At 72.2% G+C, this 115,343-nt stretch carries 91 protein-coding genes and 1 pseudogene (1 of these 92 only partly in view); 43 read left to right on the top strand and 49 right to left on the bottom strand.

All coding sequences use genetic code 11. The features are described 5' to 3' along the window. From ACWGJ2_RS05300 to ACWGJ2_RS05280, 5 genes are all read right to left on the bottom strand, one after another. Window positions 1-441: the start of a DNA-3-methyladenine glycosylase 2 family protein gene (locus ACWGJ2_RS05300; RefSeq protein WP_453344597.1), read on the bottom strand. It extends 1,278 nt beyond the left edge of the window; the window shows 441 of its 1,719 coding nt (coding positions 1-441); it begins with the start codon at window positions 439-441; its stop codon lies beyond the left edge, outside the window. A gap of 33 nt (window positions 442-474) precedes the next feature. Next, window positions 475-1,689 (bottom strand): MFS transporter, encoded by a 1,215-nt coding sequence (locus ACWGJ2_RS05295; protein WP_453344596.1) that lies wholly within the window; start codon window positions 1,687-1,689, stop codon window positions 475-477. Window positions 1,690-1,767: 78 nt separating this feature from the next. Then, window positions 1,768-2,298 carry a hypothetical protein gene (locus tag ACWGJ2_RS05290; RefSeq protein WP_453344681.1) on the bottom strand — a complete coding sequence of 177 codons (531 nt, stop codon included), beginning with the start codon at window positions 2,296-2,298 and terminating at the stop codon, window positions 1,768-1,770. 145 nt (window positions 2,299-2,443) lie between these two features. Next, window positions 2,444-3,628, bottom strand: coding sequence for a ribosome small subunit-dependent GTPase A (rsgA, locus tag ACWGJ2_RS05285; protein WP_453344595.1), 1,185 nt, complete (start codon window positions 3,626-3,628; stop codon window positions 2,444-2,446). A gap of 283 nt (window positions 3,629-3,911) precedes the next feature. Then, window positions 3,912-5,045 carry a YihY/virulence factor BrkB family protein gene (locus ACWGJ2_RS05280; protein ID WP_453344594.1) on the bottom strand — a complete coding sequence of 378 codons (1,134 nt, stop codon included), beginning with the start codon at window positions 5,043-5,045 and terminating at the stop codon, window positions 3,912-3,914. Window positions 5,046-5,063: 18 nt separating this feature from the next. On the opposite strand from ACWGJ2_RS05280, the gene ACWGJ2_RS05275 reads away from it, so the two are divergent. Then, window positions 5,064-6,725, top strand: a complete 1,662-nt coding sequence (locus ACWGJ2_RS05275; protein WP_453344593.1) for an acyl-CoA dehydrogenase family protein — start codon at window positions 5,064-5,066, stop codon at window positions 6,723-6,725. Window positions 6,726-6,777: 52 nt separating this feature from the next. Here the strand turns inward: ACWGJ2_RS05275 and ACWGJ2_RS05270 are convergent, their stop codons facing one another. Then, entirely contained in the window at window positions 6,778-7,728 is a 951-nt protein-coding gene (locus tag ACWGJ2_RS05270) for a carbohydrate kinase family protein (protein WP_453344592.1), read from the bottom strand. Window positions 7,729-7,916: 188 nt separating this feature from the next. Here ACWGJ2_RS05270 and ACWGJ2_RS05265 point away from each other — a divergent pair, with 188 nt between their 5' ends. Beyond that, window positions 7,917-8,945 (top strand): LacI family DNA-binding transcriptional regulator, encoded by a 1,029-nt coding sequence (locus ACWGJ2_RS05265; protein WP_453344591.1) that lies wholly within the window; start codon window positions 7,917-7,919, stop codon window positions 8,943-8,945. 578 nt (window positions 8,946-9,523) lie between these two features. After that, the gene (locus ACWGJ2_RS05260; protein ID WP_453344680.1) at window positions 9,524-10,291 is read left to right on the top strand and encodes a GNAT family N-acetyltransferase; all 768 of its coding nucleotides are present in this window, start codon (window positions 9,524-9,526) and stop codon (window positions 10,289-10,291) included. A 441-nt stretch (window positions 10,292-10,732) separates the two neighbouring features. Here the strand turns inward: ACWGJ2_RS05260 and ACWGJ2_RS05255 are convergent, their stop codons facing one another. Then, the gene (locus ACWGJ2_RS05255) at window positions 10,733-11,482 is read right to left on the bottom strand and encodes an SAM-dependent methyltransferase (protein ID WP_453344590.1); all 750 of its coding nucleotides are present in this window, start codon (window positions 11,480-11,482) and stop codon (window positions 10,733-10,735) included. Window positions 11,483-11,597: 115 nt separating this feature from the next. Here ACWGJ2_RS05255 and ACWGJ2_RS05250 point away from each other — a divergent pair, with 115 nt between their 5' ends. Beyond that, window positions 11,598-13,595, top strand: a complete 1,998-nt coding sequence (locus tag ACWGJ2_RS05250; protein WP_453344589.1) for an ABC-ATPase domain-containing protein — start codon at window positions 11,598-11,600, stop codon at window positions 13,593-13,595. Beyond that, on the top strand, window positions 13,592-14,224 hold the full coding sequence (locus ACWGJ2_RS05245; RefSeq protein ID WP_453344588.1) for a GNAT family N-acetyltransferase: 633 nt from the start codon (window positions 13,592-13,594) through the stop codon (window positions 14,222-14,224). The genes ACWGJ2_RS05250 and ACWGJ2_RS05245 overlap by 4 nt, the downstream gene beginning before the upstream one ends. 37 nt (window positions 14,225-14,261) lie before the next feature. On the opposite strand, the gene ACWGJ2_RS05240 is transcribed toward ACWGJ2_RS05245, so the two are convergent. Then, window positions 14,262-15,389, bottom strand: a complete 1,128-nt coding sequence (locus ACWGJ2_RS05240; protein ID WP_453344587.1) for an alkene reductase — start codon at window positions 15,387-15,389, stop codon at window positions 14,262-14,264. Between the two features lie 95 nt (window positions 15,390-15,484). Between ACWGJ2_RS05240 and ACWGJ2_RS05235 the strand changes: the two genes are divergently transcribed. From ACWGJ2_RS05235 to ACWGJ2_RS05180, 12 genes are all read left to right on the top strand, one after another. Further along, entirely contained in the window at window positions 15,485-15,910 is a 426-nt protein-coding gene (locus ACWGJ2_RS05235; RefSeq protein ID WP_453344586.1) for a MerR family transcriptional regulator, read from the top strand. 171 nt (window positions 15,911-16,081) lie between these two features. Then, window positions 16,082-16,165 (top strand): putative leader peptide, encoded by an 84-nt coding sequence (locus tag ACWGJ2_RS05230; RefSeq protein ID WP_309471194.1) that lies wholly within the window; start codon window positions 16,082-16,084, stop codon window positions 16,163-16,165. 197 nt (window positions 16,166-16,362) lie between these two features. Continuing rightward, on the top strand, window positions 16,363-18,060 hold the full coding sequence (locus ACWGJ2_RS05225) for a nitrite/sulfite reductase (protein WP_453344585.1): 1,698 nt from the start codon (window positions 16,363-16,365) through the stop codon (window positions 18,058-18,060). Beyond that, window positions 18,057-18,242 carry a hypothetical protein gene (locus ACWGJ2_RS05220; RefSeq protein ID WP_453344584.1) on the top strand — a complete coding sequence of 62 codons (186 nt, stop codon included), beginning with the start codon at window positions 18,057-18,059 and terminating at the stop codon, window positions 18,240-18,242. The genes ACWGJ2_RS05225 and ACWGJ2_RS05220 overlap by 4 nt, the downstream gene beginning before the upstream one ends. Beyond that, the gene (locus ACWGJ2_RS05215; protein ID WP_453344583.1) at window positions 18,239-18,946 is read left to right on the top strand and encodes a phosphoadenylyl-sulfate reductase; all 708 of its coding nucleotides are present in this window, start codon (window positions 18,239-18,241) and stop codon (window positions 18,944-18,946) included. The genes ACWGJ2_RS05220 and ACWGJ2_RS05215 overlap by 4 nt, the downstream gene beginning before the upstream one ends. A gap of 232 nt (window positions 18,947-19,178) precedes the next feature. Beyond that, window positions 19,179-19,757, top strand: coding sequence for an adenylyl-sulfate kinase (gene cysC, locus ACWGJ2_RS05210; RefSeq protein ID WP_453344582.1), 579 nt, complete (start codon window positions 19,179-19,181; stop codon window positions 19,755-19,757). Beyond that, window positions 19,754-20,704 (top strand): sulfate adenylyltransferase subunit CysD, encoded by a 951-nt coding sequence (gene cysD / locus ACWGJ2_RS05205; RefSeq protein ID WP_453344581.1) that lies wholly within the window; start codon window positions 19,754-19,756, stop codon window positions 20,702-20,704. Before cysC ends, cysD begins: the two co-directional genes overlap by 4 nt. A 2-nt stretch (window positions 20,705-20,706) precedes the next feature. Next, window positions 20,707-22,068, top strand: a complete 1,362-nt coding sequence (locus tag ACWGJ2_RS05200) for a sulfate adenylyltransferase subunit 1 (RefSeq protein WP_453344580.1) — start codon at window positions 20,707-20,709, stop codon at window positions 22,066-22,068. Window positions 22,069-22,269: 201 nt separating this feature from the next. Then, window positions 22,270-23,382: an aliphatic sulfonate ABC transporter substrate-binding protein gene (locus tag ACWGJ2_RS05195; protein WP_453344579.1), complete on the top strand. Its 1,113-nt coding sequence runs from the start codon at window positions 22,270-22,272 to the stop codon at window positions 23,380-23,382. Between the two features lie 47 nt (window positions 23,383-23,429). After that, complete coding sequence (locus tag ACWGJ2_RS05190) at window positions 23,430-24,266, top strand: ABC transporter ATP-binding protein (protein WP_453344578.1); 837 nt, start codon at window positions 23,430-23,432, stop codon at window positions 24,264-24,266. Further along, window positions 24,253-25,374, top strand: coding sequence for an ABC transporter permease (locus tag ACWGJ2_RS05185; protein WP_453344577.1), 1,122 nt, complete (start codon window positions 24,253-24,255; stop codon window positions 25,372-25,374). The genes ACWGJ2_RS05190 and ACWGJ2_RS05185 overlap by 14 nt, the downstream gene beginning before the upstream one ends. A 153-nt stretch (window positions 25,375-25,527) precedes the next feature. Next, window positions 25,528-26,313 carry a sirohydrochlorin chelatase gene (locus ACWGJ2_RS05180; RefSeq protein WP_453344576.1) on the top strand — a complete coding sequence of 262 codons (786 nt, stop codon included), beginning with the start codon at window positions 25,528-25,530 and terminating at the stop codon, window positions 26,311-26,313. On the opposite strand, the gene ACWGJ2_RS05175 is transcribed toward ACWGJ2_RS05180, so the two are convergent. From ACWGJ2_RS05175 to ACWGJ2_RS05130, 10 genes are all read right to left on the bottom strand, one after another. Next, on the bottom strand, window positions 26,289-27,440 hold the full coding sequence (locus ACWGJ2_RS05175) for an LLM class flavin-dependent oxidoreductase (RefSeq protein ID WP_453344575.1): 1,152 nt from the start codon (window positions 27,438-27,440) through the stop codon (window positions 26,289-26,291). The two genes, ACWGJ2_RS05180 and ACWGJ2_RS05175, sit on opposite strands and share 25 nt — an antisense overlap. 105 nt (window positions 27,441-27,545) lie before the next feature. Further along, window positions 27,546-28,184: a winged helix-turn-helix domain-containing protein gene (locus tag ACWGJ2_RS05170; RefSeq protein ID WP_453344574.1), complete on the bottom strand. Its 639-nt coding sequence runs from the start codon at window positions 28,182-28,184 to the stop codon at window positions 27,546-27,548. A gap of 33 nt (window positions 28,185-28,217) precedes the next feature. Next, window positions 28,218-29,201: a TauD/TfdA dioxygenase family protein gene (locus ACWGJ2_RS05165; RefSeq protein ID WP_453344573.1), complete on the bottom strand. Its 984-nt coding sequence runs from the start codon at window positions 29,199-29,201 to the stop codon at window positions 28,218-28,220. A gap of 60 nt (window positions 29,202-29,261) precedes the next feature. After that, window positions 29,262-30,167: an ABC transporter permease gene (locus ACWGJ2_RS05160; RefSeq protein WP_453344572.1), complete on the bottom strand. Its 906-nt coding sequence runs from the start codon at window positions 30,165-30,167 to the stop codon at window positions 29,262-29,264. After that, the gene (locus ACWGJ2_RS05155; protein WP_453344571.1) at window positions 30,164-31,057 is read right to left on the bottom strand and encodes an ABC transporter ATP-binding protein; all 894 of its coding nucleotides are present in this window, start codon (window positions 31,055-31,057) and stop codon (window positions 30,164-30,166) included. Before ACWGJ2_RS05155 ends, ACWGJ2_RS05160 begins: the two co-directional genes overlap by 4 nt. Continuing rightward, the gene (locus ACWGJ2_RS05150; protein WP_453344570.1) at window positions 31,054-32,127 is read right to left on the bottom strand and encodes an ABC transporter substrate-binding protein; all 1,074 of its coding nucleotides are present in this window, start codon (window positions 32,125-32,127) and stop codon (window positions 31,054-31,056) included. The genes ACWGJ2_RS05155 and ACWGJ2_RS05150 overlap by 4 nt, the downstream gene beginning before the upstream one ends. Window positions 32,128-32,486: 359 nt before the next feature. Continuing rightward, window positions 32,487-32,582: a putative leader peptide gene (locus ACWGJ2_RS05145; protein ID WP_453344569.1), complete on the bottom strand. Its 96-nt coding sequence runs from the start codon at window positions 32,580-32,582 to the stop codon at window positions 32,487-32,489. 265 nt (window positions 32,583-32,847) lie between these two features. Next, complete coding sequence (locus ACWGJ2_RS05140; RefSeq protein WP_453344568.1) at window positions 32,848-34,062, bottom strand: S8 family serine peptidase; 1,215 nt, start codon at window positions 34,060-34,062, stop codon at window positions 32,848-32,850. A 304-nt stretch (window positions 34,063-34,366) separates the two neighbouring features. Continuing rightward, window positions 34,367-34,894 carry a DUF1697 domain-containing protein gene (locus ACWGJ2_RS05135; RefSeq protein ID WP_453344567.1) on the bottom strand — a complete coding sequence of 176 codons (528 nt, stop codon included), beginning with the start codon at window positions 34,892-34,894 and terminating at the stop codon, window positions 34,367-34,369. A gap of 1,266 nt (window positions 34,895-36,160) precedes the next feature. After that, window positions 36,161-37,414, bottom strand: a complete 1,254-nt coding sequence (locus ACWGJ2_RS05130; protein WP_453344679.1) for an SAV2148 family HEPN domain-containing protein — start codon at window positions 37,412-37,414, stop codon at window positions 36,161-36,163. A 403-nt stretch (window positions 37,415-37,817) separates the two neighbouring features. Between ACWGJ2_RS05130 and glgX the strand changes: the two genes are divergently transcribed. After that, window positions 37,818-40,121, top strand: a complete 2,304-nt coding sequence (gene glgX / locus ACWGJ2_RS05125) for a glycogen debranching protein GlgX (protein ID WP_453344566.1) — start codon at window positions 37,818-37,820, stop codon at window positions 40,119-40,121. On the opposite strand, the gene ACWGJ2_RS05120 is transcribed toward glgX, so the two are convergent. After that, complete coding sequence (locus ACWGJ2_RS05120) at window positions 40,075-41,508, bottom strand: MFS transporter (RefSeq protein ID WP_453344565.1); 1,434 nt, start codon at window positions 41,506-41,508, stop codon at window positions 40,075-40,077. The two genes, glgX and ACWGJ2_RS05120, sit on opposite strands and share 47 nt — an antisense overlap. 81 nt (window positions 41,509-41,589) lie before the next feature. Between ACWGJ2_RS05120 and treY the strand changes: the two genes are divergently transcribed. Together treY and ACWGJ2_RS05110 are read left to right on the top strand one after the other, a co-directional pair. Further along, window positions 41,590-44,217: a malto-oligosyltrehalose synthase gene (treY, locus tag ACWGJ2_RS05115; RefSeq protein ID WP_453344564.1), complete on the top strand. Its 2,628-nt coding sequence runs from the start codon at window positions 41,590-41,592 to the stop codon at window positions 44,215-44,217. 236 nt (window positions 44,218-44,453) lie between these two features. Continuing rightward, a complete protein-coding gene (locus ACWGJ2_RS05110) occupies window positions 44,454-45,242 on the top strand; it encodes a lytic polysaccharide monooxygenase auxiliary activity family 9 protein (protein ID WP_453344563.1) in 789 nt (262 codons plus the stop codon). A 21-nt stretch (window positions 45,243-45,263) separates the two neighbouring features. On the opposite strand, the gene ACWGJ2_RS05105 is transcribed toward ACWGJ2_RS05110, so the two are convergent. Next, window positions 45,264-45,842: an FHA domain-containing protein gene (locus ACWGJ2_RS05105; RefSeq protein ID WP_453344562.1), complete on the bottom strand. Its 579-nt coding sequence runs from the start codon at window positions 45,840-45,842 to the stop codon at window positions 45,264-45,266. Between the two features lie 355 nt (window positions 45,843-46,197). Here ACWGJ2_RS05105 and ACWGJ2_RS05100 point away from each other — a divergent pair, with 355 nt between their 5' ends. Together ACWGJ2_RS05100 and treZ are read left to right on the top strand one after the other, a co-directional pair. After that, window positions 46,198-47,115, top strand: a complete 918-nt coding sequence (locus ACWGJ2_RS05100; protein WP_453344561.1) for a GNAT family N-acetyltransferase — start codon at window positions 46,198-46,200, stop codon at window positions 47,113-47,115. A gap of 119 nt (window positions 47,116-47,234) precedes the next feature. Continuing rightward, entirely contained in the window at window positions 47,235-49,211 is a 1,977-nt protein-coding gene (treZ, locus tag ACWGJ2_RS05095; protein ID WP_453344560.1) for a malto-oligosyltrehalose trehalohydrolase, read from the top strand. A gap of 25 nt (window positions 49,212-49,236) precedes the next feature. Here the strand turns inward: treZ and ACWGJ2_RS05090 are convergent, their stop codons facing one another. From ACWGJ2_RS05090 to ACWGJ2_RS05065, 6 genes are all read right to left on the bottom strand, one after another. Next, window positions 49,237-49,914, bottom strand: coding sequence for a LysE family translocator (locus ACWGJ2_RS05090; protein WP_453344559.1), 678 nt, complete (start codon window positions 49,912-49,914; stop codon window positions 49,237-49,239). 64 nt (window positions 49,915-49,978) lie between these two features. Continuing rightward, a complete protein-coding gene (locus tag ACWGJ2_RS05085) occupies window positions 49,979-52,111 on the bottom strand; it encodes an MFS transporter (protein ID WP_453344678.1) in 2,133 nt (710 codons plus the stop codon). 336 nt (window positions 52,112-52,447) lie between these two features. Next, window positions 52,448-53,323 carry a triose-phosphate isomerase gene (locus tag ACWGJ2_RS05080; RefSeq protein ID WP_453344558.1) on the bottom strand — a complete coding sequence of 292 codons (876 nt, stop codon included), beginning with the start codon at window positions 53,321-53,323 and terminating at the stop codon, window positions 52,448-52,450. Then, window positions 53,317-53,781: a ribose-5-phosphate isomerase gene (locus ACWGJ2_RS05075; protein ID WP_453344557.1), complete on the bottom strand. Its 465-nt coding sequence runs from the start codon at window positions 53,779-53,781 to the stop codon at window positions 53,317-53,319. Before ACWGJ2_RS05075 ends, ACWGJ2_RS05080 begins: the two co-directional genes overlap by 7 nt. Then, a complete protein-coding gene (locus ACWGJ2_RS05070; protein WP_453344556.1) occupies window positions 53,778-55,760 on the bottom strand; it encodes a dihydroxyacetone kinase family protein in 1,983 nt (660 codons plus the stop codon). The genes ACWGJ2_RS05075 and ACWGJ2_RS05070 overlap by 4 nt, the downstream gene beginning before the upstream one ends. Next, the gene (locus ACWGJ2_RS05065) at window positions 55,757-56,815 is read right to left on the bottom strand and encodes a sugar phosphate isomerase/epimerase family protein (protein WP_453344555.1); all 1,059 of its coding nucleotides are present in this window, start codon (window positions 56,813-56,815) and stop codon (window positions 55,757-55,759) included. The genes ACWGJ2_RS05070 and ACWGJ2_RS05065 overlap by 4 nt, the downstream gene beginning before the upstream one ends. A 143-nt stretch (window positions 56,816-56,958) precedes the next feature. Here ACWGJ2_RS05065 and ACWGJ2_RS05060 point away from each other — a divergent pair, with 143 nt between their 5' ends. The 5 genes from ACWGJ2_RS05060 (at window position 56,959) to ACWGJ2_RS05040 (ending at window position 62,126) form a co-directional block, all read left to right on the top strand. After that, complete coding sequence (locus tag ACWGJ2_RS05060; RefSeq protein ID WP_453344554.1) at window positions 56,959-57,663, top strand: GntR family transcriptional regulator; 705 nt, start codon at window positions 56,959-56,961, stop codon at window positions 57,661-57,663. 287 nt (window positions 57,664-57,950) lie between these two features. Further along, on the top strand, window positions 57,951-58,925 hold the full coding sequence (locus ACWGJ2_RS05055) for a tripartite tricarboxylate transporter substrate binding protein (RefSeq protein ID WP_453344553.1): 975 nt from the start codon (window positions 57,951-57,953) through the stop codon (window positions 58,923-58,925). Beyond that, window positions 58,922-59,482 carry a tripartite tricarboxylate transporter TctB family protein gene (locus tag ACWGJ2_RS05050; RefSeq protein WP_453344552.1) on the top strand — a complete coding sequence of 187 codons (561 nt, stop codon included), beginning with the start codon at window positions 58,922-58,924 and terminating at the stop codon, window positions 59,480-59,482. The genes ACWGJ2_RS05055 and ACWGJ2_RS05050 overlap by 4 nt, the downstream gene beginning before the upstream one ends. After that, window positions 59,479-61,113: a tripartite tricarboxylate transporter permease gene (locus tag ACWGJ2_RS05045; protein WP_453344551.1), complete on the top strand. Its 1,635-nt coding sequence runs from the start codon at window positions 59,479-59,481 to the stop codon at window positions 61,111-61,113. The genes ACWGJ2_RS05050 and ACWGJ2_RS05045 overlap by 4 nt, the downstream gene beginning before the upstream one ends. Next, window positions 61,110-62,126 carry a 4-hydroxythreonine-4-phosphate dehydrogenase PdxA gene (locus ACWGJ2_RS05040; RefSeq protein WP_453344550.1) on the top strand — a complete coding sequence of 339 codons (1,017 nt, stop codon included), beginning with the start codon at window positions 61,110-61,112 and terminating at the stop codon, window positions 62,124-62,126. The genes ACWGJ2_RS05045 and ACWGJ2_RS05040 overlap by 4 nt, the downstream gene beginning before the upstream one ends. Window positions 62,127-62,239: 113 nt before the next feature. On the opposite strand, the gene ACWGJ2_RS05035 is transcribed toward ACWGJ2_RS05040, so the two are convergent. Continuing rightward, the gene (locus ACWGJ2_RS05035) at window positions 62,240-64,642 is read right to left on the bottom strand and encodes a WD40/YVTN/BNR-like repeat-containing protein (protein ID WP_453344549.1); all 2,403 of its coding nucleotides are present in this window, start codon (window positions 64,640-64,642) and stop codon (window positions 62,240-62,242) included. A gap of 626 nt (window positions 64,643-65,268) precedes the next feature. Between ACWGJ2_RS05035 and ACWGJ2_RS05030 the strand changes: the two genes are divergently transcribed. Beyond that, window positions 65,269-66,717 carry a glycoside hydrolase family 6 protein gene (locus tag ACWGJ2_RS05030; RefSeq protein WP_453344548.1) on the top strand — a complete coding sequence of 483 codons (1,449 nt, stop codon included), beginning with the start codon at window positions 65,269-65,271 and terminating at the stop codon, window positions 66,715-66,717. Between the two features lie 169 nt (window positions 66,718-66,886). Here the strand turns inward: ACWGJ2_RS05030 and msrB are convergent, their stop codons facing one another. From msrB to ACWGJ2_RS05010, 4 genes are all read right to left on the bottom strand, one after another. Then, window positions 66,887-67,294, bottom strand: a complete 408-nt coding sequence (gene msrB, locus ACWGJ2_RS05025; RefSeq protein ID WP_453344547.1) for a peptide-methionine (R)-S-oxide reductase MsrB — start codon at window positions 67,292-67,294, stop codon at window positions 66,887-66,889. Window positions 67,295-67,388: 94 nt separating this feature from the next. Continuing rightward, window positions 67,389-68,804: a UDP-N-acetylmuramate--L-alanine ligase gene (murC, locus tag ACWGJ2_RS05020; protein WP_453344546.1), complete on the bottom strand. Its 1,416-nt coding sequence runs from the start codon at window positions 68,802-68,804 to the stop codon at window positions 67,389-67,391. 185 nt (window positions 68,805-68,989) lie between these two features. Continuing rightward, entirely contained in the window at window positions 68,990-69,466 is a 477-nt protein-coding gene (locus ACWGJ2_RS05015; protein WP_453344545.1) for an indole-3-glycerol phosphate synthase, read from the bottom strand. A 129-nt stretch (window positions 69,467-69,595) separates the two neighbouring features. Beyond that, window positions 69,596-70,519, bottom strand: coding sequence for a pyrimidine reductase family protein (locus tag ACWGJ2_RS05010; protein ID WP_453344544.1), 924 nt, complete (start codon window positions 70,517-70,519; stop codon window positions 69,596-69,598). Window positions 70,520-70,585: 66 nt separating this feature from the next. Here ACWGJ2_RS05010 and zapE point away from each other — a divergent pair, with 66 nt between their 5' ends. Both zapE and ACWGJ2_RS05000 read left to right on the top strand, forming a co-directional pair. Further along, window positions 70,586-71,707, top strand: a complete 1,122-nt coding sequence (zapE, locus tag ACWGJ2_RS05005; RefSeq protein WP_453344543.1) for a cell division protein ZapE — start codon at window positions 70,586-70,588, stop codon at window positions 71,705-71,707. Window positions 71,708-71,846: 139 nt separating this feature from the next. Further along, entirely contained in the window at window positions 71,847-73,277 is a 1,431-nt protein-coding gene (locus ACWGJ2_RS05000) for an alkaline phosphatase PhoX (protein WP_453344542.1), read from the top strand. A gap of 124 nt (window positions 73,278-73,401) precedes the next feature. Here ACWGJ2_RS05000 and ACWGJ2_RS04995 read toward each other — a convergent pair whose 3' ends face one another. Together ACWGJ2_RS04995 and ACWGJ2_RS04990 are read right to left on the bottom strand one after the other, a co-directional pair. Further along, entirely contained in the window at window positions 73,402-74,070 is a 669-nt protein-coding gene (locus ACWGJ2_RS04995) for an ABC transporter (protein ID WP_453344677.1), read from the bottom strand. A 5-nt stretch (window positions 74,071-74,075) separates the two neighbouring features. After that, entirely contained in the window at window positions 74,076-74,981 is a 906-nt protein-coding gene (locus ACWGJ2_RS04990; protein WP_453344541.1) for an ATP-binding cassette domain-containing protein, read from the bottom strand. A gap of 51 nt (window positions 74,982-75,032) precedes the next feature. Here ACWGJ2_RS04990 and ACWGJ2_RS04985 point away from each other — a divergent pair, with 51 nt between their 5' ends. Then, window positions 75,033-75,818, top strand: coding sequence for a peptidyl-tRNA hydrolase (locus ACWGJ2_RS04985; protein WP_453344540.1), 786 nt, complete (start codon window positions 75,033-75,035; stop codon window positions 75,816-75,818). 58 nt (window positions 75,819-75,876) lie between these two features. On the opposite strand, the gene ACWGJ2_RS04980 is transcribed toward ACWGJ2_RS04985, so the two are convergent. Both ACWGJ2_RS04980 and ACWGJ2_RS04975 read right to left on the bottom strand, forming a co-directional pair. Beyond that, window positions 75,877-76,242, bottom strand: a complete 366-nt coding sequence (locus ACWGJ2_RS04980) for a darcynin family protein (protein WP_453344539.1) — start codon at window positions 76,240-76,242, stop codon at window positions 75,877-75,879. Window positions 76,243-76,315: 73 nt separating this feature from the next. Further along, window positions 76,316-77,236, bottom strand: coding sequence for an NmrA family NAD(P)-binding protein (locus ACWGJ2_RS04975; RefSeq protein ID WP_453344538.1), 921 nt, complete (start codon window positions 77,234-77,236; stop codon window positions 76,316-76,318). 113 nt (window positions 77,237-77,349) lie between these two features. On the opposite strand from ACWGJ2_RS04975, the gene ACWGJ2_RS04970 reads away from it, so the two are divergent. From ACWGJ2_RS04970 to ACWGJ2_RS04945, 6 genes and pseudogenes are all read left to right on the top strand, one after another. Further along, on the top strand, window positions 77,350-78,297 hold the full coding sequence (locus ACWGJ2_RS04970) for a LysR family transcriptional regulator (RefSeq protein WP_453344537.1): 948 nt from the start codon (window positions 77,350-77,352) through the stop codon (window positions 78,295-78,297). Window positions 78,298-78,510: 213 nt separating this feature from the next. After that, window positions 78,511-79,873 (top strand): annotated as a pseudogene (locus ACWGJ2_RS04965) (DUF692 domain-containing protein). Between the two features lie 4 nt (window positions 79,874-79,877). Continuing rightward, a complete protein-coding gene (locus ACWGJ2_RS04960; RefSeq protein WP_453344536.1) occupies window positions 79,878-80,831 on the top strand; it encodes a TIGR04222 domain-containing membrane protein in 954 nt (317 codons plus the stop codon). Between the two features lie 170 nt (window positions 80,832-81,001). Beyond that, entirely contained in the window at window positions 81,002-83,980 is a 2,979-nt protein-coding gene (locus ACWGJ2_RS04955) for a glycoside hydrolase family 48 protein (protein ID WP_453344535.1), read from the top strand. A 200-nt stretch (window positions 83,981-84,180) separates the two neighbouring features. Beyond that, on the top strand, window positions 84,181-85,011 hold the full coding sequence (locus tag ACWGJ2_RS04950; protein ID WP_453344534.1) for a TIGR04222 domain-containing membrane protein: 831 nt from the start codon (window positions 84,181-84,183) through the stop codon (window positions 85,009-85,011). Between the two features lie 116 nt (window positions 85,012-85,127). Beyond that, complete coding sequence (locus tag ACWGJ2_RS04945; RefSeq protein ID WP_453344533.1) at window positions 85,128-86,846, top strand: alpha/beta hydrolase; 1,719 nt, start codon at window positions 85,128-85,130, stop codon at window positions 86,844-86,846. 93 nt (window positions 86,847-86,939) lie between these two features. Here the strand turns inward: ACWGJ2_RS04945 and hemQ are convergent, their stop codons facing one another. Both hemQ and hemG read right to left on the bottom strand, forming a co-directional pair. Beyond that, window positions 86,940-87,656 carry a hydrogen peroxide-dependent heme synthase gene (gene hemQ / locus ACWGJ2_RS04940; RefSeq protein WP_453344532.1) on the bottom strand — a complete coding sequence of 239 codons (717 nt, stop codon included), beginning with the start codon at window positions 87,654-87,656 and terminating at the stop codon, window positions 86,940-86,942. A gap of 4 nt (window positions 87,657-87,660) precedes the next feature. Next, the gene (gene hemG, locus ACWGJ2_RS04935; RefSeq protein ID WP_453344531.1) at window positions 87,661-89,058 is read right to left on the bottom strand and encodes a protoporphyrinogen oxidase; all 1,398 of its coding nucleotides are present in this window, start codon (window positions 89,056-89,058) and stop codon (window positions 87,661-87,663) included. Between the two features lie 188 nt (window positions 89,059-89,246). Here hemG and ACWGJ2_RS04930 point away from each other — a divergent pair, with 188 nt between their 5' ends. Next, the gene (locus ACWGJ2_RS04930; protein ID WP_453344530.1) at window positions 89,247-90,668 is read left to right on the top strand and encodes an FAD-dependent oxidoreductase; all 1,422 of its coding nucleotides are present in this window, start codon (window positions 89,247-89,249) and stop codon (window positions 90,666-90,668) included. Between the two features lie 67 nt (window positions 90,669-90,735). Here the strand turns inward: ACWGJ2_RS04930 and hemE are convergent, their stop codons facing one another. Next, a complete protein-coding gene (gene hemE, locus ACWGJ2_RS04925; protein WP_453344529.1) occupies window positions 90,736-91,809 on the bottom strand; it encodes a uroporphyrinogen decarboxylase in 1,074 nt (357 codons plus the stop codon). A 183-nt stretch (window positions 91,810-91,992) separates the two neighbouring features. Here hemE and ACWGJ2_RS04920 point away from each other — a divergent pair, with 183 nt between their 5' ends. The 5 genes from ACWGJ2_RS04920 (at window position 91,993) to ACWGJ2_RS04900 (ending at window position 98,536) form a co-directional block, all read left to right on the top strand. Next, a complete protein-coding gene (locus ACWGJ2_RS04920; protein WP_453344528.1) occupies window positions 91,993-92,709 on the top strand; it encodes a DUF3000 domain-containing protein in 717 nt (238 codons plus the stop codon). A gap of 207 nt (window positions 92,710-92,916) precedes the next feature. Beyond that, window positions 92,917-93,594, top strand: coding sequence for a LuxR C-terminal-related transcriptional regulator (locus ACWGJ2_RS04915; protein WP_453344527.1), 678 nt, complete (start codon window positions 92,917-92,919; stop codon window positions 93,592-93,594). 122 nt (window positions 93,595-93,716) lie between these two features. Next, entirely contained in the window at window positions 93,717-94,988 is a 1,272-nt protein-coding gene (locus ACWGJ2_RS04910; protein WP_453344526.1) for an HRDC domain-containing protein, read from the top strand. A gap of 201 nt (window positions 94,989-95,189) precedes the next feature. Then, on the top strand, window positions 95,190-96,410 hold the full coding sequence (locus ACWGJ2_RS04905; protein WP_453344525.1) for a thiolase family protein: 1,221 nt from the start codon (window positions 95,190-95,192) through the stop codon (window positions 96,408-96,410). Continuing rightward, entirely contained in the window at window positions 96,407-98,536 is a 2,130-nt protein-coding gene (locus ACWGJ2_RS04900; RefSeq protein ID WP_453344524.1) for a 3-hydroxyacyl-CoA dehydrogenase NAD-binding domain-containing protein, read from the top strand. Before ACWGJ2_RS04905 ends, ACWGJ2_RS04900 begins: the two co-directional genes overlap by 4 nt. A gap of 160 nt (window positions 98,537-98,696) precedes the next feature. Here the strand turns inward: ACWGJ2_RS04900 and ACWGJ2_RS04895 are convergent, their stop codons facing one another. The 11 genes from ACWGJ2_RS04895 to ngcE form a co-directional block, all read right to left on the bottom strand. Further along, window positions 98,697-99,374, bottom strand: coding sequence for an AIM24 family protein (locus ACWGJ2_RS04895; protein ID WP_453344523.1), 678 nt, complete (start codon window positions 99,372-99,374; stop codon window positions 98,697-98,699). 971 nt (window positions 99,375-100,345) lie between these two features. Continuing rightward, a complete protein-coding gene (locus ACWGJ2_RS04890) occupies window positions 100,346-102,013 on the bottom strand; it encodes an ArnT family glycosyltransferase (RefSeq protein WP_453344522.1) in 1,668 nt (555 codons plus the stop codon). 114 nt (window positions 102,014-102,127) lie between these two features. Next, window positions 102,128-103,693 carry an amino acid permease gene (locus ACWGJ2_RS04885; RefSeq protein ID WP_453344521.1) on the bottom strand — a complete coding sequence of 522 codons (1,566 nt, stop codon included), beginning with the start codon at window positions 103,691-103,693 and terminating at the stop codon, window positions 102,128-102,130. 226 nt (window positions 103,694-103,919) lie between these two features. Beyond that, the gene (dxs, locus tag ACWGJ2_RS04880; RefSeq protein WP_453344676.1) at window positions 103,920-105,845 is read right to left on the bottom strand and encodes a 1-deoxy-D-xylulose-5-phosphate synthase; all 1,926 of its coding nucleotides are present in this window, start codon (window positions 105,843-105,845) and stop codon (window positions 103,920-103,922) included. 403 nt (window positions 105,846-106,248) lie between these two features. Then, window positions 106,249-107,553: a sugar ABC transporter permease gene (locus tag ACWGJ2_RS04875; RefSeq protein ID WP_453344520.1), complete on the bottom strand. Its 1,305-nt coding sequence runs from the start codon at window positions 107,551-107,553 to the stop codon at window positions 106,249-106,251. Continuing rightward, window positions 107,550-108,341: an ATP-binding cassette domain-containing protein gene (locus tag ACWGJ2_RS04870; RefSeq protein WP_453344519.1), complete on the bottom strand. Its 792-nt coding sequence runs from the start codon at window positions 108,339-108,341 to the stop codon at window positions 107,550-107,552. Before ACWGJ2_RS04870 ends, ACWGJ2_RS04875 begins: the two co-directional genes overlap by 4 nt. Before the next feature lie 229 nt (window positions 108,342-108,570). After that, a complete protein-coding gene (locus ACWGJ2_RS04865; RefSeq protein ID WP_453344518.1) occupies window positions 108,571-109,665 on the bottom strand; it encodes an ABC transporter substrate-binding protein in 1,095 nt (364 codons plus the stop codon). Between the two features lie 200 nt (window positions 109,666-109,865). Continuing rightward, window positions 109,866-111,194, bottom strand: a complete 1,329-nt coding sequence (locus ACWGJ2_RS04860) for an ROK family transcriptional regulator (protein WP_453344517.1) — start codon at window positions 111,192-111,194, stop codon at window positions 109,866-109,868. Window positions 111,195-111,484: 290 nt separating this feature from the next. Next, complete coding sequence (locus tag ACWGJ2_RS04855) at window positions 111,485-112,435, bottom strand: carbohydrate ABC transporter permease (protein ID WP_453344675.1); 951 nt, start codon at window positions 112,433-112,435, stop codon at window positions 111,485-111,487. 31 nt (window positions 112,436-112,466) lie between these two features. Next, window positions 112,467-113,543 (bottom strand): carbohydrate ABC transporter permease, encoded by a 1,077-nt coding sequence (locus ACWGJ2_RS04850; protein WP_453344516.1) that lies wholly within the window; start codon window positions 113,541-113,543, stop codon window positions 112,467-112,469. Window positions 113,544-113,636: 93 nt separating this feature from the next. After that, window positions 113,637-115,052, bottom strand: a complete 1,416-nt coding sequence (gene ngcE / locus ACWGJ2_RS04845; RefSeq protein ID WP_453344515.1) for an N-acetylglucosamine/diacetylchitobiose ABC transporter substrate-binding protein — start codon at window positions 115,050-115,052, stop codon at window positions 113,637-113,639. Between the last annotated feature and the right edge of the window lie 291 nt (window positions 115,053-115,343).

The following is a 115,343-nucleotide window of genomic DNA, read 5'->3' as shown; positions in this document are numbered from 1 at the left end:
CGGAGTCGTCTGGAGCAGCACGCGCGCCGTGTGGGCGCGCTGGGCCCTGGCGAGCGCGACGGGCCCCGCGCCGAGTTCCGCCGTGAGCTGGCGCTGCACCTGGCGCGCGCTGTAGCCGAGGCGGCGGGCGAGGCCCGCGACGCCCTCTCGGTCCACGACGCCGTCGCCGATCATCCGCATCGCGCGCCCGACGAGGTCGGCCCGTACGTTCCATTCCGGTGACCCCGGCGCCGTGTCGGGGCGGCACCTGCGGCAGGCGCGGAAGCCCGCGCCCTGCGCCGCCGCGGCCGAGGGGTAGAAGGTGACGTTCACCCGCTTCGGGGTCACGGCGGGGCAGCTCGGGCGGCAGTAGATGCCGGTGCTGGAGACGGCGGTGAAGAACACCCCGTCGAACCGCGCGTCCCGGCTGCGTACCGCCTCGTACCTGCTGTCGTCTGTCATCACACCGTCCAGTGTGCGCCGCCCCGAACCCCCTCACTGGCGGGAATCGGACATGGTGGTCGCACCCTGTCCGCGCACCCCGCCCCGGGCACCCGGGAAGCCGAGCACGGTGCCCAGCGCCAGATACGGCACCGCCGCCAGCGCGAACAGCGTGGCGGGGCTCAGGCCCCACCAGCCCGCACCCGCCGCGTACCCGGCGAACAGCAGCACCGACGTCACCTCGGCGCCGAGGCCCGCCAGCGAGCCGACCGTCGCACGCGCGCCGCTCGTGACCCGGTCCTGGAGCCTCGCCTCGGACGTGACCAGTGCCCACTGGAAGAGACCGCAGGCGAGCGCCACCAGCGGGGCGGCGACCACCGGGCCCCCGCCCGCCGCACCGCCCAGCGCCCCGGCAGCGAGCGCCACCGCCGCGACGGCCGGCACGGGCCCGAACCAGCGGCCACCGCGCCCCGCGTACCAGCCGCCCACGGCGACACCCGCGTCGGCGAGCAGCACGAACAGGGGGACGGCCGGTTCGGCGGCGCCCAGTGAGGCCAGGAGCAGCGGGATGTACTCGTCGATGGCGAGCACCCCGCTCACGACGGCGACCAGCACCACGGCCCGGCGCACGGCGCGCTCCGTACGGACCTGCGCGAGTCCCTCGCGCAACGTCGCCAGCGGACCCGGCTCCGCCGCTTCCGCTTCCCCGTCCCCGCCGGATCCGACGGCCGCCCGTGGCGCGCGCGTCTCGGGGAGCGCGCGTCCGGCCAGCGCGCCGAGCACACAGACCGCGACGCTCGCCGCGCCGAGTGCCCCGTAGCCGCCGACCGCGAAGACGGGCGCCGCCAGCGCCGTGGCGGCCATCATGCCCGTCGTGCCGAGGGCGCGGGCGCGGCCCATGAGCCGCGCGTACGTGTCCGTCGCGCCCGCCTGCTCCAGCTCCTCGTAGACGAGCGCTTCGAGCGTCCCCGAGCGCAGCGCGGACCCCGCGCCCCACAGCACGAACCCCGCCGCGAAGGACGCGTAGCAGGGCAGCAGCGTCCACAGGGCGAAGCCGGCGCCCGTCAGCAGCGGGGCGAGCGTGAGGAGACGGCGGCGGGAGACGAGGTCGGCCCAGACGCCGGAGGGCACCTCAAGGGCGAAGGAGGTGACCGACCAGAGGACGAACAGCGAGGAGATCTCGGCCGGAGAAAGACCGCTGCGCGCGAACAGCAGCGCGTACACCGGGTAGATGAGGACGAAGTCCTCCAGCCCGGCATACGCGTACAAGCCACGTCTCAGGCGTGGGCCGGAGGCACCCTGGGCAGGGGCGGCGAAGAATCAACATCGTCGGAACATGCGGCGATCCTACGTCGAAGGGGCCGAGCGCGGCAGCCTCTGGAGCAGTCCCCAGGTGAACTCCGCGACCACGCTGTGCGGCGTGCCCGCCGCGTCCGGCGCCGTGAACGCGAGCGCCCAGCGCGTGGGCGCCGAGCCCTCCAGCGGGCGCGCGGGCGCGAAGGCGCGGGCCGCCTCGTCGACGGTGCAGGACCAGGGCGCCAGGTCCTCCAGCGTCCGCAGCTCGGGCGCCGCCGCGCCGGGCGCGCGGACGAGCCACTCGTTCCACACGGCGCCGCCCGGCCCCGTCAGCACCTCGAAGCGCAGCTCGGGCCAGAGCGGCACATGCCAGGTCAGCGCCTCGCAGTCGAGGTCGCCGATGCGGCGGCGCGCGGTGTCGGCGGGCGGGCCCAGCACGGAGCGGTAGCGGGCGGCGGCGCCGCGCCCGCGCGGGGAGCGGGTCATGGCCTGCCAGCGGCGGTTGGCCTCCCGCATCTCGGCCCGCCCCGCGTCCAGCGCGCGCAGCGCGTCCTCCACGAGGCCGGGCTGGAAGTCGGCCATGCGGCGCAGGAGTACGAGCTGGAACTGTCGGGGCCCGAAGGGGCCCGGGTCCGGTGGCACGGAGCCGACGGTAGCAACCGCCGTCCCCGTGCCGGAGCGGGTACCGGAACCCGTGGACCGGGCCCGGACGCGCCGGACGCGCGGGTCAGCCGCCGTAGCGGGGCGGGCGCTTGCGTTCCATCATGTGGCGGCCGAGCGCCTGCCGCTGCTTGAACGTCCGCTTCCGCTCGGCCCGCAGCCGCGCGTCCGTACGGGCCGCGAGGCGGGCGTTCTCGCGCAGCAGCTTGCGGTAGCTGTCGAGGCGGCGTTCGGGCAGTGTGCCGTCCTCGACGGCGGCGAGGACGGCGCAGTCCGGTTCGGCCTCGTGCTCGCAGTCGTGGAAGCGGCAGCGCTCGGCGAGGGCCGCGATCTCGGCGAACGCCAGGCCGACGCCCTCCTCCGCTTCCCAGAGGCCGACGCCGCGCAGCCCCGGCGTGTCGATGAGCACCCCGGACACCCCGGAGGCCCCGGAGACCCCGGAGACCCCGCCCTGACCGTCGGTCGCGGGGAGCGGCAGCAGATCGCGGGTCGTGGTCGTGTGGCGCCCCTTGCCGTCGCTGTCCCGGATGGCCTGGACCTCCTGGACCTCCGCACCGAGCAGCGCGTTGGCGAGGGTGGACTTGCCCGCTCCCGACTGGCCGATGAGCACCGAGGTGCCGCCCGCGACCGAGGCGGCCAGAACGTCCAGGCCCTCCCCCGTCGCGGCGCTGACGGGCAGCACCTGGACGCCGGGCGCCGACAGTTCGGTGTCGGCGACGAGCTGGCGCACGGTGTCGGGGTCCGGCACCAGGTCCGTCTTGGTGAGGACGACGAGCGGCTGGGCGCCGCTCGTCCAGGCCAGCGAGACGAAGCGTTCGACGCGGCCGAGGTCCAGCTCCAGGTTGAGCGGGACGGCGACGAGGACGTGGTCGACGTTGGCGGCCAGCACCTGGCCTTCGGAGCGTTTGGAGGAGGCGGAGCGCAGGAACGCGGTACGGCGCGGCAGCACGGCCCGCACCTCGGGCACGCCGCGCGGTCCGGCCAGGCTCAGCGCGGCCCAGTCGCCGGTGCACAGCACGCGCGTCGGGTCGTCCGTCGCGACGGGCGCGGTGTCGGCGCGTACGGGTCCTTCGGCGGTGACCGCCTCGCACCGCCCCCGGTCGACGCGTACGACGCGCGCGGGAACGAGCCCTTGGGCCGCGTACGGCGCGAAGGCGTCGGCGGTGCGCGCGTCCCAGCCGTAACCGGCGAGGGGATGCGGCGGGGAAGAGGAGAAAGAGGAGGAATCGCCGGATGTCGGGCGAGAGTTCACTGGAGTGACCCTTTGGTGAGGGTGGTCCGGCGGCCTCGTCCCGGCGCGGATGTCGGCGCCGTGTGCGGGACGGGTTCGTCAGCCGGAGACCACGGGGGCGGGAAGGATGAGCTTCTGGATGCGGGCAGCGCCCGGCACGGCGACAGTCATCGGTCCTCACCTCCCGTACTCCGCAGTTCCTGCGTCCGCCTCTCCTCGCGGACGCGCCCACCTTAGACGGGCGCGCCCGCGCCCTCCACCCCTTTTCCCGCGTGCTCCCCCAGCACCCCGCGCCCGGCGGCCCTCAGCGCCGGTTGCGCGAGCGCAGCCGGGCCCGTACGTCGGCGTGCGGGAGGAACTTCGTCCAGCGCTCGGGGAACTCGGCGGGCGGGTCGGCCCCGTCCTCCGCCTCGCCGCCCTCGCCCTCGGCCGAGCGCATGGCGCGGCGCGCGGCGGCGGCAGCGACGACCTCGGCCGCCGCCTCCTCGCGCGCCCGCTCGTTGACGCGCCGGGCCGCCGCCGTCGCGACCGAGGGCCACACGTGGTCGATGGCGGCGTTCACCGCCGCGCCCACCAGCACCGCGAAGGCGGAGACGCCGATCCACAGCAGCACGGCGACGGGCGCGGCCAACGAGCCGTAGATCGTGGGGCCCTCGACCGTGCTGGTGAGGTAGATCCGCAGCAGGAAGCTGCCCAGCAGCCACATCACCAGGGCTACCAGCGCGCCCGGAATGTCCTCGCGCCAGGGCGAACGCACCGGCACCGACACGTGGTAGAGCGTCGTCAGGAAGGCGATCGAGAGCAGCAGCACGACCGGCCAGTAGAAGACCGTGACCAGCCACTGTGCCTGCGGCACGAGCCGCAGCACCGCGTCGGGGCCCGCCACCATCAGCGGCAGCGCGACGGCGCCGATGACGAGGGCGACGAGGTAGAGCAGGAACGCGAGCAGCCGCGTCGCGACGATGCCGCGCTGTCCGTCGAGCCCGTACATGACCGTGATCGTGTCGATGAAGACGTTCACGGCGCGGGAGCCCGACCACAGGGCCAGCGCGAAGCCGAGCGAGATCACGTCGGGCCTGCCGCCCTCGATCACGTCGTCTATGAGGGGGCGCGCGATCTCGTCGACCCCCCGGTCGGAGAGCACGGTGGCCGACGCGTCCAGGAAGTTGGTGCGGATCGAGTCGATCGTGTCGGTGCCGATCCACGCGTCGAGATAGCCGAGCAGCCCGATCAGGCCGAGCAGCAGCGGCGGGATCGAGATGAGGGTGAAGAAGGCCGCCTCGGCGGCCAGGCCCAGCACCCGGTACTCCATGCAGGAGTTGACGGTGTCCTTGAGCAGCAGCCACGCCATCTTGCGTTTCGGTACGTTCTGGTAGATGACGCGGGCTCTGCGGAGAGCCCCGCGACGGCGCTCGGGGGTTTCGTCTGCTGCTTGCACCTCCTTAACGTATCTGGCATGCCAGCCTCGACACACACTGTGACCAACCAGGCCCCGCCCCTGGTCGACTACGACGTCTTCTCCTCCGACCGTGCCCTGGCCGAGGGCGTGGCCCGGCATGTCGCCCCGGAGCGCGCCGAGGAGGCGCGGGCCGAGCTGAGCGCGCTGGGGGTGACGGCGGGGTCGGCGCGGGCGCGGGAGTGGGGCACGCAGGCGAACGAGGTGCCCCCCGTACTGCGTACGCACGACCGCTACGGCAACCGCGTCGACGAGGTGGACTTCCACCCCGCCTGGCACCAGCTCCTCACGGAGGCGGTCGGCGCCGGGCTGACGGACCCGTGGTCGCGCCCCGACGGGCAACTGCGCAGGACGGCGGGCTTCTACGTGTGGTCGCAGGTGGAGGCGGGACACGGCTGCCCCGTCTCCATGACGCACGCCGCCGTGCCCGCGCTGCGCAAGGAGCCCGCGCTGGCCGCCGAGTGGGAGCCGCTGCTGTCCTCGCACACCTACGAGCCGGGGCTCGACAAGGCCCCGGCGGACAAGGCGGGCGCCCTCGCCGGGATGGGGATGACGGAGAAGCAGGGCGGCAGCGACGTGCGCGCGAACACGACGGTGGCCGTGCCGCTGGCCGCCGAGGGCGAGTACGCGCTGACGGGGCACAAGTGGTTCTGCTCCGCGCCCATGTCGGACGCCTTCCTGGTGCTGGCGCAGGCGCCCGAGGGGCTCACCTGCTTCCTGCTGCCCCGGGTCCTGCCCGACGGCAGCCGCAACGCGTTCCGCGTCCAGCGGCTCAAGGACAAGCTCGGCAACCGCTCCAACGCCTCCAGCGAGGTGGAGTTCGACGGCGCCACCTGGGTGCGGCGCGTGGGCGAGGAGGGGCGCGGGGTGGCCACCATCATCGAGATGGTCGCGGCGACCCGGCTCGACTGCGTGACCGGTTCGGCCGCGCTGATGCGGCAGGCCGTCGCGCAGGCGAGCCACCATGCGGCGCACCGGAGCGCGTTCGGCGGCGAGCTGATCGACAAGCCGCTGATGCGGAACGTGCTGGCCGACCTCGCGCTGGAGTCGGAGGCCGCGACGGCGCTGGCGCTGCGCCTGGCCGCCGCGTACGACGGCGCCACGGCGGGCGGCGAGGGCAGCGAGCACGAGCGGCAGTTGCTGCGGCTGGCCGTGCCCGTCGCGAAATACTGGGTGACCAAGCGCTGCACGCCGCACGTCGCCGAGGCGCTGGAGTGCCTGGGCGGCAACGGCTATGTGGAGGAGTCGGGCATGCCGCGACTGCTGCGCGAGTCGCCGCTCAACTCGATCTGGGAGGGCTCGGGGAACGTCCAGGCGCTCGACGTGCTGCGCGCGCTCCAGCGCGAGCCGCAGGCGCTGAACGCGTTCCTCAGCGAGATCGGGCAGGCCCGCGGCGCCGACCACCGGCTCGACGGCGCCATCAAGTCCGTCCTCGCCGAACTGGCCGACCTCGACGGCATCGAGGCGCGGGCGCGGCGCCTGGTGGAGCGGCTGGCGCTGGTGCTCCAGGGCTCGCTGCTGGTGCGGTACGCGCCGTCAGCCGTCGCCGACGCGTTCTGCGCCTCGCGGCTGGGCGGCGACTGGGGCTCGGCCTTCGGCACGCTGCCCCACACCCTCGACCTGGCGTCGATCGTGGAGCGGGCCCGTCCTGGGGCGGACTGAGCCCTGGCGTCACGAGGCGGGCGAGCTTTGACGGGGAGGGCGGGCGGGCCCCTCAGCGCGTGAGGTCCCCCGCCCACGGCGGGTTCGCGCCGCGCACCGCGCAGACGGCGGCCGCCACCCGCGTCCCGAAGTCCAGGGCACGCCCGACGCCCGCCTCCCCGAGTCCATCCAGACGGCCGCCCAGCTCCCCGTCCTCGGACAGCGAGTGGAGGAGACCCGCCATGAACGAGTCGCCCGCGCCGACCGTGTCCACGACCTTCGTGGGCGGCGTCGGCACCCTGAAGCGCGTGCCGTCGAGCGAGGCGAACACGCCCTCGCCGCCGAGGGTGACGACGACGAGCCGGGCCCCGTACCCGTGGAAGGTGTCGGCGGCCCGCTCGACACCCGCACCGGGCAGCAGGTGTTCGAGGTCGTCGTCCGAGAGCCGGAGGATGTCGGCGGCGGCGCACCAGCGCGGGAGGCGGGCCGCGACGGCCGCCGGATCGACCAGCAGCGGCCGGACGTTCGGATCGACGGAGACGGTGGCCCGCTCCCGCACCTCGTCGAGCAGATCCTCGATCGCGGCGCCGCCCGGCGCCCGTACGAGCGCGAGGGAACCGGTGTGCAGACAGCGCATCGGCTGCCGGGCCGCCGCCGCCAGCTCGTCCGGGGTCCAGCCCCAGTCGGCGGTGCCCTCGGCGTGGAAGGAGTAGTCGGCGCGGCCGTCCTCGTCCAAATCGGCGACGGCGAGAGTGCTCGGCTCGGACGCGGCGACGGCCCCGGCCAGATCGACGCCCGACGCGGTCAGATGGGTGCGGAAGAGCCTGCCGAAGACGTCGGAGGACAGCCTTCCGAGGAAGCGGGTGGGCGTGCCGAGCCGCGCGAGCGCCACCGCCGTGTTCGCGGGGCCGCCGCCCGGCAGCACCTCAAGGCCGATCGCGGGCGTCCCCGGATCGTCCGGCGCGGGGGTGACGAACGCGTCGGCGACGCACTCTCCCAGTACGGCGATGGACTCGGCGGTCATGTGCGGGGCCTTTCGCGTTGCGCGGTCTCACGGCGGCTGGCACGACCCCGCCATCCGGCGCGCTCGCCACGGGGTCCGCGGCGGAGTCCACCACTCCGTACCCTCGATGTCAACGTTGACATCGATCTTCGCCGCAGGCCGCGACGGGGGTACGGTCTGGGCGGACAGCGCGCAGAGGAGTACGGAAGATGACGGGTTCGCGGCGGCCCACGCTGACGGATGTGGCACGCCGCGTCGGCATCAGCGCGAAGACCGTCTCCCGCGTGCTCAACGGTGACGGGCCCGTCTCCGACGCCACCCGCGAGAAGGTGCTCGCCGCCGTCTCCGAACTGGGCTTCCGGCCCAACCTGATGGCACGCAACATGCGCGTGGGCGGGCGCGACTCGACCGTCGGACTGATCGTCCCCGAGATCGCGAACCCCTTCTTCAGCACCGTCGCGGGCGGCATCGAGGAAGCGGTGCGCGACCGGGGGCTGACGCTGCTCCTCGGCTCCTCCGACGAGGACGCGGCCAAGGAACGGACCCTCGTCAACTCCTTCCTCGCGCGCCGCGTCTCCGTGCTCCTGATCGCGCCCGCGCACGGCGCGGACCACCGCTTCCTGCGCCGCGAACGCGAGGGCGGGCTGCCCCTCGTCTTCCTCGACCGGCCCGCGGCCGGGCTCGCCGCCGACTCCGTCGTCAGCGCCAACATGGCGGGGGCGCGCGAGGGCACGGCGCATCTGCTGGCGCACGGGCACCGGCGCATCGGCTTCCTCGGGGACCTGCCCGGGTCCCTCTACACCCGCAGGGAGCGGTTCCGCGGCTACCGCGCCGCGCTCGCCGAGGCGGACGTCCCCTACGACAGGGCGCTCGTCGCCGAGGCGCACGACGCGGAGGCCGCGGGCGCGGCCACGCATCGGCTCCTCGCGCTGGACGACCCGCCCACGGCGCTGTTCACCGCCAACAACCTCGCCTCGCTCGGCGCGCTCCCCGCGCTGGCGGCGGCGGGCCGCCGCGACGTGGCCATCGTCGGCTTCGACGACCTCCCGCTCGCCTCCGTGCTGGAGCCCGGCCTGACCGTCGTCGCCCAGGACCCCGTGGCGATGGGCAGAACGGCGGCCGAACTGGCCCTCTCCCGCCTCGACGGCCACCGCGGCGCGGCCCGCACGACAACGGTTCCCGTCCGGCTGGTGCGGAGGGGGTCGGCCGAGCGGGGCCCTACGCGGGGGGCGGAATGAAACGAAGGGCTGGCCCTTCACTGGGCTGCACCCCTTCACGGGGTTCGAGGTGAAGGCCTCACGGGGTGCGGGTCCCCTTCGCGGGGGGCGGAAGGAAACGGGGGGTAGGCCCTTCACGGGGGTGTTGCGCGGGACGGTTGGCCGGTGTGGTGCGCGCTGTAGGGTCCCGCGCTGATTTTTGTGCCGCGGCACGGGGTGGGGGCGCTGCGTGGGGGTGCGGTTTCGTTTCCGGGTGCGGCTGTGTGGCTTCGGCGCGGCGTGTGGACCAGTACGACGCGGCTGGCGCCGCGTGGTTCTTGGTGCCTGCCGGTGGCCGTGTGGGGTTGCTGTGTGGTGGGGGTCGGCGCCGCGCCGGGGTGTCTCCTCGGCGTGAAGGTCTCGTGTTCGGCTTTCCGCCCGGTGACTTGCTCGTCCTGCGGGGACACCCCACCACGTCCCCTCCCGGCCGGTGGCCAACCTCCGGCCCGCTCCTACTGTTGTGGGCAAGCGCCCCGAGGGGCACGCGCCCTGGAAGGGGTGTCCTGGGGACGTCGCGTCGGGCGTGATGGACTCGGGGGATGACCGCGCCACTCTCCCTCATGGAACGCAACCTCGCCGAGCACGCCTGCTACCTGCACCGTGGCACGCCCGGTATGACCGTCACGGAGGACGAGGATCTGGTCGTCGCCGACAGTGGGCTGCACGACGACACGTTCAACATCGTGGCGCGGGCGCGTTTCGGTGAGGAGGCGGCCGAGGACCGTATCGCGGAAACCGTCGCAAAGCTGAAGGACACGGGCCGCCCCTTCTCGTGGTGGGTGGGGCCCTCTTCGTCGCCCGGTGATCTCTCCGCGCGGCTGACGGATGCGGGCCTGGCCCCCTCCGAGCGCGAGACGGCGATGTGGATGACGCTCGACGAGCCGGTGGCCCCGGAGGAGGAAGGGGCCCTGCGGGTCACGGCCGTCGCGTCCCCCGAGGAACTGGCCGACTACGCGACCGTGCTCGCCGCGAACTGGCAGCCGCCCGCCGAGACCGTCCTGCGCTTCTACGCGGAGACCGCGCCGCGCGTCCTCGCCGCCGACTGTCCCTCCCAACTGCTGGTGGGCCGCGTCGACGGACGCCCGGTCGGCACGGCCGAGGTCTTCCACCACGCGGACGTCGCGGGCCTCTACAACATCAGCGTCCTCGCGCCCTTCCGACGGCGTGGGTTCGGCGGCGCCATGACGCGGGCCGCGTTGCGTGCGGCCCGCGACGGTGGGGAGAACACCGTGGTCCTCCAGGCATCGACCGAGGGCGAACCCGTCTACCAGCGCCTCGGCTTCCACCCCGCGGGCCACTTCACGGAACACGCCCACGAGGCGACGTAACAGCCTGGCCCTGCCAGGCGTGCGCTCTCCCGGGCGCCCCTTGGGGTTTCGTGGCGCGTCTACCCACAACAGTTGGAGCGGGCCGGAGGTCGGCCACCGGGTGGGAGGTGGTGTGCCGGGGTGTCCCCGCAGGTCGAGAAAGTCACCGGCGGAAAGCCGAACACGATGGCTTCACGCCGAGGAGACACCCCGGCGCGGCACCGACCCCCACCACACAGCAACCCCACACGGCCACCGGCACAAGCCAAGAACCACGCGGCCCTGGCCTCGTCGCACCGCAACCACACGCCGCGCCGAAGCCACCGGCCCGCACCCGAACACGGCGCCAAGCCACACGACGCGCCCCCGTGACGCGGCACAAAAATCAGCGCGGGACCCTACGGCGCCCACCTGAGAGGCCGACCGTCCCGCGCAACACCCCCGTGAAACGGAGGAACCCCCTCAAGCGCCCCGCAACAGAAGCGTGACGAAGCCGAACGTGCCGCGGTAGGTGTGGAGCCAACCGTCGCGGTGGGCGTGGGCGGCGTTGAGGGCGGCGGCGCTGTCGGGGTCGGTGGGGTTGGCCAGGGCCCAGCGCGAGAGGCTGCCGGTCCACGACCACTCGTACGCGTCCCACTCCGCGAGGCTGCTGACGTGCCCGTACACGGGGACCCACCCGTCGGCCGTGACGCGGTCGACGGTGGTGGCCAGGTCGTCGTAGTCGTCCGCCTCGGCGCCGAGTTCCGCCAGCGTGGCGGGGGTCGGAGGGCGCTCCCAGAAGCCTTCCCCGACGAGCACGGAGCCGCCCGCCGCGAGGTGACCGCGCGCGGCTTCGAGGGTGGGGAGGAGGCCGCCGAACGCGTGCGTGCTCCCGACGCACAGCACGAGGTCGTACCGGTGCGGGGACGTGAACTCGCGCGCGTCGCCCTGGTGGAGTGTGGCCCGGTCGCCCACACCGGCCGCGTCGAGGGAGCGCCGCGCCTCGGTGAGCGCGATGGCGGACACGTCCACGCCCTCACCGCGCGCCCCCGGCCGCCCCGCCAGCGCCCGCGCCAGCCATTCCCCCTCCCCGCACCCGAGGTCGAGCAGCCGCTCCCCTCCCCCGTCATCGGGCAGCGCCCGCTGGAGAAGGGTCCGTACGGAGGTGTCGTCGAGCGGGGACGCGACGGGGTGGTCGCGGTGGGCGAGGGAGCTGAGGCGTTGGCGTTCCATGGCGGACATGGTCCACGGCGAGCACGCGAAAGGCTCACGATTTACGGTGGGGCCGACAGAGGACACCCCGACCCGATCCGACGACCTGACAGACGAACCGAGAGGGAAACGCGCTGTGCAACGTTCCGGAGGCGGCGCCCGTGACGGCGGGCGAGGCGGCAATCGAGGCGGCGGCCGGGGTGGTGACCGCGGGTACCGCGGAAACCGCGGCGGCCCGCGCGAGCGGCGCCCCCACGACGGCCACGGCGCCCCGGGCGCCCGTCACGGACACCGGGCCCACGACGCCTACGACGACCACGGCGATGCCGCGCCCCGTTCGCCCCGTCGCAGCCCGCGCCAGGGGCTCGACGGCGAACTCCGCGCCCTGGACGGTGGCCCGTACGGCCGCTACAAGGGCCTCGTCGGCCCCTGGGAGCTGCCGCTCCCGTCGGGCGGCGGCTGCGTCGTCGAGCTGGTGCGGGCGCAGGCCGATCCCTTCGCTCCTCCGGCGCGGGTCGCCGTGCGCGTGGACGGCGCCACCGCGGGCTTTCCGCGCGAGCTGTGGGCGACCCCGGTCCGGCGCAGGGCGCTGGCCGGCTTCCTGGTGCGGCGTGCCGCAGCCGGCGCCTCGGGCGAGCGCGCGCTGAGCGTGGACGGCGGCGGCCAGGAGGTGCTGGACCGCAGCTCGTGCCGCGTCGACCCGGAGGACGGCTCCGTCACCCTGCGCCTCGGCGCGGCGCTCCCGGGCCAGGGCCGCCGCATCGACGGGCGCGCGGCGCAGCGGCTGCTGTGCCGCCTGCTGCCCGAGATCGCCGAACGGTCGCTGCTGTACGGGTCGCTGGACGCGGACGAGGTCCGCAGGTTCGTGGACACGGTGGAGGATTCCGACATGCTGCGCGCCGCGCTTCCGGCGCGCGGGCTGGTCGCGTTCGTCGCGGACGGCGCGGTGCTGCCGCGTCGCAGCGGCGTGGACGACCGGCCGGCGACCGGTTCGGGCGTGGTGCCCTTCGCATCGCCGGAGGAGCTGCGGGTGTCGGTGGAGCTGCCGCACGCGGGCCGGGTCACCGGCATGGGCATCCCGGAGGGCGTGACGCTGGTCGTCGGCGGCGGTTTCCACGGGAAGTCGACCCTGCTGCGGGCGCTGGAGACGGGCATCTGGGATCACGTGCCGGGCGACGGGCGCGAGCTGGTGGTGTCGCGGGACGACACCGTGAAGCTGCGTGCCGAGGACGGGCGCGGCGTGGAGCGGGTGGACGTGCACGCGTTTGTGGATCATCTGCCGACGGGCGCCGACACCTCCGACTTCTCCACCGACAACGCCTCGGGTTCCACCTCGCAGGCCGCTTCCCTGTGCGAGGCCGTGGAGGCGGGTGCGCGGGTGCTGCTGATCGACGAGGACACCGCGGCCACCAATCTGATGATCCGGGACGCGCGGATGCAGGCCCTGGTCGCGAAGGAGCACGAGCCGCTGACGCCGCTGGTGGACTCCGTGCGCTCCCTGCACCGTGATCACGGGGTGTCCACGGTGCTGGTGATGGGCGGTTCGGGGGACTATCTGGAGGTGGCGGATCTGGTGCTGATGATGGACGCGTACCAGCCGTCGGACGCGACCGCGCGGGCCCGCGAGGTGGCCGCCGTGCCCACGGGGCGCCGGGCCGAGGCCGAGCACTTCCCGCCCGTGGTGCACCGCCGTCCGGTGCCGGAGTCGCTGGACTCGCAGGCGCGCGGCCGTACGCGGGTGCGGGCGCGCGGCGAGGACGCGCTGAGCTTCGGCGAGAGCGAGGTGGACCTGCGCGCCGTTGAGCAGATCGCCGATCCTCGGCAGGTGGTCGGCATCGGGCTGGCCATGGAGCTGCTGGTGCGGCGCGGGCACGTCGACGGGAACCGTACGCTCGCGCAGGCGCTGGACCTCCTCGACGCCGATCTCGGGGACGCGGAAGGCGGCGGGGGCGTGGAGCTGCTGCTCTCGGTGCGCGACGAGGACTTCGCGGTGCCGCGCCGCTTCGAGACCGCCGCTGCGCTCAACCGGCTGCGCGGGCTGCGGGTGCGCCGGGACGGTGCGGACGCGGCCGATGCGGCGGACGCGGCCGATGCGGCGGACGCGGCCGATGCGGCGGACGGGGCGGGCTCATGAGCGGCGGCCCTGACCGTGACCGTACGAACCAGGTGCTCCCGGTGACCACCTGGTCCCTGGAGCAGACGGCGCCCTCCGACCTCGTACCGGCCCGCGTTCCGGACGCCTCGTCCGGCATCCGGATCGAACGGGCCGAGGTGCCCACGCCCGAGTTCAGCCGCTTCCTCTACACGGCCGTCGGCGGCGACGTCGCCTGGACGGACCGGCTGCCGTGGACGTTCGGGCGGTGGCGGGAGTTCCTGGAGCGGCCCGGCGTGGAGACGTGGGTGGCGTACGAGCGGGGCACGCCGGCGGGGTTCATCGAGCTGGACGGCGCGAGCAGCCCCGGCACGGTGGAGATCAGCTACTTCGGGCTGGCCCCCGCCTTCCGTGGCCGTCGCATCGGCGGCCATCTCCTCGCCACCGGTACGGAGCGCGCCTGGGACCTGGCACTGCGGTGGCCCGGGCATCCGGTGACGACGCGGGTGTGGGTCAAGACGTGCAGCAAGGACGGCCCGTACGCGCTGGGCAACTACGAGCGGCGCGGCTTCCGTGTCTTCGAGAAGAAGACCGAGGACGAGCCCGAGCCGACGGTGCCGGGCCCGTGGCCCGGCGCGGAACGTCCGCTGGGGGAGCGTCCCGGCACGTAGGGCCCCTTCTCCGAACACCGGCCCGGCCCCGCCCTCGTCACACGTCGGCGAGCGACGGGTAGTCGGTGTAGCCGGTCTCTCCGCCCACGTACATCAGGTACGCCTCGCGCACGGGGTTGAGGGGCGCGCCGGTGCGGAGCCGCTCGACCAGGTCGGGGTTGGCCAGGAAGGGGCGGCCGAGCGCGATGAGGTCGGCGCCGGCGGCCAGCAGGCGCCCGGCCTCGCGCAGGCCGCCGTCGGCGGGGACGGCGTCGCGGGGCAGCACGGGGTTGGCGATGAGCGTGCCGGGCCAGGCGGCGCGCAGCTCGTGGAAGAGGGGCTGGTCCGGGTCGGCGTAGCCGAGGTGCAGATAGGCCAGGCCGCTGTCCGCGAGGGCGTCGACGAGCGCGGGGTAGATGCTGCCGGTGTCGCCCTCGTCCATGCCGTTGACGGTGTTGCCCGGCGAGACGCGCAGCCCTGTCCGCTCGGGCCCGATCGCCTCGGCGACGGCCCTGACCACCTCCACGACGAAGCGGATGCGCCCCGTCACGGGGCCGCCGTAGGCGTCGGTGCGGCGGTTGGTGTTCCGGCCGAGGAACTGGTGGAGGAGGTAGCCGTTGGCGCTGTGCACCTCGACCCCGGCGAAGCCCGCTTCCAGTGCCCTGCGGGCCGCGGCGGCGAAGTCGGCCACGGTGGAGCGGATCTCCTCGGTGGTCATCTCGCGGGGGACGACGGCGTCCTTGCGTCCGCCGGGCGTGTGGAGCGTCTCCGGGAGCGGCACGGGCGAGGGCGCGACGGGGGTGAGCCCGCTGGTGTCGGGGTGGCCGACCCGGCCGCCGTGCTGGATCTGGAGGAACATCCGGCCACCGGCTTCGGCGACGGCGTCCGTGACGCGACGCCAGCCGGTCACGTGCGCGTCGTCGTGGATCGCGGTGATGTGCGGGTAGGTCTGTCCGACGGCGTTCGGGGTGGCCGCCTCCGCGATGATCAGTCCGGCGGAGGCGCGCTGTGCGTAGTAGGTGGCCATCATGGGCCGCGGCACACCGTCCGCCGTGGCGCGGTTGCGGGTCATCGGGGCCATCACCAGGCGGTTGGGCAGGGTGAGGGTGCCGAGGCCAGCGGGTTCGAAGAGGCGCGAGGTGTCCGGGGCGGCCGGGGTGTCCAGGGTGCGGGGTGTGTGCGTCATGCCGGGTACCGTAGAACCTGACATTGGTGTCAGATTCAAGCCCGGCCCTCGCCGCTCAGCCCGGCCCCGGGGCGCCCCCACGCGAGGAGTCCACCATGCGGATCGGTGAGCTGGCGCGGCGTACCGCCGTGAGCGAGCGTTCGCTGCGCTACTACGAGAAGCAGGGACTGCTGTCCGCTGACCGCACCCCCGGCGGCCACCGCGACTACGGCGAGGGCGCCGTGGACCGGGTCGTCCTCGTGCAGGAGCTGTTCGCCGCCGGGCTGTGCAGCGAGAAGATCGCGCAATTGCTGCCGTGCATGCGCGACACGGACGGCGGCCCCTCCGAGACCGCCACCCCGCGCCTGGTCTCCGATCTGACGGTGGAGCGCGAGCGCATCGACCGGATGATCGGCGATCTGCTCCGCTCCCGCGACGTGCTGGACGAGGTCATCGAGGCGGCGGCCTCCGGACAGCTCCGCGCCGCCGCACCCACCCCCGCGCCCACCTCCTCCGGCGCCCCGGAGAAGGGGCGCCGCTGAGGACCCCGGCGCCGCGTCCGGGGCCGCACCCCGGGGAAGCGGGAGGCACCGGAAGTATTCCCGCGCGGCCCCTGTGTGACGGACTCCACACGCGTCCGCGATGCGAGACGATCTCGTCCACATAGCGGATAACAGTGGACTCCCCTCTCACGCGCGTGCAACGCTTCCGTCATGTCTCGCGCTGGAATCGCCTTGGTGAGTCGACGTCACGTCGACCTCGGCCGCATGTCCAGCGCCATCTGTCCGGCGGGCTGACAGTCTCAGCGCCGCCGATCTCCGAGCCGCCCCCGATGTCGCGGGCGCGCGGTCTCCCTGCCTGACGTACCCCACCGCGTCGCGGTCCTTCCGCGTGCGCGGCTGCGCCGTGCGCGCGTACGTCCTCGTCCTGGCAGCTCAGGAACCTCATCCGCGCCCAAAAGTCCGTCCGCGTCTGCCCCGAAGGACCTACAGCCATGGCCGACACCCCCGAGCGACCCGCACCCGCAACGAGCCGCAAGAAGGCCGGACGCCACCGCGGCGAGGGCCAGTGGGCCGCAGGACACTTCACGCCACTGAACGGCAACGAGCAGAACAAGAAGGACGATGACGGTCTCAATGTGCGGACACGCATTGAGACGATTTACGCCCATCGCGGTTTTGACTCCATCGACGGCTCCGACCTGCGCGGACGGATGCGCTGGTGGGGCCTCTACACACAGCGCAAGCCCGGGATCAGCGGCGGCAAGACGGCGGTGCTGGAGCCGGAGGAGCTGGACGACGAGTTCTTCATGCTCCGCGTCCGCATCGACGGCGGCAGGCTGACCACCCAGCAGCTGCGCACGATCGGCGACATCTCGCAGGAGTTCGCGCGCGGCACCGCCGACATCACCGACCGGCAGAACGTCCAGTTCCACTGGATCCGCGTCGAGGACATGCCGGAGATCTGGCGCCGTCTCGAAGGCGTCGGCCTCTCCACCACGGAGGCGTGCGGCGACACCCCGCGCGTCATCCTGGGCTCGCCCGTCGCCGGTATCGCCGAGGACGAGATCATCGACGGCACCCCTGCCATCGAGGAGATCAACCGCCGGGTCGTGGGCAACCCCAAGTACTCGAACCTCCCCAGGAAGTTCAAGACCGCCGTATCGGGCTCGCCGCTGCTGGACGTCGCGCACGAGATCAACGACGTGTCCTTCGTCGGCGTCGTCCACCCGCAGTACGGGCCCGGCTTCGACGTGTGGGTCGGCGGCGGCCTCTCCACGAACCCCAGGTTCGGCGTGCGGCTCGGCGCCTGGGTGCCCGTCGAGGAGGTCGCCGACGTGCACGAGGGCGTCGTGGCCATCTTCCGCGACTACGGCTACCGGCGGCTGCGCACCCGCGCGCGGCTGAAGTTCCTGCTCGCCGACTGGGGCCCAGAGAAGTTCCGCCAGGTCCTGGAGGACGAGTACCTGCTGCGCAAGCTCGCCGACGGCCCCGCGCCCGAGGTCCCCGCGGCCAAGTGGCGCGATCACGTCGGCATCCACAAGCAGAAGGACGGCCGCTACTACGTGGGCTTCGCGCCCCGCGTCGGCCGCGTCGACGGCGGCACCCTGAGCAAGATCGCCGACCTCGCCGAGGCGCACGGCTCGGGCCGCGTCCGTACGACGGCCGAGCAGAAGATGCTCGTCCTGGACGTGCCCGAGGAGCAGCTCGAATCGCTCACCGAGGGCCTGGAGGCGCTCGACCTGACCACCAGGCCGTCCGTCTTCCGGCGCGGCACGATGGCCTGCACCGGCATCGAGTTCTGCAAGCTCGCCATCGTCGAGACCAAGGCCCGAGGCTCCTGGCTCATCGACGAACTGGAGCGCAGGATGGCGGACTTCGACGAGCCCGTCACCATCAACATCAACGGCTGCCCCAACTCCTGCGCCCGCATCCAGGTCGCGGACATCGGTCTCAAGGGCCAGCTCGTCACCAACAAGGAGGGCGAGCAGGTCGAGGGCTACCAGGTGCACCTGGGCGGCTCGCTCGGCCTGGAGCCCGGCTTCGGCCGCAAGGTACGCGGTCTGAAGGTCACGGCCGACGAACTCCCCGACTACGTCGAGCGCGTGCTCACCAACTTCCGTGAGCAGCGCGAGGACGGCGAGCGGTTCGCCCAGTGGGCGGCCCGCGCCGAAGAGGGTGCCCTGAAATGAGCGAACGAGCAGCCCCGTTCTACTGCCCCTACTGCGGAGACGAGGACCTGCGCCCTTCCGAGGAGGGGCCCGGCGCCTGGGAATGCGCGGCCTGCAACCGCGCCTTCAAGCTCTCCTTCCTCGGGCTGCTGGCCAAGGGCCTGCGGCGCGAGGACGCCACCGAAGGGGGATCCACCCGATGACCACCGCCCAGCGGTACACCACCGCGCAACTGCGCGGGCTCGCCGAGGAGGCGGGCAGGGAGCTGGAAAATGCTCCCGCACTTGACATACTTCGATGGGCCGCAGAGACCTTCGGCCCCCGTTTCTGCGTCACTTCATCCATGGAGGACGCTGTGGTCGCTCATCTCGCATCGCGCGCGATTCCGGGCGTTCATGTCGTGTTTCTCGACACCGGCTACCACTTTCCCGAAACGATCGGGACCCGGGACGCGGTGGAAGCGGTGATGGACGTCGAGGTGATCACACTCACCCCGAGGCAGACAGTGGCCCAGCAGGACGCGCAGTACGGGCCGAAACTGCACGACAGGGACCCCGACCTGTGCTGCGCGCTGCGCAAGGTGGAGCCGCTGGAGCGGGGTCTGAAGGCGTACGACGCGTGGGCCACAGGGCTGCGCAGGGACGAATCCCCCACACGAGCAAACACACCCGTCGTGGGCTGGGACGACAAGCGCGAGAAGGTCAAGGTGTCGCCGATCGCCCGCTGGACGCAGGCGGACGTGGACGCGTACATCACGGAGCACGGTGTTCTCACGAACCCGCTGCTCAGCGACGGTTACACCTCTGTCGGATGCGCCCCATGCACCCGACGCGTACTAGAGGGAGAGGACGCTCGTGCGGGACGCTGGGCGGGACGCGGTAAGAACGAGTGCGGTATTCACCTCTGAAAGGCACACTGTCGAACAGCCCTACGGCGTATAGCCGAATGGGCGCGCGGAGGCCGGGACAGTGGCCGGAGGTCGGCGGCGGGGGTCGGTGGCCGGAGGACTGCGGGGGACGGCGGTCGGTGGTCGGCGGTGGCCGGAGGACTGCGGCGGTGACCGGGAACGCGGACGCGCCCGTGAGCGCTACACCTCTCGCGCGAGACGACGTTCCGCCGTACATGGCGAAGAAGAGCTGATGAGCGAACACATACCCAGGGAGCCGGAGATGACGGAGACGACAGGTCAGGGAGCCACGGTGTGGCTGACGGGCCTGCCGAGCGCGGGCAAGACGACGATCGCCAACGCGCTGGCACAGGACCTGGCCGCCGCCGGGCACCAGGTGGAGGTGCTGGACGGCGACGAGATCCGCACGTTCCTCTCCGCCGGTCTCGGCTTCTCCCGTACCGACCGTGACACCAACGTTCAGCGCATCGGCTTCGTGGCCGAACTGCTCGCCTCCCACGGAACGAAGGTCCTGGTTCCGGTCATCGCGCCGTACGCGGACAGCCGTGAGGCGGTGCGCAAGCGGCACCAGGCGGAGGGCACCCCGTATCTGGAGGTGCACGTCGCCACCCCCGTCGAGATCTGCTCCGAGCGGGACGTGAAGGGCCTCTACGCCCAGCAGGCCGCGGGCCGGATCTCAGGACTGACCGGAATCGACGACCCCTACGAAGCGCCGGACTCCCCCGATCTGCGGATCGAGGCACACCGGCAGAGCGTCGAGGAATCCGCTGCGGCGCTGCGCGCGCTGCTCACCGAAAGGGGACTGGCGTGACGACGGCAACGACCGCGCGGGAGAGCGGCGGCCCCGGAGAGGGCGACAACCCGTACGCGCTGTCCCACCTGGACGCGCTGGAGTCGGAGGGTGTGCACATCTTCCGGGAGGTCGCCGGGGAGTTCGAGCGCCCGGTGATCCTCTTCTCGGGCGGCAAGGACTCCATCGTGATGCTGCACCTGGCGCTCAAGGCCTTCGCGCCCGCGCCGGTGCCCTTCGCGCTGCTGCACGTGGACACGGGGCACAACTTCCCCGAGGTCCTGGAGTACCGCGACCGCACCGTGGCCCAGCACGGACTGCGGCTCCACGTCGCCTCCGTGCAGGACTTCATCGACAGCGGCCAGTTGCGGGAGCGTCCTGACGGGACACGGAACCCGTTGCAGACGGTGCCCCTGCTCGACGCCATCGACACCAACAGGTTCGACGCGGTGTTCGGCGGCGGACGCCGGGACGAGGAGAAGGCGCGGGCCAAGGAGCGGGTGTTCTCGCTGCGGGACGAGTTCGGCGGCTGGGACCCGCGCAGGCAGCGCCCCGAGCTGTGGCAGCTCTACAACGGGCGGCACTCGCCTGGCGAGCATGTGCGGGTCTTCCCGCTGAGCAACTGGACCGAGCTGGACGTGTGGCAGTACATCGCCCGGGAGAAGATCGAACTCCCGGCGATCTACTACGCGCACCGGCGTGAGGTCTTCTCGCGCAGCGGCATGTGGCTGGCCCCCGGCGAGTGGGGCGGCCCCTCCGAGCGCGAGCCGCTGGAGGTGCGCCAGGTGCGGTACCGCACCGTGGGCGACATGTCCTGCACCGGCGCCGTGGACTCCGACGCCGACACCATCGAGAAGGTCATCGCCGAGATCGCGGCCTCCCGCCTCACCGAGCGGGGCGCCACCCGCGCCGACGACAAGCTCTCCGAAGCCGCCATGGAAGACCGCAAGCGCGAAGGGTACTTCTAGACATGAGTACATCTGTCACCACAGGCACCGAGGACGACGTGCTGGCGTCCACCTCGCTGCTGCGTTTCGCGACCGCGGGTTCCGTCGACGACGGGAAGTCGACGCTGGTCGGGCGGCTGCTGCACGACTCCAAGTCGGTGCTCGCCGACCAGTTGGAGGCCGTCGAGCACGCCTCCCGCAGCCGCGGCCAGGAGGCGCCCGACCTGGCCCTGCTCACCGACGGCCTGCGCGCCGAGCGGGAACAGGGCATCACCATCGACGTGGCCTACCGCTACTTCGCCACCCCCCGCCGCCGCTTCATCCTCGCCGACACCCCCGGCCATGTGCAGTACACCCGCAACATGGTCACCGGGGCCTCCACGGCCGAACTCGCCGTCGTCCTGGTCGACGCCCGCAACGGCGTGGTCGAGCAGACCCGCCGGCACGCCGCCGTGGCCGCGCTGCTGCGCGTCCCGCACGTGGTGCTGGCCGTCAACAAGATGGACCTCGTCGGCTACGAGGAGGCCGTCTTCGCCCGTATCGCCACCGAGTTCACCACCTACGCCGCCTCCCTGGGCGTCCCCGAGATCACCGCGATCCCGATCTCGGCGCTGGTGGGCGACAACGTGGTGACGGCCTCGGCGAACATGGACTGGTACGGCGGGCCCACCGTCCTGGAGCACCTGGAGACCGTCGCGGTCACCCACGACCCCAGCGACGACCCGGCCCGCTTCCCCGTCCAGTACGTCATCCGCCCCCAGACCGCCGACCACCCCGACTACCGGGGCTACGCGGGCCAGATCGCCTCAGGTGTGCTGCGCGTCGGCCAGGAGGTGACGGTCCTGCCCTCCGGGCGCACCAGCGCCATCGAGGGCATCGACAACCTGGGCCAGTCCGTGGACGTCGCCTGGGCGCCCCAGTCCGTGACCGTGCGCCTGGCCGACGACCTGGACATCTCGCGCGGCGACATGATCGTCCCCCGCGACGCCACCGTCACCGCCACCCAGGACATCACCGCGACGGCCTGCCACCTGAGCGACACACCCCTCAAGCCCGGCGCGCGCGTGCTGCTCAAGCACACCACCCGCACCGTCAAGGCCATCGTCAAGGAGATCCCCTCGCGGCTCACCCTGGACGACCTCTCCCAGCACCCAGAGCCCGGGGAGCTGGTCGCCAACGACATCGGCCGACTCGTCCTGCGCACCGCCGAGCCCCTGCCCCTCGACCCCTACGCCGACTCCCGCCGCACCGGCTCCTTCCTCCTCATCGACCCCGCCGACGGCACCACCCTGACCGCCGGCATGGCGGGCGACGCCTTCGCCGAGGTGGCGAAGGAGGCCGCGCCACGGCAGGCGGAGCAGGACGACGAGGGCTGGGACTTCTGACGATGTACGCGTCGATGTTCGCGTCCACCGAGGTCTTCTCGACCTTCGACCAGACGGGCGGCCGGATCGGCAGTGGCGTCCGTGGCAGCGGCCAGGGCGGGGTCGGGCGATGCCGCGGCTGATGTACGTCACGCACGTCGCATCAGTCCGTACCCGCGCCCGCGCCCCGTTCAGCCGCCGCCCCACCGAGAGGACCGTCCCGTGTCTCCCACCGCCCGCAGAACCCTCCGCTCGCTCTCCGTTCTCGCCACGCTCCCGCTGCTCCTGACGGCCTGCGGCTACGGTTCGAAGGCCGTCGAGGACAAGGGCGGCCCCGCGGCGGCGGGCGGCAAGAAGATCGACGGGCTGGACGAGGTGAAGGTCGGCTACTTCGCCAACGTCACCCACGCCACGCCCCTGGTCGGCCTGCGCGACGGCGGGGAGATCCCCGAGGAGCTGGGCGGCACCAAGGTCGGCACCCAGGTCTTCAACGCGGGCCCCTCCGCCATCGAGGCCCTGAACGCCAAGGCCGTGGACATGACCTGGGTCGGCCCCTCCCCCGCCATCAACGGCTACACGAAGGCGAACGGCAAGAACCTGCGCATCGTCTCGGGCGCCACCTCGGGCGGCGCCTCCCTCGTCGTGAACCCGGACAAGATCAAGTCGCTGGACGACCTCAAGGGCAAGCGCATCGCCACCCCGCAGCTCGGCAACACCCAGGACGTGGCCCTCCTCAACTACCTCAGGGGCAAAGGCCTGAAGGTGGACGCCGAGACGGGCAAGGGCGACGTCTCCGTACTGCGCCAGGACAACAAGGAGATCCCCACCACCTTCCAGCAGGGCGGCATCGACGGCGCATGGGTGCCCGAGCCCACCGCGTCGAACCTCGTCGCCAAGGACGGGAAGGTCCTGCTGAACGAGAAGAAGCTCTGGGACAAGGGCGAGTTCGTCACCACCAACCTCGTCGTCCGCCAGGACTTCCTCAAGGAGCACCCCGACGTCGTCGAGGCCGTCGTGCGCGGCTCGGTGAAGACCAACGCCTGGATCGACGAGCACCCCGACGCGGCGAAGAAGCACATCAACTCGGCCCTGGAGCGCGACGCGGGCAAGCCGTTGCCGCAGAAGGTGCTCGACTCCGCCTTCAAGGACATCGAGGTCACCGACGACCCGCTCGCCTCCACGCTCAAGGAGCAGGCCGAGCACGGTGTCGAGGCGGGACTGCTCAAGAAGTTCGACCTCAAGGGCATCTACGACCTCTCCATCCTCAACAGGGTGCTGAAGGGCCAGGGACAGCCCGCGGTCGAGGACGCCGGACTCAGCAGCGGCGGCAACTGACCCGTGCCGCCCGCCCCGTACCCGCACACCTTCCGGAGGTGACAGCGATGCCCCCCACCACCACCCTGACCACGAAGCCCGGGACCACGACCGGGACCACGGCCGCTCCGAAGCGGCAGCACGCCAAGCGCGACGGCGGCTACGCCGCCCGTATCGAGCACGTCTCCAAGTCCTTCGGCCGCCCCGGCGCACAGCAGCAGGTACTGGACGACATCACCCTCGATGTCGCACCCGGCGAGTTCGTCACGCTGCTCGGCGCCTCGGGCTGCGGCAAGTCCACCCTGCTCAACCTGATCGCCGGTCTCGACAGCCCGTCGGAGGGCGCCATCGAGGTGCCGGGCGGGCGGCCCGCGCTGATGTTCCAGGAGCACGCGCTGTTCCCCTGGCTCACCGCGGGCAAGAACATCGAGCTGGCCCTGAAGATGCGCGGGCTGCCCAAGTCCGAGCGGCGGGGCGAGGCGGAACGGCTGCTGGAGCTGGTCCGGCTGACCGGCGCGTACCGCAAGCGGGTGCACGAGCTGTCCGGCGGCATGCGGCAGCGCGTGGCGCTGGCGCGGGCGCTCGCGCAGGACAGCCAGCTCCTGCTGATGGACGAGCCGTTCGCGGCGCTCGACGCCATCACGCGCGACGTGCTGCACGAGGAGCTGACCCGGATCTGGTCCGAGACCAGCGTCTCGGTGCTCTTCGTGACGCACAACGTGCGCGAGGCCGTCCGGCTGGCCGAGCGCGTCGTGCTGCTCTCCTCCCGCCCCGGGCGCATCGCCCGTGAGTGGGAGGTGGACATCCCGCAGCCGCGCCGCATCGAGGACGCGGACGTGGCCAGCCTGTCCGTGGAGATCACCGAACAACTGCGGGGGGAGATCCGCCGACATGGCCAGCACTGAGACCACCGACACGGGATCCCCGACGCCAGAGGGCGCGCGGGGCGACGGCACGGCGGGCGCGGGCGCGGGCCCGCCGGGCAAGGTGGCGGCAAGGGACGCGCCCGAGCCGCCCGGCACGAACGGCGCGGGCGGCACGGGCAGCTCGACCGGCCCGAACGGCACGGCGAAAACGAAGGAAGCGAAGGACACGAAGGACGCGGTGAGCACGAAGACCGCCAGGACCACGAAGGCGCCCACCGCGGGCAAGCAGGACGCGGCGGCCGAGCTGGCCGGTCTGGAGGCCGGGCTCGACGCGCTCGACACCCGCACCACGACCAGGCCGCCCATCGGCCGCGTCCTGGTGAAGAAGGTGCTGCCCCCGGTCGTCGCGGTCTTCCTCGTCCTCGCCCTGTGGCAGACGGCGTTCGCGCTGCACGTCAAGCCGGAGTACCAGCTCCCCAGCCCGCTGATGGTCTGGAACGCGCTGGCCGAGGAGTGGTACAAGGGCACGATCCTCGGCATCATCTGGCAGAGCGTGTCGCGAGGTGCGCTGGGCTTCGTCATCGCGCTCCTCGTCGGTACGCCACTGGGGCTGCTGGTGGCGCGGGTCAAGCCCGTACGGGCCGCGATCGGGCCCATACTCTCGGGGTTGCAGTCGCTGCCCTCGGTGGCCTGGGTGCCGGCCGCGATCATCTGGTTCGGGCTCACCGACGCCACGATCTACGCCGTGGTGCTGCTCGGCGCCGTGCCCTCGATCGCGAACGGGCTCGTCGCGGGCGTCGACCAGATCCAGCCCATGCATCTGCGCGCGGGCAAGGTCATCGGCGCGACGGGGCTGCGGGGCGTGCGGCACGTGCTGCTGCCCGCCGCGCTGCCGGGCTACATCGCGGGGCTGAAGCAGGGCTGGGCGTTCTCCTGGCGCTCCCTGATGGCGGCCGAGCTGATCGCCACCTCGCCCGAACTGGGCGCGGGGCTCGGCCAGTTGCTGGAGACGGGGCGCTCGTACCAGGACATGCCGCTGGTGCTGGGCGCGATCCTGCTGATCCTCCTGGTGGGCATCGGCATCGAACTGCTCATCTTCGCCCCCGTGGAGCGCCGGGTGCTGCGGGCACGCGGCCTGATGCGGTAGGGCGGCCCGGACGAGGTTGCCGCGGTGGCCCCGGGTTCGTGTTCCGGGGCCACCTGCCACCGCGACGCCGGAGCGGCGAACCGTTCGCCGTTCCCGTAAGAGAACACGCCGGAACAGAGACACGTCGGAAGAGAAGCGAGAGAAGCGACAGCCATGCTGAACCATCCACGACCCGCACTCGTGGTCGTGGCGCACGGGAGCCGAGACCCCCGGCACGCCGCGACCGTCGCGGCGCTGTGCGCGCGCGTGCGCGCGATGCGGCCCGGCCTGCGCGTCGAGGTCGGCTACCTCGACTTCAACGCGCCCAGCGTCCCGCAGGTGCTGGAGCGGCTGCACGCCGAGGGCCTGCGCGACATCGTCGCGCTGCCCCTCCTCCTGACGCGGGCCTTCCACGCCAAGTCCGACATCCCCGCCGTGCTGCACGAGGTGACGGCGCGGCTGCCGCGCCTGTCCGTACGGCAGGCGCCCGTGCTCGGGCCGCACCAACTGCTGGCGACGGCGCTGGAGCGGCGGCTGCGGGAGGCCGGGCTGCGGCCCGGCGACGAAGCGTCCACCGGGGTCGTCCTGGCCTCGGCGGGTTCCACCGACCCGGAGGCGATCGCAGTGATCGCAGATGTCGCGCGGGAGTGGCGGCGTACCACTGGCTGGTGCGCCGTGCGGCCTGCGTTCGCCTCCGCATCCCTTCCCCGTACGGCCGACGCCGTGCGCGCCCTGCGCGCGGACGGCGTCGAGCGGATCGCCGTCGCGCCGTACGTCGTCGCGCCGGGCTTCCTGCCCGACCGCATCGCCGCCGGGGCCCGCGAGGCGGGCGCCGACGTGCTCGCGCCCGTCCTCGGCGCCGCGCCGGAGATGGCGGCGCTCCTCGCGCTGCGCTACGAGGAGGCCGCCGCCGGCTCCCGTCGGCCCGGCTCCCGTCAGCCCGCCGCGCTCAGCGCGTAGCCGCCGCCGTCCCTCGCCGCGGCCCGCTCGCCCGCGGGGACGAACAGTCCCTCGCGGCGCAGCAGCGGGAGCACCCCCTCGCCGAACCAGTACGCCTCCTCCAGGTGCGGGTAGCCGGAGAGTACGAACTCCTCGATGCCCACGTCCCGGTACTCCTTGATCAGCCCGGCCACCTCGGCGTGGCTGCCGACCAGGGCCGTTCCGGCGCCGCCGCGCACCAGGCCGATGCCCGCCCAGAGGCCGGGGTGGATCTCCAGCCCGTCGCGGCCACCGCCGTGCAGGGCGAGCATCCGCTTCTGGCCCTCGGACTCGCTGCTGCCCAGGCCCTTCTGGACGGCGGCGACGGTCTGCGGGTCGAAGCCGTCGAGCAGCCGCCGTGCCTCCGCCCAGGCGGCCTCCGACGTGTCGCGGGTGATGGTGTGCAGCCGGATGCCGAAGCGCGGGCTGCGGCCCTGCCCGGCGGCGAGCGCCCGCACCCGGGCGATCTTCTCGGCGACCTGCGCGGGCGGCTCGCCCCAGGTGAGGTAGACGTCGGCGTGGCGCGCGGCGACGTCGAGCGCGGCGGGCGAGGAGCCGCCGAAGTACACGTCGGGCACCGGCTCGGGCAGCCGGGTCAGCGCGGCGCCCTCGACGGACAGGTGCGCGCCCACGTGGTCGACGGTCTCGCCCCGCCACAGCGCCCGCACGATCCCCAGGAACTCTCCGGTACGGGCGTAGCGCGCGTCCTTGTCGAGGAAGTCGCCGTAGGCGCGCTGCTCCTTGCTCTCGCCTCCGGTGACGACGTTCAGCAGCAGCCGGCCGCCGCTCTGGCGCTGGTAGGTGGAGGCCATCTGCGCGGCGAAGGCCGGGGAGAGGAAGCCTGGGCGGAAGGCGACGAGGAACTTCAGCCGCTCGGTGTGCTGGCTGATCATGGCCGTGGTGAGCCAGGCGTCCTCGCACCAGGCGCCGGTCGGGGTGAGAGCACCGGTGAAGCCCAGGTGTTCGGCGGCGCGGGCGATCTGGGTGAGGTAGGGGACGCTGGGCGGCCGGTCGGCGGCGGAGGCGGTGGCGGGCGCGCCGTGGCCACCGCCGACGACGTGGCGGCTGTCGCCGCTGGTGGGCAGGAACCAGTGGAAGGTCAGGCTCATGGAACGGGTTTCCCTCGGATTTCCTCAGGTCGGAACGGGGGGCGGGCGGGGGGGGGCGGCACGGAGGGGGTTACCTGCCGCCCCGGGGAGGGGGTGCGCGGATGGTCAGCCGGTGACGGGCACGTACTTGTAGCCGACGCGGCGGACCGTGACGATCTGCTCGCGGTGGCCCGCGCCGAGCTTGCGGCGCAGGCGGGCGATGTGGACGTCGACGGTGCGGCCGTCGCCGATGTGGCTGTAGCCCCACAGGGTGCCCACCAGGTGGTCGCGCGAGTGCACGCGGTGCGGGTGCGCGACGAGGTGGGCCAGCAGCTCGAACTCCAGGTAGGTGAGGTCGAGTGCGCGCCCGTCGACCTCGGCGATGTGCCGTTCCGGGTCGATGTGGATGCCCTTGCGGGCGGGGGTCGCGGGGGTGGCTGGGGCGGTGCCGCTGTCTCCCTGGGCGCGCGGCGTGCCCGGATCGCCGGGATGCGGCGGCGTGGGCGGCTCGCCTGTGTAGGTCAGCGGCCTGACCTCCGCCTTCGCCCCCGACGGCGCGAGGAAGTCCGCGGGATCGGTGCCCTCGGGCACGAGCACCAGATAGCCGACGAGCGGCGTACCCCGTTCGTTGCGCGCGCCCCGGTCCTCACCCCCGTCGTCGTACGTGAGTTGCCCGGGGAGCTGTCCTGGCAGCAGCCCGTCGGGCAGGGCTTCGCGTACGACGCGCAGGTGACGGGAGTCGGCGGCGAGGGCGGCGGTGGTCATGGTGGTCTCCTCAGCAGGCGGGCGGTGCCCGGGTCAGGCCGCCGCGGAGGCGGCGGGATCGGCGGTGTCAGCGGTATCGGCGCTATCGGCGGGGGTGTAGTGCGCGGCGTCGTCGCCCTCGACGGCGTAGCTGCGCCTGCCGTCCGTCCCCACCGGGAGGTCCCCTGCGACGGTGACGCGGTGCAGGCGGCGCGGCAGGTCGCCGTAGTCGTCGGGCGCGTAGTGCTGTGTGATGCGGTTGTCGAAGAGGACGAGGTCGCCCGGCTGCCAGGCGACACGCACGATGTTCTCGGGGCGGGTGACGTAGCCCTGGAGTATGCGCAGCAGATCGCGGGAGTCGGCGGGCCCGATGCCGACGAGGGACTGCGCGAACCCGCCGATGAACAGGCCGCGTTCGCCGCTCTCCGGGTGCACGCGCACGACCGGGTGCGCGGTCTTCCACCTGCGGGAGGTGAACACCTTGCGGTGCTCGGCGACCGCCTCGTTCTTGGGCGCCGCGTAGTCGTAGTCGTTGGTGTGGACGGCCCACAGCTTGTCGGCCAGCTCGCGCAGCGGCTCGGGAAGGTCCTGGTAGGCGGCGGCCGAGTTGGCGATGAGGGTGTTGCCGCCGTAGGGCGGTACGACGAGGCTGCGCAGGGTGCTGGCCTTGGGCGGCGTCCGTACGAAGGTGACGTCGGTGTGCCAGTGGTTGGCGCGGATGCCCTCGCCGCCGTCCACGGGGAGGATGTTCGGCCGGCCCTCGACCGAGGGGACGGTGGGATGCGCCGTCGTCAGCTCACCGAAGAGGGAGGCGAAGCGCACCTGGGCCGCGTCGTCGAGGTGCTGGTCGCGGAAGACGAGCGCTTTGTGCTCCAGGAGGGCCGCGTTCAGCTCCCGCACGAGTGCGGAATCGGGCTCGGTGGTCCCGGTGGACCTGGTGGTCGCGGTGATCTCGGCTGAGAGGTCGACGCCGTGGATCTCCGCGCCGATACGGCCGCCGATGCGGCGGATGTCGAATCCGGGGGTGCTGCTGCTCATGGCGGGGTGCTGCCTTTCTGTCGGGGTCCGCGTTGTACGGGGGTGGTGGATACGGAGCCGTCAGGCCGTGCGCCAGGAAGTGAAGCGGCGCTCCAGGGCGACGAGGAGCTGGTTGAAGGCGACGCCGATCGCGGAGATCGTGACGATCCCGGCGTACATCTGCGGGATGGCGAAGTTGAACTGCGAGTTGTTGATCAGGAAGCCGAGCCCGGCTTTCGCGCCGACCATCTCGGCGGCGACGAGGACGAGGATGGCCACCGCGCCCGCCAGCCGGATGCCGGTGAAGATGACGGGCACGGACGCGGGGAGGATCACCTTCTGGAAGAGCCGCAGCGGGGAGAGGTCCATGGAGGCGGCCAGCCGCAGCAGCGTCGGATCGACGGTCCGCACGGCGCTGATGGTGTTGAGCAGGATGGGCCACGTGCACGCGTAGAGCACGATCGAGATCTTCGACGTCTCTCCGATGCCGAGCAGCAGCACGAAGACCGGGAGCAGCGCGAGCGCGGCCGTGTTGCGGAAGACCTCCAGCAGGGGTCCGAGGAAGTCGGCGAGGGGCCGGTACCAGCCGATCAGCAGCCCGAGCGGCACGGCGATGACGACGGCCAGCGCGAACCCGGCGAGCGACCTTCCGAGGCTGGCCTGCGCGTCGTCGAGCAACTGCCCGTCGGCGAGCAGCTCCCACCAGGCGAGCGCCACCTCGGAGCACGGCGGCAGGAAGGTGCGGTCCACCAGCGCGAGCCGGGGCGCCGCCTCCCACACTGCCAGCAGGACGAGGATCGCGGCGACGCGGGTGAGGGCGCGCGGCACGGCGCCGAGGAGGCCGGTCAGGGCGGCGCGGACGGGGGCGCCCCGAGCGGGTGCGGGGACGTCCGAGGTGTCCACGAGGGTGTCCGGGTCCGGGCTCCGGTCCGGGTCCGGGTCCGGGTTCCGGCGGGTGTACGCGGGGGTCAGTGTCTTCTCGCTCATGCCGCCGACGGCTCCCTCTCCTGACGCTGCGCGGTGCTGATCTCGTCGTGCAGCAGCTCCCAGAGGCGGTGGCGCTGCTCGGCGAACGCGGCGCTGGAGCGCACGTCCTCGCCCTCCGTACGGGAGCCGAGGTCGATGGGCACGACCTCCTTGACGCGTCCTGGCCGCGAGGTCAGCACCGCGACGCGCTGGCCCAGGTGCACGGCCTCGTCGATGCTGTGGGTGATGAAGACGACGGTCTTGCCCGTGCGTTCCCAGACGCGCAGCAGCTCGTCCTGGAGCGATTCGCGGGTCTGCGCGTCGAGCGCGCCGAAGGGTTCGTCCATCAGCAGCACGCCCGGGTCGTAGGCGAGGCTGCGGGCGATGGCGACGCGCTGCCGCATGCCGCCGGACAGCTCGTGCGGATGCCGGTCCTCGAAGCCCGTGAGCCCGACGAGGGCCAGCACCTCGCGGGCCCGCTCGGCCCGCTCCCCGCGCGGTACGCCGGTGGCCTCAAGCCCGAACTCGACGTTGCCCTGTGCGGTGCGCCAGGGCAGCAGCGCGTACTGCTGGAAGACGATGCCCCTGTCGAGTCCGGGGCCCGTGACGGGCTCGCCGTCGAGGAGGATGCGGCCCGAGGTGGGGGTGGTGAGGCCGCCGAGCAGATCGAGGAGGGTGGACTTGCCGCAGCCGCTGGGGCCGACGAGGACGGTGAACTCGCCGTCGGCGATGTCGAGGCTGATGTCCTGGAGCGCGGTGACGGTGGCGGGCGCGGCGCGCCTGGCGCGGCCCTTGGCCCGTACGGGGAAGGTCTTGCCGACGCCCTCCAGCCTGAGCTTCGGTACGACTTCCGGCGGCGTCCGCGCCGGTACGGGACGTGTCTGCGTCAGTGTCGGTGTCTGCGGCGTCATCGGGCACTGCTCCCTGCGCGGTAGCGGTTGTAGTCGTTGGTGTAGATGTCGCTGATCCCGACCCGCCCCGGCTTGATGTCGCCGCGCTCCTCCAGCCAGTCGGCCCAGGTGGACAGCTCGTCGCGGGCGATGCGGCCACCGGTGCCCGCGACCCCGTAGGACTTCCAGTAGCGCAGCGGTTCGGTGTCCTCGCTGCGGTCGCGGCGGCGCACGATGCGGACCATCCGGTCCACGACCTCGTCGCGCGGTGTGCGGCGCGCCCACTCCAGGGCGCGGGCCACGCCGGTGACGAAGGTGCGCGAGGTCTCGGGGTTGCGGGCGAGGAAGCGATCGGCCATCACGTACGTGCCCGCGCTGAAGGAGCCGAGCAGTTGGTGGTCGTCGAAGAGGGCGCGTATGCCGCCGTGTTCGACGGCCTTGTCGCGGATGATGTCGCCGAGCACGGCCACCTCGATCTGGCCCTTGCGCAGCGCCTGCTCGGTGTTGACGGGCGGCAGCGCGATCCGCTCGACCCTGTCCGCCTCGTCGCGGGTGAGGCCCTCGCGCCGCAGATAGGTGTCGAGCATGGCCTCGGAGTGCGCGCCCAGGGTGTTCATGGCGACCCGCTTCCCGATGAGGTCGCGGGCCGAGCGCACCGGGCTGCCGTTGAGGACGTAGAAGCCGTTCCAGCGGTACTTGTCGACGCCGTAGTAGCTGATCACGGCCTTGACGGGTGCCTTGGCCGCGGCCATCTTCACGACCGCGCCGTTGAAGGCGCCGCCGAAGTCGACGTCACCCGTCGCGGCCGACTGGATGTCCTGGGGCCCGCTGGTGGTGTTGCCGACCCAGGAGAGCTTGACGTCCTCCAGGTAACCGAGATCGTCGGCGAGTTCGGCCGGGATGACGGTCCCGGCCCAGCCCTGGTAGCGCAGGGTCTTCGTGGGCTTCGGGCCACCGCCGAGCGCGGTGCCGCAGCCCGCGGTGGCCGCTCCGAGGGCCGCCGCTCCCGCGAGGGAGAGGAACGTCCTGCGGGGTGTGCCGGATTTTCGGGGGGTGCTGAGGGTGCTGGGTGTACTGGGTGTGCTGGGCACGGGAGGGCTCCGTGGGTACGTACGTGGCGGCGCGGGCCCGCGTCCCTACGGGGCGGCTACGGGAGCCGCCGACGCGGTGACACGGCGAGGCGGTGACGCGCATCGCGCACGCATACGTGAACAGGCGGAATGGTGAGGGGCGCCATGACGGAATACCGCGCCCCGGAGAGCGGCGGAATTCCGGAAAGGGGCAGGCCAAAACCCAGCGACCGCTTTCGTCATTCCCGGGGGAATACGACCGCGAGAACCATGAGGTGAATGCGGCTCAGATCCGCCCGGACCGCTCCGCTAGCGGACAACGTCCGTAGGTCGGAGGGAAAAGCGGGAGGGAGAGCGGAGAATAGTCAGCCGGGCGTGGCTCAGGCACCAGCGGCACAGATGGCGCTGGCGTGACGTCGCAGATCGACGTGCAGGCGCGTAACGAGATTCGCAGACTGACTCACGTGAAGGAGCATGCCAGCAACTCCCATGGCGAGTCAATGCATTCGTATCCCGTCTCGGACAATGGACGGGACAGCGTATTTCCACGGAGTTAAGAAAGTGACCCGGCACACACGAGGGGGATGCACAGCATGCGCGGGATGAACACACGCGGACGGCCGCCCTCCGCGCCCCGTGGGGGTAAGGCGCGGCGGACGGCCGGTGGGGGTGCCCGCCGCGTGGCCCCGCCCGCGCGTGCGGGCAGGGGTACGACAGCGGGGGCGGGAAGGACCGCCGAAGCTACTCGGTGATCTGGAGCAGCTTGTTCGGCGTGCCCGTGCTCGGGTTCGCGATGGCGTCCGTGAGGGCGCCCTTGGTCAGGCCCTTGGCGACCTGCGCGGGCGTCGCCTCCTTGTGCCCGCCGAGGTAGACAGCGGCGGCTCCGGCGACGTGCGGGGAGGCCATGGAGGTGCCGGACAGGGTCTCGGTCGCGTCGTCGCCCTTGTTGGAGGCGGAGACGATGTCCACGCCGGGCGCGTACAGGTCCACGAGCTTGCCGTGGTTGGAGAAGGCGGCCTGCTTGTCCTTCTTGTCGCTGGCGGCGACGGTGAGCGCCGCGGGGAGCCGGGCCGGGGAGCTGGTGCCCGCGTCGACACCCTCGTTGCCCGCGGCCACGGCGTAGGTCACGCCGGACTTGATCGACTTCTCGACGGCGGCGTCGAGCGCCTCGTCCTTCGGGCCGCCGAGGCTCATATTGGCGACCGAGGGGCCCTTGTGGTGCTTGGTGACCCAGTCGATGCCCGCCACGACCTGCTCGGTGGTGCCCGAACCCTGGTCGTCCAGCACGCGCACGGCCACGATCTTGGCCTTCTTGGCGACGCCGTGCGCCTTGCCCGCGACGGTGCCCGCGACGTGGGTGCCGTGGCCCTGTCCGTCGTCCGCCTCGTCGTCGCCGTCGACCGCGTCGAAGCCGTACTCGGCGCGTCCGCCGAAGTCCTCGTGGCTGATGCGGACACCGGTGTCGATGACGTACGCGGTGACGCCCTCGCCCGCGCTGTCCGGGTACGTGTACTTCTTGTCGCCCGCGGTCTTCTCCTGGTCTATTCGGTCCAGGCCCCAGGAAGGCGGGTTCTTCTGCGTGGTGTCGATGGTGAAACGGTGGTTCTGCACCACCTTCGCGACCTTGTCGTCGGCGGCGAGACGTCTGGCCTCCTCACCGGAGAGGCCGCTGGCGGAGAAGCCGTTGAGGGCCGAGGTGTAGGTGCGCTTCACCTTGCCGCCGTACTCCTCGGCCAGGCCCCGGCCGTCGTCGGCGGCCTTGATCCCGCCGCCGCTCTTGAGCATCACGATGTAGCTGCCGTGCACGGCGCCCTTCACTCCGGTGCCGTACACGGTGCCCTCGGCGGGGGCCGCGCCGGCCGGGAGCGTCAGCAGGGTGGCTCCGGCGGTGACGGCCGCTGCGGCGCCTGCCGCCAGGGTGATACGGCGCCGCTTTCCACGCAGGGAAACTGCCATGACGAGGGGTCCTCCTCGCGGGACTGTGGGGGTTTTTGATTCGTCGCGACCCCCGGACTTCGCGAAGATGATCCGCTCCGGGGGTGGTTCGAAACCCTGTCGGAATGACGCCCCCAGCTCAAGCGCTCAGAGCCGGTGTGACATATGCAACGCCCCTGCGAAAATACAAAGCAATACAAACCGGGGCGACTCGGCGAGGAGAGCGCCATCGGACCGCAACGCCCACGCCACACAGCGCAGTTGAATTCGAAACCGTACCTTCCGCATCCCGGCGCGGATTCACCGGGGGCGAGGGGCCCGTGCCTCAGCGGGTCAGCTCGATCAGCTTCCGCAGCGTGCGCCAGTTGCGGCCCGTCGACGTCGCTCCGGGGCGTTCCGCGTTCAGCTTGGCGGCGAGTTTGCTGCGGCCCATGCCGTCGGGGAAATAGGCGTAGAGCACGTCGCCGATGTGCCGGAACTCGTCGGGGGCGTAGGCGGCGGCGTCGAGATCGGCGAAGTGCGCAGGGCCCGGGTCGCCGTCCAGGAAGAGGACGAGCAGCTTCGACGGGTCCAGCGCGTCGGCGGGGAAAGGGCAGGCCGCGGCTGTGGCGCGCAGCGCCTCGCCCGTACGGATCAGGGCTCGTACCTCGAAGCCGAAGCGCTCGGCGAGGGCGCGCTCCAGTAGCGGGCCCGGGTCTCGGTCACCGGTGGTGAAGACCGCGTTCCCGCTCTGGAGGTAGGTGCGCACGTCCGTCCACCCCAGAGCGCCGAGCAGCGCTCGCAACTCGGCCATCGGGACCTTCTTGTGCCCGCCCACGTTGATGCCGCGCAGCAGCGCCGCGTACGTCGTCATGTCCGGGATCATAGGTCGCGGGTGCGGAAGGAAATGGGGGTTGCCCCGTTCGTCGTGGGCGTTGCGCGGGACGGACGGGTCCCCTTCGCGGGGTGCGGAAGGAAACGGGGGGTTGCCGGTTCGCCGGGGGTGTTGCGCGGGACGGTTCACCGGTGTGGTGGGTGCCGTAGGGTCCCGCGCTGATTTTTGTGCCGCAGCACGGGGTGCGGGGCGCTGCGCTGGGCGGTGCGCCGTTTCCGGGTGCGGCTGCGTGGCTACGGCGCGGCGTGTGGTGCGGTGCGATGCGGCTGGCGCCGCGTGGTTCTTGGTTTGTGCCGGTGGCCGTGTGGGGTGCGTGGGTGCGGGGTGTCCGGTGCCGCGGTGGGGTGTCTCCTCGGCGTGAAGCTTTCGTTTTCGGCTTTCGGCCGGTGACTTTCTCGACCTGCGGGGACACCCCACCGCGTCCCCGTCCCGCCGGTGACCCACTACCACTCCGGGTCCGCCAGGGCCGACTCCATCACGTGCGGCGCCACGCCCCCAGCGCGGGACCTACGGTCCCCACTTCACGGGCCAACCGTCCCGCGCAACTCCCTCTGTCGGGGGTGCGTAGCCGGGTGCCCCTTTAGGGTTTCGTCCGCGTGCTGCGGGCCGGTGACACGGGTTGTGCCCACCCTCCCCCAGCTACCGCTGGGAGGTGCCCCCTCGCCCAGCGGGACGCCTGCCCACAACAGTGGGGGCTGGGCCCGTACCGCCAAGTGCGGGCACACAGCATGGGAACAAGCGGAGGGGGCACCGGCGGATAGTCGGCCACCGGGCGGGAGGGGACGTGGTGGGGTGTCCCCGCAAGTGGTGGCGACGAGTGCCGGAGGAAACCCGTAAACGAGACCCGCACTTGTCGCCGCCCGAGGAGACACCCCACCACGGCACCGACCCCCACCACACACCAACCCCACACGACCACCGGCCGAAACCAAGAACCACGCGGCGCCAGCCACACCGCACCGCCACCACACGCCGCGCCGAAGCCACCCACCCGCACCCGGCCCCGTACCGCAGGGCGACGGCACCCAAATGTTGTGGGCAAACGTCCCGCAAGGCGGGACGGGTGGGCACAACCCGTGCCACCGGCCCCCAACACGCGCACGCAACCCCAAGAGGGCACCAGCCAAGGCGCACCCCTACAAGAGACGGGCACCCCGTGAAGCCTTCACCCCGCACCCCGTGAAGGGGCACACCAGCGTGAAGGGGCAACCCTTCGTTTCCTTCCGCAGCCCCGCGAAGGGGCCGTCACGAGACTGGGCGCGAGTCTCCCCAGGCGAGTTCGAACTCCTCGCGGTAGACGTCGAAGAGGCCCCCGTCCGCCTCGTCCTGCGGCTTGCCCCGGTCCTGGTCGCGCTGGATCAGGTCGCGGCTCCCCCCGCGCAGGACGAAGACCGGCGCCTCCATGCCGCGCACTCTGCGCAGGTAGGACTGGACGACGGCCAGACCGTCCTTCGTGTCGCCGTCGACCATGTACGCGGTGAAGCGGGGCGTCTCGTCGAAGACGTGGATCTCGAAGGCGGCGGGGTCACGGAGCCGGGCCCGTACGCGCCGCATGTGGAGGATGTTCGACTCGACGGAGCGGCTCAGCTCGCCCTTCTTGAGCCCAAGCTCCCGCTCCCGCCTGCGCACCGCGCTGCTCGCCGGGTTCAGGAACAGCAGCCGCACCCGGCACCCCGACTCCACGAGCCGCACCAGGCGTCGGCCGGAGTAGTTCTGGACGAGCAGGTTCAGGCCGATGCCCACGGCGTCCAGGCGCCGCGCACCGCCGAAGAGGTCCTCGGCGGGCAGTTGCCGCTGCAACCGCACCCGGTCGGAGTGCACTCCGACCACGTCGGCGAAGCGGTCCCCGACCAGTTTCTCGACCGCGTCCACGGGCAGCCGCCTGCCCGGCGCGGCCCCGTCGCCCGGCGCACCGAGCAGTTCCAGCAGACGCGCGCACATGCGTTCCGCCTGCGCGAGCACCGTCTCGGACAGCGCACGGTTGCGCGCGACGGCGCTGCGCGCGACCTCCAGCTCGTCCAGCGCCAGCTCGACGTCCCTGCGGTCGTCGAAGTACGGCTCGAAGCACGGCCAGTGCTGGACCATCAGCTCGCGCAGTTGGGGCAGGGTGAGGAAGGAGAGGATGTTGTCGTCGGCCGGGTCGAGCAGGTATCCCTTGCGGCGGCTCACCTCACGTACCGCGACCGCCCGCTGCACCCACTCCTGCCCCGCGGGTCCCGCCGCGGCGATGACCCACTCGTCGCCGTGCACGGGCTCGTATATCGGACGCAGGACGGCGGCCACGACGGACCGCAGCCGCTGTTCGACGAGATTCAGCCAGATATAGGCCCGGCCGGCCCGCTGGGCCCGGGTGCGCACCTCGGCCCAGACGTCCGCGTCCCAGTCGAGATCGGCGCCGATCTCCATGGGGCGCGCCAAGGACACCGCCCCGGCCGGCACCTCGGTGGCATCGCCGTCGCCGCCGTCACCTGGGGGGAGCTCAAGCCCTCCCGAGCCCACCTGCGCACCGCCTTCCGGACCCCGCTGTTCGATCAAGGAAGACTACTGCGGCCGGGTGGGCGCCGCACCCGGAACCCCGGTCAACCGGCCACGCGGATGCGGCATGTGACCGTACCGTGGCCTTGACCGGGGACATACCGCCTCCGGAATATTCCGGTCGGGGTGTGGACAGGGGTGCGGGCAGGGCTGCGGGCGGAAGCCGCGGCCCGGGTCCGGACGCACTCGCCGCCCCGCCCGAGCCGCCACGCGCGGGGGCGTGCGCGGGGTCGGGACGCCGTGACGAGTGCGAGTCTGAGTCCGAACGGGCGAAGATGGCGCAAGGGTTCGTTCCTGGGCACCCGCCTGCGCAAGGATGCTCCGGTGCAGCAGCCAGGGGGCGACCGCGACAGGAAGAGACGACCGCATGCAGGTCTGGCCGGGACAGACGTATCCGCTCGGAGCCACGTACGACGGCGCCGGCACCAACTTCGCGGTCTTCTCCGAGGCCGGTGAGCGCGTCGAACTGTGCCTGCTGCACGAGGACGGTTCCGAGACGGCGGTGGAGCTGCGCGAGTCGGACGCCTTCGTGCGGCACGCCTATCTGCCCGGCGTGATGCCGGGGCAGCGCTACGGCTTCCGCGTCCACGGCCCGTACGCGCCCGAGCGCGGCCTGCGCTGCAACAGCGCCAAGCTCCTCCTGGACCCCTACGCCAAGGCCATCAGCGGCCGTGTCGACTGGGACGAGGCGGTCTACGGCTACCACTTCGGTGCCCCCGAGAAGCGCAACGACCTGGACTCCGCGCCGCACACCATGACCTCGGTGGTCGTCAACCCGTACTTCGACTGGGGCGACGACAGGCCGCCGCGCACCGAATACCACCACACCGTCATCTACGAGGCCCACGTCAAGGGCCTGACGATGCTGCACCCCGACCTTCCGCGGGAGCTGCGCGGCACCTACGCGGCGCTGGCGCACCCGGCGGTCATCGGCCATCTGACGGACCTCGGCGTGACGGCGCTGGAGCTGATGCCGGTGCACCAGTCGGTCACGGACAACCGGCTGGCCGACGCCGGACTGGCGAACTACTGGGGTTACAACACCATCGGTTTCTTCGCCCCGCACAACTCCTTCGCCTCCTGGGGCGACAGGGGCCAGCAGGTGCTGGAGTTCAAGCAGGCCGTGCGCGCGCTGCACGAGGCCGGTATCGAGGTCATCCTCGATGTCGTCTACAACCACACGGCAGAAGGCAACCACCTCGGTCCCACGCTCTCCTTCCGGGGTCTCGACAATGCCTCGTACTACCGTCTGGCGGACGATCCGCGCTACTACATGGATACGACCGGCACGGGTAATTCACTGCTGATGCGCAGCCCTCACGTCCTCCAGCTCATCATGGACTCGCTGCGCTACTGGGTGACCGAGATGCACGTCGACGGGTTCCGCTTCGATCTCGCGGCGACGCTGGCCCGGCAGTTCCACGAGGTGGACCGGCTCTCGTCGTTCTTCGACCTCGTCCAGCAGGACCCCGTGGTCAGCCAGGTGAAGCTGATCGCGGAGCCGTGGGACGTGGGCGAGGGCGGCTATCAGGTCGGCAACTTCCCGCCCCTGTGGACGGAGTGGAACGGCCGCTACCGCGACACCGTGCGCGACCTGTGGCGGGGCGAGCCGCGCACCCTTGCCGAGTTCGCCTCCCGGCTCACGGGCTCCTCGGACCTCTACCAGGACGACGGACGGCGCCCGCTCGCCTCCATCAACTTCGTCACCTGCCACGACGGCTTCACGCTGCGCGATCTGGTCTCGTACGACGAGAAGCACAACGAGGCGAACGGCGAGGGCAACAGGGACGGCGAGAGCCACAACCGCTCGTGGAACTGCGGCGTCGAGGGCGAGACCGACGATCCCGGGGTGCTGCGGCTGCGGCGGCGCCAGACGCGGAACTTCCTCGCCACGCTGATGCTGTCGCAGGGCGTGCCCATGCTGAGTCACGGCGACGAGTTCGGGCGCACGCAGGGCGGCAACAACAACGCGTACTGCCAGGACAACGAGCTGGCGTGGGTCCACTGGCCGGGAGCGGGAACGGACACCGGTACCGGCACCGGTGCTGGTACGGGTGTGGGCGCGAGGCCCGGCGGCACGTGGGCAGAGGCGGCCGAGCGGGACGGGGCGGCTGAGCGGGACGGGGGCGCCGTGGCCATGGAGGGGCCCGGGGCCATGGACGTGGAAGCTGAGGCGGGTGCGGAGGCTGAGGGGGAGGCGGAGGCGGAAGGGCACGGGTACGACCTGTGCGACTTCGTCCGCGAGATGGTGTGGCTGCGCCGCGACCACCCCGTCTTCCGCCGGCGCCGCTTCTTCCACGGCCGCCCCGTGGAGGGCACGCACGACGAGCTGTCCGACATCGCCTGGTTCACGCCCGAGGGCGAGGAGATGACCCAGCGCGACTGGCAGGCGGCGCCCGCGCAGTCCCTGACCGTCTTCCTCAACGGCAGCGCGATCTCGGAGCCCGGCGCCCGCGGGGAGCGGATCACGGACGACTCGTTCCTGCTGATGTTCAACGCGCACCACGCCCCGATGGACTTCCTCGTCCCCTCCGATCACGGGCGGCAGTGGCAGGTCATCGTGGACACGGCCCGGGAGGAGTCGCCGGGCGACAGCGGCCCGAAGGTCGAGGCGGGCGAGCGGATCACTCTGACCGACCGGAGCCTGGTGGTGTTGCAGCGCCCCGTGTAGCGGGCGGTGCGGAAGTGACCGCGTCCGCAGGTGCGGGCGGTGCGGACGGTGCCGCCGGTGGCTCTGTGGTGCGGTACGCCTCGTCGCTCGTACGGGGCCGTACGAGCAGCGCCAGCAGGAGGGCCGGCGCGGCCGACCCGACCGTCACGGCGAAGGCCGCCCCAGGCCCACGCGCCTCGGCCAGCGGGCCAGCGACCGCGAGTGCCAGTGCCTGGCCGCCCACGACCGCGCTGGTCATGAAGGCCATCGACTCGGCCAGCCGGTGCGCCGGAACGGCGCGTCCCGTGAGTCCGGAGAGCGTGATCAGATGCGGCGCGTAGGCGCAGCCGAGCACGACGACGACCGCGTACAGCGCGAACAGCGAGCCCACGGTGAGCAGCGGCAGGGACAGCACGAGCGCGGCGCCCGTGGCCAGCCGCCAGCGTGTGGGGAGCCCGACGGACGGGGGTACGGAGGCCATCGCCAGCCCGACGACGGCGCTCATCGCGCCCATGGCCCCGTAGACGAGCCCGGACTGCTCCGGGACGCCCAAGTCCCCGGTGAGCGCGGTGATTCCGGCCTGGCAGGCGCCGAACATCCCGCCCTGGAGCGCGGCGGACGCGCCCAGCGCGTACACGGTCCGGCGCGGTGTCCGCCGGTCCCGCGTCCGCCCGCGCGGTGCCCGTCCCCACAGCGACGGCGACAGCGACAGCGACGGTGTGGGCGTCGGCGCGGACGTGGGCGCCGTCGCCCGTGCCGTCGGATGGAGCGCGAAGGCGGACCCGCAGACCGCGAGCAGCGCCGACGCGAGGACGAGCGCCACCGCGGGGTGGGCCACGGCCGCCGCCACCCCGACCAGCGCGGGGCCGAGGACGAACGACACCTCGTCCAGGGTGCCTTCGAGGGAGAAGACGGCGGCGAGTGTCCGTTCCTCGCCGCCGGCCCCGCGGGCCAGGGCGACGAGCCGGGTGCGGGCCAGCGGCCCGACCTGCGGCACGCTCAGCCCCGCCACGACGCCGAGCGCGGCGAGCGGAGCGGTCGGCGCGTGTCCGAGCGCCGCGGCGACGAGCGCGGCGACGGCCACCGCGTTCAGGCAGGAGGCGGCAAGCACCACGCGCCGCTGCCCGTGCCGGTCGGCGAGTCTGCCGACGAAGGGTCCGCCCACCGTCTGGCCCGCAGCGAGCGCCCCGCCGACGAGCCCCGCCGCGCCCAGGCTGCCGCTCGTCTCCGCGACCAGCAGCAGCGTGCCGAGCTGGCACATGGCCGTCGGCAGCCGTCCGAGGAAGGAGACCACGGGCAGGAGCGGTCCGCCGAGCCCGATCACGGCCCGGTACGTGCGGTACGTGCGATGCGTGTGGTGCGTGCGGTGCGTCCGGCGCTTCTGGTGGGGCGTCAGCTCTGCGGCCATCACCCGAACGTAGGTCTTGACGATCGCCCACCTGCACGGACAGGACGCACGAAAGCACGGCGCCGGGGTACGTAGCTTCCTATGACGCCGCCCGCTCCGTACGGCCCGCCCGCCCCCGACGCACCGGTCTCCACCTACCGGCTCCAGCTCCAGCCGGAGTTCCCCTTCGCCGCCGCCGAGGAGGCCGTCCCGCACCTGGCCGCCCTCGGCATCACCCATCTCCACCTCTCCCCCGTGCTGACCTCGGTGCCCGGCTCCACACACGGCTACGACGTCACCGACCACACCCGCGTACGGGCCGAGCTGGGCGGCGAGGACGGGCTGCGCGCGCTGTCGGCGACGGCCCGCGCGCACGGGCTCGGGCTCGTCCTGGACGTGGTGCCGAACCACATGGCGGTGCCCGCCGACACGCGGCTCAACCTGCCGCTGTGGGAGGTGCTGCGGGAGGGGCGGGAGTCGCCGTACGCGCGCTGGTTCGACGTGGACTGGGACGCGGGGGACGGCAGGGTGCTGCTGCCCGTGCTCGGCGGCCCGCTGAGCGAGGAGGCGTCACACCTGCGGGTGGTACCAGGGGCGGGCACGGGCATCGGCGCGGGTGCGGAGGCGGAGGCGGAGGCGGCGGCGGAGGCGGAGGCGGAGGCGGGTGCGCGGGCCGTGCTGCGCTACTGGGACCGCGTGTTCCCCCTCCGGGAGGGTACGGAGGGGCTGCCGCTGCCCGAGCTGCTGGACGCGCAGCACTACAGACTCGCCTGGTGGCGGCTGGCCCGTACCGAGCTGAACTACCGGCGCTTCTTCACCATCTCCGACCTCATCGGGGTCCGCGTCGAGGACCCCGAGGTCTTCGAGGCGACGCACGCCAAGGTGCTGCAACTCCTGCGCGAGGGCGTCGCCGAGGGCCTGCGCGTCGACCACCCGGACGGGCTGGCAGAGCCGGGCGGCTATCTGCTGCGCCTGCACGAGGCGACGGGCGGGCGCTGGACCGTCGTGGAGAAGATCCTCGGCGCAGAGGAGACGCTCCCCGCCGACTGGCCCGTCGCGGGCACCACCGGCTACGACGCGCTGCGCCACATCGACGGCGTCTTCACCGACCCGCGCGGTCACGGCGAACTCCTCGCCGTCTACCGCGACTTCACCCGCGCCGCTCCGCACTCGGGCGGCGACTGGGACGCGACGGTGCGGAGGGCCGCCCTCCAGGTCGTCACCCGTGAGCTGGCCGCCGAGACCGACCGCCTCACGCGCACCGCGCTGCGCGTCTGCGCCGCCGCGCCGGGGCTGGCGCTGCGCGACCACTCCGCCGTGGCGCTGCGCGCGGCCCTGCACCAGACGCTGGTGCGCCTGCCCGTTTACCGCCCCTACGTCACTCCGGGCGCCACCGCGGGCGCTGCTCCGGGCGCCGCCACGGCTGCCACTCCGGGGGCCGCTCAGGGCGCGCCCGTCCGCGAGACGGACGCCGCGATGCTGGAGGCAGCTGCCGAGGGCGCGCGGGGCGCCTGTCGCACGCCGGAGGAGGAGCGGGCGGTGGACCTGATCCGCGATCTGGCGCTCGGCAGGCTCGGCGAAGGACCCGGCCAGCGCGACTTCGCCGCCCGCTTCGCGCAGGTGTCCTCGGCGCTGCGCGCCAAGTCCGTCGAGGACGCCGCCTTCTACCGCTACATCCCGCTCCTCTCGGCCTGCGAGGTCGGCGGCTCGCCCGGCGCCCCCGCCGTGGCGCCCGACGCGTTCCACGCGTACTGCGCCCGCCTCCAGCGCGACTGGCCCACCACGGCCACGGCGCTGTCCACGCACGACACGAAGCGCAGCGCCGACGTACGCGCCGCGCTCGCCACGCTGACCGAGTGCCCCGGACGGTGGGCACGGTTCCTGGAGGACACGCGGATCACCGGCGCGACGGACCGCGCCCCCGACCGCCACACGGCATGGGCCGCCTGGCAGACCGCCGTCGGCCTCGGCGGCGTCCCGGGCTCCCCAGAGGGGACGGGGCGGCTCGCGCGGGCGCTGCTGAAGCACGTGCGCGAGGCCGGGCTGCGCACCACCTGGACCGAGCCGGACGCGGGCTACGAGGAGGCCGTCACGCGCTTCGTCGACGGGATCGGGGGAGGGGAGCCGGGCGCCGGCGGTTCCGCGCGGTCGGCCGTCGCCGAACTGACGGCGGCGCTGGGCCCGTACGTACGGGCCAACGTGCTCGGCGCGGCGCTGCTGCATCTGACGATGCCGGGCGTGCCCGACCTCTACCAGGGCACGGAGCGGCGCTACGCGGCGCTGGTCGACCCCGACAACCGGGACCCCGCACACGTCGAACCCCTGACCCACGCCGACGGGGGCACGGAGGCGGACGCGGCGGCGGACGCGGCGGGCGTGGACGTCGGCAGGGAGAAGCTGCGGCTCACCGTGGCGGCCCTGCGGCTGCGCCGCGCGCACCCGGAGTGGTTCCTCGACACCGGTTCCTACGAGCCGCTCCACGCCGAGGGACCCGCCGCCGAACACTGCCTCGCCTTCGCGCGCGGGGGCTCCGTCGTCGCCGCCGTGACCCGGCTGGCGCTGCGGCTGGAGGAGGGCGGCGGCTGGCGCGGCACGGAGCTGCCGCTGCCCGAGGGCACGTGGCGCGACCTGCTGTCGGGCCGCACGGCACGCGGACGCCGCCCGGTGGGCGCCCTCTTCGCGGGGGCGCCGGTCGCGCTGCTGGTCAGGGAGGACGCGGGCGAGGCGTAACACCCGCGAATCTGGAACGACTTGACGACGTAAGCGCGTCAGTCGCCCGGAGAACGGAATGGGACGGAACGGAGCGTTTACAGCTCCGCGCGCCCGCGCTACGGTCACGGCGAAGTGGGAGCGCTCCCAAACGCCGTGTACGCGCTGCCCCCGCACTGTGGCGGCGCGTACACGGCCCCGGCCCCGCTCCCGCCCGACCGCCCGTAAGGCTCCCCCACCGCGGAAGGACCCGCGCGATGACGGCACTTACGCACAGACGCAGAAAGCCCCGCACCCCCGTCCCCACCCCCACCCCCACGTCCGCACGCCCGAGGAAGACCGCGCGGACCCGCGTGCTCCTCGCCCTGCTCGCTGCCCTGCCGGGGCTCGCGTTCTTCTCCCTCACCACCGGCACGGCCGAGGCCCACGGCGCCCCCATGCAGCCCGGCAGCCGTACCTATCTGTGCTGGAAGAGCAGCCTCAGCAGCACCGGAGAGATCAAACCCGTCAACCCGGCCTGCCAGGCAGCGCTCGACAAGAGCGGGACGACGCCCTTCTACAACTGGTTCGCCGTCCTCCGCTCCGACGGCGCGGGCCGCACCGAGGGGTTCATCCCCGACGGACAGCTGTGCAGCGGCGGCACGGGAGGCCCGTACGACTTCACGGGCTTCAACCTGCCGCGCGACGACTGGCCGTTCACGCACGTGACGGCGGGCGCGCAGATGCAGTTCCGCTACAACGCCTGGGCGGCGCACCCCGGTGAGTTCCGCTCCTACATCACCAAGGACGGCTACGACCCGAACCAGCCGCTGACCTGGGACGACCTGGAGGACCAGCCGTTCGACGCGGTGACGGACCCGCCCCTGGTAGGCGGTGTCGGCTCGGAGAACAGCGCCTACGTGTGGAACGCGAACCTGCCCCAGAACAAGTCGGGACGGCACGTCGTCTACACCGTGTGGGAGCGCTCCGACAGCCAGGAGACCTTCTACAGCTGCTCCGACGTGAGCTTCGACGGCGGCCACGGAGAGGTCGAGATCCCGACCTGATCCCGTGCGGCGAGCCGCCTGTCAGGTGTGCTCCGGTGGCTCCAGCTCCGGAGGCTTGGGCACCGTCAACCGGAACCCGACCTGCCCGAACCTCACCTGGTCACCGGGGCGCACCGAGACGGAACCCGCGATCCTGCTGCCGTTGACCCACGTCCCGTTGCTCGAGCCGAGATCGCGCAGCGACCACCCCTCCGGCTTGCTGCGCAGTTGGGCGTGGACGCGGGAGACCGTGAAGTGGTTGAGCCGCAGCATGGAGCCGGGGGCGCGGCCGATGGTGAACGGATAGGGCCCCGGCTGGGGCAGCAGCAGCTCCGGCAGCCGCTCGGTCTGCCATGCCTTGCGCAGCGTGCCGGGGAAGGCCGACAGCCTGCCGACGGCCTGGACGAACCAGCGGCTGCGCGGACGCCGCGTCGGAAGGTCGAAGAGGGCGGCGTGCAGCTCCCCGTGCCACTGTGCGTGGAGGATGACGTCCATCCGCTGCTCGAACGTGTTCTGGGAGATCCGGCCTTGCACCGCGCCCTCGCGCAGCACCTCAAGAGCGCGCTCCCGCTCCACGTCAGACAGGCGCGGAGGGTACGCGCTGAACTCAAGAGATGTCATATGAATCATTCTCCGGACGCCTCAAGTCCATGTCCAGGCAGCTCCTTTTTCGGTATCCGAACGAAGACATCGGGCGTGGCGGGGCGGGGGCGCGGGGCGTCGTCGGAGCGTGTGGCCGCGGTAATCCGTGGACGCCGACGGGATCACCCGTTAGTGTGCGCCTACGCTCGATGACGTGCCCGATGGCGCGAACGAAGGGAGGCGAGAGCTGATGTGCAGCACGTTCACCACCTCGCGCTCCCGCCTTCTCGGCCCCGCCCTGGCGTCACGTCACGGCTGACCGGCTGAACTGCTGACCGGCTGACCGGGAGCGCGGACACCTGATTCCGCATCCTTCCGGAAGGAACCCTTCACCGTGACCGCTGATCTGGTCGTCCGCGCGCTCGACGAGTCCGAGGCGCGCACCCTCTTCACCTCGCTCACCACCCCTGACGGACACCTCGTCGGCGCTCCGCTGCTCGGCCGCGCGTACGCGACCCTCGCGGAGGGCGGCGCCTACCGGCCCGAGTGGACCTGGGTCGCGCTGCGCGACGGACGCGTCGTCGCGCGCGCCGCGCTCTGGGCGGCGCCGCAGGACGAGAAGCCGGTCGTGCTCGACTGGTTCGACTTCGCGCCCGGCGAGCACGACGCCGCCGTGCGGCTGCTGCGGGAGATGCCGCGCGTCGAATTCGAGCTGGTCCTGCCGCCGGGCTGGCGCGAGGACCCGGCGGTACGGGCCGCCACCGAGTCCCGTACGCGCGCCGCCGAGGCGGCCGGGTACCGCCCGCTCGTCGAGCGCTACCGCTACCTCTGGACTCCCCGCGACGGGCTGCCCGAGCTGCCGGGCCGGGTCGTCTGCCGTCCCGAACCCGACGACGAGGTGTTCCTCGACGTACTGCGCCGGGTCCAGCACGGCTCTCTCGACGCGCACGCGCGCGCGGCGGTGGAGCAGGGCGGCCCGGAGCAGGCCGCGCGTGAGGACATGGAGCATCTGCGCTGGATGCCGTCGCCCCGCGAGTGGTGGCGCCTCGCGTACACGCGCGAGGGTGAGCTGATCGGACTGCACGTGCCCGCGCGCGTCCCCAGCGGCCCGGCGGTCGGCCTCATCGGCGTCGTGCCGGAGCGGCGCGGGAACGGCTACGCCTACGAGCTGCTGGCCGAGTGCACCCGCCAACTGGCGGCCGAGGGCGCGACGTCGATCGCCGCGTCCACGGACCTCGGCAACGTGCCCATGGCCGCCGCCTTCGCGAAGGCGGGTTATCCGGTCGTCCAGCACCGCTACTGCATGGCGTAGCGGACGGGCGGGGGGGCGGACGGGCGGGCGAGCGGTACGGGGCCGTACGGCGGCCATATGGCGGCGCGCACCGGTCCGGGCCGTAGCGCCGTCGGACGGGCTGCCGCAGCATGGTGCCCATGCTGTTCGAGGTGTGGGCACCAGTGGCCGGCCGGGTCGCGCTCCTGCTGGAGGCCGCGCAGGGGCCGGAACGGGTGGAGGGGGCGCGAGGGACGGGCGGAGCCGGGGCTTCCGGGGCGGGGCGCTGGGGGGCCACCGGGTACGGGCCGGATGGGTCGTACGCGTCGCACGCCATGGTCCGCGATCCGGAGCGCCCCGGCTGGTGGACGGCGTCCGTCCCGGCCGCGCCGGGCACACGGTACGGGTTCGCGCTGGACGGCGGCCCCGCGCTGCCCGACCCGCGCTCGCGCCGCCAGCCGGAAGGGCCCGACGGGCCCAGCGCCGTCGTCGACCACGACGCGTACGGCTGGCGGCACCCGTGGCGGGGGCGGCGGCTGCCTGGATCGGTGCTCTACGAGCTGCACGTCGGCACCTTCACCCGCGAGGGCACGTTCGACGCGGCCGTCGAGCGGCTGCCGCACCTCGCGGCACTCGGCGTCACCCATATCGAGCTGCTGCCGGTCTGCCCGTTCCCCGGCAGGCACGGCTGGGGCTACGAGGGCGTGTCGCTGTGGGCGGTGCACGAGCCGTACGGCGGGCCCGACGGGCTGAAACGCCTGGTGGACGCGGCGCACGGGCACGGACTCGGCGTCGTCCTCGACGTCGTGCACAACCACCTCGGCCCCTCCGGCAACCACCTCCCGGCCTTCGGGCCCTACTTCACCGAGGCGCACCAGACCCCCTGGGGCGCGGCCATCAACCTCGACGGGCCCGGCTCGGACGAGGTCCGCGCGTATCTGACGGGCAGCGCGCTGGCCTTCCTCCGCGACTACCGGCTCGACGGGCTGCGCCTCGATGCCGTGCACGCGCTGGCCGACACCCGCGCCGAGCACTTCCTCGCCGCGCTCTCGCGGGCCGTCGACGCCCTCGCCGCGCACACGGGGCGACCGCTCTTCCTGATCGCGGAGTCCGACCTCAACGACCCGCGCACGACGGCCCCGCGCACGGCGCACGGCCACGGTGTGCACGCCCAGTGGAACGACGACTTCCACCACGCGCTCCACACCGCGCTGACCGGCGAGTCCCAGGGCTACTACGCGGACTTCGCACGCGACCCGTTCGCCGCCCTGCACAAGACACTGACCGGCGCGTTCTTCCACGACGGCACGTACTCCTCGTTCCGAGGGCGCTCCCACGGCCGCTCCCTGGACGCGGCGAAGGGCGCCGTGCCCGCGCACCGTTTCCTCGCGTACGCGCAGACGCACGACCAGATCGGCAACCGCGCCCTGGGCGACCGGCTCTCGGGCCCGGGTTCGGGCTCCGGTTCGGGCTCGGGCTCGGGTTCGGGTTCGGGTTCGGGCTCGGGCTCGGGCTCCGGTTCGGGACGGCTCTCGCCCGGCCGGCTGGCCTGCGCGGCGGCGCTCGTGCTGCTCGGGCCCGGGACGCCCATGCTGTTCATGGGCGAGGAGTGGGGCGCGGGGACACCGTGGCAGTTCTTCACCGACCACACCGACCCCGAGCTGGCGGAGGCCGTACGCCGGGGGCGGCGGCAGGAGTTCGCCGCGCACGGCTGGGCCGAGGAGGACATCCCGGACCCGCAGGACCCGGCGACCCGCGAGCGCTCCTGCCTGGACTGGAGCGAGCCGGGGCGACCGCCGCACGCGGCGCTGCTGGAGTGGCACCGCACGCTGATCGCTCTGCGCCACGCCCACCCCGTGCTCGCGCACACCCCACTGGGCGAGGCCATGGTCGAGTACGACGCGGACGCGGGCTGGCTCTGGCTGCGCAACGGTCCCCTCCACGTGGCGGTCAACCTCAGCCCCGACGGCCCACCCGCGCTGCTTCCGCTCCCGCTGCGGCGCACGGTCACGCTCGCGGCGTGGGGGCCCGAGGGAGGCGGGGGTTCCGAGGGGGGCGGGGGTTCCGAGGGGGGCGGGGTCCGCTTCGAGGACGGGGTGCTGCGGCTGCCGCCCGAGTCGGCGGTGGTGCTGCGGTGACCCGGGTCTCCGGGCGGAGGCCGGGTCACCCCTCCAGCGCGAGCCTGACGCCGAGGAGGAGCAGCACCCCGCCCGACACCTGCTCCATGCGGCGCTGCACCCCCGCACGGGACAGCACGCCCTTGAGCCGCCCGACGCCCCACACGTACATGGCGTAGTAGCCGACCTCGAACACGGCCCACAGCGCCGCGAGCCCCACCATGGCCGGAAGCTGCGGCGCGCCCTCGGGCACGAACTGCGGCAGGAAGGACATCGCGAAGATCGCGGCCTTGGGGTTCGCGAGGTTCATCAGCAGGCCCGCGCCGTACGCGAACCGCCCGCCGGTCCGCCCCTCCTCCGCCTTCGCCTGACCTTCCACGGCCAGGCCCTCCGTCGGACCGTCCGCGACGTCATCCGCCGTGCCGCCGGCCCCGCTACGGGCCCGGCGGGCCGCCCACAGGGCCTGGGCGCCGAAGAGGACGAGCACGGCGGCGCCCACGTAGCGCATCACGTCGTACGCCACCTGCGAGGCGGCCAGCAGTGCCGTCAGCCCGAAGGCCGCGACGAGCCCCCACACGAAGACGCCCGTCTCGTTGCCGAGGACCGTCAGCAGACCGGCGCGGCGGCTGCGGAGGGAGCTGCGGATGATCAGGGCTGTGCTCGGCCCCGGAGACAGGGCGATCAGCAGGCAGGCCCCCAGGAAGGGGAGGAGCGTCTCGTACATCCCGTCATCCTCGGACGCCCCGGACCTCGGACGCCAACGGGTTTCGCCGCGTACGGGGCACGGGTCACGCGCCGGATATCTGATCGCTCCCGTGCTCGCGCTCGTGCGCATGCCCGTGCCCGTGCGCATGCTCGTGCTCATGCCGCAGGTGCACGTCGTGGTGATCGAGGTCCGTGCCATGGAGGGTCAGCGGGCAGGTGACGGGGGCGTAGCCGCCCGCGACCACCGTGTACGCGCCCTCCGCGAGGTCCGTGAACGCGTACGCGCCGTCGGGGCCCGTGATCCGGGTGCTCACGACGCTTCCCGAGCCGTCGAGCAGCGAGATCCGCGCTTCCGCCAACGGCCGCCCGCCCCGGGCCCGCACGACGCCGCGTATCGCGGCCGAGGGCCGCAGCCGCATATCGCAGCGGTTCGGGGAGGCGTGACCGTCCTCGCGCGGGTGGCGGCCCTGGCGGCCGTGGCCCGGCAGGGTCAGGGTCGTGGCCTTGGGCCGGTGTCCCGGCGCTGAGCCGACGAGCAGATAGCTCCCGTGGCCCGGTGCCCGAAACGCGTACGAGCCGTCCGCCGCCGCCGTCGCGCGCGCGAGCTGGCGCCCGCCGTGATCGAGCAGCGTCACCACCGCGCCCGCGACGGGCGCGTCGCCCCCGCCCAGGACCAGCCCGTGCACGGAGCCCTCGGCCACCGCCCGCGTGAAGTCGGGCAAGGGACCCGTCACGGCGACCCTGGCCACGGGCACCGCCGTCGGAACCGGAACCGGAACCGGAGCCGGAGCCGGAGCCGGAGCCGAGGAAGCGGCCGGGGCGGAACCGGGCGTCGACGCCGATGCCGCGTCCGAGGTGGCCACCGACGCCGCGCGAACCGCTCCCTTCGCGTGGTGTCCCTTCGCCCGCTCGCGGCCGGGCAGGAAGGCCGCGATCAGCAGCCCGAGCAGCGCCGCGCCCGCCGCGATGAGGAACGCGGTGCGGAACCCCTCCAGATCCGGCACCTCGGTGTTCCCCAGCGGGATCGTCATCCGCGCCAGCACCACACCGATGACGGCGCTGGAGGTGGAAGTGCCGATGGAACGCATCAGCGTGTTCAGCCCGTTCGCGGCCCCCGACTCGGAGGGGTCGACGGCGCCGATTATCAGCGCGGGCATGGCCGAGTAGGCCACCCCGATGCCGATGCCGATCAGCACCGCCGTGATGACGACCTGCCACACGGCGTCCATCAGCGCGGTGCCCGCCAGATACGCCAGGGCCAGCACCACCAGCCCCGTCATCAGCGACACCTTCGGGCCGCGTGCCGCCGAGATGCGCGCGGAGAGGGAGGAGACCAGCATCATCGCGACCCCCATGGGCGCCACGCACAACCCGGCGACGACCATGGACTGGCCCAGCCCGTACCCGGTGGAGACGGGCAACTGCAACAGTTGCGGAAGCACCAGCGTGGCCGCGTAGAAGGCCAGGCCGACGGTGATCGAGGCGAGGTTGGTGAGCAGGACCTGACGGCGTGCCGTCGTACGCAGGTCCACCAGCGGGCCCTCGATGCGGAGTTCGAACAGGCCCCACAGGAGGAAGATCACGACGGCCGCGCCGAGCAGGCCCAGCGTCATGCCGCTCCCCCAGCCCCAGTCGCCACCCTTGGATATGGGGAGCAGCAGGGCGACGAGTCCGGCCGAGAGGCCGATGGCCCCGAGCACGTCGAAGCGCCCCGGCGTACGCACCCTGGACTCCGGCACCACCGCCGCCACCAGCACCATGGCTATGACCCCGAGCCCGGCCGCCCCGAAGAACAGGGCGTGCCAGTCGGTGTGCTGTGCCACGTACGCGGCCAGCGGCATCCCGAGCGCCCCGCCCACCCCGAGCGACGAGCTCATGAACGCCATCGCGGAGCCCAGCCGCTCGGGCGGCAGTTCGTCCCGCATGATGCTGATGCCCAGCGGGATGGCGCCCATCGCGAAGCCCTGGAGCACGCGCCCGGCGACCATCGGGACCAGCGACGACGTGAATCCGCAGACGAGCGAGCCGAGCACCATCAGCCCGAGGCTGAACAGGATGAGGCGCCGCTTGCCGTAGAGATCACCGAGCCGCCCCATGATGGGGGTGGCGACGGCGCCGGACAGCAGCGTCGCGGTGATCACCCAGGCGGCGTTGGACGTGGCGGTGCCGAGCAGGCGGGGGAGTTCCGCGACGACCGGCACCAGCAGCGTCTGCATGACGGCGACCGAGATGCCCCCGAACGCGAGCACCGGCACGATGCCCCGGGCCTCCCGGGGACCGTCCTGGGGCACCGTGTCCCCGGCCGCCCCGCCGACGCCGGTTCCGCCGACACCGACCCCGCCGACGCCGCTCGGGCCCGGACTGCCCGGGGGTCCCGGTCTGTCCGTGGCCCCTGGGCTCCCGTGGCTCCCCTCGGTGACGGTGCGCCGGTCGGTGGTCTGAGCCTGGGACATGCGAAGGGCCTCCGGAGGGGCTAGGGGGGTCAACTTCGTGCAGCGTACAAACGAACTGCCTGGGCCCACCCGGTATTCCGCCGCCCTGACGCATGACGTTCACTGCCCGGAAACCACCCCCTCGGGGGCGGTCGTCCCGGACGGCTGTCCGGCCTCGGCGACGAGGTCGATCAGAGCCAGGAAGTCCTCGGCCCGCCACGCCCCGCGCCCCACGAACAGGCCCCGCACCTCGGGGACCCGCAGCAGCTCAGCGGCGTTGTACCGGTTGACGGAGCCGCCGTAGAGCAGGCCCGCGCAACGCCCGGCTCCATAGCGCTCGGCGAGCGCGGAGAAGACGGGGGCGATATCGGCGGGGTCGGGCTCTCTGCCGCCCTCGCCGATGGCCCATATTGGTTCGTACGCGATCAGGACAGACCTCAGCTCATCTTCCGTCAGCCCGTCCAGTGCGGCATCCGCCTGCGCGCGTACGTGCGCCACCGATCCGCCCCGGTCGCGCACCCCGGCGCTCTCTCCCACGCACAGCAGCGGACGCAGCCCGTGCCGGAGCGTGGCGGCGACCTTCAGCCGTACCGTCGCGTCGGTCTCCGCGAAGTGTTCGCGTCGCTCCGAGTGCCCCAGCTCCACGAGCCCGACCCCGGCGTCGGCGACCTGGGGGACGGACAGCTCGCCGGTCCAGGCACCGTAGTCCTCCCAGTGCGCGTTCTGCGCGCCGACGAGAACGGGGCTGTCCTCACCGAGTGCGGATACGACCGCCGTGATGGCGGTGGCCGGGGGTATCACGAACGGCCGCACCCCGGGGACGCGTTCGGCCAGCTCAGGGCCGAGAGCCTCGCGCAGCCGGGCCGCGTACGCGACTGCTTCGGCACGTGTCTTGGTCATCTTGAAGCTGGTGCCGATCCAGCGCGTCTCCGCGCCCCCGGCCGGTGCGGACGCCGCCGCGCATCCGTGGCCCGGCCCCCGTCCCGGGCTCAGCATGGGCCGGGGAGGTCGTAGGAACGGATCGCGTCCACCTTCGCCGCCGAGGCCGACGTCGGGTCGAAGGTGTAGGTGAGCCATTCGCGGACCAGTCTGCGGGCCAGCTCCAGACCGATGACGCGCTGTCCGAGGCAGAGAACCTGGGCATCGTTGGAGAGGACGGCCCGCTCGACCGAGAAGGAGTCGTGCGCGGTGACGGCGCGGATCCCCGGCACCTTGTTCGCGGAGATGGCGACGCCGAGGCCGGTGCCGCACACGAGCAGGGCGCGATCGAAGGTGCCGTCCGCGACGAGCCGGGCGGCGTCCACGGCGACATGGGGATACGCCGTGTCCTGGCCCGAGCCCACCCCCGCGTCGCGTACCCGCGCGACGAGTCCGCTGGCCTCCAGGTCCCGCTTGAGCGCCTCCTTGTAATCGAATCCGGCGCTGTCGCTGCCGACGACGATGCGCAACGTCATGAGATCTCCTCCCCCTCGACAAGAGCTGTGGCCGTGCCGGATCGCGCTTCCCGCCCATGTCCGGCCCGCGCCCCCGGCACGGTCTCCGGCTCGGACATCGCCTTGGCGACGGCGGTGACGATCAGCGCGAACGACACCGCTCCGGCGTCGGGCGTCCCGAGACTGCGGTCACCGTGGGTACGGGCGCGGCCGAGGCTCGCCGTGATGTCCGCGGTGGCTTCGGCGGCCCGTGTCGCCGCCTCGGCGGCCGAGACCCACTCCGCCACCACGTCCACGGACCCGCCCGCGTCTCCGTCCGCCCGTGCGGCCACGGATATGTCCTCCGGTGCGCCGGGCCCTCGGTCCGTCCGTACGGGCGCCGATGTGTGCGGCGGTATGTCCGGGCCTCGATCCGGCTGCGCCCTCTCCGGTATGCCGGAGCCGGGCCCGGGGAGCCTCGACGGCCCTTCCTCTCCTCCGAGCCCTCCGAGCCGCCGCTCCAGCCGCTCGGCGAACGGCACAGCCGCGTCCACGAGCGTCTTGTCGCCGGGACGGGCGCCGCCCAGCCGCAGCACCGCGTCGAGCCCGGCGCGTACCGCGCGGACGGCGGTCTCCGGGGTGACCGGTTCCGCGTCGCCGAGTGTGCGCCCCGCCGCGCTCAGCGCCGCTCCCCACAGCGCGCCCGAGGTGCCGCCCGCGCGCTCGGACCACGCCTCTCCGGCGCGTACGAGCAGGGACTTGGCACCCCCTCCCGCCTCCAGCGCCGCTTCGGCAGCCCGCGCCGCGGCCTCCGTGCCGCGCCGCATCCCGATCCCGTGATCGCCGTCACCGGCCACGGCGTCGATGTCGCCCAGGCGCTTCTCCTGTGCCGCGACCGTTTCGGCCGCCGTGCGCAGGGCCCGTGCCAGGTGGTGGGCCGCGTGCCGGGATGCGGGAGTGCCTGGTTCGACGGGCGCGGTGCGTGGCGCGGAGAGGTCGTCGGTGCGGGGCGGTGGCGGGCTCAGCGTCCCCCGCTGGAACGCCGGGGCAAGTGCTGGCGCCGCCCACAGGCCGGCCAGTTCGTCGTCCAGGAAGGTGAGGGTGAGCGAGAGGCCCGCCATGCCGAGGCTGGTGACCTGCTCACCGACCACGGGGTGGAACGGCACCAGCCCCTCCTCGCGCAGCCGGGCGTCGACGCGGCGGTGCACGACGTACAGCTCCTCGTACTTGGTGGCGCCCAGGCCGTTCAGCAGCACGGCCACTCGGCGCTCGCCCTCCCTGTGCTCCGGAGGGCGTTCGCTCAGGAGCCCGTCCACGAGGAGATCGGCCACCGCGTCGGCTGTGGGCAGCTCCGACTCGGCGATGCCCGGTTCGCCATGGATGCCGAGCCCCAGGGCCATGCGCCCTGGCTCGACGGTGAACAGCGGCTCCTCGGCCCCCGGCAGGGTGCAGCCGCTGAACGCGACCCCGAGTGTGCGCGTCGCCGCGTTGGCCCGGCGGCCGAGCCGCTCCACCTCGTCGAGCCCGAGCCCCGCCTCGGCCGCGGCGCCCAGGATCTTGATGACGGGCAGATCGCCCGCGATGCCCCGGCGCCGTTCGGCTTCCTCGGCGGAGGCGATGTCGTCCGTGACGGTCAGGATGCGGGCATCGATGCCCTCGGCGCGCAGTTGCTCGGCGGCCTGCCCGAAGTGCAGCACGTCCCCGGCGTAGTTGCCGAAGGCGAAGAGGACTCCGCCGCCGGTGTGGGCGGCGCGGGCGACGGAGCAGATCTGGGAGGCGGAAGGGGAGGCGAAGATGTTGCCGCAGGCAGCGCCGTGCGCGAGGCCGGGCCCGACCCAGCCCGCGAAGGCCGGATAGTGTCCGCTGCCGCCGCCGATGACAAGGGCGGGTTGCCCGGGGCGGCTGACGGTGGAGCGGACGACTCCGCCGTGGACGGCCGCCACCTGACCGGGGTGAGCGGCGACGAACCCGGCCAGAGCCTCGTCGGCGAAGTGCTGGGGATCGTTGTGCAGCGGGGTCATCGCAGCGCCTCCCGCTTCTCGCGCTCTTCCCACGACCGGGCTCCGCGCCCGCCGGCCACCGCTCCGGACGCCCCGGCCACCCCATGGGCCGTTTCGCGGGCCGCGAGCTTGACGTCGAGGACGCGGCGCAGATAGTCACGGTTGGCGGCGGAGACGCTGAGGCCGTCCCCTCCGTAGTGCTCCACGCACAGGGGTCCGGTGAAGCCCGCGTCGAGCGCCATCTCCAGCGCACGCCGGTAGTTGATGAGACCGGATTCGGCCGGGGCGGGAACGGTGAAATAGGCGCCGGTGGCGGGGTCGTGATCGCGGTAATAGTTCTTCACATGCCAGTAGTTGGCGTGCGGGAGCGTGGCACGGAGCATGTCCTCCCAGTTCTCCACGGGGCGGTGGAGCCGGACGAGGTTGCCGATGTCCGGGTTGAGGCCCACGACCTGCGGCATCCCGATGTCGCGCACGAGGGCGACGGCGCTGGCGGCGGTGCCGAGATACGTGTCCTCGTACATCTCCAGGGACAACTGGAGCCCGAGCCCGGCCGCTCGCCTGCCCAGGGCCGCCAGCCGCTCGACGGCGAGCTGCCACATTCGCGCGTCCCCGGGCGGATCACTCGCCCCGCTCTCCGTCCAGAACCACTGTGCCGCGAGCTGTGCGGGGGTCAGCGCGCGGTGGAGCCCCACGGACACGACGGGGATGCCCAGCTCCGCCGCCGCGTCGAGCGTCCGCAGCAGATAGCCGAGGTGGGCCTCGGCGGCCTCGGGATCGGGGTCTATGACGCTGCGGCGGACGGCGGAGACGGCGGTGACGCCCAGGCCGGAGTCCTCGATCACCCCGGCCAAGCGGCGGAGCCGCTCGGGCGGGAGATCGCCGGGCCTGAGCCAACTGTCGGTGAGATCGACGTGATCGAACCCGGCGGCGGCGACCTCGCGCAGGACCGCGGCCCAGTGGGCGACAGGCGCGTCCTGAACGCTGGTGCCGTCGGCGAGGGTGCCGGGGAACTGAAGGAGTGCCGCGCCGATGGGCCAGCTCTCGGCGGTGCGGGACATCGCGGTGTGGGACATCGTCGTCTCCGTTACGTATGTCGTCCGGAAGCGGTGGAGCCGCTCCGTGCGCGGCTCCACCCCTCGATCGTGGATCGTATAGGATCTATCCGAGCGACGACAGGCCCTGTGGAAAACCCTCCTGAGCTAACCTGGACGGCACTATGACCTCCGGAAAGAAGACGCCTGTGGTGCCGCGGCGCGCGCTGCGCGACGGTGTGTACGAAGCGCTGCTGGAGAAGCTGCTCGACGGCTCGATGCCGCCCGGCGCCTCCCTCGGAATCGACTCGCTCTCCCGCGAACTGGGCGTCTCGCAGACGCCGGTGCGCGAGGCGCTGGTGCAGATGGAGCACACCGGACTGGTCACGCGGGTCGCGCTGAAGGGCTATCGCGTGGCGCACCCCCTTCCCCCACGCCAATTGGCCGAACTCTTCGACGCGCGGGGCATGCTGGAGGTCGCGGCGGCCGAGCGGGCCGTGGCGCACACCGACGATCTGCTGCCGGAGCTGCGCGCCGCGCACGCTCAGCACGTACTGTGCGCCCACCGCGTGCGCAAGCAGCGCGGTGACGGCGGCCCGCCAGCGGACTATTCGGATCTTCGCGAATACTTCCAGGCCGACTGGGAGTTCCACCTCACGATCATCCGCGCCGCCGACAACCGGTTCCTGGTCCAGATGGCCGAGTCGCTGAGCGCCCACGTGCACCGCATGCGGCAGACCGCCGATCACGGCGCCCTCGACATCGACCAGGCCGTGGCCGAACACGCCACGATCCTGGCCGCTTTCGAGTCCGGAGATCCGGAGGCACCCGCGAAGGCCCTGCGCACACACTTGGCGGCCGTCGCCCGCAGGGCGGCCGAGGACGCATAGGCCCCGCCCTCGTCGCCTCCCCCTCCCCTTTCCTCTCTCTACCGCTCTCTCCGCGACGGCCGGGCCCCGCCCGGCCGTCGTCCGCGCCACGGCCCCTCTCCCGCCCGCCGGCTGATCGGCGCGCGGGCCTGCCCGTATCCACAACCGGCAAGTTATGCACACCCCTTGCCAGGGCGTCGGCCGCGCTCTACTTTCCATATATCCAATAGGATCTCTGATGACGCGGGCTCGTGGCGCGGCATGGAGAGAGGTCCCTTCCCTGTCCCCTGGCCGCAGGAAGGTCGACGATGACGTCACCGCTGCGCACTGTGCTCGCCCTCGTGGGCGCCACCCTGCTGCTGTCCGCCTGTGCACCGGGCGCGCTGCTGAACGCGAACCCGCCGGTTCCCGACGATTGGGAGCCCCGCGGCTCCGTGTCCGCGATGGTCGCCTTCGCGCCGGGCGGCGGCAGCGACCGCTCGGCGCGCGTCATGGCGCAGGGCCTGAACGAACTCGGCGGGGACTACAACGTCAACGTCGAGAACAAGGAGGGCGGTTCAGGCGCCGTCGGCTGGTCCACGTTTCTCTCCGAGGAGGGCAACGGCAACGCCCTCCTCGTCGCCGAGACCGCGCTCAACACGCTGCCGCTCGTCTACGACGTGCCGTTCACCTACGAGTCCTTCACCCCGCTGGTCATGTTCGCCAAGGACTCCCGGATGGTCGTGGCCCGCAAGGACTCCCCCTACGACACCTGCGCCGATGTCGTCACCGCGAGCGAGAAGCGCCGTGTCGTCACCGGCTCCAGCGGCAAGACCGGCGCTGACGCCCTGGTCATCGCCGAGTTCCAGCAGGAGGGAGGCAAGTTCGGCACCGTGCCCTACGGCTCCACCGGCGAGGTGCTGACGGGGCTGCTGGGCAAGCAGATCGACGTCGCTCCGGCGAGCGCCGCATCGGTCAAGCCCTATCTGGAGAGCGGCGATTTCAAGGCGCTGTGCACCCTCACCACCGAGCGCTACGACGATCCGCTGCTCGGCAAGGTGCCCACCGCCAAGGAGCAGGGGCTGGACGCGGAGGTCACCGTATGGCGCGGGGTGTTCGCGCCGAAGGGCATATCGAAGGTCCAGCGGAGCTTCTGGATCAAGGACCTGCACAAGGCGATGAAGTCCAAGACGTACCGCGACTACCTCAAGGCCGATCTGCTCATCCCCGCCGATGTCAGCGGCCGTGACTTCGCCCAGTACCTGGACCGCTACGACGCACAGATGCGGGGGATCCTGCGATGAGCCTCGCCAAGAACGAACCCGTGGGCGCTCCGCGCCGGACGCCCTCGTTCCGCCGCCCCGTCGTCGCCGCCTACGCCGTGCTCGCCGCCGTGGGAGCCGCGTTCTTCGCCGGGTCCTTCCAGTACCCCTGGTCGAACCCCGAGGACGGCACCATCGGCCCCGGGCTGCTTCCACGGGTCGCGGGGCTGCTCCTCCTCGTCCTGGGGCTGCTGCTGGTCCGGCAGGAACTGCGCGGCGGCACCGTCCTGGAGGGTGACGGCCATGTCACCGAGGAGGCGGAGCACTCGGAGGAGGAGGCCCGTCGCATCCGGGTCAAGCTGGTCGTGGTCGTCGCCACCATGGTCGTCACCGCGCTGCTGATCCCCTTCCTCGGGCTGCTGCCGGCCCTCACCCTGATGACGCTCTTCCTGACCTCGGTCGTGGAGCGTCAGCCGCTGGGCCGCTCGGTGCTGGTGTCGGCCGCGACGTTCGCCGTCGCGTATCTGCTGTTCATCGTCGTGCTCCGGGTGCCCCTGCCGTTCGGACTCTTCGACCCCGCCGTCTGGAGTGCGCTGTGATCGACAACATCGTCACCGGCTTCGACGCCGCGCTGAGCGCCGAGAACCTCCTGTGGTGCTTCGTCGGCGTGCTGCTCGGCACCGTCATCGGCATCCTGCCGGGCCTGGGCTCGGCGACGGGCGTGGCCATCCTCATCCCGGTCACACTCACCTTCAGCCCGCTCACCGCACTGATCATGCTCGCGGGGATCTATCACGGCGCCCAGTTCGGGGCGACGATCACCGCGATCCTCATCGCCACACCGGGCGAGGCGTCCTCCGTCGTCAGCACTCTCGACGGGTACCGCATGGCGCGTCAGGGCAGAGCGGGGCCCGCACTGGCGATCTCCGCGCTCGGCGCCTTCGTCTCCGCGATGGCCTCGCTGCTCGTCCTCGTCGCCGTCGCGCCCTTCTTCGCCCATCTCGCCCTGGACTTCGGCCCGCCCGAGATGCTCGCCGTGATGATCCTCGGCCTGTGCACCATCGTCGTCTTCTCGGGGCGCAATCTGCTGCTCGGGCTCTCGCTGGGCCTGCTCGGGGTGCTGATCGCCTGTGTGGGCGTCGATGTGGGAAGCGGCACCCCGCGCTACGCCTTCGGGCAGATCGACCTCTTCGGCGGTGTGCCCTTCGTGGAGGTGATGATCGGGCTCTTCGCGATCGGCGAGCTGCTCAACCAGCTCCACATCGGCATGGCCGAGCCGATCCGGGCCCGCTTCCGCGATCTGCTGCTCACCAAGGAGGACCTCAAACGCTCCGCGGCACCCACCGCGCGCGGCACCGTCGTCGGCTTCCTGCTCGGCTGCCTGCCGGGAGCGGGCACGACGCTGGCCTCGTTCATGGCGTACGGCGCCGAGAAGCGCTTCTCCAAGAACCGCCACAAGCTGGGCACCGGCGCCATCGAGGGGGTCGTCGCGCCGGACGCGGCCACCAACTCCGCCTCCAACGCCAACTTCGTCCCGACCCTCGTCCTCGGTGTTCCCGGCGGGGCCACGACCGCGGTGCTGCTCGGCGCCTTCCTCATCTACGGCATCCAGCCCGGCCCGCTGCTCTTCGAGAACCAGCCCGATCTGGTGTGGGGCCTGCTGGTCTCCTTCTTCATCGGGAACCTGATCCTGCTGATCCTCAACCTGCCGATGGCGCCGGTCTTCGCGCAACTGCTGCGCGTGCGGTACGCGTTCCTCTATCCGCTGATCATCGTCACCAGCCTGCTGGGCGCGTATTCGGTGAAGAACAGCATGTTCAGCGTCTGGATCGTGCTCTTCTTCGGGCTCGTCGGCTATGCGATGAAGCGGCTCAACTTCCCCGTCGCGCCGCTCGTGCTGGGGCTGGTCATAGGCCCCCTCTTCGAGAAGGCCATGGTGCAGACCTCGGCGCTGGCAGGGGAGGACAGCCTGATCGTGTTCCGCAGCCCCGCCGCCGTCTCCCTCCTGATACTCGCCCTGGTCCTGGTGGCAGGTCCGCCGCTGTTCAGGCGGCTCCGCCCGAACAGGACGACGGAGCCTCGGCAGCCCGGCGCCCCGGCCGAGGAGACCCCGGACACTCCGACCGGAAACGCCGGAGACGCCGAGGAGACCCAAGACTCCGGGGACGCCGCCGGCACCCCCTCCGACAGCCCCGCGCAGCCCACCCTCACGGAAAAGAGGCCCTCATGACCGCCGCAGCACTCCCCCGTATCGCCGTCACGCTCGGCGATCCCGCGGGCATCGGACCCGAACTCGTCGCCAAGCTGCTCTCCGACCCCGCGAACACCGCGTCGGCCCGCGTGCTGCTGATCTCCGACGAACAGGAGCTTGCGGAGGCGGGCGAGGACGCGGGCACGCCCCTCCCCTACACGACCGACGCGGCGAAGGCCGAGGCCGAAGGGCTGCCGCTGCTGCTCGGCGAGGGTGCCAGTCGCCCGGCGGCGCCCTTCGAGCGGAAGGCGGCCACGGCGGCGGGCGGACGGTGGGCGCTCGACAACCTTGAGGTCGCCCTGGGCCTGGCGAAGTCCCAGGAGGCCGACGCCATCCTCTTCGCCCCGCTCAACAAGTCCTCCCTGCACCTGGCAGGGCTGTCGGAGAACGACGAACTGCGCTGGTTCGAGGTCGAGTTGGGGGTGGAGGACTTCACCTCGGAGCTGAATGTGCTGCCGGGGCTGTGGACGGCGCGGGTCACCTCCCACGTCTCGGTCGCCGAGGTCGACGCGGGCATCACCCGCGAGCGGGTCGTGGCGGCGGGGCGGCTGCTCGACGAGGTGCTGCGCGAGTCAGGGCTGGAGCGGCCCCGTATCGGCGTGTGCGCGCTCAACCCGCACGCGGGAGAGAGCGGGCGGTTCGGGCGGCACGAGATCGACATCATCGCCCCGGCCGTGGCCGACCTCGCGAACGCCGGGCTCGACGTCAAGGGCCCCTTCCCCTCCGACACCATCTTCCTGCGGGCGCGCGCCGGGGAGTTCGACGGCATCCTGACGATGTATCACGACCAGGGCCAGATCGCGATGAAGCTCATGGGGTTCGACGGCGGGGTCACCATCGCGGGCGGCCTGCCCGTCCCGATCTGCACCCCGGCCCACGGCACGGCCTTCGACCTCGTCGGCCAGGGCGCCGCGAACACCGGGTCCATCCAGAACGCCTTCGACATAGCCGTCCGCATCGGCGCCCAGCGACGCGCGGCACGTCAGCGGTGACCGGGGCGGCCTGAGCGCGGACCCGAACACGGACCTGAGCACAGGCCTGAGCGCGGCCGTACGGCCCGGGGGCGGGGCGGGACCCGGGCCGTACGAGATCGCGACCGGGAGGCTCACTCCCGGATGTCGCCGTAGACGATGCCCCGCCCGTTCGTGGCGACGTAGACCCTGCCGTACACCCGTGGGTCGCCGGTGATCGCCGCACCGGTCCAGCCCCACTGGTGGGCGTCGTCGTTGACGCGGACCCAGCTCGCGCCCGCGTCCGTCGAGCGGAAGATCCCGCGGACGCCGCCGATCTTGGCGCTCGCGTAGAGCGTCTGGTACGAGGCGCCCGGAGCCGCCTTGCCGAAGCCGATGGTGTCGGCCTCCTCGACGCCCTGGACCTTGGTGAAGGTGGCACCGGAGTCCTTGGAGTGCCACAGCCCGTAGGCGCCGCCCTTCGCTCCCCCGGCGAGCCAGACGTCGCCCTCGGCGCCGGGCAGCGCCTTGAAGCGGACGCTGTCCCCGGCCGGGAGGCCCTGAGAGGCACGCGCTGTGAAAGTGGCACCGCCGTCGGTGCTGACGTAGAGGGTGCCGGAGGAGAAGCCGTAGAACGTCCGCGGGTTCTCCCGGTCGGCCTCCACGGTCGCCCCTGCGGGGATGCCGCTGGAGGGGGACCAGCCCCCGCCGACCCCGGTGGCATAGTGGACCCCGGCGCCCTGGGGGCTCCAGACGAAGCGGCTGCCGTCGGCCCCGGCCGCCACCGTGCCGCCGCCGGTCACGCCCGAGGGCTCGCTGCCGCCCCACCAGTTGGCCCCGTTGTCGGTGGAGAAGGCGACGCGGGGCGCGGTGTCGGCGTTGCCGACCCGTACAACCGTGCCGGGGTTCTTCTCGGCGAAGTCGAGGCTCGTGGTGGTGGTGAAGTTGGGCGACTGGTACATCGTCGACGGCACGCTGGTGAGGTCCGTGTGCCGGAAGCCCCCGATGTCGCCGAGCGCGCTCAGCAGCGGCGCCCCCGAGGGCGGGCTGGCGAGGTCGTTGACCGCGGTCTCCTCGATCCCCCGGGCCATCGGCTCGATGCCGATCTTGCCGCCGTCGTCCCAGTCGGTGAGGTTGCCCGTGCCGTAGACGGTCGCGCCCGTGCCGTACATCATCCGGTCCGAGTCGAAGGGGTCGATCTCCAGCGCCTCCGTCATCCAGCCGAGTTTCGGGGTGACCTCGGGCGGCGCCGGGTTGGCTCCCCAGGTCAGCCAGGGTGAGGAGGAGACGTCCATGGTGTAGCGGAAGGAACGGTTCGGGTAGCTGGTCCAGTCCCAGGCGCGGGTCCAGTTGTCGCCGCTGTCGCTGGTGCGGAAGATCTGGGTGTCGGGCCACCAGGAGCTGTAGCCGGTGACCATCACCGTGCCGGGATGCTGCCGGTCGACGGTGAGACCGCTGTAGCCGAAGTATGTGTCCGCGTCCGTCATCGGGCTGATGTTCTTCCACTCGCCGGTCGCGGTCGCGTAGCGCCAGACCTGGCCCTTCGCGCCGTCGTAGGGCCCGCCCGTGTCGCTGAGCGCGAGATAGAGGTAGCCGTTCTCGGCGTCGAGGACGCCCTTGTGCGCGAGGTAGCCCGTCGGCTGACCCGGCAGGCGGGACCAGGTGCGGCCCGCGTCGGTCGAGCGGTAGACGGTGTTCTCCTTGTCGGCGACGCCGACGTAGACCGTCCCCGTCGGGCTGCCCGCCGAGCCGGTGGACTCGTCGAAGGTGACCCACACGACGCCCTGGTTGTCGCTCGCGTAGCCGCTCGGGTCGGACGGGTCCTGCGCGTAGTTGCCGGGGTTGGGGAAGCTGGTGACCTCGGCCCAGGTGACCCCGGAATCGGTGCTGCGCCACAGCCCTTCACCGCTGGGCGCGGCCAGGTACAGCACGCTGTTGTCGTGCGGGTCGACGGCCAGGCGCTCGCCCATGCCGCGCCCCGGCATGTTTCCGCCCAGCTTGAATGGGAGACCGGTGCTCTTCCAGCTCGCGCCGCGGTCGGCCGAGCGCAGGATCGCGCCGTTGGTGGGGTCCCAGTCATTGGTGTAGGTGCCGACGGCCGCATAGACGTTGTCCGGGTCGACGGGGTCGCTGGCGATGCTCGCCACGCCGGTGTGGCCCCAGTTGTCCCAGCCCACCGAGTCGAGCAGCGGGGTCCAGGTCTCGGACGAGGCGTTCCAGCGGTAGGCGCCGCCGATGTCCGTACGGGCGTAGGCGAGGTTCTTCTCGCTCCGGTTGAAGACGATGCCGGGGACAAAGCCGCCGCCGTCGATCCGGGCGTTCTTCCAGTCGTACGCGTCGGCCGCGACCGCGTCCGGCCTGGACCCCGTCGACGCGACGGACCCGACGGACCCGCCAGCCCCAGGAGCGGACCCGGCCACCCCAGAAACGGAACCGGATGAGGGACCGGTTCCCGCTGCCTGGCCGGTTCCCAGAGCCGGACCAGTCGTCGCCGCGATGAAGAGTGCTGCGAACAGGAAGTTCAGTAACCGCCGCTTGCGTTTGCGTCTTGTACGCATGGAGCGGGTCCCTCCTAGCGGCTCGGTCGAATGGGGGGATCGGAGTACAAGCCGTGAACCAGTGGGAGCGCTCCCAAGGTTCGGTTGCGGCGCTATGGGTGTCAAGAGACATTGCAAGACCACCCCGTCGAAGAAATTCGACGGAAGAAGTTCGCAACGCCCCTGTCGCGATGCGGAACTACCCATTACATTCTGACGGCACCAGTGGGAGCGATTCCATCCGTCGAGCGCCGTGCGTGGCGCTTTCGACCAGTGAGGAGTCGCTCATGCGCGCACCCCCCTGCGCCTTCATCTCCTGACGGCCGGTGCCGAGCACGTCTGTCGGCACCCTCACGTCCCCTCGGCGAAGCGTCATGCCTCCGCGCCGGAAACCGGAAGCCGATACCGACCGGTCAGGGCCCGGACAGACCTGGGACAGCTCCGCGAACCCCTCCGCTCACGCTCAAGCACCGTCCGGCACGTGTCATCCGGCAGACGACACGCGACCCGTGCCACGCGACGAGCGACCGGCAGCGAGCGCGTCAGCAGCGAGCGAGCAACCAGCGATCAGCGCAGAAACGCCCCCGCATCCCCCCAAGGCGACGCGGTCCGCACCGCCCGCCCGGAACCCGAGAGGAACCTGTTTCATGAGCCGCAACAGAAACACCGCCCACCCCTCACACTCCGAAGGACCCGCCCGCCCCGACCGCCCCGCCCGCAGTGTCCGCTCCTCCCGGCTGTCCCGTACCGCGCTGTTAGCGGCGGGCGCGCTGGTCGCCGCCACGGCCGGGACCGCAACGGCGCTGGAGCCCAGAGCGTCGGCACAGGCACCCGCCGCGGCAGCGGCCAAGGTCGACAACCCGTACCAGGGCGCCAAGGGCTATGTGAACCCGGAGTGGTCCGCGAAGGCCGCGGCCGAGCCCGGCGGCAGCAAGGTCGCGCAGCAGCCCACCGCCGTCTGGCTCGACCGCATCGCCGCGATCGAGGGCGCGAACGGCAAGATGGGCCTGCGCGACCACCTCGACACGGCGTTGCAGCAGGCGAACGGCAGCCAACTCGTCGTCCAGCTCGTCATCTACAACCTGCCGGGGCGTGACTGCGCCGCGCTCGCCTCCAACGGCGAGCTGGGTCCGACGGAGATCGACAGGTACAAGACGGAGTACATCGATCCGATCGCCGCGATCCTCGCCGACCCGAAGTACGCGAACCTGCGCATCGTCACGACCGTCGAGATCGACTCGCTGCCCAACCTCGTCACCAACACCGGCGGGCGCGCGACGGCCACCCCCGAGTGCGACGCCATGAAGGCCAACGGCAACTACGTGAAGGGCGTCGGCTACGCGCTGAACAAGCTCGGCGACGCCGGCAACGTCTACAACTACGTCGACGCCGGGCACCACGGCTGGATCGGCTGGGACGACAACTTCGGCGCGTCGGCCGACGTGTTCAAGCAGGCGGCGACGGCCGAGGGCGCCACGGTCGACGACGTCCACGGCTTCATCACCAACACGGCCAACTACAGCCCGACGAAGGAGCCCTACTTCACCATCAACGACTCGGTCGGCGGCAGGTCGGTCCGCGAGTCGAAGTGGGTGGACTGGAACCGCTACGTGGACGAGCAGTCCTTCGCGCAGGCGTTCCGCGACAAGCTCGTCTCGGTCGGCTTCAGCTCCAGCATCGGCATGCTGATCGACACCTCGCGCAACGGCTGGGGCGGCACGGCACGGCCCACGGGCCCCGGGCCGCAGACCGACGTGGACAGCTACGTCAACGGCGGCAAGACCGACCAGCGCATCCACGTCGGCAACTGGTGCAACCAGAAGGGCGCCGGGCTCGGCGAGCGCCCCACGGCCGCACCGGCCGCCGGGATCGACGCGTACGTCTGGGTGAAGCCCCCGGGTGAGTCCGACGGATCGAGCAAGGAGATCCCGAACGACGAGGGCAAGGGCTTTGACCGGATGTGCGACCCGACGTACACCGGCAACCCCCGCAACAACCACAACATGTCCGGCGCCCTGCCGGACGCGCCGATCTCGGGCCAGTGGTTCTCGGCCCAGTTCCAGGAGCTGCTGAAGAACGCCTACCCGGCGCTCTGACCAGTGCTCGTAGCAACGCGCTGACCAGCACTCTGATCAGCGCTCCGGCCAGCGGCGGCCACCCGCCTCCCCGGGTGGCCGCGGCACCGGCCGGGCTCCTCACGGGGCCCGGCCGGTCCGGGCCCCGGCCGTCCGTCACCCGGCCGGGGCCCGTCCAGCGTCTACGCGCTCAGTTCTCGCCCGGCTCCAGCCGCAGCGAGATGGAGTTGATGCAGTACCGCTGGTCCGTCGGCGTCGGGTAGCCCTCGCCCTCGAAGACGTGCCCCAGGTGCGAGCCGCACCGCGCGCAGCGGACCTCGGTGCGGACCATGCCGAGGGACCGGTCCGAGATCAGCTCGACGGCGTCGGAGTCGGCCGGGTCGTAGAAGCTGGGCCAGCCGCAGTGCGACTCGAACTTCTCGGCCGAGCGGAACAGCTCGGCGCCACAGGCGCGGCAGTTGTAGACGCCCGTGGTCTTGGTGTCCGTGTACTCACCGGTGAAGGGGCGCTCGGTGCCCGCCTCGCGCAGGACGTGGTACTCCTCCGGGGACAGCTCCTCGCGCCACTGCTCCTCGGGCTTGTCGATGTCGTAGGCCATGGCCTCGCTCCTCACGGCTCGCTGCTCGGTTCGACGGGTACGGGGTACGGGTTCGACGGGTACGACGGCACGGGGACGGTGCCGAACCCCGGGTTCAGCGGGTGAGCCGGGCGAGAATCTCGGGGCCCAGCTCGGTGACGTCTCCCGCCCCCATGGTGAGAACGAGATCACCGGGCCGTGCCATTCCGGCGACCGCCTCGGAGGCCGCCGCACGGTCCGTGACGTACCGCACGTCGGCGCCCGCCTCCCGTGCCGCGTCGATGATCAGCTCGCTGGTCACGCCCGGGATCGGGTCCTCGCGGGCCGGGTAGATGTCGAGCACGGCCGAGGCGTCGGCCAGGGCGAGGGCCTGGCCCATCTCGGTGCCCAGCTCCTGGGTCCGGCTGAAGAGGTGCGGCTGGAAGAGGACGAGGACGCGCCCCTCGCCCGCGCCGCCGCGGATGGCCTCGAGGTCGGCGGTCATCTCGGTGGGGTGGTGCGCGTAGGAGTCGATCACCTGGACGCCGTTCGCCTCGCCCTTGAGCTGAAGGCGGCGCTTGACGCCCGTGTACGTGCCCAGGGCCTTGGCCAGCTCCTCGGCGGGCACGTCCATGGCGGCGCCGGCTGTGAGGGCCGCGACCGCGTTGTGCGCGTAGTGGCTGCCGGGCACGGAGACGGCGAAGGCCAGCTCCCCGCCGCCCGCGAGCCGCACCGTGACCTCGCTGGTCAGGCCGTGCGGGGTGACGTCCAGGACGCGGACGTCGGCGTCCTCGGCCGCGCCGTAGGTGAGCACGCGCGGGCCGCCGCCGGACGCGCGGACGCGGCGCGTCAGCTCGCGCGCGCCCTCGTGGTCGGCGGAGACGACGAGGGTGCCGCCCTCGCGCACCCGGCCGACGAAGGTCTCGAAGGACTCGTAGATCTCGTCCATCGACGCGTAGTTGGCGTGGTGGTCCAGCTCCACGTTGAGGATGATGGCGACCTCGGGCGCGTACTTGTGGAAGCTGCGGTCGCTCTCGTCCGCCTCGGCGACGAAGATCTCGCCGGTGCCGTGGTGCGCGTTGGAGCCGGGCTCGTCCAGATCGCCGCCGATGGCGTACGAGGGGTCGAGGCCCAGCGCGCGGAGGCTGACGGCGAGCATCGACGTCGTGGTCGTCTTCCCGTGGGTGCCCGCGACGGCCAGCGGCCTGCGCCCGTCCATGAGCGAGGCCAGCGCGTCCGAGCGGTGCACGACGGGGATGCCGCGCCCGGCGGCCTCCGCCAGCTCCGGGTTGTCCTCGCGGATGGCGCTGGAGACGACGACCGAGGTGGCGTCGGACGCGAGGTGCGCCGCGGCATGCCCGATGTGCACGGTCACGCCCAGCTCGCGGAGCGCGGCAGCCGTCGCGGACTCCTTGGCGTCGCTGCCCGCGACCCGGGCGCCGCGCTGCGCGAGGATCTTGGCGATGCCCGACATTCCCGCGCCGCCGATGCCGATGAAGTGCGGCCGTTCCATGGCCGGGGGGACGGTCGGAAGGGACGGGGCGACTGCCATGCGGGGGCTCCAGATATTCGAACTCAACCGGTGCGCGACGGGCCGCGTACGCGCGCCGCCCAGCCTATGCGGTGCGCGGGGCCCACCGGCGTACGGGCAGCGGCCCGGCGCCCCCGTGCCGCGCCCGGCCACCGTCCGGCCATCACGCGGCCACCGCCCGGCCGCCGGTACGCGTCCGGACGCGCTCAGTCCTCCGCGTCGGTGTGCGCGAAGAGCTTCAGCACGGGCACGCCCACCTTGTGCCGCGCCCGGGAGGCCCAGTCGCGGTGGAAGAACTCCTCCACCAGATGCGGAGCCGTCAGCACGATGACCTCGTCGGCGTGCGTGCTCTCCACGACCGACGTCAGCAGATCGAGCGGGTGCTCCTCGATGATCTGTCCGATCGCCTCGGCGCCGGTGTCTCTGAGCCGCTTGAGCGAGAACTCCAGCGCCCGCGCCGCGGGCCCCAGCGCCTCGCCGCCCTCCGGCTCGTCGGCCTCGCGCACGGCGTCCTCCAGCTCGCCGAGCGCGACGTCGTCCAGGGCACGCAGCAGCCGGTCCTGGTCACCGCGTGGCTGCATCAGCACGATGAACGAGATGTGCTCGTCCCCGTGCAGGGTCGTGACCAGCTCCACGTCGTCCGACACCAGCGGCTTCTCGATCATCAATACGGTCGTGAACACGGCGGGTGCCCTTCTTCCACGCGGGGCGCGTGACCCCGACAGAAACCATCCTGCCCCGTGTTCGCACGGGACCTGCGCCTGTCAGTCTGCCCACACAAGCCTAAGCGGAACGTGTCATTCCGCCGATTGTCAGATCCGACGGTAACGGGTGAACAGGAACCCGTCCTCCTCCAGCACCCCCTCCAAACGGAAGTCCGAGGGCACCGCCAGCCCCGGCCCGTTCACGATCCGGGGAGCATCGCCCGAGGTCAGGCGCGGCGCGACCGTCAGGCACAGCTCGTCCAGCGCGTCGGCCGCCACGAACTGGCCGAGCAGCCTCGGCCCGCCCTCCGTGAGCTGTCGCCGCAGCCCCCGCTCCGCGAGTGCGACGGGTACCCGCGCGGGCTCGACCCAGGCGCCCTCACCGGCGAAGACCACCTCGGCTCCCGCCTCGCGCGCCGCCGCGATCCGGTCGGACGGCGCTCCCGCGCCGGTGACCACCAGCGTCGGCACCAGCGGCTCGGTGAACAGCGGCAGCGAGAAGTCCAGCTCGAGGCCCGCGCTGACCACGGCGATGGCCGGGGCCGGGCCCTGCCCGGCCGCCTCGCGCCGCGCGGCGAACGCCTCCCGGGCGCGCGCCGGACGGTACCCCTCCTGCCGTACGGTCTGGGCGCCGACCACGACCACGTCGGCCAGGCCGCGCAGCACCCCGAAGATCCGCATGTCGGCGTCGGAGGACAGCGGCTGCGAGCGGCCCTCGTGATACGCCGCGCCGTCCAGCGAGGCGACCATGTTGGCGCGCAGCCACGAGGTGCCGGGGTGCGCTGAGTGCACGGGGTACGCGGGACGGCTGCCGTGCCCCGCGTCCTGGCCCTGGACGGGGTAGGCGTACGCCTCGGCCAGTTCGTCGACGCTCCATCGGCCCTGGTCCCCGCCCGGGGACGAGCCGGATCCGGGAGCGGAACCGGTGCCGGGAGCGGTGCCGGAAACAGTGCCAGGAGCGGTGCCGGAGACGGCCTGCGGAGCGGTCTCGGGCGCGGAGCCGTACGGGAGGGAAGGGAACAGACGTCGCATACGCCGCAGTGTGGCACGGCCCACTGACGGAGCCCCGCGCGTCGGCCGCCGTTTAGCATAAGAACCGTGTCGACCTCCCCCTCCCCGATATCCGAAGCCTCCGGGACCACCCCTCTCTCGCTGTGCGCGCGCGAGCCGCACGTGCCCGCCGACCGGCTCGTCGCCGAGATGGTCCCGCCGCCGCGCTTCGGCGACGCCCGCTTCTCGACGTACATCCCGGACCCGGACCAGCCCAGCCAGAGCGAGGCCGTGCGGATCCTGAGCGCCTTCGCCGAGGGGCTGGGCGGGGCCTCGCGCGCGGGTGAGGGGAAGGGAGCCAAGGGGGCCAAGGGCTCCAAGGGGGGCGGCCTCTCCCGGCTGTTCCGGCGCGAGCCGAGGTCCGCGGCGCCCGCGGGCCCGCGCGGCGTCTACCTCGACGGCGGCTACGGCGTGGGCAAGACCCACCTCCTCGCCTCCCTCTGGCACGCCACCCCCGCGCCCCCCGAGCTGAAGGCGTTCGGCACGTTCGTCGAGCTGACCAACCTCGTCGGCGCCCTCGGCTTCCAGCAGACCGTGCGGACGCTCAGCGGTCACCGGCTGCTGTGCATCGACGAGTTCGAGCTGGACGACCCCGGCGACACCGTCCTGGTCTCCAGCCTCCTGAGCCGCCTCGTGGACGAGGGCGTCGCGCTGGCAGCGACCTCCAACACCCTGCCCGGCAAGCTCGGCGAGGGACGGTTCGCCGCCGCCGACTTCCTGCGCGAGATCCAGGGGCTCTCGGCCCACTTCCGCGCGCTGCGCATCGACGGCGAGGACTACCGGCACCGCGGGCTGCCCGAGGCCCCGGCGCCGCGCACGGACGACGAGGTCACGCGGGCCGCGCACCGCACCCCCGGTGCCTCCCTCGACGCCTTCCCCGCCCTCCTCGGCCACCTCTCGAAGGTCCACCCGAGCCGCTACGGCGCGCTGACGGACGGCCTCGGCGCCGTCTGCCTCACCGGGGTCGGCCCGGTGCCGGACCAGTCGACGGCGCTGCGGCTCGTCGTCCTCGCGGACCGGCTGTACGACAGGGAGGTGCCGGTGCTGGCCTCGGGTGTGCCCTTCGACCAGCTCTTCAGCGAGGAGATGCTCAAGGGCGGCTACCGGAAGAAGTACTTCCGTGCCATCTCCCGGCTGACCGCGCTGGCCCGGGACGCCAAGGGGCTCTGACGGCTTCGCCGCGCCGGCCGGGAACGCGAGCCAGACGCGCGTAGATTTCCCCGTGTTCAGGCTAGTGTCGGGGCCGCCGCCCGCGTGGTACACACACCTGGTCACCTGTCCGCCAACAGGGAACCCAGGGAGCTGCCTTATGGGCACGACGCGACGTGAAGTGCTGGCCAGATCGGGCGTGTTGGGAGCGGGCATCGCCTTCTCCGGCGCCGTTTCGGAACTCTTCGCGGGCACCGCCGCCGCGCAGGGCACCGGGGGAAGCGCGGGCTACGGCCCCCTGATACCCGACCCGAAGGGCATACTCGACCTCCCCAGGGGGTTCCGCTACAAGATCCTCTCCCGCGAGGGCGAACCACTGCGCTCCGGCGAGGGCAAGGTGCCGGGGCACGCCGACGGCATGCACGCGTTCCGCTCCGGCGGCCACGGCCACGGTCACGGCCACAGCAACGGCGACGCCCGGGGGCACGGCGACGGGCACGGCGACGACTCCGTCTGGCTCGTGCGCAACCACGAGAACCGCATGGACGCCGAGGCCCCCGTCCCCACCGTCCCCGGGCTCACCTACGACCCGGCGGCCAAGGGCGGCTGCACGCTGCTGGAGGTCGACCGCCGTGGCCGTGTCCTCCAGGAACGCGTCGGCATCGCGGGCACGTCCACCAACTGCGCGGGCGGCCCCAGCCCGTGGGACACCTGGCTGACCTGCGAGGAGACCGAGTTCAAGGCCGGTGAAGCGGGCCACACCAAGGACCACGGCTTCATCTTCGAGGTGGGCTTCGACAAGCACAGGCCCACCTCCGTCGAACCGCTGTCCGCGATGGGCCGCTTCCAGCACGAGGCCGTGGCCTTCGACCCGCGTACGGGCGCGGTGTACGAGACGGAGGACGCCTTCGAGCGGCCGTTCGGCCTCTTCTACCGCTTCCTCCCCAAGAAGCCCAAGGGCGGCTACGGTTCGCTGCACGCGGGCGGCACGCTCCAGGCGATGCGCGTGCCCGGGGTGCCGGATCTGTCGGTCGTCCAGGAGACCGGCAAGAGCTTCGACGGCATCGAGTGGATCGAGGTCCCGGACCCGCTCGCCAAGGAAACCCCCATCCGCTTCCAGGACTTCGGCAAGGGCGGCATCACCCACGCGCAGAAGCTGGAGGGCTGCTACTGGGGCGGGTCCTGCGTCTACTTCGTGTCCAGCTTCGCGAAGAGCGCGGACGGCTCGCAGGCCGACCACTACGGGCAGATATGGCGCTACGACCCGAAGCGGAACCGGCTCACCCTGGTGATCGTGTTCGGGCCCGACACGGACCTCCAACTGCCGGGCGAGGAGCCCGACAACATCTGCCTCGCGCCGAGCGGCGGCCTGATGGTCTGCGAGGACGGCGAGGGCGCGCAGCACGTGTACGGGCTGACCCGGGGCGGGGAGGTGTACGCACTGGCGCGCAACCGTCAGAACGTCGGTACGCCGGAGGAACCGGCCTGGGGCGAGTTCGCCGGTGTCACCTTCTCGCCCGACGGCGCGACGATGTACGTCAACGTCTACGACCCCGGCACGACCTTCGCCATCACGGGCCCCTGGCACTGAGCGATGAGCACCGCCCCCTGCGCGGCGGGGGGCTGATGCGGCGCGGGACGCACGGTGCCCACTTCTCGGGCCCGCGTCCCGCGCCGCTCCCTTGCCTCCTCTCTCTTCCCTCCCCCGACGAGGGCTACGTACGGCGTGCCGCCAGCACGCACGCGGCCCACACCGCGAGCGCCAGCACACCGGCGGAGGCCGCGAAGGGGACCCAGGGCATGTGCACCGTCCCGCTGCGTGACCCGGTGACGAGCCCGTCGACGGCCGCGTTCGCGGGCGAGCCCCCCACCACGAGCACCATCAGCGCGGCGAGCAGCATCGACGGCACGGCCACCCCGGTGCTCCGCAGCACGGGCCGTCCGCACAGCGTCCCGATGGCCGTCCCGAGCAGCGCGCAGACGAGCGCCGCGAGGAGCCCCGCGAGTGCGGCGGGCGCTACGGGGACTTCGGTCAGCCGGTTCGTGCTGTGCGGGTCGCTGATCGCGGCGGCGACGGCCGTTCCGGCCGCCGCCAGCACGGACGCGGCGCCCAGCGCCGTCAGCACGCTCGCGAGGTGGACGCGCCAGGGCCCGGCCGCAGCGCCGGCGCAGTGCCGCGCCGCGGGGGGTTCGCCGGTCACACAGATCCGTACCAGCCAGGCGGCGACGGGCAGGATCGCGGCGGCCGCGAGGCCGAGCGAGTCGAGGAGGGGCTGGCCCGACTGGACGCCGACGGCCAGAAGTGCCGCGTACAGGAGAACGGGCGGCAGCCAGCGCTGGGAGCGGACGAGCAGCGCGGTCTGGTAGCGGATCAGCGCGGGCAGCGGGCTCATCGCGGGCCGCTCTCTTCCCGCGCCGGAGCAGGTGCCGGGTCGTGTGCCGGTGCCGGGTCGCGCAGCGCGCTGACGGAGCGGATGTGCCAGGGCGGCCTGGCGTCGAGCAGGGCGCGCAGCAGCGCGTCGGAGTAGGCGGCGGGCGCCGTCAGCAGGACGGTGCCGTCGGGGCCCGTGCCGAGGACGGGGCGTCCTGGAAGCTCCCCCGACGGCACGGCGCCGGGCGGCCCCTCCGCCTCGATCCGCACCCGCGCCCCGGCCTCCGCCCCCGGAAGGGGAACGGGGCCGGAACCGGGGTCGGGGGCGACCCGCCCGTCGGCCACCCTGTACGCGCCGTCCTGCGCCCCGGCGAGCCGCCGCGCGTCGTGGTCGACGAAGACGACGGTGCCGCCGTCGGCGACCCGTTCGGCGACGGCGCGGTCGAGCACGCCGCGCGCCTCGGGGTCGAGCCCCGTCCACGCCTCGTCGAGCACGAGCAGCCCAGGGCCGGCGAGCAGCGCCTGTGCGACGGCCACCTTCTGGCTGGTGCCCTTGGAGAGCGCGGACATGGGCGTGCGCGCGTACTCCCCCGCGCCGAAGCGCTCCAGCCACTCCCGCGCGCTCCGCGCCGCCGGTGCGCGCCGCAGCCCGTGCACGCGTCCCATGTGGGTGAGGTAGCCGAGCGCGGTCAGCGGCAGCGCGGAGGGGAACCGCTCCGGGACGTACGCGGTACGCGGGCGGCCCGAGACACTGCCCGTCGTGGGCGCGTCGATCCCGGCGAGGAGCCGCAGCAGCGTGGACTTGCCGCTGCCGTTGGCGCCGTGGACGCGGAGCAACGCGCGCTCGGGGACGTCGAGGTCGACGCCGCTCAGCACCCAGGGCCCCGTCACCCCGTACCGTCGGCCCACTCCGCGCAGTCTCATGGCGCAGAACCGTAACGGAAGCGCCCGGTGAGGGGCTGGCAGACTGGACACGTGAACGCAGCGCACACGTCCGGGACCGGTCCCTCCTCCTCCGCTACGGGCGACGGCCCGCCGCCCCGCCCGTCCCGCCCGGTCCGTCCCCCGGAGGACGACGAGGGCGGGCCCACGCGCTACGTACTGCCGCTCGTCGTCCGCATCGAGCGGGCCGAGCCGCCCGCGCGCACCGACGCGCTGGAGACGGCGTCCCGCGCGGTGCTGACGCTGCTCGCCGACGAGCGCACCACGGCGGACGACGGCGAGTGGGCGAAGCCCGTACGGCTGTGGGAGGAGCGCGGGATCCGCAAGGTGGTGCGGCGGGCGCGCGGCGCGGAGTGGCGGCGCGCCGAGGCGCTGCCGGGGCTCACGGTGACGGGGCGCACGGCGCAGGTGCGCGTCTTCCCGCCCGTACCGCTGGACGACTGGCCCAAGGACCTCGCGCGCCTCCAGGTCTCGGGCACGGACCTGTCCGACCCCGAGCCGCCCGCTGCACCCGCCGACGGGCTGCCGGTGCTGTGGCTGAACCCGGAGCTGGAGATGTCGGCGGGCAAGGCCATGGCGCAGGCGGCGCACGGGGCGCAGCTCGCCTGGTGGGAGCTGGACGGCACGGCCCGCGCGCGCTGGCGGGACGCGGGCTTCGCGCTCGCCGCCCGTACGGCCGGGGCTGAGCACTGGGCGCGGCTCGCCGCGGACGGCGGCGGGCTGCCGGTGGTGCATGACGCGGGGCTCACGGAGATCGCGCCGGGGAAGACCATCGCGGTCGACGGCGTGGCCCGCATCGCCTCCCTCCCCCCGCGCTGACGGCGGCGACAGCGACGGCGACGGGCGGGCCACACCGGCGTGCCCGGTGGAGCGGGTGTCAGGTGGTGACGGTGGCGACGGGCTCGAAGCCGTAGGTACGGGCGTAGCCGTTCTCGGTGCCGACGAGGAGGTCGACGATGTCGAAGTAGCGGTCCCAGAAAGGGGTTTCGCGCAGCGCGTCGATCAGGAGCTGGTACGCCTCGTGGTCGTCGGCCTCCCAGACCCAGACGTCGGTGACGCGGGTGGAGTAGAACTCCGTGTCGTAGAAGCGTGACCGGACGCCGGTGGTCTTGGCCTTGATCGCGGGGACGATCTCGGTGGCGAAGGCGTCCATCCGTTCCCGAGGGGTCATGGCGAGCCACTCGGGCCGGGTCTTGATGAGCATGAACGCGGTGACGGGCGGGGCGGTTTCCTCAGTGGGCATGACGGATTCCTCCGGTATGGCGGTGTGGCGGTGTGGCGGATGGCCGGTCGGTCAGGTGGATGGTGACGCGCCGTCAGGAGAGGACGGCGGGCTTGAGGGTCAGGGCGCACCACTCCTCGAAGGTGGTGGGGGTGGCGGTGTCCGGGGTACGGACGACGCCCGCGTCGAGACCCGCGTCCTTGGCCCGCTTCATGTCGACGACGCCCTGGACGAACGCCTCGTCGAGGCCGTGTCCGACGAGACCGGCGCGCAGCTCGTCGAGCGACTGGCGTTCGTAGCGGACGGGGCGGCCCAGTTGCCCGGTCATGATGCGGGCCAGGTCGTCGGGCGACAGGTCCTGCGGCCCGAGCACCGGGACGCTGCCGCTGCCGCTCCACGAGCGGTCCAGCAGCAGGCCCTCGGCGACGGCCGCGATGTCGGCGACGGCGACGAGAGGAGCCCTGCGGTCCGCTTCGGCGGCCTCGGTGAAGACGCCCTTCTCGCGGATCGAGCCGGCCTCCTCCAGAAGGTTCTCGAAGAAGGACGGGCAGGCCAGGGCCCGGTACGCGACGCCGGTTCCGGCGATCAGGTCGTCCATGGCGAGAGACGCGGTGACGAGCCCCGCGCGGTCCGCGAGCGGAGTGCCGCGGCCGAGCGCGGAGACGCCGACGACATGGCCGACACCGTGCGCGGCGAGGGCCTTCGCGGCGGGGCCGGTGAAGCCGCTGTAGGCGTCCTCCGGGGTCAGGGAGGCGTCCGGGGGGACGAGCCAGAACACGGCGTCGGCGCCGTCGAAGGCGCGGTCGACGACCGAGGCGTCGCCGTGCGAGCCGACGACCACCTCGACGTGCCCGCGCTCGCTCTCGCGCTCGGCGCGTTCCCGTACCGCGCCGGGCAGCCGTGCCGGATCGCGCACGACGACGCGCAGCCGCTCGCCGTGCGCCGGTGCGGACTCCAGGAGCCGGGACAGCAGATGGCCGCCGATGTTCCCGGTGGGAGCAGTGATGACGATCATGGAAACCTCATGAGTCGTGCCGGATCGGAACGGTCCTCATCCTGTGGAGAGCCGACGCGTTGCCACAATGGGAACCTCAGCACGGAATCATTGCCCGAAATGGAATTACGCCGATGAGCAGCAGTCCAGCGTCCGTCACCGACGCCAATCTCGCCGTCGCGCTGGACGCTCTGCTGACCGAGCAGAGCGTCACCCGCGCCGCAGCGCGCCTGCACACGTCCCCCGCCGCCATGAGCCGCACCCTCGCCCGCCTCCGGCGCGTACTCCAGGACCCCCTCCTGGTACGGGCCGGTCAGACCATGGTCCCGACCCCGCGCGCCGAGGCACTGCGCGACGAGGCGGCAGCGGTGGTGCGGGGCCTCGCAGCGCTGCTCAGCCCCGGCGCCGGTGTGGACCCCGCAGCGCTGCGCGGCACCTTCACCCTCCAGACCGCCGACCTGCTCGGCGCTGCACTCGCCCCCGGACTGCTGCGGCTGGCCCGGCAGGAGGCGCCTGGCGTCTCGCTGCGGTTCAGGGCCGAGGAGTGGGAGGCAGGTCCCGCCCTGCGCGACGGCCGGATCGACCTGGAGATCGGCTCCATCGACCACGTCGATCCCGAGACGCAGGTCGAGGAGCTGCTCCACCTCCGGATGGCCGCTGCCGTCAGGCCGGGCCACCCGCTCACCGAAGGCGACCTGACCCCGGACCGGCTCGCCGCCGCCGAGCACGTCGTGGTGAGCCGACGCGGCCGGTTCACCGGCCCCCTGGACACCGCGCTGGCCGAGCGGAACCTCCGGCGGCGGGTGACGGTCGTCCTGCCCAGCCACCTGGCCGCGATGGCACTCGCAGCGCGCAGCGACGTCGTCTGCCTCCTCCCCACCGCACCCCCGGGCGCCGCCCCCGCCCCCACCCCGCTCACCGACGCCGCGACCACCACGTTCGGCCTGCGTCTCCTCGACATCCCCCTGCCCCTGCCGCCGCTGACCATCGGCATGGCCTGGCACCCTCGCCAGGCGGCGGACGGAGGCCACCACTGGCTTCGCGACGCCGTCCGCCGGACGCTGCTCGCCCCCGGAGAGTGACCGTCCGCGAGGGGGTCTTCGGTCCCGTCGCCCCTTGGCTCAGATTCCCCTCTGAACCAGCCGCGTACGGGATTCGTCCCCGTAGGTACGTGGCAGAAGCACCCACACACGAGGACACGAGGACACGAGGACACGGGGACGCACGGAGAGGGAACGCGAGTGGAAGACATATCACCGGGCGGTGGCAGGGGCGGGGGCGCGGGCCGGGAGCCCGTGGCGGTTCCCGGGCTGGGCACGGGCATCGGATGGCGCCCGGAGATCGCCGAGGGCATCGAGGCGCTGCCCGGCATCGACTGGGTGGAGGTCGTCGCGGAGAACCTCTGCCCCGGCCACCTCCCCGACTCGCTGGAGCGGCTGCGCGCCCGTGGCACCACGGTCGTGCCGCACGGGGTCTCGCTGGGCCTCGGCGGCGCCGAACGCCCCGACCCAGGACGGCTCGTGGCCCTCGCCGAGCGCGCCGAAGCACTGGAATCGCCGCTGGTCACCGAGCACATCGCGTTCGTCAGGGCCGGAGGTCCGCTGACGGGCACGCCCCGCATGGAAGCGGGGCATCTGCTGCCGGTGCCGCGCACACGGGACGCGCTGGACGTGCTGTGCGAGAACGTCCGCATCGCCCAGGACGCGCTGCCCGTCCCCCTCGCCCTGGAGAACATCGCGGCGCTCGTCAACTGGCCCGGCGAGGAGATGACGGAGGGCAGGTTCCTGGCCGAGCTGGTGGAGCGCACAGGGGTGCGGCTCCTCATCGACGTCGCCAACCTGCACACCAACCGCGTCAACCGCGGCGAGGACCCGGCCGCCGCGCTGGACGAGCTGCCGCTCGAAGCGCTGGCCTACGTCCATGTCGCGGGCGGCGTCGAGCGCGACGGCGTCTGGCACGACAGCCACGCGCACCCGGTCTCCCAGCCGGTGCTGGACGTGCTGGCGGAGCTGTGCGCGCGCACCCGGCCGCCCGGTGTGCTGCTGGAGCGGGACGAGGACTTCCCCCCCGTCGACGAGCTGGCGGGCGAACTCGACGCGATACGCGCGGTGCTGGGGCACAGCGCGCCGACACCAACGGCCGTGCGCGACGGGGAGGCCCAGCATGTCTGAGCACCGCACCGGACAGCCGGACGCACCGGCACCAGTACAGGTGGCCGAAGTCGCCCCCGCCCCCGACCCCGACCCTGTCGCGGACGCGCGCGAGCGCCTCGCGCACGCCCAGCACGGGCTGCTGGCCGCGCTCGTCTCCGGCGCGCACGCGCCCGAGGGCTTCGACGAGGAGCGGCTGGCCGTGCAGACCCGCGCGCTGACCGCCAAGCGCGCCGACGTCATCGCCAAGGTCGCCCCCGAACTGCCGCGCATCCTGGGCGAGAAGGAGTACAGGGCCGCGTTCGTCGCCTACGCGCGGGGCCGCCCCATGACCGGCGGCTACCGCAGGGACGCGCTGGACTTCGCCGAGGAACTGCTGCGCGGCACGCGCCCACTGGACGCGAACGTCCGGCGGCACGTCCACCGCTGGTGGCGCGAGCGCTCAGGTCCCGCTCCGCTCCCCCAGGGGCGGCTGCGCAGGGCCCTGCGCGCGCTGAGGGGACGGTGAGCCCGTGCTGGCACAAGAGGCACTGCCCGTCCTCGCCCTGCTCCTCCTCGTCGGCAGCGTGCTCTTCCTGGCCGTCTGCGCGGTGGCCACCACGTCGAACGCGCCCCCCGTCACGGGCGGTCCTGGCGACCTGCTGGAGGCCGCCTTCCTCGCGGGCGGGCCAGGGCGGGTGGCCGACACGGTCGTGTGCACCATGCGCGAGGACGGCCGCGTCGCGATCGACGGTGCCGACCGCCTGCACGTCGTCAGGCCCGTCTCGCACGCCCCCGTCGAGGGCGAGCTGCTGGCGCTGTGCGGCCCGGAGTGGTCACGTCCGCTGGGTGAGCTGCGCGCGGCGCTGATGCGGTCGGCGTCCGTCCAGGCGGTCGGTGACGCGCTGGCCGCGCGGGGCCTGCTCTGGCGGCCCGAGCAGCGCGCGACGTGGCGAATCGCGGGCCGGGTGAACGTGGCGGCGTTCTTCTTCGCCGTGCTGTCCTTCGTGGCGCCGCTCTTCCTCGGCGGCGGTGGCGCCCCCTCCGGTACGCAGTTCGCCCTGCCGCCCGTGGCCATGCTGAGCCTCGCCGCCGGCCGCGCGCTGGCGCCCTCGCGCAGCCGCCTCACCCGCGCGGGCCGCCGTGCGCTGCGGGCGCTGCGCCGTCAGAACCCGTGGGCGTACGGGCACGGCGGCACGGCCACGGGCGCTTCCCTGCTGGCCGTGGGCGGGCTCCTGGCGCTGCCCGACACGGAGCTGCGCACCCGTCTGCGCGACGCGGCCCGCGCGTCCGGCGACGCCTCCTCCGGCAGGAGTGCGGAGTGGGGCGCGTCCTTCGACACCGACAGCTCCGGCGGGGCCTCCTGGTGCGGCTCCTCGGGCGGCGGCGGTGGCTGCGGCAGCTCGGGCTGCGGGGGCTCCGGGGGCTGTGGAGGCGGCGGAGGCGGCGGAGGCGGCTGCGGTGGCGGCGGGAGCAGCGGGGGCTGACTCCCGGCACGGCGCGAGGCACCCCTCCCCACGGCCGCGTTCGCCGTAGAGCGTGCGCACCCCCTTGACACCTTTTGACTCCTCATCGACTTTGGGAGCGCTCCCACTGGTCAATGTTTTGCGCTCCGACAGCATCCCCGTCCCCAGAGCCGCAAGAAGGGATCCACAGCATGCGTACAAGACGCAAACGGAGAAGACGGTTACTGATCGCTCTGCTCGCCGCCTTCTCCTTCCCCCTGACCATGGTCGCCACGGCGACCCCGCCGGCGCAGGCAGCCGAAGTGCGGTGCAGCGTCGACTACAAGACCAACGACTGGGGCAGCGGCTTCTCGGCGGAGGTCACCCTCACCAACCGGGGCACCGAGGCGCTCGACGCCTGGAGCCTGTCCTACGACTACGCGGGCAACCAGAAGCTCAGCAACGGCTGGAACGCGGACTGGTCGCAGTCGGGCAAGACGGTCACCGCCAAGAGCCTCTCCTACAACAGCAAGGTCGCCCCCGGCGCCGCCGTGAGCGCGGGTGCCAACTTCAGCTACAGCGGCACCAACGCGTCGCCCGCCTCCTACTCCGTCAACGGCACCACCTGCACGGGCAGCCACCAGGCGCCGATCACCGTGCTGACCAGCCCGGAGCCGGGCGAGGTCTTCACCGTGGGCGACACCGTGCCGATGGCGGCCACCGCCGCGGCTGCGGACGGCGCGACGGTCACCAAGGTGGAGTTCTACGACGACGCCGAACTGCTCGGCACCGACACGAGCGCCCCGTACACCTTCGACTACGAGGACGCCCCGGCCGGTGACCGCTCGCTCTACGCGAAGGCGTACGACAGCGAGGGCGCGTCCGCGGAGTCCACACCGGTCGGCATCCTGGTCGCCCAGGGGCCCGCGGTCGTCGCCTCCCCGGCGCAGCTCGCGGTCGCCCAGGGCAAGTCCGCCACGTTCGACGTGAAGCTCTCCACCCAGCCGTCGAGCACGGTGACCGCGACGGTCGCCCGGACGGCGGGCAACGCGGGCCTGTCCATCACGTCCGGCGGCACCCTCACCTTCACGCCCTCGAACTGGAACACGGCACAGAAGGTGACCGTGTCGGCCGACAGCTCGGGCACCGGTTCCGCGACCTTCGCGGTGACCGCTCCGGGACACGCCAAGGCCGAGGTCACCGCGACCCAGCTGGCCGGGGCCTCGGAGTACGACGAGCGCTTCCTCGATCTGTACGGGAAGATCACCAACCCGGCGAACGGCTACTTCTCCCCGGAGGGCGTCCCGTACCACTCCGTCGAGACGCTGATCGTCGAGGCGCCCGACCACGGCCACGAGACGACGTCGGAGGCGTACAGCTATCTGATCTGGCTCCAGGCCATGTACGGCAAGATCAGCGGTGACTGGACGAAGTTCAACGGCGCCTGGGAGACCATGGAGAAGTACATGATCCCCACCCACGCCGACCAGCCCACCAACTCCTTCTACAACCCCTCGAAACCGGCCACCTACGCGCCCGAGTGGGACCTGCCTTCGCAGTACCCGTCCCAGTTGGACAGCGGCGTCCCCGTGGGCAGTGACCCGATCGCGGGCGAGCTGAAGAGCGCGTACGGCACGGACGACGTCTACGGCATGCACTGGCTCCAGGACGTGGACAACGTCTACGGCTTCGGCAACTCGCCGGGCAAGTGCTCCGCGGGTCCCTCGGACACCGCGCCCTCGTACATCAACACCTTCCAGCGCGGCCCGCAGGAGTCGGTGTGGGAGACCGTGCCGCAGCCGACCTGTGACGACTTCGAGTTCGGCGGCACGAACGGCTTCCTGGACCTGTTCACCAAGGACGCCTCGTACGCCAAGCAGTGGAAGTACACCAACGCCCCCGACGCCGACGCCCGCGCCGTGCAGGCCGCCTACTGGGCGGACCTGTGGGCCAAGGAGCAGGGCAAGGGCTCCGAGGTCGCCTCGACGGTCGGCAAGGCCGCCAAGATGGGTGACTATCTGCGCTACGCGATGTACGACAAGTACTTCAAGAAGGTGGGCAACTGCACTGGTCCCAGCTCCTGCCCGGCGGGCAGCGGCAAGAACAGCTCGCACTACCTGCTCTCCTGGTACTACGCGTGGGGCGGCGCCACCGACACCTCCGCGGGATGGGCCTGGCGCATCGGGTCCAGCCACGCGCACGGCGGCTACCAGAACCCGATGGCGGCCTGGGCCCTGAGCGAGTACGCCGCGCTCAAACCCAAGTCGGCGACCGGGCAGCAGGACTGGGCGACCAGCCTCGACCGGCAACTGGAGTTCTACCGCTGGCTCCAGGCCGAGGAGGGCGGCATCGCGGGCGGCGCGACCAACAGCTGGCAGGGCCGCCACGCCACACCGCCGTCGGGTACGCCCACGTTCTACGGGATGTACTACGACGAGAAGCCCGTCTACCACGACCCGCCGTCCAACCAGTGGTTCGGCTTCCAGGCGTGGTCGATGGAGCGGGTCGCCGAGCTGTACCACGAGACGGGCAACGCGGACGCGAAGGCCGTGCTCGACAAGTGGGTGGACTGGGCGCTGTCCGAGACCACCATCAACCCGGACGGCACCTACCAGGTCCCGTCCACCCTCCAGTGGTCCGGCGCCCCGGACACCTGGAACGCGAGCAGCCCGGGTGACAACTCGGACCTGCACGTCGACGTCGTCGACTACACCAACGACGTGGGCGTGACGGCGGCGTACGCCAAGACCCTCGCGTACTACGCGGCCGAGGCCGGGGACACCGAGGCAGCGGAGACGGCCAAGGCCCTGCTCGACGGCATGTGGGACCACCACCAGGACGGGCTGGGCATCGCGGTGTCCGAGACGCGCGCGGACTACAACCGCTTCGACGACTCCGTGTACGTCCCGTCCGGCTGGACCGGCGACATGCCGAACGGCGACCCGATCAACTCCTCCTCCACGTTCAGCTCGATCCGTTCCTTCTACGAGGACGACCCGGCCTGGCCGAAGATCGAGGAGTACCTGGAGGGCGGCGCGGCACCGAGCTTCACGTACCACCGGTTCTGGGCGCAGGCGGACATCGCGCTCGCCATGGGCTCGTACGCCGAGCTGTTCGAAACCGGCGCCGCGCAGAAGACAGAGAAGGCGCAGAAGGCACAGAAGGCGCAGTCGTCGGCGCGGCGCGAGTGAACCGGCGCCTCTCCGACGGCGGCAACTGAACGACGCCGCTCGCGGCGCGGCAGGGCGGGCTCCCCGCACGGGGCCCGTCCGGCCGCGCCGTCGCACTCACGCACCCGACGCACCCGAACGAGGCGTATCGCAGGGGACCGCCGCGCAGGGATTCGGGACGGACCATGGCGCTCGCCCGCGTCCGCCGATAGAACTCCCTCATGTGGGTGCCCCTGCTTCTCGCCGCCTGGGCAGCCGCCATCGTGACCTGCGTACGGCTGTGCCGGGTCTCGATGGCCGCCGCCGAAGCCCCGGAGGAACCCGAGGGCGCCGCGTCCGGCCCCCTCACCCTGTACGAGGCCGCCTACCTGGCGGGCGGCCCGCACCGCGTCGCCGACCTCGCGCTCGTCGCCATGGCACGGCAGCGCCGCCTGCTGCTCGCGCACACGGGGTGGGCGACCGTGCTCGATCCGGTGGGCCGTGACGAGGTCGAACGCTCGCTGATCACGGTCATCGGCGGCCCCGGCGGCCAGTCCCCGATACCGGCGGTGCGCGCCGCGCTGGCCGCGGCCGACGCCGTACGGGCGCTCGCCGAGCGGCTCGCCGCCGCCGGACTCGCTGTACCCGAGGCCGTCCGCGCCGCCATCACCACGGCGACCCGGCAGGTGCGGGCCGCCTCCGTGCTGGTGCTGGCCGCCGGAACCGTCGCGGAGCTGCTGGCCGGAACCGTCGCCTCCGGCACCGGCGCGGCCCACGCGGGCGAGCGGGAGAGCGTCGCGCCCTGGTTCGTGCTGCCGCTGCTGCTCACGCTGGGCGCGCTGGCCATCGCGCGCGTCGAGGTCCACCCGTACACGCGCTGGGCCTCGTCCGCCGGAGCGTGCCGACTGCGCGAGATCGCCCACGCGGCGGGCGCCGCCGAAGGCCCCGGCGCCGGGAGCGACGGCGACCCCACCACCCTCACGACGCTCGCCCTCAAGGGCCCCTCCGCGCTCGCGGAGCCGTCGCTACGCGCGGCACTCGGCGGTGCGCGGTCGCCGCTTCGGGGGCATTAGCCCGACACCGCCCATAGGTCCTTTACTTCGCCAACTGCCGCACTGAGCATGCCCTTTATTCCGGGCATCCCGGCTCTTCCGGTTTCCCCACCCCCCACGAAGGACGAGGACACTCAGTGCGCGTAGCTGCGATCCACGGCATGGTCGTCGGCGGCGTCCTGGCCCTGACGGCGGCCTCCGTCGCTCCGGCCACCGCCTCCCCGGCCCCGCCCTCGCCCGAGGGCGCGCCCGGTGCCTCCGGCGCCCCCGGTGCGCCCGGCGGCCTCCCCGGCGCGCTTTCCGGCACGCTCGACGACGTCCTCTCCGGCGTACGGGCCGGACCCGAGGCGCGAGGAGCGGAGAAGGCGGCCAGGGCAGCGGCCGGGGCGGGGGTCGACTGGAAGAAGTGCCCGCCCGCCGAGAAGCTGCCCGCGCCCGTGCGGTGCGGCACCGTCTCCGTGCCCGTGGACTACGCGGAGCCCGACGGCGAGAAGATCAAGCTCACCGTGAGCCGCACCGCGGCCACCGGCCCGAAGGGCAAGCGCCAGGGCCCGCTGCTCTACAACCCGGGCGGCCCCGGCGGCAACGGCATGACCTTCCCCCTCTTCGGGGCCGGGATCGGCGGGGTGTGGAAGAAGCTCCACGAGAGCTACGACTTCGTGGGCTACGCGCCGCGCGGCGTCGGGCGCTCCGCTCCCCTCTCCTGCCAGGACCCGAAGAAGTTCACCAAGGGCCCGTCGGACTCGCCGCGTCACCCCTCCGCCGCGTACAAGCGGAAGATGCGCGGGAAGGCCGCCGCGTACGCCTCGGGCTGCGCCAGGGCGCAGGGCGACCGGCTGCGCCACTACACGACGCCCGACAACGCCCGCGACCTCGACGTCGTGCGCGCCGCGCTCGGCGCGAAGAAGCTCAACTTCTTCGGCGTCTCCTACGGCACCTACATCGGCTCCGTCTACGCCACGCTCTTCCCCTCCCACGTGCGCCGTCTCGTCCTGGACAGCGTGGTGGACCCGCGCGCGGAGAAGGTCTGGTACCGCGCGAACCTGGAGCAGAACCCGGCCTTCGAGCGGCGCTGGAACGACTGGAAGAAGTGGGTCGCCTCGCACCACTCCGTCTACCGGCTCGGCAAGAGCCCGCGCGCGGTGCAGCGCGCCTACGACGCCGTGCGCGACGCCGCCGACCGCTCTCCCCTGGGCGGCCGGATCGGCTCGAAGGAGCTGTACGAGGCGTATCTGGACGTCGGCTACGACGACAGCGTCTGGGCCGGACACGCCTCGGCGCTGTCCGCGTTCCGCAAGGGGAAGCCGAAGGAGCTGCTGGCGCTCGCGTCCTCCTCCTCGGACAAGGAGGCGGCGGCCGAGGAGGAGAACGGCAACGCGGTCTACAACGCCGTCCAGTGCTCGGACGCGGCCTGGCCGCGCGACTGGTCCCGCTGGGACCGCGACAACACGGCGCTCGCCCGCAAGGCCCCGTTCAACACCTGGGAGAACGCCTGGATGAACCTGCCGTGCGCCTACTGGAGGACGGCGCACGCGCGTCCGCTCGACGTCCGCACCGCGCCTGGCGAGCTGCCGCCCGTGCTGCTGCTGGCGGCGACGCGGGACGCGGCGACCCCGTACGGAGGGGCCCAGGAGACCCACCGACGGCTCGCCGGTTCCTCCCTGGTGACCGAGCGGGGCGCCGGGACCCACGGGGTCACCGGGGGCAACAAGTGCGCGGACGCGCATCTGCGGACGTATCTGCTGGAGGGCAAGACCCCGGGCGACGGCGCCGAGTGCGCCGGGCGGCCCGCGCCGGAGCCCGTGGCGGGCGCGAAGGCCGCGAAGAGGACGCGGGCCGGCTCACCGGAGAAGTAGCCCGCTGAACCCCTCGCGGTCCGTCCGGACTCGGGACCGCCGGGCGGAGGGGACGGTTCCCGTCGTCCCCCGCCCGGCCGGGGCGTCGGGCCGTCAGGCCAGGCCCGCGACCAGTTCCGCGAGGGGCTTGCGGCGCCCGGTGTAGAAGGGCACCTCTTCGCGCACGTGCAGCCGCGCCTCGGAGCCGCGCAGGTGCCGCATGAGGTCGACGATGCGGTACAGCTCGTCCGCCTCGAAGGCGAGGATCCACTCGTAGTCGCCGAGCGAGAACGCGGGCACCGTGTTGGCCCGTACGTCGGGGAAGCCGCGGGCCATCTTGCCGTGGTCGGCGAGCATGCGGCGGCGGTCCTCGTCGGGCAGCAGGTACCAGTCGTAGGAGCGCACGAAGGGGTAGACGCTCACATACGCGCGGGGCTCCTCGTCGGCGAGGAAGGCCGGGATGTGCGACTTGTTGAACTCGGCCGGGCGGTGCAGGGCCATGTTCGACCAGACCGGCTCCAGCGCGCGGCCCAGCCTGGTGCGGCGGAAGCGGTTGTAGGCGTCCTGGAGCGCCTCGGAGGTCTCCGAGTGCCACCAGATCATGACGTCCGCGTCGGCGCGCAGCCCCGAGACGTCGTAGGTGCCACGCACGGTGACGTCCTTCGCGGCAAGCTGGGCGAACAGTTCCTCGACCTCGTCCGCGTACCCCGCACGGTCCTCGGGCAGCACGTCCCGCAGCCGGAAGACCGACCACAAGGTGTAGCGGATGACCTCGTTGAGGTCCTTGGCCTTCTTGCCCGCGTTGGCGGTCTTCTCCGGTGCAGCAGTCATGGCCCTATTCTCGCTCGTCCGCCCCGGCGGCCGACGCCAGGGTCTCCTCCGCGGCGCGGGCACCGCTCGCCGCGCACGCGGGGATGCCGACGCCGTCGTAAGCGGCGCCGCACACCGTCACACCGGGGGCGTCCGCCAGCCCGGCGCGCACGCGCGCCACCCGCTCGGGGTGGCCGACGGGGTACTGCGGCAGGCCGCCGTCCCAGCGGGTCACCTTCGCGTCGACGGGCCGGGCCGTCAGGCCGATCGCCGACTCCAGGTCCCGCAGCGAGATGTCCGTCAGCTCGGCGTCGTCGCGCTTGAGGATCTCCTCCTCGCCGAACCTGCCCACCGAGGTACGCAGCACGAACAGTTCCGGGTCCTGGCGCGCGACCCAGCCCCATTTGTTGGCGGAGAACGTGGCCGCCTTGATGCTCCGCCCGTCCACGGGTGGCACCAGGAAACCGCTGCCTTCGGGGACGCGCGCCATGTCGCGGCGGCGGAAGGCCATGGTGACCAGGGCCATGGAGGCGTAGTCGACGGTCTCCAGCTCGCGCGCCGCCGCGGGCGCCTCGTCGGCCAGCAGCCGCGCCGCGACGGGCGCGGGCACGGCGACGACCACGGCGTCGGCGGTGAGCGCCGGGCCCTGTTCGGGGACGACGGTCCAGCACTCGCCCGTGCGGCGCAACGACCGTACGGGGGTGTGCGTACGCAGGTCGGCGCCCGCGGCGCGGCAGGCGTCGGCGACGGCGCCGGGCAGCCGTCCGATGCCGCCCTGGACGCCCATGAACACGGGGCCCGTGGCGGCGTGCGCTGCGGCCCGCTCCTGGATGCCGCGCACCCCGGCGAGCAGCGAGCGTTCGGCGCGCGCCGCCTCGTAGAGCTGGGGGACGGCGGCGCGCATCGAGATGCGGTAGGCGTCGCCCGCGTAGACGCCGCCGAGCAGCGGTTCGACGAGCCGGTCGACGACCTCGGGCCCGAGCCGCTCGGCCACGTAGGCGCCGATGGCGGCGTCGTCGCCGACCTCGGTGCGCGGCGCCTCCTCGTCCTCGGCGATGCGGGCGAGGCCCTCGCGGGACAGCAGTCCTTCGAGCGCCGACGGGTCGCCGGGCACGCCCATGACGTGGCCCTTGGGCATCGGACACAGGGCGCCACGGGACCAGATCGCCGCGCTCGCCGTCGTGGGCGGCTCCAGCTCCTCGCCGAGCCCGGCGGCGCGGGCGAGCGCGACGCCCTCGGGGCGCCGCGCGAGCATCGACTCGGCGCCCAGATCGACGGCGGCGCTTCCGGCGATGTCGCCGGTCAGCAGCTTGCCACCGAAGCGCGCCGACGCCTCCAGGACGGTCACCCCGGCCCCGCCGTCGAGCAGCCGCTGGGCCGCGGCCAGCCCGGAGATCCCGCCGCCGATCACGATCACACGCATGAGTCCACTGTCCCAGAACGCGCTGTGGCGCCGGACTCCGGCCCGTCGGTACGCATAGCGTGTGAGCGGCGCGGGCCCCCGCGACGTGGACACGAGTACGGGCACGGCGGACGGGTACGGCGCACGGTCAGCCGGACGACGGCAGCGGCGAGGCAGCACTGGGCAGCACGGCGAAGGGAGCGGGAACCATGGCGGCGCGACGGATGGTGGTCATCGGCGGTGACGCGGCGGGCATGTCGGCGGCATCCCAGGCACGCAGGCTCAAGGGCCGGGAGGAGCTGGACATCGTCGCGTTCGAGCGCGGCGGCTTCGCCTCGTACTCCGCGTGCGGCATCCCCTACTGGGTCGGCGGCGACGTCGAGGGCCCGGACGACCTGATCGCACGCACCCCCGAGCAGCACCGCGAACGCGGCATCCATCTGCGGATGTTCACCGAGGTGACGGCGATCGACACGGAGGGGCAGCGGGTGCGCACCCGCGACCTCGTCGATAGCGGCGGCGGCGAGTCCTGGACGGAGTACGACGACCTCGTCATCGCCACCGGAGCCCGCCCCGTGCGGCCCCCGCTGCCCGGCATCGACGCGCCGGGCGTGCACGGGGTGCAGACGCTGGAGGACGGGCAGGCCCTGCTGGACACGCTGGAGAAGAACGAACACAAGGGCAGCGGGAGCGGGGGCGACGGGTCAGGGCCGCGGGCCGTGGTCGTCGGCGCGGGCTACATCGGCGTGGAGATGGCCGAGGCACTGGTGCGCCGCGGCTACCGCGTCACCGTCCTCGACCAGGCCGAGCAGCCCATGTCCACGCTCGACCCCGACATGGGCGCGCTGGTCCACGAGGCCATGTGCGGCCTCGGCATCGAGACGGTGACCGGCACGGCCGTGACCGGCGTCCGTACCGGCGACGACGGCCGGGCCCGCGCGGTGCTCACCGACGACGCGGAGTACCCGGCTGACGTGGTCGTGCTCGGCCTCGGCGTCCGGCCCGAGACCACCCTCGCACGCGACGCCGGGCTGCCGCTGGGCGACTCCGGGGGGCTGCTGACCGACCTGGCGATGCGGGTGCGCGGCCACGAGAACATCTGGGCGGGCGGCGACTGCGTGGAGGTGCTCGACCTGGTCTCGGGCCGCACCCGGCACATCGCGCTGGGCACGCACGCGAACAAGCACGGGCAGGTCATCGGCGCCAACGTGGGCGGCGGCTACGCCACCTTCCCCGGTGTCGTGGGCACCGCGGTGAGCAAGGTGTGCGATCTGGAGATCGCCCGTACGGGGCTGCTGGAGAAGCAGGCGTCGGCCGTGGGGCTGCGGTTCGTCACGGTGACGGCGGAGTCGACCAGCCGCGCCGGCTACTTCCCCGGTGCACGCGCGATGCGGGTGAAGATGCTCGCCGAGCGGGAGACGGGGCGGCTGCTGGGCACCCAGATCGTCGGCCGCGAGGGCGCGGGCAAGCGCGTGGACATCGCCGCTGTCGCGCTGACGGCGCGCATGACCGTCGGCCAGATGACGGCGCTCGACCTGGGCTACGCGCCGCCCTTCTCGCCCGTCTGGGACCCGGTCCTGGTCGCGGCGCGCAAGGCGGCAGCGGCAGTCAGGGAGGCGGGGAGCGCGTAGGCGGCGCACCCCGGACGGAGAGGCGGGCCCCCGGGCGGGTCAGCGCGTCGGCGTCAGCGCACGCGGGTCAGCGCGCCGACCGCTCGTGGACGTAGGAGACGAGCCGGGTCAGCGCCTCGGGGTCCGTGTCGGGCAGCACCCCGTGGCCGAGGTTGAAGATGTGCCCCTCCAGCCCCTTCGCCACGTCCAGTACGCGGTCGGCCTGCGTCTCGACGGCCTCGCGGGGCGCGAAGAGGACGGCGGGGTCGAGGTTGCCCTGGACCGCCTTGCCCGGACCGATCCTGCGGGCCGCCTCGTCGAGCGGCACACGCCAGTCGGCGCCGACCACGTCGGCGCCCGCCTCGCCCATGAGCCCGAGCAGTTCGCCGGTGCCGACGCCGAAGTGGATGCGCGGCACGCCGTACGGCGCGACCGCGTCGAAGACCTTCGCCGAGGCGGGGCGCACCGAGCGGACGTAGTCGGCGGGCGACAGGGCGCCCACCCAGGAGTCAAAGAGCTGGACCGCCGAGGCGCCCGCCTCGATCTGCACCTTGAGGAAGGCGGCCGTGATGCCGGCCAGCCGGTCCAGGAGATCGGCCCACAGCTCCGGGTCGCCGTACATCAGCGCCTTGGTGTGCTCGTGGTTGCGCGAGGGCCCGCCCTCGACCAGGTAGCTGGCCAGCGTGAAGGGGGCGCCCGCGAAGCCGATGAGGGGGGTGCCCCCCAGCTCGGCCGTGAGCATGCGCACGGCCTCGGTGACGTACGAGACGTCGCCGGGCTCCAGGGGCCGCAGCCGCTCCAGATCGGCGCGCGTACGGATCGGCCGCTCGACGACGGGCCCCACGCCCGGCTTGATGTCCAGTTCGACGCCGATCGCCTTGAGGGGGACGACGATGTCGCTGAAGTAGATCGCGGCGTCCACGCCGTGGCGGCGCACGGGCTGGAGGGTGATCTCCGTGACGAGGTCGGGGCGCATGCAGGAGTCCAGCATGCCGATGCCCTCGCGCAGCTTCCGGTACTCGGGCAGTGAACGCCCGGCCTGCCGCATGAACCACACCGGAGTGTGCGGCACCGGCTCGCGGCGGCACGCCCTCAGAAAGGCGGAGTCCTTCAGGTCCTCAGGATTGCTCGGCTGGCCCGTGGGGCGGTCGTTGGCACTCACGCCCAAAAGTCTCGCACGCACCGGGGCACGCCCTTGGCGACGCTTTGTCGGTGAAACCCGTGCGAGGGGGCGTGCGGGAACCCGTGCGGGGAGGCGGCCGTCAACCAACACGCCTGCCGCCGACGCCCCTTATACGAGTGTCCCTACCGTGCTGAGCGCGCGCTTCCGCCTACTCTTCCGCCCATGGCAGCGGCTCGACCACAGATGACGGAGGGTTCCGGCGGTGGCACGGAGGGGGCAGGCGGCGACGACGTACCGCTCCCGTTCCGGCAGGCCGTCGCGGCCCTGAACAGTGCCCGGCCGCGACCGGAGGTACAGCTCTCACAGCTTCCGGCCCCCAAGCGGCTCGCGCCCTACGCGTACGCGCTGGAGGCGGCGGTCACCGCGGCCGGCGCTGAAGCTGACGCGGAGGAGCTGGCCGACGGGCGCTTCGTGCTGCTCCACGACCCGGCCGGACAGGACCCGTGGCAGGGCACCTTCCGGGTCGTCACGCTGATCCGCGCCGAGCTGGAGCCCGAGATGGCCACGGACCCCGTGTTGCCCGAGGTGACCTGGTCCTGGCTCACGGGCGCGCTGGAGGCACGCGAAGCGCCCTACACGGAGCCGAGCGGGACGGTGACCCGGTCGGGCTCGTACTTCTTCGGCGGCCTCTCCTCGCGTGAGCCGCAGTCCGAGCTGGAGATCCGGGCGAGCTGGACCCCGCGCGCGACGGGCCAGGCCGGGCCGACGGGTCAGTGCGGGCCGAAGGGCCAGGGCGCGGTCCCTGACGTGGCGGCGCATCTGTCCGCCTGGTGCGAGCTGCTGTGCCAGGTCGCGGGACTGCCCCCGGAGAACGGCGACGGCGACTCCGCGGTCCAGGTGGTCCAGCTTCCGCAACGGCGCGGCCCGCAGTCACTCTGACGACGGTCGGACAGATACCCGGCGTTTCGGATGAATGCCCGATTCAAGAAAATATCGGTCACCGATTTGTGATCATGCCCTAAAGGCGGGCGCGTGAGCTGCCGAAGGAATCAATGACCCTTCCACACGGAACGCCCTGACTCGCCCCCGTTTCCCCGGGGGCGGCTAGTCGGCATTTCCGCAGCCACTCTCCCTTCAGGAGGCCCGGTGTCTGTTCTCCTAGAGCACCCCACAAGCCTGGTCGCCTACCGCCCGAACAAGCCGACGGCCATGGTCGTCGTTGCCGACCCCCGCGTCCGCTCCACCGTGACCCGGCACCTCTGGGCTCTCGGAGTTCGGGACGTGATCGAGGCGTCGTCGATCGCGGAGGCCCGCCCCCGAGTCGGAAACCCACGTGACATCTGCGTGGCCGACGTCCACCTCCCGGACGGCTCGGGGCTCACCCTGCTGTCCGAGACCCGGGCGGCGGGCTGGCCGAACGGCCTCGCCCTGTCGGCCGCCGACGACATCGGAGCCGTGCGCAACGCCCTCGCCGGCGGCGTCAAGGGCTACGTCGTCACCGGCACCCGCAACAACCTCGGCGGAGGCATGACCACCCGGCACGGCGCCGCGCCCATCGGCGCCGCGGCGGCCCGGATGCACCGACGTCCCGGCGGCGGTCCCGGCGGCCCCGGCCACCCCGGCGGCCTCCGCGAACTGTCGGGCCGCGAGGTCGAGGTACTGCGGCTGGTGGCGGAGGGCCAGTCGAACAAGGCCATCGGCGTCTCGATGGGCCTCTCGGCCCTCACCGTCAAGAGTCACCTCGCGCGCATCGCCAGAAAGCTCGGCACGGGCGACCGCGCGGGCATGGTCGCGGTGGCGCTGCGGACCGGCATCATCCACTGATCCGTTTCTCCGGTCCGCTTACCGATCCGCCCGCTGATCGCTTTACGTACCGGAAGCGCTCGTCGACGTAACGTTCCGTCGGCGGGCGCTTCGCATTGCGTGCACACAGATACCCTTGACTGGTGACCGACGCCCAAGAGACCGCATCAGCAAACGCAGCTCAGGCCCCGTCCGACGACTCCGGACCGGCGCCGATCCCTTTGCTGGAGCCGCGCGAGGGCATTCCGCCCGTGACCGCGGACGCGGACGCACTGGCGGAGATCACCACCGCGTTCGCGACGGGCTCGGGTCCCGTCGCCGTCGACGCCGAGCGCGCCTCAGGCTACCGCTACGGCCAGCGCGCCTACCTGATCCAGCTCCGGCGCGAGGGCGCGGGCAGCGCCCTCGTCGACCCGGTCACCTGCACCGACCTCTCCGGGCTCGGCGCGGCCCTGGCGGACACCGAATGGGTCCTGCACGCGGCCACGCAGGACCTCCCCTGCCTGCGCGAGATAGGCATGGTGCCGCGGCGGCTGTTCGACACGGAGCTGGCCGGACGGCTGGCCGGTTTCCCCCGGGTGGGCCTGGGCGCCATGGTGGAGAACGTCCTCGGCTACGCCCTGGAGAAGGGCCACTCCGCCGTCGACTGGTCGACCCGGCCGCTGCCCGAGCCCTGGCTGCGGTACGCGGCACTCGACGTCGAACTGCTCGTCGACCTGCGCAACGCGCTGGAGGAGGAGCTGGAGCGCCAGGGCAAGCTGGAGTGGGCGCACGAGGAGTTCGCGGCGATCGTCGCGGCCCCGCCGCCCCCGCCCCGCAAGGATCCCTGGCGGCGCACGTCCGGCATGCACAAGGTGCGGCGGCGACGGCAGATGGCGGTCGTACGGGAGCTGTGGACGGCCCGCGACAGGATCGCGCAGCGGCGCGACGTCTCCCCCGGCAAGGTGCTCACCGACGCGGCGATCGTGGAGGCGGCGCTCGCCGTGCCCGCGGACGCGCAGGCGCTGGCCGCGCTGCCCGGTTACGGCAACCGCATGGGGCGCAAGCAACTGGAGCAGTGGCAGAGCGCGGTCGACCGGGCCAAGGCGCTGCCCGAGTCCGAGCTGCCGCAGCAGGGGCAGCCGCTGAACGGGCCGCCGCCGCCGCGTTCCTGGGCCGACAAGGATCCGGCCGCCGCGGCGCGGCTGGCCGCGGCGCGGGCCGCGGTGACGGCGCGGGCCGAGGAGCTGAACCTTCCGCAGGAGAATCTGCTGACTCCTGACACCGTGCGGCGGCTGTGCTGGGCGCCTCCCAAGGAGGCAACGGTGGAGGTTGTCGGGGAGGCGCTGCGAGGTCTTGGCGCGCGGGAGTGGCAGGTCGCCCAGACGGCCGACCTCCTCACCACGGCCCTCTCCGCCCCGGCCCCTTCGGCCTGACGCCCCCTCGCGGGGCGACGGACGCCGCGCAGCACCCTTGCGGGGGTGCTGGTGGCCACGAAGGGTCCCGTTCCGCACGGGGAAATGTGACGTGTGCCCCTCCACCAGGGCAGCCCTTGTCACTCAGTTACCCACGGGTAGCATGGCGAGTGGGAAACGCGCCGTCCGGCGTACACGTACCGCACCTGGAGGAGAGCCAACGTGCCTCGTACCGCTAGGGACGTCGTCTTCGTCGACGGCGTCCGTACCCCGTTCGGCAAGGCGGGCCCCAAGGGCATTTACCACGAGACCCGCGCGGACGACCTCGTCGTCAAGTGCATCCGCGAGCTGCTCCGGCGCAACCCGGACCTGCCCCCGGAGCGCGTCGACGAGGTGGCCCTCGCCGCGACCACCCAGATCGGCGACCAGGGCCTGACCCTGGGCCGCACCGCCGGCATCCTCGCCGGGCTCCCGCAGAGCGTGCCGGGGTACTCCATCGACCGCATGTGCGCGGGCGCGATGACCGCGGTGACCACGACCGCCGGTTCGATCGCGTTCGGCGCGTACGACGTCGTCGTCGCGGGCGGTGTCGAGCACATGGGCCGCCACCCGATGGGCGAGGGCGTCGACCCGAACCCCCGGTTCGTGTCGGAGAAGCTCGTCGACCAGTCGGCCCTGTTCATGGGCATGACGGCGGAGAACCTGCACGACCGGTTCCCGCACCTGACCAAGCAGCGGGCCGACGAGTACGCGGTGCGCAGCCAGGAGAAGGCCGCCAAGGCGTACGCCAACGGCAAGGTGCAGGCCGACCTCGTGCCCGTCTCCGTGCGGCGCACCACCGGTGAGGGCGGCGAGAACGGCTGGGGCCTGGCCACCCAGGACGAGCCGATGCGCCCCGGCACCACGCTGGAGATGCTGGCCGGGCTCAAGACCCCGTTCCGCGCCCACGGCCGCGTCACGCCCGGCAACGCCGCTGGCCTCAACGACGGCGCCACGGCCTCGCTCATCGCGGCCGAGGACGTCGCCGAGGAGCTGGGCCTGCCGGTCAAGATGCGCCTGGTGTCGTACGCGTTCGCCGGTGTCGAGCCGGAGGTCATGGGCATCGGCCCGGTGCCGTCGACGGAGAAGGCCCTCGCCAAGGCAGGCCTGGGCATCGACGACATCGGCCTGTTCGAGATCAACGAGGCATTCGCCGTACAGGTCCTGGCACTGCTGGACCACTACGGCATCGCCGACGACGACCCGCGCGTGAACCAGTACGGCGGTGCCATCGCCTACGGTCACCCGCTGGCCTCGTCCGGCGTGCGTCTGATGACGCAGCTCGCGCGGCAGTTCGAGGAGCAGCCGCACGTCCGCTACGGCCTGACGACCATGTGCGTCGGCTTCGGCATGGGCGGAACGGTCATCTGGGAGAACCCGCACTTCGAGGGAGCAGGCAAGTGAGCGAGACCGCAGAGCTTCTGAAGGGCGCGGCCGAGCGCTTCCCCGACGAGGTCGTCACCGAGGCGCACGTACGCCACCTCGACCTCCCGTCGGGCGCGGGCAGGTTCGCCCTCATCACGCTGGACAACGGCCTGGACCACACCAAGCCGACCACCTTCGGCGCCCAGTCCCTCGCCAAGCTGGACCTCGCCATCGACCAGGTGGAGAAGGAGGCCGAGGAGGGCGAGATCGTCGGTGTCGGTGTCACCGGCAAGCCGTTCATCTTCGCCGTGGGCGCCGACCTCAAGGGCGTCGAGGTGCTGACGAACCACGAGGACGCGCTGGCCATCGGCAAGGGCGGACACGCCGTCTTCCGGCGGCTGGGCAAGCTGGGCGTCCCGACGTTCGCGTACTACAACGGCGCGGCCATGGGCGGCGGCGTCGAGGTCGGCCTGCACTGCGACTACCGCACCGTCTCGCAGGCCCTCCCCGCGTTCTCGCTGCCCGAGGTCTTCCTCGGCCTGGTGCCCGGCTGGGGCGGCTGCACGCTGCTGCCGAACCTGATCGGCGCCGACCGCGCCGTCTCGGTCATCATCGAGAACTCGCTCAACCAGAACCGTCAGCTCAAGGGCAAGCAGGTCTACGAGCTGGGCATCGCCGACGCCATCTTCGAGGGCGCCGACTTCCTGGAGGAGTCGCTGCGCTGGACGGCCGCGGTACTGAAGGGCGAGATCGAGGTCGTACGGTCCGAGATCGACCGCGACGAGGCGTGGGACCAGGCCGTGGCCCGCGGCAAGGAGATCGCGGACAGCAAGGTGCACGGCGCTGCCCCGGCCGCCTACCGCGCGCTCGACATCATCGCCCAGGCCAAGAACGGCGACCTGCGCGCGGGCTTCGAGGCCGAGGACAAGGCGCTGGCCGACCTGATCATGGGCGGCGAACTGCGCAGCGGGATCTACGCGTTCAACCTGGTGCAGAAGCGCGCCAAGCGCCCCGCGGGCGCCCCTGACAAGTCCCTCGCGCGCCCGGTCACCAAGGTCGGCGTCGTGGGCGCGGGCCTGATGGCCTCGCAGCTCGCGCTGCTGTTCGCGCGGCGCCTCGAGGTGCCGGTCGTGCTGACCGACATCGACCAGGAGCGCGTCGACAAGGGAGTGGGCTATGTCCACGAGGAGATCGACAAGCTGCTGCTGAAGGGCCGCGTCAACCAGGACAAGGCGAACCGCCTCAAGGGCCTGGTCTCCGGCTCCCTGGACAAGGCCACCGCCTTCGCCGACGCGGACTTCGTCATCGAGGCCGTCTTCGAGGAGATGGGCGTCAAGCAGCAGGTGTTCGCCGAGGTCGAGGCGGTCGTGCCCGAGCACGCCATCCTCGCCACCAACACCTCCTCGCTGTCCGTCTCCGAGATGGCGTCGAAGCTGAAGCACCCCGAGCGGGTCGTCGGCTTCCACTTCTTCAACCCCGTCGCGATCCTTCCGCTGCTGGAGATCGTGCGGGGTGAGCGGACGGACGACGCGTCGCTGGCCACGGCCTTCTCGGTGGCCAAGTCGCTGAAGAAGACGGCCGTCCTCGTCAAGGACGCCCCGGCGTTCGTCGTCAACCGCGTCCTGACCCGCTTCCTGGGCGAGGTGCTGCGCTCCATCGACGAGGGCACCCCCGTCGACGTCGCGGACCGCGCGCTGGCGCCGCTCGGGCTGCCGATGTCGCCGATCGTGCTGCTGGAGCTGGTCGGCCCGGCCGTGGCCCACCACGTCTCGGGCACGCTGCACGCCGCGTTCCCCGACCGGTTCGCCGTCTCGGAGAACCTGGGCCGCGTGGTCGCCGCCGGCAAGCGGAACCTCTACGTCTACGACACCGGCAAGCCGGAGCTGGACCCGGAGGTCGCCGCGCTCTTCGAGACCGGGGACACCGCGCTCACCGAGGAGCAGGTGCGGGAGCGGGCGCTGAACGCCATCGCCGAGGAGGTCCGCCTCATGCTCGACGAGGGCGTCGTCGCCGAGGCGCAGGACATCGACCTGTGCCTGATCACCGGCGCGGGCTGGCCCTTCCACCTGGGCGGCATCACGCCGTACCTGGACCGCGAGGGCGTCAGCGAGCGCGCGACCGGAAAGCGGTTCCTGGCGCCGGGCGTCGCGAGCGTTCCCGCGTGACGGGCGCGCCCAACGGCGCGCGCTGAACCGGTGAGCTGCTGAACCGGTGAGCTGCTGAACCGGTGAGCCGCAGGGCCCCGAACGGCGCCCGTCCACAACCTCTCTGGTGGACGGGCACCGTTCGTGTGTCCCCGTCCGCGTGCGCCGACGCGGGCGCGGCTCAGTGCGTGCCGGGCTGCTGCGGCTGCGCCTCGCTCGGGCGGACGATGACGAACCCCTCGCCCTCCAGGGCCAGTTGCATCGCCTCGCCCGAACCGCCGCGCAGCATGGAGCCGAAGCTCTGCGACCTGTGGAGCGAGGCGTGCAGCCGGGCGCTCCAGCCCAGGACCGCGTCCGTGTCTACGTAGACCGGCGCCTGCGGGCTCACGGGGATCACGATCGGCTCGCCCTCGCAGATCAGGCCGAGCTTGCCGTGCCCCGTGAAGACGCTGTTGAACAGGCCGCCGCCGGTCATGCCCGCTCCCTTGACGACCTTCACGTCGTAGGACAGCGTCGCGTCGAAGACGAGGACGTGGCGGCCGTTGACGCTCAGCTCGTCGCCCGGCGCCATCTCGACGATGAAGCAGCTCGCCGCCTCGTGCGCGAACCACGCCTCGCCCTGGCCGCGCACCGCCATCAGCGGCAGGCCCTCGCCGGTGACCTTGCGCTTGATGTAGCCGCCGACGCCCTGGCCCTTCTTCTCGAACTGGAGGTTCCCGCGGAACGCGACCATGGCGCCCTGACGTGCGTAGCACTCGCCGTTGACCACGTACTTGATGGACTTGTTGTTCTGGAGCGTCATCCCGGCCGCGACCGGATCCTTGACCAGGTATTCGTCCTTGAAGAGGTCACTTTGCATACCAGGCATGATCGCCCCGGAACGACTGCGTCCGCCAGCCTTTCCCTTCGCGGGATGCGGAAGGAAACGGGGGTTGCCGGTTCGTCGGGGGTGTTGCGCGGGACGGTTGGCCTGTGTGGTGCGCACTGTAGGGTCCCGCGCTGATTTTTGTGCCGCTGCACGGGGTGCGGGGCGCTGCGCTGGGCGGTGCGTTGTGTTCCGGGTGCGGGTGGGTGGCTTCGGCGCGGCGTGTGGTGCGGTGCTTTGCGGCTTGCGCCGCGTGATTCCGGGTTTCCGTTGGGGTTGTGGGCGCGTGGGTGCGGGGTGTCCGGTGCCGCGCCGGGGTGTCTCCTCGGGCGGCGACAAGTGCGGGTCTCGTTTACGGGTTTCCTCCGGCACTCGTCGCCACCACTTGCGGGGACACCCCACCGCGTCCCCGTCCCGCCGGTGGCCCACTGCCACTCCGGGTGGGTCGGGGCATCCCCCCGGCGCGGGACCTACGGTCCCCACTTCACGGGCCAACCGTCCCGCGCAACACCCCCTTCACGGGGTGCGCCTACCCGATTGCCCCCCCTGGGGTCTCGTTCGCGTGCTGCGGGCCGGTGGGTGGGTTGTGCCCACCCTCCCCCAGCAACCACTGAGAGGTGCCCCCCTCCCCATGCGGAACGCCTGCCCACAACAGGGGTGGCCGGGCCCGTACCGTCAGGTGCGGGCACACAGCATGGGGACAAGCGGAGGGGTCACCGGCGGATAGTCGGCCACCGGGTGGGAGGGGACGTGGTGGGGTGTCCCCGCAAGTGGTGGCGACGAGTGCCGGAGGAAACCCGTAAACGAGACCCGCACTTGTCGCCGCCCGAGGAGACACCCCACCACGGCACCGGCCCCCACCACACACCGCACCGAAGCCACACAGCCGCACCCGGAGACGGCGAACCGCCCCGCGCAGGGGACCCCGCCCAGGCGTGCTGCGGCGCAAAAATCAGCGCGGGACCCTACGGTGTCCACCACACCGGTGAACCGTCCCGCGCAACACCCCCGGACAACCAGAACCCCCCGTTTCCCCTCACATAAAGCACCGCGCCGTCCACCTCCCCAACACGGTCGTAGTGCCGCTTCAGGTAGTTCCGGAGCGTGGGTGTGGAGGCCACGCCGTATGGGGCGCCCCGTGAGTCGTCGACGACGAGGGTGGGCGGGGTGTCGCGCAGTTCGCGGCGGAAGTGCGGCCAGGCGCCCTCCATCGCGTACCGCTCCCCTACCCGTACGCCCCCGCGCCCGCCGCTGAAGTTGGTGAGGAACCCGGCGGTGAGGTAGCGGGAGGCGGGGGCGCGGTCGGCGAGCCAGTAGCCCTCGGGGTGCATGCCCCACAGCAGGACGCGGTCCGAGGGCTGGGTGCGGGCGCGGACCTCGGCCGCGACGCGCTGGGCGTGGTCGAGTTCGGTGCGCGGCGCCGCGTAGCCCCAGACGAGGTGCCCGGCGGCGATGACCGAGGTGAGCGCGAGCGCGAGGTCCGCGTGGCGCGGGCGCCGCAGCTCGCGCAGGACGGAGGCACCGAGGAGGGCGAGGGGCGGGACGAGCTGGAGGTAGTAGTGGCCGAAGAACTGGAAGCCGACCACGATGGCCGCTGCCGAGGCCACCAGCCATGCCCACAGGTCGGCGGACCACTCAGGGCGCCGCCGCCGCAGCCACAGGTGTACGAGCGCCACCAGGAACGGCGCGCAGGCGAGCGCCAGCACGCCGGTGCTGGCCAGTGCACGGGCCAGGGCTCGCAGTCCGGCGCCCTCGACGGAGGCGTACGCGCCGGATCCCGTCGCCATCCAGTAGAGGAAGCGGCCGGGGCCGAAGGCGAGAGCGGTGATCGCGACCGGGAGCACCGCTCCGGCCGCCAGCCGCGCCAGACCGGGGAGCCGGGGTGCGGGGGCCCGCCACAGCAGCACGAGCACCGGCAGCAGCACGGCACCACCGGTCTGCTTTGTGAGCACCGCTCCGGCGATGCCGATCCCGGCCCACGCCCACCGCCGCCGGTCCGCGCACCACACGGCGGCGGCCGTCCACGGCAGCATGAACACCTCGAAGGTCGCCGCCTGGGTGTCCTCGGGGTTGAGCCCGATGGTGAGCAGGACGTACAGCACACCGGCCGTCCAGCCCGCCCGGTCCCCCCAGCGCCGCCCGGCCAGCGAGGCGGTGAACGCGGCGCCCACGGCCACGGCCAGCACGGCAGCCGCCTTCAGCGGCCACAGCGACTCGTCCCCTGCGAGCGCGAACGCGCCCTGGTAGAGCCAGGGCAGCAGCGGGGGTTTGCGGTCGACGACGGTGTCGTAGAGCGTGCCGCCGTCGGCGAGCATCCGCGCCTGGGTCGCGAGGAAGCCCTCGTCGGGGTTCCAGAGCGGGCGCGCGAAGGAGGGCAGGCGGGTGACGAGGGCGAGGAGCGTGAGCGCGGGCAGCAGCAGCGCCCAGTAGCGGCGGCGTGACGGGCCCGCGACGGGGACGGCGTCCGGTGTGTCCCGTGGGTGCGGCCCCGGTGTGCTGGGCGCGGCCCCGGTGTCGCGACGCGGCTCGGGTACGTGGCCCTCGCGGGTACTGCCGCGCGTCGCCTTGTCCGTCGACGGCCGCGTGTCCACGGAGGACGACGGCGCGCGCGGGGGCTCGGCGGCGGACGGCATGCGCCCCAACTTATCCGGCCTCGCGGTCCCCTCTGGAAGAGGGCCCACGGGAGCGGAAGCGGAGGATGGGCCTCAGTCGGCGCGGTGGGCACCGTCCCCCGAGCGGAACCTCCGCTACCGCGCACCCCCGCCGCCAGAACCGGAACCGGAGCCGGAGCCGGAACCCACGTCGCCCATGAGGCGCAGCCTGCTGTGGTGGCGCCCGTACACGGCGTAGATGACCATGCCCAGCGCCATCCAGACCGCGAACCGCAGCCACGTCTCGACGCTGAGGTTCAGCATCAGCCACAGCGAGGCCAGCACCGACACGACCGGCAGCACGGGCACGAACGGCGTACGGAACGCGCGCGGCAGTTCCGGACGCGTACGACGCAGCAGGATCACGCCGAGCGCGACGACGAGGAAGGCGAAGAGGGTGCCGATGTTCACCATCTCCGTCAGCTCCGTCACCGTGAAGAAGCCCGCGATCAGCGCGACGAGGACGCCGAGCAGGACGGTGGAACGGTACGGCGTGCCGTAGCGGGTGTGCACCCGCGAGAACGACCGGGGCAGCAGCCCGTCGCGGCTCATCGCGAAGAAGACCCGGGTCTGTCCGAGCAGCAGGATCATCACGACCGACGTGAGGCCGACCGCCGCGCCGAACGAGATCAGCCCGGAGAAGAAGGGCTGCCCGACCGCCTTGAAGGCGGAGGCGAGGGGCGCGTCGCTCTCCAGCTTCGAGTACTCGCGCATGCCCGTCACCACCAGCGAGACGGCGACGTAGAGCAGCGTGCACACCGCGAGCGAGCCGAAGATGCCGCGCGGCAGATCGCGCTGCGGGTTCTTCGTCTCCTCGGCCGCCGTGGCCACGATGTCGAAGCCGATGAAGGCGAAGAAGACGACGGCGGCTGCGGAGAAGATGCCCATCACGCCGAAGTGCGAGGGGGTGAAGCCGAAGATGAGCTGGGAGAGCGGGGTGAGCAGCCCCGAGGTGCCCTCCTCGGTGGGCTGCTCGGGCGGGATGAACGGCGAGTAGTTGTCGCCGACGATGAAGAAGGCGCCCGCGATGATCACGAGGAGCACCACCGTGATCTTCACGGCGACGACAGCCGAGGTGATGCGCGCCGAGAGCTTCATACCCACCACCAGCACCGCGGTGATCGCGAGCACCAGCGCGGCGGCGAGGATGTCGAAGCCGAAGCCGTCACCGGAATGGGTGAGGGCCTCGGGGACGGTGAGGCCGAGGTTGTCGAGCAGCGTGCCCACGTACTGCGACCAGCCGCCCGCCACGGTGGCGGCGCCCAGCGCCAGCTCCAGGACGAGGTCCCAGCCGATGATCCAGGCGGGCAGCTCGCCGAGCGAGGCGTACGAGAAGGTGTACGCGGATCCGGCGACCGGGACCGTCGAGGCGAACTCCGCGTAGCAGAGCGCGGCCAGTCCGCACACCAGCGCGGCGACGATGAAGGAGATCGCCACCGCGGGACCCGCGTAGTCCTTGGCGACGGTGCCCGTGACGACGAAGATCCCGGTGCCGACGATGACGCCGACGCCGTAGACCACGAGGTCGAACGCGCTGAGCGACTTCTTCAGCGCGTGCTCCGGTTCCTCCGTGTCCTGGATCGACTGCTCGACCGACTTCGTCCGGAACCAGCCGCCTCGTCCGCCGCTCCCGCTCCCTGGCCTTCGCTGTGCACCGCTCATCTGCTTCCTCCGCGCCGCTGGACGGTCGTGGGGAATGGATCGGCACACCGGCGGGGCCCTTCGCGCCGTCACCTGCCGACTTCACCCGATGAGACGCATACCCCGCGCACACCGATGGGCCGCCCGGTTCACCCTCACGGGGTCCGGACGGCCCATCGGCACGGGGCTCACGTGCGGCGCGGCGGCACCGGTCTACGGGCCGGGCCTCGCGTCGCGCGCGGTGGTGTCAGTCGCGGGCCGCCTCGCGCCCCGCGCCCGCGGTCTCCGTGTCGTAGCGGCCGTCGATGCGGGCCACCAGACCCGTCACCTGACGGGCGATGTCCGGCGCGGTGAGCCCGATCTCCGCCATGACCTCGCCCCGCGAGGCGTGGTCGAGGAAGCGCTCCGGGATGCCGAAGTCGCGCAGCGGCACGTCCACGCCCGCGTCGCGCAGCGCCTGCGCCACGGCGGAGCCGACGCCGCCCGCCCTGCTGTTGTCCTCGACGGTGACGACGACCCGGTGCTGGTCGGCCAGCGGCGCCAGCGCCTCGTCGACGGGCTTGACCCAGCGCGGGTCCACGACCGTCGTGGAGATGCCCTGCTTGTCCAGCAGGCCGGCGATCTCCAGGCACATCGGCGCCAGCGCGCCCACGGACACCAGCAGCACGTCCGGGCGTGCGGCATCCGCCTCGCGCAGCACGTCCATGCCGCCGATACGGGCCACGGCGGGGACGGCGGGGCCGACAGCGCCCTTCGAATAGCGCACGACGGTCGGTGCATCGTCCACGTCGACCGCCTCGCGCAACTGGGCGCGCAACTGATCGGCGTCGCGCGGCGCTGACAGGCGCAGCCCGGGGACGCACTGGAGGATCGACATGTCCCACATGCCGTTGTGCGAGGCGCCGTCCGAGCCGGTGACCCCCGCCCTGTCCAGCACGAATGTGACGCCGCACTGGTGCAGCGCCACGTCCATCAGCAGTTGGTCGAAGGCGCGGTTGAGGAACGTCGCGTACACCGCGAAGACCGGGTGCAGGCCGCCTGTGGCCAGCCCGGCGGCCGAGACCGCGGCGTGCTGCTCGGCGATGCCCACGTCGTAGACCCGCTCCGGGTACGCCTGGGCGAAGCCGTGCAGGCCGACGGGGCGCATCATGGCCGCCGTGATGGCGACGATGTCCTCGCGCTCCCGGCCGAGCTTGACCATCTCCTCGCCGAAGACCGAGGTCCAGTCGGCGCCGGAGGACTTCACCGGCAGGCCCGTGTCCGGGTGGATGACGCCGACCGCGTGGAACTGGTCGGCCTCGTCCTGCCGCGCGGGCTGATAGCCGCGGCCCTTCTCCGTGAGGCAGTGCACCAGGACGGGGCCGCCGAAGCGCTTGGCGCGCTGGAGCGCGGACTCGACGGCGGCGATGTCGTGGCCGTCGATCGGGCCGACGTACTTCAGGCCCAGGTCCTCGAACATGCCCTGCGGCGCGATGAAGTCCTTCAGGCCCTTCTTGGCGCCGTGCAGCGTCTCGTAGAGGGGCTTGCCGACGACGGGGGTCCGGTTGAGGACCTCCTTGCCCCGGGCCAGGAACCGCTCGTAGCCGTCGGTGGTGCGCAGCGTCGCCAGGTGGTTCGCGAGGCCGCCGATCGTCGGCTCGTACGAGCGCTCGTTGTCGTTCACGACGATCACGAGCGGGCGGTCCTTGGCGGCGGCGATGTTGTTCAGGGCCTCCCACGCCATGCCACCGGTGAGCGCGCCGTCACCGATGACGGCCACGACGTGGTCGTCCTTCTTGAGCACCTCGTTCGCCTTGGCGAGGCCGTCCGCCCAGCCGAGGACGGTGGAGGCGTGACTGTTCTCGATGATGTCGTGCTCGGACTCGGCGCGCGACGGGTAGCCGGAGAGGCCGCCCTTCGCGCGCAGCCTGGAGAAGTCCTGGCGGCCCGTGAGCAGCTTGTGCACGTAGGACTGGTGCCCCGTGTCGAAGAGCACCTTGTCCTGGGGGGAGTGGAAGACCCGGTGCAGGGCGATGGTCAGCTCGACCACGCCGAGGTTGGGCCCCAGGTGTCCGCCGGTCTTGGCGACCGAGTCGACGAGGAAGGCCCGGACCTCTCCAGCCAGCCGCTCCAGCTCCTCCGGAGTGAGCCGGTCGAGATCGCGCGGTCCCGTGATGCGGGTCAGCAGCGCCACCCGTACCTCCTTGCTGTCGCACATGTCGAGATGTCGAGCTGTGCCATCTGTGCCGTTCGGGCTGTGCTTGTGCGGTTCCTTGTGCCGATTCCGACGAGTCTAATGTTCCGTACGCGGCGACGGAGATCGCCCTGTGCGATCTCGGTCACGCAAACGGGTCCCCTTCGCGGGGCGCGGAAGGAAACCGGGGGGGGCGCCCCTTGTCGGGGTGATTGCCCGGGACGGTTGACCGGCGAAGTGGGTGCCGTAGGGTCCCGCGCCGGGTTTGTGGGGGTTCGCCGCCGCTTTCGGGTGCGGGCCGGTGGCTACGGCCAGGCAGCACCCCGCGAAGGGAAGGGTGCCCCTCAGAGGTGACAAGGGGCACCCTTGGCGGGGTTGTCGGCGGAACGGGGCCGTAGGCCCCCTACGTGCGGCCCGCCGTCTTCTGCGTGCGCCGCGAGAGCGAGTCGATCACGACGGCGGCCAACAGCACCGCACCCGTGATCATGTACTGGATCTCGCTCGCCATCCCGAGCAGATTCAGCCCCTGCTGAATGGACTGGATCACCAGAATGCCGAGCAGCGCCGACCAGATCTTGCCGCGCCCGCCGAAGAGGCTGGTGCCTCCGATGACCGCTGCCGCGATGACGTTCATCAGCGTGTTCCCCGCGCCGAGACTCTTCGTCGCACCGCCCGAGAGGCTGGCGATGAACAGCCCGCCGAAGGCGGCGAGCATGCCCGCGATGGCGAAGACGCTGATCCGGACGCGTTCGACGTTGATGCCCGCGCGCCGCGCGGCCTCCGCGTTGCCGCCGACGGCGAAGATCTGCCGCCCGTAGGTGGTGCGCCGCACCACGAAGTCCGCGATGACCAGGACGGCCAGGAAGACCACCAGGGCGAGCGGCAGGCCGCGCGACTGGTTGAGGACGTAAGCGGCGACGAACGCGACCACCGCGACCACACCCGTGCGCAGCGCGATCTCGCTCATGGGCCGGAAGGGCAGCTCCGCGGCGCGGCGCCGCTTCGCGTCCAGGAGCAGCGCGCCCGCGTAGGCGAGGACGGCCACGAGGGCGAGGCCGTAGCCCGCGGCGATGTCCTCGAAGTAGTAGCCGGTGAGGTCCTCGACGATGCTGCCGCCGGGGGTGTTGATGCTTCCCTCGGCGCCCATCAGCCAGATCTGGAGCCCGCTCCAGCCCAGGAAGCCCGCCAGTGTGACGACGAACGCGGGCACGCCCACCTTGGCGAAAAAGAACCCATGGAGGGCGCCGATGAGGAGGCCCGCGCCGATGGCGAGGATCACCGAGAGCCAGTCGTTGACACCGTGCGTGACGCTGAGCACGGCCCACACGGCGGCGCCGACGCCCGCGACGGAGCCGACCGACAGGTCGATCTCGCCGAGCAGCAGGACGAAGACGATGCCCGTCGCCATGATGCCCGTACCGGCGATGTAGACGCCGATGTCGCTCAGGCTTCCCGCGGAGAGGAAGCTGCTGTTCAGCGACTGGAAGATGACCGCGATGGCTATGAGGCCGAGGATGACGGGCAGCGAGCCCAGCTCGCCGCCGCGCATGCGGCGCTTGAAGTCGGTCCAGTAGCCCGCGAAGCCCTGTTCGCGCACGAGCAGCCGGGGGTCGACGGCCGCGGGCGCCGCGCCGTTCGCGTCGGCGGGGACGGGTCCGGCGGCGGAGGCGCCCCTGCCGCCCTTGTCCGTGTTCACGGTGTCGCTCACTTCGACCCCTCCTTGGAGCCCTCGCTGGTGCGGGCCTGACGGCGGGTGACCGCGTTGTCCGAGGCGCCGGTGATCGCCGCGACGATCTTCTCGTGGGAGGTGCTGGCGACCGGGAAGACACCGTTGTTGCGGCCGAGGCGCAGCACCGCGACCCGGTCGGCCACGGCCTGGACGTCGGCCATGTTGTGGCTGATGAGGATGACGGCGAGGCCGCGCTCGCGCAGCCGCTCGACCAGGTCGAGGACCTGCGCGGTCTGCTCGACGCCGAGGGCCGCCGTGGGCTCGTCGAGGATGACGACCTTGGGGTCGCCGATCAGCGCGCGGGCGATGGCGACGACCTGCCGCTGCCCGCCGGAGAGCGAGGCGACGGGGATGCGGACGCTGGGGATGCGGATGGACAGGGTGTCCAGCAGCTCCTTGGCGCGCTTCTCCATGGCGATCTCGTCCAGCACGGCCGAGCGCCGCACCTCGCTGCCGAGGAAGAGGTTGGCGACGACGTCGAGGTTGTCGCACAGCGCCAGGTCCTGGTAGACGGTGGCGATGCCGAGTTCCTGCGCGTCGTGCGGGCGGTGGATGGCGACGGAGCGCCCTTCCCACTCGATGTTCCCGTCGTCGATGGGGTGGACGCCTGCGATGGTCTTGACGAGCGTGGACTTCCCGGCGCCGTTGTCGCCGACGAGGGCGACGACCTCACCGGTGCGGACCTCCAGGTCCACCTCGGTGAGCGCCTGTACGGCACCGAACCGCTTGGAGATTCCGCGCAGCGCCAGCACGGGTTCGTTAGGCACTTGGCCTGCTCCGATCTTTCTTTCAGAAATGAGGACTGCGGGTGCGCCGCGCCGTGCCTCCCCCGCCACGGCGGCCTCCCCCGCGCGGCGGAGAGCAGGACCGCGGGTGCGGTCCTGCTCCCGTACTCCGCGACGCGGCCGGCGCGGCCGACGCGCCGTACGGCTCACCCGCTCGGGGCTCACCGCTCACGGCTCGCCGCGTACGGCTTCGCCAAGTAGGGCGTACCGCTTACAGCAGGCCCGCGTCCTTGCAGGCCGAGGCGAATTCCTTGGTGCAGATCTGGCCGACCTTGTACACCTTGTCCTTGATGATCGTGTCCTTGATGTTGTCCTTGGTCACGATCTTGGCGCTGTAGAGCTGGGACGGGACACCGTCCTGGCTCTTGCTGTCGACCTTCTTCGGGGTGAGGGAGTCGATCTTCTCGCCCTTGAGGAGCTTGACCGCGATCTCGGCGGTCGTCTCGGCCTCGGGCTTGATCGCCTTGTAGATGGTGAAGCTCTGGTCGCCGCTCACGAGGCGCTGGAGACCGGCGAGTTCGGCGTCCTGGCCGCTCAGCGGGACGTCCTTGACGCCGGACTTCTTCATGGCGGTGGCGATGCCGCCCGCCATGCCGTCGTTGGCCGAGTAGACGCCGTCGAAGCCGTCCTTGCCCAGCTTGGTGATGGCGGCGCCCATCTTCTTGTTGGCCTCGTCCGGGGACCAGTCCGGGATGTCCTGCTCGTAGACGACCTCCTTGACCTCCTTGTCGAGGACGCTGTGCGCGCCCTTCTTGAAGAGGGCCGCGTTCGGGTCGGTCGGCGAGCCGTTGATCATGACGACGTTGGCGTCCTTGGCCTTGTCGCCCATCGCCTCGACGAGGCCCTGGCCCTGGAGCTCGCCGATCTTCTCGTTGTCGTAGGAGACGTAGGCGGAGATGTCGCCCTCGGCGAGGCGGTCGTAGGCGACGACCTTGACGCCCTTCTTCGCCGCCCGGTCGACCCAGGACTTGGTGGCCTGCGCGTCCACCGCGTCGAGGATGATGACCTTGACGCCCTGGGTTATGAGGGCGTCGAACTGCTTCTTCTGGGTCTCGGTGTCCTGCGTGGCGTTGTTGTACTTGACCTTGCAGTCCGAGCACAGCGCCTTGATCTTCTTCTCCATGTACGGACGGTCGAAGGTCTCGTAGCGCGTGGTCTTGTTCTCGGGCAGGAGAAGCCCGATGGTCTTGTTGTCTCCACCGCCGCCTTCACCGTCGCCGCCGCCCGCCTTGCCGCACGCGGCGAGGGACAGGGCCATCGAGACGGCAGCCGTACCGATGACGACGCGACGCATCTTTGCGTTCATGGGGTTCCAACCTCCCTGACGAGGCCGCGTCGTTGCGGCCGAGGTGGCTGGAAGTCAACTCGCAGGCTACGCAAGCGTCAAGAAGTAAATCCTTAACGAGACGGCAACGATGCCATTCGTTATGTGCATGAACACAAAAGCGCTCTCTGTGGTGACGCCGCGCAACCGTGCGCGGCGTCACCCGCCCCCACCGGGGGGCGTCAGACCGAGGCCGCGGCCACCGCCGTGTCCGGGGGCCCGGCGGGCTGTGCGGCGCCCGTACGGCCCGGCTCCCGCCCCTCGCGCGGCCGCTCCTGGGAACCGTCCGACGCGGCGCCCTCGCCCGCACCCTCTCCCGTGCCGAACCCGGCAGCGGCGGCGGCGTCCAGCAGCGTCGCGTCACCCATCTCGCTCAGCACCAGCGCCAGCGCGCCCAGCACCTCGGCGCGGCCCCCGAGCGTGCCGGGGACCACGGTGAGCTGACGCCCGGCGCTGGGGATCGCGTAGCGGGCCACGGAGTCGCGCACCGGGTCGAGCACCAGGTCACCGGCCTCCGCGAGGTCCCCGCCGAGCAGCACCTTGGAGGGGTTGAGCAGGTTGCAGAGGTTGGCGACGCCGCTGCCGATGTGCCGCCCCACGTCGGCGATCACCCGGCGGCAGCCCGGGTCGCCGTCACGCGCGAGCTGGACCACGCGGGCCATGGTCAGGTCCGTGCCGTGGCTGGAGTGCAGCAGGGGCAGCACATAGCGGGCCGCGGTGAAGGTCTCCAGGCAGCCGCGGTTGCCGCAGCGGCAGACGGGGCCCGACTCGTCGAGGGTGATGTGCCCGATCTCGCCCGCCGTGCCGCCGGGGCCGCGGTAGATCTGGCCGTTGATCACCAGCCCGGCGCCGACGCCGCTCGCCACCTTGATGTACGCGAGGTCGGCCGAGCCGCGCCCGTTGCCCCACACCTGCTCGCCGAGCGCGCCGAGGTTGGCGTCGTTGTCGACGTAGACGGGGACGCCGAGGCGCGATGCCAGCTCCTCGCGCGGGTTCGTGCCCGCCCATCCCGGGAGGATCGACGTGGAGCCCAGCGCGCCCGTCTCCACGTCGATGGGTCCGGGGACGCCGAGGCCGACGCCGATGAGCTTCTCGGGGCTGATGCCCGTCGTGGCGATGAGGCGCTGGACGAGCTGCTCGGCGCGGTCGAAGCCCTCGGCTGCCGAGGCGTCCACGTCGATGGGCTCGGCCTCCTCGGCGAGCACCTGGTGCGCGAGGTTGCCGACGGCGACCCGCAGGTGCGAGTGCCCGAAGTCGACGCCCACGACGGTGCCCGCGTCGCCGCTCAGCGACACGGCGCGGGCCCTGCGGCCCCCGGCGGAGGTGGGCGTGACCTGCACCGTTCCGCCGTCCTTCAGCTCCCGGACGATATTGGAGACGGTGGCGGCCGACAGCCCTGTGCTCCGGGCGATCTCCGCCTGGGTGAGCGATCCGGCCATCCGTACGGCCCGTACGACCCGCTCCAGATTCGCCCGGTGCAGCGAAGACTGCGAGCCCGGAGTCTCGACCACTGTTCCACTCCCGCCTCGACGGCCGGCACGACCGCCGCCCCGTCTGCCGTACCGCGTCGATGGGATACGGCCTGTTTCCAACATCTGAACTCTAAGCAGAGCCCGAGCGGTTCTCCCCCGTCAAGACCTTGAGCGTGCTTCGGCCACGAGGGCGCTCATCCGAGAGGCATTCTACGGAGGGTGAGCGGACGTCGCAGGGGGCGGACCGGCCCTGGTGCTCCAGGCTCCGGTCCGCCCCGTGACGGTCTGGGTCCGTGCTGTGAACGGTCCCCCTGCCTCGTCGCGCCCGGTTACTTCACCGCGCCCGCCGTCAGGCCCTGCTGCACCTGGCGCTGGAAGACCATGTAGACGACGAGGATGGGCAGCATGGCCACCGTCAGCCCCGCGAAGAGGGCACCCCAGTCCCCCTCGTAGCCCTGGTTCACGGACAGCTCGGCCAGGCCCTGGGTCAGCAGGGCCTGGTGGGAACTCTCGCTGTTCAGGGCCAGGGGGAGGAAGTACTGGTTCCACTGGCCCAGGAAGTTGAAGATGCCGATGCTGATCAGGCCGGGCTTGGCCATGGGCAGCATGATCTGGAAGAAGGTCCGCAGGTGCGAGGCGCCGTCGATGGTGGCCGCCTCCGCGATCGATCCCGGCAGGGTGCGGAAGAACGCCGTCATGAAGAAGGTCGTGAACGGCAGTGAGTAGGCGATGTACGCCAGGATCAGGCCCTGCTTCGTGTCCAGCAGCCCGAAGTTGTCCATCACGAAGAACAGCGGCACGACCGCCAGGATGATGGGGAACATCATCCCGCCCGCGAACAGCAGATAGATGACACGGTTGCCGGGGAACGCGAAGCGGGCGATGACGTAGGCCGCCATCGAGCCCAGCAGCATGGTGCCGGGCAGCGAACCGCACAGCACCAGCGCCGAGTTGAGGGCGTACTCGCCGATGTTGGCGTCGCTCCACGCGTTGGTGAAGTTCTCGATGCTGAACGCGGTGGGCCAGCCGAAGGGCTTGCCCTCGATCTCCGCCGACTTCCGCAGCGAGTTGACCATGACCCACAGCAGGGGCCCGGCCGCCATCACGCTCCACAGGATGAGGAAGCCGTTGGCGAAGACGTTGAGGGTGGCGCCCTCGGTGCCGATCCGGGCACGCCCTTCGCGGCCCCCACCCTTCGCGCCGGGCCCGGTGCCGGTGCCGGAGGCGAGGGGCTTGCCGTCGGCCCGGTCCGCTTCCCCGGGCGCCTCGGCGGGCTGGATAGCGTTCATTCCTCGAATCTCCCCGCTCACTTCAGTACTCGATCCGGTCGCGGCGGCTCAGCAGCATCATGACCCCGGCGAAGACCATGGTGACCAGCAGCAGCACGACGCCGATCGCGGTGGCGTAGCCCGCCTGCCCCGAGTCGAACGCCTTCTTGTAGAGGTAGACCGGGGTGACCAGGGTGGAGTCGCCGGGACCGCCCTTGTTGATGGTCATGATGTGCACGACGGCGAAGCAGTCGAGCGCCTGGATGCCCATGTAGATCCAGCCGGTCTGCACCGTGTCCCAGATCAGCGGCAGGGTGACCTTGAAGAAGGTCTTGGGCCTGCTCGCGCCGTCCAGCAGCGCCGCCTCGTAGATGTCCTTCGGGATGGAGCCCATGGCGGCGGAGAACAGCACCACGTAGAAGCCGACGAACATCCAGCAGACGACGAACAGCACCGAGGCGAGCGCGAAGGTGGGGTCGGCGAGCCAGTTCTGCGCGAGCGCCCCGAGGCCCACGGTGCGCAGCACCTCGTTGATCGGCCCCGTGATGGGGTCGTACATCGCGCCCCAGACGACACCGATGATGGCGACGGAGATGACCTGCGGGAAGAAGTAGACGTTCTTGTAGAACTTCGAGCCGCGGACGCCCGAGATGACCTCGTTCTTCTTGTGCCGCCCGCCCGCCTGGAGCATGAAGGCGAAGAAGAGGCCGAGCGCCAGGGTGACGACGGGGGCCACGATGAGCAGGATGAGGCTGTGCTGCATCGCCGCCCAGAACGTGGAGTCGTCCATCATCCGGGTGTAGTTGTCCAGCCCGACGAAGCTGAACTCGCTGCTGAAGCCCGTCCAGTCGGTCAGTGAGTAGTAGAACGCCTGGAAGAACGGCGAGATCACGAAGACCGCGTAGATCACCAGCGGCAGCAGCAGGAACCAGCAGATGAAGCGGTACTTGTCGAGTGTCCGGTAGCGCGGGTCCCTGCGCACCCTCTCCGGGGTGGCGCGGGGCGGCAGCAGGAAGGCCGCCACGAGCAGTGGGAAGGCCGCCCTGGTGCGCGCGGCGCCGCCCTGTCGTTCCGGTGCCGGACCCGTGGTCTTCCCCACCGTCCGGAGATCGTTCGCCATGCCGCCCCGCTCCGTACTCAGCATTGAACCGATGGATACCCGTGCCGTGCCCGGTCGGAGGCCGGCCCGCCGGACCGGCGGGCCGGCTCCGGATCAGCGCTTGTACTTCTTGATGGAGTCGTCCTTGGCCACGTCGTCGGCCGCCTTCTGGCAGCGCTTGATGGCCTCGTCCGGTTCGATGTCGCCCGACATCATCGAGGCGATGGCGCCGCCGATCTTGTCCTTGTGCAGCTCCAGGTACCAGTCCTGGATGCGGGGGCCCACCACGTTCTCACCGGCGGCCTTGAGGATCTGCTGCGCCGAGGAGAGCCCCGGCTTCAGGTCCAGCCCCTCGGCCGCGCCGTCGACACAGGTGAGCGCCGACACCTGCTCGCTGAAGTTCTGTGTGGACTGCTTGCCCAGCATGATGCGCAGCCACTCCATGCCGCCCTCGACGTTCTTCGCCTTGGCCGGGACCATGAAGGGCTCGCTCGCCTCGGCGTAGACGGTCTCGAAGGGCATGGCGTCGGACGTGTCGAGGCTGGAGGGCGGGGCCACGGTCATCTCGAAGTCCTTGGGCGTGGTCTTCCTGGCCTCGTTCTCCACCCAGGAGCCGTTCGGGAGGAAGAGCGCCTTGCCCTTGTTCCACTGGGTCTGGGACTGGATGTGGTCGATGCCGGGGGTGCCCTTGAGGATGTAGCCCTTGGCGTACAGCTCGTGGTACGCCTCGAACGCCTTCTTGACGGCGTCGTGCTTCCAGGCGTTGGGCTCCAGGTTGTCGATGGCCTTCATGACCTCCTGGCCGCCGATCTTCGTGAAGAACGGGTACAGCGTGAAGGCGAAGTAGTACGGGTACTTGCCCGCGTACGTCCAGCCCGCGATGCCCTCCTTCTTCGCCTTGGCGCAGGCGGCGAGCATCTCGTCCCAGGTCTTGGGGTATTCGAGGTCCAGCTTCTCCAGCGCGGTCTTGGAATACCAGACGCCGTAGACGGTGAAGGAATAGTTGAGCTGGTACATCTTGTCGCTGCCGAACTGCCCCTTCTCGACGGTTCCGGGGAGAAGGGTGTCGCGCACCTTCTTCGACGGGTCGAAGAGGGAAGGCGCGTCCAGCAGCGGTTCGAGATCCATGACCTGCTCGTCCTTGATCAGACTCGCGATGTCCATGTTCTCGGCGCCGGAGTTGTTGATCACGTCCGGCGGGTTGCCCTTCACCATCCGCGGCTGCATCTTGGTGCGGATCTTCTGGGTCTTGACGTGCTCGACCTGGCCGAAGGACTTCTCGTAGACCGTGTGGTTGTCCTTGGCGTACTGATCGCCGTATCCACCGTTGAAGATGACGACTTCGAGCTTGGCGTCCTTGTTGACCGCCAGCGGGTTGTCCTTGCTCTTCTTGCCCTTGTCGACCTTGTCCTCGTTCTCGCCGCCGCCGCTCGCGCAGGAGCTGAGAAGCCCCATTCCGGGGGCGGCGACAAGGCCGACTGCCGCGGTGCGCTTGATCAGATCACGACGGTTGACGTGGGTGGATCCCATGCTCAAGTCCTCGCCTTCTCCAGGACTCAGGCGGTGTACCGGTCTCCCGTCAGCTCGCCCGTCGGACGAAGGGCCCGACACCGCGGGTCAGTTGAAGCTGGGGTCGTACTGGTCGTGCTACCGCCAGCGGCTCCGTGTGAGGGCCCCGCTTGAGGTGCCGACAGGTATAGTCCACTTCTCGCCACGCGGGCAAGATCGAAAGCAGGGTTGCGCGTCAGTCTTTCCCTAGTTGAGACCTCTCGGACATAGGTGAGCACATGCACGCGACATCCGGCTAGGACAATCGCGGTA

It is taken from the genome of Streptomyces sp. NPDC054796 (assembly GCF_053611545.1).
This window is presented reverse-complemented; position numbering and strand designations above follow the sequence as displayed.

Coding starts and splice junctions, on each gene's coding strand:
- ACWGJ2_RS05035 (WP_453344549.1), bottom strand. CDS start 64,642: ATGCGTACAAGACGCAAACGCAAGCGGCGGTTACTGAACTTCCTGTTC.
- ACWGJ2_RS05030 (WP_453344548.1), top strand. CDS start 65,269: ATGAGCCGCAACAGAAACACCGCCCACCCCTCACACTCCGAAGGACCC.
- ACWGJ2_RS05190 (WP_453344578.1), top strand. CDS start 23,430: ATGCCCCCCACCACCACCCTGACCACGAAGCCCGGGACCACGACCGGG.
- ACWGJ2_RS05075 (WP_453344557.1), bottom strand. CDS start 53,781: ATGACGTTGCGCATCGTCGTCGGCAGCGACAGCGCCGGATTCGATTAC.
- ACWGJ2_RS05090 (WP_453344559.1), bottom strand. CDS start 49,914: ATGTACGAGACGCTCCTCCCCTTCCTGGGGGCCTGCCTGCTGATCGCC.
- ACWGJ2_RS05110 (WP_453344563.1), top strand. CDS start 44,454: ATGACGGCACTTACGCACAGACGCAGAAAGCCCCGCACCCCCGTCCCC.
- ACWGJ2_RS04885 (WP_453344521.1), bottom strand. CDS start 103,693: ATGAGCGGTGCACAGCGAAGGCCAGGGAGCGGGAGCGGCGGACGAGGC.
- treY (WP_453344564.1), top strand. CDS start 41,590: ATGACGCCGCCCGCTCCGTACGGCCCGCCCGCCCCCGACGCACCGGTC.
- ACWGJ2_RS05275 (WP_453344593.1), top strand. CDS start 5,064: ATGCCAGCCTCGACACACACTGTGACCAACCAGGCCCCGCCCCTGGTC.
- ACWGJ2_RS04890 (WP_453344522.1), bottom strand. CDS start 102,013: ATGCCGTCCGCCGCCGAGCCCCCGCGCGCGCCGTCGTCCTCCGTGGAC.
- murC (WP_453344546.1), bottom strand. CDS start 68,804: ATGGCAGTCGCCCCGTCCCTTCCGACCGTCCCCCCGGCCATGGAACGG.
- ACWGJ2_RS05220 (WP_453344584.1), top strand. CDS start 18,057: ATGAGCGAACGAGCAGCCCCGTTCTACTGCCCCTACTGCGGAGACGAG.
- ACWGJ2_RS04865 (WP_453344518.1), bottom strand. CDS start 109,665: ATGAACGCAAAGATGCGTCGCGTCGTCATCGGTACGGCTGCCGTCTCG.
- ACWGJ2_RS05085 (WP_453344678.1), bottom strand. CDS start 52,111: ATGCAGACGCTGCTGGTGCCGGTCGTCGCGGAACTCCCCCGCCTGCTC.
- ACWGJ2_RS05260 (WP_453344680.1), top strand. CDS start 9,524: ATGGAACGCAACCTCGCCGAGCACGCCTGCTACCTGCACCGTGGCACG.
- ACWGJ2_RS05120 (WP_453344565.1), bottom strand. CDS start 41,508: ATGGCCGCAGAGCTGACGCCCCACCAGAAGCGCCGGACGCACCGCACG.
- ACWGJ2_RS05185 (WP_453344577.1), top strand. CDS start 24,253: ATGGCCAGCACTGAGACCACCGACACGGGATCCCCGACGCCAGAGGGC.
- ACWGJ2_RS05165 (WP_453344573.1), bottom strand. CDS start 29,201: ATGAGCAGCAGCACCCCCGGATTCGACATCCGCCGCATCGGCGGCCGT.
- ACWGJ2_RS05065 (WP_453344555.1), bottom strand. CDS start 56,815: ATGTCCCACACCGCGATGTCCCGCACCGCCGAGAGCTGGCCCATCGGC.
- ACWGJ2_RS05255 (WP_453344590.1), bottom strand. CDS start 11,482: ATGGAACGCCAACGCCTCAGCTCCCTCGCCCACCGCGACCACCCCGTC.
- ACWGJ2_RS05060 (WP_453344554.1), top strand. CDS start 56,959: ATGACCTCCGGAAAGAAGACGCCTGTGGTGCCGCGGCGCGCGCTGCGC.
- ACWGJ2_RS05155 (WP_453344571.1), bottom strand. CDS start 31,057: ATGACGCCGCAGACACCGACACTGACGCAGACACGTCCCGTACCGGCG.
- ACWGJ2_RS05145 (WP_453344569.1), bottom strand. CDS start 32,582: ATGCTCCTTCACGTGAGTCAGTCTGCGAATCTCGTTACGCGCCTGCAC.
- ACWGJ2_RS05290 (WP_453344681.1), bottom strand. CDS start 2,298: ATGGCCGACTTCCAGCCCGGCCTCGTGGAGGACGCGCTGCGCGCGCTG.
- ACWGJ2_RS04990 (WP_453344541.1), bottom strand. CDS start 74,981: ATGAGACTGCGCGGAGTGGGCCGACGGTACGGGGTGACGGGGCCCTGG.
- ACWGJ2_RS04975 (WP_453344538.1), bottom strand. CDS start 77,236: ATGATCGTCATCACTGCTCCCACCGGGAACATCGGCGGCCATCTGCTG.
- ACWGJ2_RS05070 (WP_453344556.1), bottom strand. CDS start 55,760: ATGACCCCGCTGCACAACGATCCCCAGCACTTCGCCGACGAGGCTCTG.
- ACWGJ2_RS05235 (WP_453344586.1), top strand. CDS start 15,485: ATGCGGATCGGTGAGCTGGCGCGGCGTACCGCCGTGAGCGAGCGTTCG.
- ACWGJ2_RS05230 (WP_309471194.1), top strand. CDS start 16,082: ATGTCTCGCGCTGGAATCGCCTTGGTGAGTCGACGTCACGTCGACCTC.
- ACWGJ2_RS05010 (WP_453344544.1), bottom strand. CDS start 70,519: ATGCGACGTCTGTTCCCTTCCCTCCCGTACGGCTCCGCGCCCGAGACC.
- treZ (WP_453344560.1), top strand. CDS start 47,235: ATGCTGTTCGAGGTGTGGGCACCAGTGGCCGGCCGGGTCGCGCTCCTG.
- ACWGJ2_RS05055 (WP_453344553.1), top strand. CDS start 57,951: ATGACGTCACCGCTGCGCACTGTGCTCGCCCTCGTGGGCGCCACCCTG.
- ACWGJ2_RS04950 (WP_453344534.1), top strand. CDS start 84,181: ATGTGGGTGCCCCTGCTTCTCGCCGCCTGGGCAGCCGCCATCGTGACC.
- ACWGJ2_RS04895 (WP_453344523.1), bottom strand. CDS start 99,374: ATGCAAAGTGACCTCTTCAAGGACGAATACCTGGTCAAGGATCCGGTC.
- ACWGJ2_RS04850 (WP_453344516.1), bottom strand. CDS start 113,543: ATGGCGAACGATCTCCGGACGGTGGGGAAGACCACGGGTCCGGCACCG.
- ACWGJ2_RS04980 (WP_453344539.1), bottom strand. CDS start 76,242: ATGCCCACTGAGGAAACCGCCCCGCCCGTCACCGCGTTCATGCTCATC.
- ACWGJ2_RS04920 (WP_453344528.1), top strand. CDS start 91,993: ATGGCAGCGGCTCGACCACAGATGACGGAGGGTTCCGGCGGTGGCACG.
- ACWGJ2_RS05215 (WP_453344583.1), top strand. CDS start 18,239: ATGACCACCGCCCAGCGGTACACCACCGCGCAACTGCGCGGGCTCGCC.
- ACWGJ2_RS05135 (WP_453344567.1), bottom strand. CDS start 34,894: ATGACGACGTACGCGGCGCTGCTGCGCGGCATCAACGTGGGCGGGCAC.
- ACWGJ2_RS05245 (WP_453344588.1), top strand. CDS start 13,592: ATGAGCGGCGGCCCTGACCGTGACCGTACGAACCAGGTGCTCCCGGTG.
- ACWGJ2_RS05105 (WP_453344562.1), bottom strand. CDS start 45,842: ATGACATCTCTTGAGTTCAGCGCGTACCCTCCGCGCCTGTCTGACGTG.
- hemG (WP_453344531.1), bottom strand. CDS start 89,058: ATGCGTGTGATCGTGATCGGCGGCGGGATCTCCGGGCTGGCCGCGGCC.
- ACWGJ2_RS05270 (WP_453344592.1), bottom strand. CDS start 7,728: ATGACCGCCGAGTCCATCGCCGTACTGGGAGAGTGCGTCGCCGACGCG.
- msrB (WP_453344547.1), bottom strand. CDS start 67,294: ATGGCCTACGACATCGACAAGCCCGAGGAGCAGTGGCGCGAGGAGCTG.
- ACWGJ2_RS04955 (WP_453344535.1), top strand. CDS start 81,002: ATGCGTACAAGACGCAAACGGAGAAGACGGTTACTGATCGCTCTGCTC.
- hemQ (WP_453344532.1), bottom strand. CDS start 87,656: ATGACTGCTGCACCGGAGAAGACCGCCAACGCGGGCAAGAAGGCCAAG.
- ACWGJ2_RS05140 (WP_453344568.1), bottom strand. CDS start 34,062: ATGGCAGTTTCCCTGCGTGGAAAGCGGCGCCGTATCACCCTGGCGGCA.
- ACWGJ2_RS04970 (WP_453344537.1), top strand. CDS start 77,350: ATGAGCAGCAGTCCAGCGTCCGTCACCGACGCCAATCTCGCCGTCGCG.
- ACWGJ2_RS05175 (WP_453344575.1), bottom strand. CDS start 27,440: ATGAGCCTGACCTTCCACTGGTTCCTGCCCACCAGCGGCGACAGCCGC.
- ACWGJ2_RS05040 (WP_453344550.1), top strand. CDS start 61,110: ATGACCGCCGCAGCACTCCCCCGTATCGCCGTCACGCTCGGCGATCCC.
- ACWGJ2_RS05170 (WP_453344574.1), bottom strand. CDS start 28,184: ATGACCACCGCCGCCCTCGCCGCCGACTCCCGTCACCTGCGCGTCGTA.
- ACWGJ2_RS05080 (WP_453344558.1), bottom strand. CDS start 53,323: ATGCTGAGCCCGGGACGGGGGCCGGGCCACGGATGCGCGGCGGCGTCC.
- ACWGJ2_RS05200 (WP_453344580.1), top strand. CDS start 20,707: ATGAGTACATCTGTCACCACAGGCACCGAGGACGACGTGCTGGCGTCC.
- ACWGJ2_RS05050 (WP_453344552.1), top strand. CDS start 58,922: ATGAGCCTCGCCAAGAACGAACCCGTGGGCGCTCCGCGCCGGACGCCC.
- ACWGJ2_RS05000 (WP_453344542.1), top strand. CDS start 71,847: ATGGGCACGACGCGACGTGAAGTGCTGGCCAGATCGGGCGTGTTGGGA.
- ACWGJ2_RS04930 (WP_453344530.1), top strand. CDS start 89,247: ATGGCGGCGCGACGGATGGTGGTCATCGGCGGTGACGCGGCGGGCATG.
- ACWGJ2_RS05265 (WP_453344591.1), top strand. CDS start 7,917: ATGACGGGTTCGCGGCGGCCCACGCTGACGGATGTGGCACGCCGCGTC.
- ACWGJ2_RS05240 (WP_453344587.1), bottom strand. CDS start 15,389: ATGACGCACACACCCCGCACCCTGGACACCCCGGCCGCCCCGGACACC.
- ngcE (WP_453344515.1), bottom strand. CDS start 115,052: ATGGGATCCACCCACGTCAACCGTCGTGATCTGATCAAGCGCACCGCG.
- ACWGJ2_RS05160 (WP_453344572.1), bottom strand. CDS start 30,167: ATGAGCGAGAAGACACTGACCCCCGCGTACACCCGCCGGAACCCGGAC.
- cysC (WP_453344582.1), top strand. CDS start 19,179: ATGAGCGAACACATACCCAGGGAGCCGGAGATGACGGAGACGACAGGT.
- ACWGJ2_RS05180 (WP_453344576.1), top strand. CDS start 25,528: ATGCTGAACCATCCACGACCCGCACTCGTGGTCGTGGCGCACGGGAGC.
- glgX (WP_453344566.1), top strand. CDS start 37,818: ATGCAGGTCTGGCCGGGACAGACGTATCCGCTCGGAGCCACGTACGAC.
- ACWGJ2_RS05225 (WP_453344585.1), top strand. CDS start 16,363: ATGGCCGACACCCCCGAGCGACCCGCACCCGCAACGAGCCGCAAGAAG.